This window comes from Labrenzia sp. THAF82 (genome assembly GCF_009363435.1).
Lineage (GTDB): Bacteria > Pseudomonadota > Alphaproteobacteria > Rhizobiales > Stappiaceae > Roseibium > Roseibium porphyridii.
The window spans coordinates 4,650,212-4,765,554 of the sequence record NZ_CP045354.1 but is presented as its reverse complement, the minus strand read 5'-3'; the positions used below and the strand labels follow the sequence as shown (position 1 = coordinate 4,765,554).

The following is a 115,343-nucleotide window of genomic DNA, read 5'->3' as shown; positions in this document are numbered from 1 at the left end:
CACGATGCTGGTTACCTTGGCCGGGCATGACATCTTGCGCGGACGCGCATTGCACACTCACATGGCGCCAACGGATTATGCGCATGTGATCGTTGCCTGCCTGACGCATGATATCGGCTATGTACGCGGCATTCTGCCCGGCGACGATGCTGATGGCTTTGTCATCGATGACACGGGGCAGAAGATTCAACTGGCACGTGGGGCGTCTGATGCCGCCCTGACACCGTACCATGTTGACCGGTCGCAGCTTTATATTTTTGAACGGATCTCCGGCACCGGATTGCTTGACCCTCAACGGATCGCCGATGCGGTTGAAGGGTCACGATTTCCAAGCAAGTTCCCGGACGACAATGAAATACTCGGTGAAGATGCAACTTTGGTTCGCGCAGCCGATTTCATCGGACAGCTCGGTGATCCGCATTACATCCGCAAGGCCAATGCCCTCTATTTCGAATTTGAAGAGGCGGGCCTCAACAAACAGCTTGGCTACGACACCCCGGCGGATCTTGTTCTGAAATATCCTCAATTCTACTGGAACAGCGTCGCGCCCTATATTCAAAAAGCTATTCAATATCTGAAAATCACGGCGTCCGGGCGTCAGTGGATTGCAAACCTCTATTCAAATCTCTTTTTGGCGGAGAGAGACATAGCGCTCCTCGGGCCACAGCGCTGAACTGCATTGCTTTCAGCCGACATGCTCGGCTTCAAAAAACTCCTCTTCAACCGATATGGTAACTCAAAGTTGCAGTGATGTTAATTTCGCTGAGCATCTCAAATTGTCCAATTGGTAATAATGCGGATTATTTAGTTTAAGATTCAATGGCAAGTATTGTTAGTAATTCTTAGTGCTGGAGTTTATTGAAAGTCGCTTGTTGGTAAGTAATATGATTGAAGTAAGCAGTTATAAATTCATGCTAATTCTAAAAGTGCTTACTTTTGGTGAGTTTTAGGGAGTAAATCCCGAGCATGGTTGAATGAGATCTGCAAAGAGGGTGGGTTTGTCTCCTTCTGACCAATCAGACGGCCGCAGCACAACTGTTGCAACTCAATCAGTTGGAGTTGAGGCCCAGGCGGCAGAAATTCGCCGACTGTCCAGACCGTTTTGGGCGACAGTCTTGATCGGTGCTGTCAGCTTGTTGGTCTTTGTCGCGTTTCTGACACGGTCGCTCGACCGGAATTCTGTCGAACAGTCTCAGCAGGTTTTCAGAGCCTTGTTGACCGACCGCATGGGACGACTTGAAACGGTCGTTCTTGAATACGGTTACTGGGACAGCGCTGTCGAGAACCTGGTGAGGGATTTGAACCTTCAGTGGGTGGAGGAAACCTTTGTCGACTACCTTCAGGACAATCTTCAGGTCGAGGCTTTGCATGTTCTGGACGGCAACAACCGTCCTAAACTTCAAATCGTGGATGATGCGATAGCTGAATTTGATCTGTCCCAGTACGAGAGCGGCCTAGTGCCGCTTTTGACAAAAGCGCGAGAGGGCAATGCATTTACGGCACCCGAGCCCGTTTCCGGGTTGATTGGAGATCTGACCGATCTCTCAATGGCCGGTGCGATTGTTCTTACGACCTATGACGATGTGGACATTCGAACCGACCACGTTCTTGTCTTTGTGCAACCGCTGGATAGCAACGAACTGGCTGCGTTGAGCGAAAAGTACGGCCTTCCAAACTTGCGCCTGTCCTCTTCCATGCCAACCTACTGGCAAGGTGGGTTTGAACTCTCGACGATTGACGGAACTGAACTGGGTTACCTGATTTGGGACCCTGCATTGCCGGGCATCCGATTGTTGCCCTTGATGGCCATCGGTGTCCTTCTGGTCTTCATATGCACACTGTTGACCGCGCGGCTCTACGTCCACAGGGCGACCGCAATTGTAAGGGACCTGGCAGAAGCCAAACACGAGGCGGAACGCTCAAAGGAGCTGCTTGCAGAACAGGCGCGGCGCGACTTTCTGACAAAACTCGGCAACCGGCGCTTCCTGGATGAGAAGATGGCTGAACTGGAGGCCCAGGAGGTCTCAGCAGACTATGCGCTGCTTTATCTCGACCTGGATGGTTTCAAGCAGATCAACGACGAGCACGGACACGAAATGGGGGATCTGGTACTTCAACACGTCGCCAAGTCACTGCGTGCATTTGCCGGCGACGATGACGCTGTTGTGCGCATCGGCGGAGATGAGTTCGTTATCGTCTTTTCGAAGGCGGATAAAGAACGGATCAATGAACTCGGACGCACGATAATCGAGCACCTCAGTGAACCCATGCAGTTGAACGATGTGGCCTGCAAATTTGGAGCGAGCATAGGCATCGCATTCGCAACGCAACCTGCTGAACTGCTCAGGCAGGCTGATGTGGCCCTTTATGCTGCAAAGAGGCGCGGCAGGGGCCAGATGACCGTCTATACCGATGAGTTGCTTGAACTGAAAGGCAGCTAGCGCTGTGGTTCGTGCAAGCGCGTGCGGCAGGCAACTAGGTACGGAACCTTCTATCCGGATGCCTTCTTGGCGCGTGGCTGGATCTCCCGATATTGAATGCGGAAACTTTCAAGAGGCCGGCGTGTTCGGCGGATCACGTTCACTCGTGAACTGCACCAGTGCCTGAGGATCTTGTGCTTCTTGAAAGAGAGCGTTTGGCCCGCGAGCTTCAGACCAATCTTCGAAGGGCCTGACCCACCCAATCAGGCGTTGGCATCAGAATTGAACCCTGCAGGGCATTTCTGGGCGCATCCGGGAAAGGGGCAGACCTTTCCGCCTTTGTGTCATAATGCAGAAGCATGCATTCGAAAGTGGCGCATTCACGGCTGTCGCACAGCATGGTGTGACCAACGTGCAATCGCTTTGCGTCCACCCCCAATATGGCGGTCTCTATTTTGAGAGTTGCAGGTGCACGGACTTCGCCGACATATCGTAAATGCGATTCCAGCGTGTAGAGTGCACAACCGGTCTTGTCGAAATAGTCTGTTCCAATCCCAAAGTGGTCTTGCAGCTTCCAGGTCGCATTGCTGAACGGGACCAGATAATAGGCCTCGTTCAGGTGGCCATAAGCATCCAGCCAGCTGGTCTGTAGCGGTTCTTCGTGCAGTTGCAACGTCGCCATGATGTCTCTGGATCAGGAGGGCTTCACGAAAACAACCAATTTGGTCATCGCGGGAATGAGGTTGTCAACGATATCGACTTTAAAGCCCATCTTTTTGCCTGCGTCTGTCAGCCATCCGACAGACAGCGAGCGGGCCTCAGGAGTAAATGCCATATGCTGCAACTGCCAGAGAGCGGCAAGGGCCGGTCCGCGCCGGTCCTCTTCAACCATGAAATCATGCACCATCAGCTTGCCGCCTGGAGACAGCGCATTGAACGCCTTCTTTAGCAGCCCTTCCACATCATCGCCCGGCACACCGCTCATGAGGTAAGACATCAGGATGGCGTTCTGATTGCTGGGCCATTGAACATCGATGGCATTGCCGGGAATATACCGGACGCGATCGACCAGATCGGCCTCGGAAATGAAGCGCCAGCCAATTTCCGCCACGTTTGGAAAGTCGATGATCGTCGCGTGCAAGTTTTTGTATTCATTGCACAGACTGATCGTCATGGCGCCGGTCCCGCCGCCAACATCCAAGAGGGATTCCGCGTCACCAAGATCGACTTTCCGTGCAAGTGTCCGGCCAGGTCCGAGTGAGCCCGCGTGCTGGCTTTCAGAATAGACAGAAGCCTGCTCTTCGTCCGTCATCCAGTGGCTATAGGAAGCAATGGCATCGTCGGACAAATCGCCTTTTATCACGGCGTTCAGCTGGAGCAGGAATGGATACATCTGCTGGTCGATCTGATGGCGAAGGTAGTCACCAAAATCATATTGGGACTGCTTGGAGAGAAAGTTCTGCGCTGCAGGAGAATTTGAAATCTTTTTATCGTCACCGATTGCCAGCAAGCCAACGCTGGCAAGGGCCGTCGTCAGAATGACGATGCGATTGACTGGTATATCAGTGGCTTCTGCCAACTGTTCGGCCGTTTTGGGGCCGTCAGCGAGAACTGAAAACATATCGACATGCAGTCCGGCAAACAGAGACTTGGATGCCATGAAGCCGAATGCGATCGATGACAGGTCCTCCGCGCTTTCGATAGTGTTTTCACTCGTTGCCGCGGTGTCTTGGACCAGCATGCCGTATTCACTCCTCTGTTTTGAACTTGAGGTGCAAAACATACACCTTCAGTTCCGCAGTGCAACAAAGAGGGCGGCTGCCGGGCAGTTGGGGACGATACATGCCCAAATGATGGAGGAGGTGTAGGCGCGTTCAATCCACGACCACGGGGAAAGCAAATCAGCTTGCATCAATGAACTGATTTTGGTGAAGTTGCACATTCAACAATTGTGACGACCACCTTCGATCTGCTACCTTTCGTGCACGACGCGATGGGTTACGTCTCATTTACAGACAAAGATGCAGTTTGCCTTTGACGGACCAATCGCTATGTTGCACCTCAATTCCCCAAAAGACTTGAGACTTCATTGAAGAAGATCATTGTCACCGGAACCAACGGCGTTGGCAAAAGTCACTTTGCAAGCAATTTGGCTATGGTCCGTCCAGATGTCCCAGTGATCTCGATCGATGCAATGAAACTCCAAACCAACTGGCAGAAACGAACTAGAATCGAGATTGAAACTGCCCTGGCGAGAGCGCTTGAGAGAGACGCATGGATACTTGAAGGAGGCCCTAGCTTTTTACCACAAGCTATTATACGGGCCGATGCATTGGTTTGGCTGGACCCACCAGAATATGTGAGGGCACTGCAGCTAGCCGTACGCCCCTGGAAATATTTCGGGCAGACTAGACCAGAGTTGCCACCCGGAAACCGCGAATGGCCATTGCAACAGTATTTTTTCGCCATTCGCAGTCTTAAGAACAAGTCGAAACTTCGCTCCTGTATCTCGGAAGTATTTCGCTGCGCAAACGGGCTTGAAAAGTGGCGATGTCGAAGCAAACACGATCGTATGACTGTCATTGCAAGGTGGTCCACCGTCTAAATCCAATTGACATTTTGGACTCTACTGAATGAATTTACTGCTGGCGGTAGTGTTCGGAACCTTAGTCTGCTGTCTTTCAGTCAGACTAAGCATTGCCGTGCGGTAAAGAGAATTGGAGGCTTAACTTCCTTCGCCAAACTAGCGGCATCCTGGATCTGGTTACCAGTCTCGAGTCAATCTCAGCGACATAGGATTTGGTAGCACTTGGAAAGGCAGTACATGACGGTCTCTGTTGACAGGAACGCGATTGATATGCCGTCTTCAATATGAGAGTTCATGCTTCATGCGGAACAGAAAAACCGGCCAAGAGGGCCGGTCAATCTCAGGTTACGAAGATGATCTCAAGAGGCGCGCGCGGCCGGAAGCTCGATGTCGATACCGAGTGTTGTCACATCACCGGAGCGGTCCATTTCAAGTTTGACGGAATCCGGATCAATGTCGACTCGTTTGGCGACGACGGCCAGAATATCTTCCCGAAGACCGGAAATCAGTGCCGCGTCTGAACCGTCATCTGCCCGCTCATGCGCTAGGAGAATTTGCAGCCGGTTTTTGGCCACTGAGGCGCTAGCGCCTCTTTTGCCAAAGAGGCTTAGAAGGTTCATGCGGCCCTCCCTTTGAAGAGCTTGCCGAGGAAGCTTTTCTTCTCTTCAGGAATGGTCACCGGAATGTTTTCACCAAGCAGCCGGCGCACCGCTTCCATATAGGCCTTGGAGGCCGGTGAGGTTTCGTCCGACACGGTGATCGGCAATCCGACGTTGGAAGCCTTGAGCACGTCCTTGCTCTCCGGCACGACGCCGATGAGAGGCACCGACAGGATGTCGACGACATCGTCTGTCTCCAGCATATCGCCGGACTTGGCACGTTCCGTGTCATAGCGTGTGATCATGAGGTGCTTTGGCATCCGGCCGCCGTCTTCGGCAATCTTGGTCTTTGCATCAAGCAGGCCAATGATCCTGTCACAGTCGCGCACGGACGAGACTTCAGGATTGGAAACAATAATTGCTTCGTCGGCGTGGCGCATGGCAAGGGTTGCACCGCGCTCAATGCCGGCCGGACTGTCGCAAATCACCCAATCAAAATACATCCGCAATTCGCTGATGACGCTGGCCACGCCCTCTTCGGTCAGCGCGTCCTTGTCTCGGGTTTGCGAGGCAGGAAGCAGATAGAGATTGTTGAGTTTCTTGTCCCGAACAAGGGCCTGCTTGATCGAGGCTTCGCCTCGCACAACATTGACCAGATCGAAGACGACACGGCGTTCGGCACCCATGATCAGGTCCAGATTGCGCAGACCGACATCAAAATCCACCGCGCAGACCTGGTAGCCCTCTTTGGCAAGCGCCGAGGCAATCGCAGCGGTTGTAGTGGTTTTGCCCACTCCGCCTTTGCCCGACGTGACCACAACGACAGTGGCGTTGCTCATGGTGTTTGTCCCGTTTGTTGTCAGCGCCGCATCTGATTGGACTGCGGCACCATGGTTAGTTCAGTGCTTCAAAGACCAGGGTTTCGTTTTCGAAGCGGATCTGAGCTGGTGCGTTGCGAAAAGTTCCGTCGAAATCGTCTGCGACTTTGTAAAGTCCGTTGATGGAGACCAGCTCCGCGTCCAGTTTCGAGCAGAAGATCCGTGCGCAATCCTTGCCGGAGACGCCTGCAAGTGCGCGTCCCCGCAATGTTCCATAGACGTGAATGGAACCACCCGCGATGATTTCGGCGCCGGAACTGACTGATCCGATCACGGTGACGTCTCCTTCCGGATGCAGAATGCTTTGGCCGGAGCGCACAGGCTCGGTCACAACAATCGAAGATCCGCTGGGAATGCTCGCCGGGCCAGCCGCCTTGTCGGCAGCACCCTTTGGTGCAGCTGTGCTCGCATCGATACCGTTCGCAGAAGCAGCTTCTTTGCTTTGAGCCGTCGAAGTCGAATTTTGTGCAGTTTTCGTTTCTGCCGGTTCAGTTGCAGCGTTTTCCTGTTCTTTGCCCTTCGGCGCCGGGTTCTTGGGCGAAACTGGCTCGGGCACTTCAACATCCGATGCCAGTCGGCCACCGGAAAAGCTGGGAGGCATACCGGGTTTCAACCGGGTTCCGGCCACACCGTCGATACCCATGACCCTGACTGAGCGTTCCGACAATCCCGACAGCAGCTCTTCCAGATCGTCTATCGGGATTTTGCTGCCTCGAACGTCCAGAATTATGGGGCGATCGATGAAAAAGCCCGGAGACCGGGCGATGATGCGGTCGATTTCCTGGAACCAGGCATCAAAGGGCGGCTCCGGCGACAACACAATCGCAATGAAGGATTTTCCTTTGAATTTCATTCAGAGGTCCGGCAGCGTCTTCAGTGATCGGGGAGGGGATTCCAGCCCGTGGTGGTTCAGGTTGATTTGCTTTTTCAAAGGTATCATCAACCGAACGGAAGGTTCACACGGGCGTTCGTTTTCCACCGATATCAATTTTCGTTTGATATTTCAGATAATTGGCTGTTCGGCGGAGTCTGTCTTGGGAATCCGTCACTGGCGACTTGCTAGAAGTACCGAGTCCGATTGCCAGAATCGAACTGGTAACGCTGGTCCAAATTCCTTTGCCGGAGCAGGAGTTAACTGACTTCCCGCTTAACGCTGGATTTTTGCCATATTGCAGTGCAGTATGATGCAGTAGGTGTTGGGGCGCAATGGCGTCTTGGGGACAAAGATGAGTAATTTCAGTGATATGGTGAGTTACATCGGCCTGACGCCGTCTGAGGCGGCGGCGGCTCTTGATGTAACTGAGAATGAAATTGTTCGCTGGTGCAGCACGGACGAAGCGCCGCCCATCCATATTTGGCAGGGTCTGGTTCGCATGCTCGACGAGATCCGCATTTCCGCAGAAGAAGCTGCAAAATCTGCGGATCTCGACCATATTGATGCTTCTGATCTGAATAGGATTGACTTGACGGTGCCGGGTCAGACCACAGCTGAATTTGCGGGCCCGAAACGGGCCGCGACAGCGCTCGCTGTGGCAGCACTTGCCCGAGTGTTCGTCTGAAGCCTTGGACCGCGATCCCTATCCGGCAGTTTCTTTTCGGCAAATCAAATAGTCAGCCCTTTGGGAATTCGGCTCTTTCTGATATCAGATTGGAGGGCCAGCTATCCGAGGGCCTCTGGCGCGAAACTGGCTCAGCCGCACAGCGCCGACTTTCTCTAAATCGTGACGCCTGCTGGATTGCAGGCTGAAGTCAGATATCTGAAAGGGGCATTGCCATGTCTGCAACGCTCAAGGGCCTTTTTGCGGCGCTGCTTGCGTTCGGTGTGTTTTCGTCTCACGACGCGCTTATCAAGGCGCTGGGGGCGGACTATCCGGTCTTTCAGATTATCTTTTTTTCCGTGTTGTTCGCTTTTGTACCGATGTCGATGATGATGCTCGCGGACAAGGCGGTCGATAATTTCCGTCCGCGGCATCCTCTGCTTGTTGCAACCCGCGCAGGGCTTGCAATTATCGCCATGTCCTGTGGTTTCTATGCGTTCACGGCGCTGCCACTGGCTGAAGTCTACGCGCTTTTGTTTGCCATGCCGCTGCTGATAACGGCGTTATCCGTCCCATTGCTGGGTGAAACAGTGAGGGCGCAGCGCTGGGCCGCTGTGATTGTCGGCCTGATTGGGGTCCTTGTCGTGCTGCGTCCGGGCGTGACCGAGCTTTCCTTGGGCCACGCAGCGGCGTTGGCGGCTGCCTTTGCCAATTCCCTTTCAACGGTTCTGGTTCGCAAGATCGGAGGCCGCGAACGTCCCGCTGTGCTGATCCTTTATCCGATGATCCTGGCAATGACGGCGATGTCCATGACACTTCCCGTCGTCTATGTGCCGGTCCAGCTTCCGGACCTGGCCATGATGGCCGCCGTGGGATTTTTGTCGGTCATCGCGCAGTTCTTTATGATCTCTGCCTATAAGGCCGCCCCGGCAGCCGTCGTTGCTCCGTTGCAATACAGTCAGATCCTGTGGGCAACCATGTTCGGTATGCTGTTTTTTGCCGAAACGCCTGACATGTATGTCGGCATCGGCTCATCGATCATCATTCTGTCGGGAATATTCGTTGTCTGGCGTGAAAGCCGAGAAAATGTATCCGATAAGACACCGGTTCTGAAGACGGCCAACCCTCGTTTCGACACCGGCCCGCAGCCGAAATAGCAAGCTGTCTGTCAGTCCAGCCGCTTCTTGAAACGCAAGGCTGCAACGAACATACCAAGCACGAAGAACCCGCACATCCAGATCACATCGCGGTGCAGGTCCAACAGACTTGCGTCGCGAAGCACGAAGCCTCTGATCATGCGCATGAAATGGGTCGCAGGAAACACCTCAGCGATATATTGCGCGACCAGCGGCATGCCTTCATAGGGAAACATGAAGCCGGACAGCAGGATCGACGGCAGCAGCACGAATACGGTCATCTGTGTTGCCTGGAGCTGGCTCTGGGCGATGGTCGACATCACCAGTCCGAGAGAAAGGCTGGCACCGATAAACAGCAATGTGCCGACGAAAAGATCCAGCGTTCTGTCACCAAACGGTACGTTGAACAGAAGGTGCCCGAGGCCGAGAATGATCACCGTCTGCAAGAGGCCAATGAAGATGTAGGGAATGATTTTCCCGATCATCAGTTCCATTGGCCGGACCGGCGTGTTGATCAGCATCTCCATGTTGCCGCGTTCGCGCTCGCGTACGATGGCTGACGAGGTGAACATGATCATCGTCATGGTCAGGATGATCCCGACAAGGCCAGGCACAATGTTGATGGCAGTGCGTTGTTCGGGATTGAAGAAAAGGGCCACTTCGAAAGTGGGTGTCGAGCGGTTTGGAGGCTGCCGGTTGAGTTCGGACAATGGCATGCTTCGCAGGGACTTTATGGCGCCTGCGATCATGGTGTCAGATCCGTCGACGATCCATTGTGCGACCGGGCGACTTGTTTCCTCATCCGTTGAGGCTGGCGTGCCAAGTCCTGCCGCGGGCGATCTTGCAACACGCTGCGACAGGTCCTCGGGCAGAATGAAGGCCGCTCGGACACGTGCGGATTTGATTGCCTGTTCTGCTTCTTCGACCGAGTTCAGACGCTCGGTGACTTCCACAACTGTCGTCGCCTCGACGATCTGGATGAGAACTCGGCTGAGCCCGGTCTGGCTGTGATCGACGACAGCAACGGGGATGTCTCGCACATTCGTGTTGATGGCATACCCGAAGAGAATCAATTGAATAAGCGGGATCATGATCACCATGCCGAAGGTCATCCTGTCCCGCCGCAACTGATTGAGCTCCTTGAAGAAGATCGCGGCAATGCGGGAAAGCGGTCTCATTGGCGGCCTTCTCCGGTTGCCGTGACGAAGACGTCCTCCAGGTTCGGACGGACCCTTTCAATCCGCGTAGCGCCATCGGTTTCAGGTCTGGCTTTCAAAAAGGCTTCAGGGTCAGCGATGCCTGTTTCCACAAGAACCCGAAGGCGCGCGCCAAGCTGCGCTGCGGCCACGATGCCCTCGGTGTCCAGAAGATGGCGCCGGATGTCTCGCAGGTTGGGCCCTTCGATTTCCACCACGTTGGCGCCCATTTCGGCCATGAGGTCCTTTGGAGCTCCGTCAGCCCGCTTTTGACCGGCTTCCAGGATGGCAATCTTGTGGCACCGTTCCGCCTCATCCATGAAATGGGTGGTAACGACGATGGATGTGCCACCTTCAATCAGGTCAAAGAGCTGTTCCCAGAAATGCCGCCGAGACTCAGGATCGACTGCTGAGGTCGGTTCATCCAGAAACAGCAATTGAGGCTCGTGCAAGACAGCTGTCGCCAAGGCCAGACGTTGACGCTGGCCACCGCTCATCCGGCCGGCAAATCGGTTCTGAAGGTCGCTCAGCTCATAGCGGTCCATGACCTCGTTGATCCGCTGTTTGCGCCTTGCACCCGACAATCCGTAGATAGTGGCCATGAAGCGGAGATTTTCCAGAACCGTCAGATCGCCATAGAGTGAAAACGCCTGCGTCATATAGCCAATTTTGTATTTCAGCGCCTCTGCATCTTTGGGGACCGACAGACCAAGGACTTCGACACTTCCTTCAGTCGGTGTGAGCAGTCCGGTCAACATGCGCATGGCGGTGGTCTTGCCGCAGCCATTTGGCCCCAGAAAACCATAAATCATGCCGCGTTCTATGGTCAGATCAAGCCCGTCAACCGCGCGGAAGTCCTTGAATTTTTTAACAAGTCCCTCGGCGTGGACGACAATATCGGTGTCTGCGGCCGTCACGGCAGCACGACCTGCGCAGGCACGCCATTGGGCAGATCGCTTGCGCTGTCGGGAAGTTGAACTTCGGCTACATACATCAGCCGTGCGCGTTCCGACTGATTGAGCGCGTAGTAGGGAGTGAAGGAGGGTTCGGAACTGATCCATCGAACGTGACCTTCCAACGGGTCGTCGAGGCCATCCACCTTGATCTCCAGCTTGTCGCCTTCGTTGATCTTGACCCGGTGCGGTTCTGGCACATAAACGCGGGCAAAGGGCGCTGCACCAGCCAACATGACGGCAACCGGACTGCCGGCTGTCACGCGCTCACCAAGATTCCAGGGAAGATTGTCCAGTACACCGTCGCGGCTCGCCGTGATGGTCAGATCGGACAGGATTTTTTCCTGTGTGGCAAGGCTCGCCATTGCTGCTTCAAGTTCAGCTCTTGCAATATCGAGATCTTCTGGACGTGTTCCGGTTACCAGTTCTTTCAGCTGTTGCTCGGCACTTTGAAGGCTGGCGCTGGCCGCATCACGTGTGGCCTTGGCACTGTCGAATTGCGCCTGGCTCGTCGTACCTCTTTGTGTCAGATCCTGAAAGCGCTTGAATGAAGCTTCAGCATCGACCAGCTCGGCCTTGGCTCCGGCAACATTTGCGCGGGCCTTTGCGATTTCCTCTTCCCGCGCCCCGTTTTCCAGTTTGATCAGATTGGCGCGCGCCTTTTGTACCTCTGCACGTGCCTGGTTGACGATGGCCTGCTGCTCTCCCGGGTCGAGCTGTGCCAGGACGGTTCCTTTTTCAACGAAGGTCCCTTGTGCAACCGGCAGGGAAACCAGAACCTCATTGGCGGTGGCCGTCAGCGCGACACGGTCTCGCTCCAAAGTTCCGAGCGCTATGTTGCCCTCATCGGGACTGCAGGCGATCACCAAGGCGCAGCAGGCCAGAGCAAGGCTTGTGTGAAGTCGAGCCAGAGTCATGACGTTCCTCCCATCGGATCGCTGGCATTGGGCCAAACGGATCTGAGTCGGTTGAAACTTTAACGCGACTGTTGGAAGAGGGCCATTGCAAGAGAGTTGCCCTGGGAATGTGTGCAGATGGCCGACAGAGCTTGAATACTGTGAATATAAGGAAGCCGGAGGGCCCGGCTTCAGTGTCACATGTGATTTGCTGTGGTCAGCTCGCGCGTTTGAAGATGTTGTACCAGCGCTTTTTGGGCACGGTGATTGCGCGTTCCAGGATTTCGGCTGCATAAAGGGCGGCGTTTTCGCGAGCCTTTTTAACGCCGGAAACCACCGATGGATCGAGTTCCGAAAGGCCGGCGCCGAACTCAAACAGGTCGCGGAAGGCGGCTCGTTCAACAATCGGCGTCATCAGGACATCGATATTCTGGGCCGCCAGAAAATCCTGCACCGCCTTCATGGCCCGCGTCGTGACCGCGGCATTGGTGCGTGTCAGCACCACGCAGTGCTGGATGTCGTGGCGAACGATCTTTTCAAGCTTTTTGATCAGCGTCAGGATCTTGGCCCCGCCGCGTGCATCCATGGAGGAGCCCTGAATAGGAACAACCACAAGATCCGACACAGACAGCGCATTCGCGACGACGAGGTTCTCGGTTCCTTCCAGATCGACCACCACGTAATCGGAGTGTTCCGCCGCATAGGTGATTTGCTCAGTAATGGAGGCTGGCGAGATCTCGCTGATCACAGAAATACCGGGACATTTCTTCGGCAACTCATGCCATTTCGAGATCCATTTTTGCGGATCGGCATCAAAGATCGTGACACGCTTTCCCCGGGCTGCGACTTCTGTCGCCAGCAGAAGCGCTGCCGTGGTTTTCCCGGCGCCGCCCTTTGCGTTTGCGAAGGAAATGACTGGCATTTGGGTTCTCCTGAACTTGCCGTGCATTGTCTCTAAGACGGGCCTCAAGGGGTCCTATCTATCTGGCAGTCTTGGATTTTTATGGTTACCAAATTCTTAAATTCGCATTTTGCGACAGAGTTATTCAGTGGCTGTTAATGAATGTGGATAAGAGGGGTAAGAACTCTAGTTACAATTTGCAGGGGTGCATCGTGATTAATCGCCATGTTCCAAAAAGAAACTGCGTGTTCACTTGTATTTCGTTGAAAACTATTTTCGGACTTCCGGGGTGAAACATCGTGATTTTGAACTGTTGCGAACCTTTTGTGCGCTTAAGCTGCCAGAGCGCCGATTGCCGACAAGAGGCATAAGAAGGCCGAGCCAACGGCATTCCAATTGCAATCAGGCGAGTGGAAGTCCGTGGTGCTGCAGGCTTGCTTCACTGTAGCTGACACTTCGAAAGAGGGCGGACCGCCGTGCACGACCAAGCCGAAGCCCGGTTTAAGTGTCAACGGGCAATCCGCCTTGCACCCACTTGGATATTCCTCCCTCGACAATCTTCAGGTTGGTTAGGCCTACTTTTCGAAGACGCCTTGCCGCCGATTTTGCACGGCTCCCGGACAGGCAACTTAAGGCCAGCGTGGTGTCCGGGGCGGCTTCCAGGAGGCCCAAAACGGCTGCCTCGAAGTCTTTGTCGTTCTGACAAATGCGACGACTACTCTTTGGACTTCCCGTCGCCTTCCATTCGTTCGGCGTTCGAACATCAATGATCGTGACGTCGCCCCGAAGACTGCCTTCATAGGCGTCCCCGGGCGAAAGCCGGTCGAACCTTGCAAAGAGGCTGAAGAGTTTGGAAATTTTCACGGTGACTTAGGAGTTGGACCGGGTGCTGGCACCAATGATCCGGTAGATCGGACAAAAACTGATGAACCCCGTTCCCACCAGAACCGCGCCTGCAATCATCAGCACAATTCCAAGCGTCGATGACACACTGGCAACGAAACCGAGCAAGGGGGCAAGAATGAGTGCTGCACCCAACACAATACGGACGATACGGTCGAGTGAACCCACGTTGGCGATGCTCATTTTATGTCTCCTGACTTAACGATGAGCCAGACATAAATCTTAGTGCCTGAAGGTGTCTGTGACTTAGTCACGTTGGCCGCAAAGCACGGTGAGCGCGGGGCGTGACAGGATGTCGATGCTGCCTCTGTGTCGGGCAATCAACCCCTGTTTTTCCCAGTCCGTAAGTTTTCTTCCGATCACCTCCCGAGCGGAGCCGAGGTCTTGCGCAAGACGTTCATGTGTCGTCTCAACGAAGTCTCTCTTGCCTGCCAATTCCAATAGCCGCTTGGCAAGACGGCTGTTGAGAGAAGCAAATGAGACTTCATCGACCTTGGCCATCAACCGGGTCAGGCGCGAGGAAAAAGAGCGGAAGACGATCTCTCGAAATTGCTCAGAGGAAGCGATACGCGCCTGAAACTCGTTTGCAGGAATGACCAGCGCAGTCACATCACTTTCCGTGACGGCTTCTGCGCTGTAGCTTTCGTGCGACAGCAGGCATGACGTGGTGAGAACGCAGGTTTCGTTGGCACCGATACGGTAGAGAAGGATCGATTTTCCTTCCGAGTTCATAAGGTCGACGCGCACCGAACCGCTTTCAATCAGATAGAAATTGCGGCAAGGATCTCCTGCACGAAACACGGTTGCGCCCTTAGGGAGCGATACGCTCTGGGACCCTTCAAGGCATTTGGGTCTTAACTGGTCTTGCGGCATAGCTTTGCGTTTCTTCCAGATAACCGATCCATCAAAAATCGAGATCTTAAATTGGTCCGTGATTTCGTGAAGGTATTGTTTGTCCCGGACCAGCGGCGCGTAGGGTCGGTTGGCAGAACAAATTCAGGAAAACTTTATCATGTCGCCGGTTTGTGCACGATTGCGGCAAAAGGACCGAAAGGCTACCTTGGCGCTAAGATTCTATTGCGAAACTTTTCCAGGGTTCCTTGAGGACTGACATGACAATTCGGCACAAACTTTTGACGATTGCAACGACAGCGGCTTTCCTGGTGACGGGGGCTCTTGCCGCACACGCCGAAGCGTTGAAACCTTATAAGGACCGACTGTTCCGTTACAAGAAAGTCCATGAAACGCTTTATAATGGCGACTTCATCGTCGTTGAATATTCAAAGCAGAGAGACCTGCGTGATCGGGACGAAGTCGATGAACGCCGGGTCTATGGCAACTACGTATCCTATAAGCCCAAAAGGGGGCGCGGCAGCGCCGAGTTAAGCGCGAACGGTCGGACAATCCAGTATATGGGAACCGGCAAATGGAAGGGCGGTGCAAAGGCTATTGTCATCTACATTCATGGCCAGGGCGGAAATCGCTTTCAGGGCATGAATGATGTTTCCTTTGGTGGCAATTTCAATCGTATTCAGAACCTCATGGTGCGCAACGGAGGTGCTTACCTTACGGTTGATATCAAGAATTTCGACAAACGCGGAACGGCAGACGTCGCCGCGTTGATCCAATACCAAAAGCAGATTTCGCCGGGTGCGAAGGTCGTTGTCGCTTGCGGCTCGATGGGTGGGATTATCTGCTGGAACCTTGTGAGAAACGGCAATTACTCGCGCTTGCTCAGCGGTATCATGCTTCTTGGATCACCCAAGGATCCGAATTTCCTGGGGTCCAGTGCGCTGTCGCGGAATGTGCCGATCTACATGGGGCAGGGCACGCTGGATCGGGTCTATAATTGGGAAGATCAGGCGAATTTCTTCAAGCAGATCAAATCCAAAGCACCGAACTACCCGATCAAGTTCACGCTGTTTGATACCGGCACACACGGGACACCCATTCGCATGACGGATTGGCGACTTGTGTTGAACTGGATGCTGGGGTGAAGCAAGCGGTGAATTGAGTTCGATGCATACTGGTTCTGATTTCGCTGTGTTCATCTAAGTCGAGCGGCAATAGGCAACAACCTGCGCGCCGCCGCTGCATGTTTATACGGCAGATCTAAACGCTGGCAGTCGAACGAATGTTCAATAACCCTTCAGCCAGATGATCGAAGACAGTCCGAATTCTCAAACTGGTGTGCAATTCCCTGTGGGTTACCAGCCAGATGGGAAAGGTGACCGGAGCAACGTCCTCGAAGGCGGGAACGATATCCGGACATCGATCGGCGACTTCGTCCGCTCCCACACCGAGGCCAAACCCCAAACGCACATACTCCCAGGCGACAATCAGGCTTGGTGAGCTGAGCTTGATGTTAGCCTGGGTCACGTCAAGGCCCATAGCGCGCAGATAGCCGATCAGCTGTTCGTTATCTTCATAGCCGAGAAAGTCGAGCTTGGGCGCATCCTCTTTCGTCAGCTTACGGCCGAACCGCTGAAGATAGGAACGGGCGGCAAAAATTTGGCCGCGCGCATCGCGCAGTTTGCGGGCGTAGAGTTCCGGATGGTCGGGTTCGACATGGCGTATTGCGATGTCGGCTTCTCTGCGGCGCAAATCACTGACGCTGTTTGTGGAGACGACTTTGATTTCGATACCGGGGGCTTTCCGGCGCAGGTCCCGCAAGATGTCCGGCAAAAGATAGGCAGCCATCACGTCGGTCGTGGAAATGGTAACCAGTCCTTCGATCTGCTGCGATTGTCCTGAGGCCGAAAGAGAAACACGGCTGGCGGCTTCACCCATGGCACGCACGTGTTCGGCAAGCTCAACACCTGCCTCTGTCAGTATCAGGCTCTTGTTGACACGTTCGAACAAGGTCACGCCAAGCGTTTCTTCAAGGGCGGCGACCTGTCGGCTCAAGGTCGGCTGGGTCAGTTTGAGTGCTCGCGCGGCCGCCGAAAGCGACCCCTCTTCTGCAGTGACAAGAAAGGCGCGTGCCTGGTTCCAATCAAATGTAATGCTCTGCCAGTTCATGCAAATATGTATATCACCCAGTGGAAATTCGGCAATTCCCATTCAAATCTGAAGAGGTTACCTAGCGGGTCAAAGGAGTGTTTCCCATGAATCCGCAATGGCTGACAGTGACATTGGTGAGAGTGATTGAGCTGGTCTTGTGCTTTCTGGCATCGCCAAGTGGCGGCCGGGAAATCGGCCGCGCAATTTTTGATCGCATTGGGCTTTGGGGCGGTGCGGGGAAACGCAAATGACACTTGAAACCCACGCGCCACATATCCCGGTCTTCAAACGTCGTCTTGGTTCCTGGCAGATTGCCGTCAGCCGACAGGGCTTTGCCGACGACCAGCTGCGCCGCGCTTATGACGATTGTGCGCCGTCCTGGCAAAGAACCATCGAGCGGCTCGGATTTCCACTGGCCTACCGGCAGGTTCTTCGCCAACTGGTGCCAACTCTGACAAGTGATCGCGAGAGGCCCGTAAAGGTTCTGGACTGCGGTGTCGGAACAGGCGCGATGGCCCTTGCTCTGGCTGCGGAAATGGACGCTTCATTCGAGCTGTCGGCTGTCGATATCTCACCGGTCATGCTTGAGGAGGCATCTGGCAAATTTGAGCTGATGGGCGTCAATTGTCAGCCGCAAGTCGCCGACATAAGGGCGTTGCCTTACGCGTCTGAAAGCTTTGACTTCGTGATGTGCGCGCATGCGGTTGAGCACCTGGAGGTGCCCCAAGCTGCAATCAGCGAGATGTACCGGGTATTGAAACCCGGCGGAACTCTGCTTGTCGTGACCACCCGGAAAACCCTCTTCGGCACATTCATACACCTGAAATGGCGAACGCACCGACTGAGTTCTTCGGCCCTGCGTCAGTGGCTGACGCAGAGTGGTCTGACCGACCTTGAGACGATGCCGGTCGGTGCCGGCCGCTGGACCCGACTCTGGAGCACGGCAGTGTCAGGGCGAAAGCCGCTGTCGACGATATGCGCCGCGCAAGACAATACGCCATGCGCCGCGTCCCGTTCAGCATGATAAGGATAAAAACACCATGACGATCACTTGGACCAACGACATGACCCCTTCAACCCGCTTCTGGAGTAAGGCCGCCAAGAAATACGCTGCCTCCCCCATTAAGGACCAGAAGGCCTACGAAAAGACGCTGGAACGGACAACCGAACATCTCGGCCCGCAGGACAAGGTACTCGAGCTTGGTTGCGGTACCGGCTCAACTGCGCTTCTTCTGGCCGGAAATGTCAGCTCTTATCTCGCGACCGACTTTGCTGACGGAATGATCGACATTGCCAACGAAAAACTGCTTGCAGAGAAAGAACGGGGCAGTGCCTCGGCAGACGGATTGAGCTTTGCGGTTGCTGATGTTTTCAGTGAGGAGATCGAAGCCCAGGACGGCAAGGGGTATGATGCGGTGCTGGCTTACAATTTCCTGCATCTGGTTGAAAACCCGGAAGACACTTTGAAAAGAGTGCGGGACCTTCTGAACCCGGGTGGTCTTTATATTTCCAAGACCGTGTGCCTGAAGAAAAAGGCCTGGTTGTTCACACCGATGATCAAGGTGATGCAGCTGTTTGGCAAAGCGCCATTTGTGCGCATGTTGTCCTTTCAGGGCCTGGAAGACATGATTGCCTCGAGTGGATTTGAAATCATTGAAACCGGCACCTATCCGGAGCCTTACAGCCGGTTTGTGGTTGCTAGAAAAACTTGAACCACTGGTTTGTGCTGCGCCGGGTGAACACAATCGGTTCGAGGCAAGCTGCAGTTGCAGGGCTTTATGGTGGGTGATACGACAGTCGTCCCGCCAACATTGGTCCTTTGAAAGCATCTGATGCTCGTTCGCGACCGCGCGTTTTTCGCGTCCATGTTTCTGACGGTTCTGGCCGATCAGATCCTGCTCTTTCTGGTGCCGCTGGTCATCTTCCAGATCACCGGTAATGTCGCGTGGTCCGGCCTGGCGTTTTTCTTTGAAACGTTGCCTCGATACCTGACATTTCCGGTCGCAGGAATTTTGTGTGACCGGTATTCCCCGATCATGTTGTTGCGCGTCAGTCGCGTGTTGCGAGCCCTTGTCTGTCTGATCGGCATCACAGGTCAGCTCGTTTTCGGTGGTGTCTGGTGGCTGATCGCGCTCTCCGCGATTGTCGGCGTGCTGACGACACAGGGACTGCTCGCACTGGAAATGGTTCTGGTCGGCGCATTCAAGGATCAACGCTTTGAAAAGGTGGCGAGCTACAGTCAACTGGCCTCACAAATGGGTGTCGTGCTTGGACCATTGACGGCAGCTTATCTGATGGTGTTGTGGCCTTGGGAAACCGTTGTGATCCTGGCAACCGGGTTGTTTGTTCTGTCGGACGCCGTGTTTCGGCTCTGGCCTGGCCAGCTGCGCATGGCAGATCCCCCTGCGCCCCTCGAAAAGCGTCACCCTGTTGCTGATCTGAAGCATGCCTTCGTGCTGATCTGGCAATTGCCGGATCTCTTGCGCGCCATCTTTCAGGCCGCGGGTGTCAATCTGATAATCGGTGCAACGCTGGCAACCGCGGCAGCCATGATGACGGGCTTTTTCGATCGGTCCGAGCAGGAATATGCCTGGCTGCAGGTAGGGGGAGCACTAGCGACGCTCGCCGTTCTGACTTTGACAGCACATGTTCATTTTGGTTTGAACACGCTCGGTCGCACGGCCTACGCGCTCATTTGTCTTGGTGCTGTCTTGACCGGTCTCGGAGCTCATCCGCTGGCCTACGCGCTCGGGTTCCTGTTGATTGCCGGCTTCGACAAGATGTTCAACATCTATGTGCGCACCCTGCGCAAGGAAATCATCCCGCCATCCGAGTTTGGCAAGACCACAGGTGCAATCATTTGCCTGAACAATCTGTCTCAACCGCTTGCAGGTCTCATGGTGGCAGTGTTTGCCTCCGGAGATGATGCAAGAGCTGTCCTCCTAGGGTTGGCGGCGGCTATGGCACTCATTGGCCTTGGCACTTTCCGGCGCAGTATAAAAGCGTCTCATTGAAGAGGCAGGGTTTCCGCTGACCGGCGGACGATGCCTGCAATCTCGTTCAACTGACTGGCAAGAGGGCTGCTTCGTCTCCACACCATGCCGATGGTTCTGTTGGGTTCAGGGTCTTCAAACCGGGATATGGCGACCGGTGCGGATCTGGTTTCAACCGGAACGGCCATTTCGGGAATGAGTGTTACGCCCATTCCTGCACTGACCATCTGGACCAACGTGGACAGGGAACTGGCATCCAGAACTTCCCTTGGTGGCCCGGAGGGCAGATTGCAGAAAGACAGTGCCTGATCACGGAAACAGTGGCCTTCTTCCAGCAACAGCAACCGCATTTCCTTGAGACTGTCCGCGTTGGGCAGTGGAAGATTGGCTTCACCTGCAGTGCGCACCAAAACAAAACTCTCTTGTATCAACGGTATTTCTTCAAGTGAGCTTTCAGAGACCGGCAAGGCGACGATTGCCGTATCGAGCCGGCCTTCCTTCAGCTCCTGTATCAGCTTGGGTGTCACCGTTTCCCGGACATGAATGTCGAGTTCCGGGTAGTCTTCCTTGAGATTTCCGATCACCTTTGGCAACAGGTATGGGGCAATTGTCGGGATCACGCCGATGCGGAACCTGCCTACCAGCCTTTCACGCGAGGCGCGGGCGAGATCGCCAAGTTCGTCGGCTGAGCGCAGAATGTCTCTGGCACGCTCAACCGCCACTTCCCCAAAATGAGTGAGTCTGACCTGGCGTGCGCCTCGTTCAAAGAGCGCTGCTCCCAGGACGTCTTCCATTTCCTTGATTTGCATGGAAAGGGCTGGCTGCGAAATTGCACAGGCTTCCGCTGCTTTGCCGAAGTGCCTGTGGCGCGCGAGCGCTTCAAAATAGCGGAGTTGCTTCAGAGTGATGTTGATCATAACTAAAGCTTATCGAAGCGATCAGAAAATTCAACTTCTTCTGATGATTGTGGTTTGCTAGTTTAGAATTAGAACAGACTGGTCTGATGGCCGCACATCTATTGGTGGTATTGTCCGCAGTCTGTTCAGCCAAGAATTGAAACGGTGTGGTCTGTCACTATTTCCAGAGCATACAGCGAGTTTCGCAAGGTCGTTTCGGCCCGCTGTCAAATTGCTGACAAAGGGTCTGATTTGTGTAAGCCGGTGCAATGCACCGAGTTTAGAATTGGAGAGGAAGATGGACGCTAAGGTCGATAAATCAGGTGGTTGTCCCGTTATGCACGGTGGCAACACGGCCATGGACAAGCCCGTCACCAAATGGTGGCCAAATGCGCTGAACCTGGACATCCTCCACCAGCACGGTGCGCGTACCAACCCGATGGATCCGGACTTCGACTATAAGAAGGCCGTGAAAAACCTCGATCATGAAGGTGTCAAAGCCGATTTGCGTGCACTGATGACCGACAGCCAGGAATGGTGGCCGGCAGACTGGGGGCATTATGGTGGCCTCATGATCCGTCTGGCCTGGCACTCAGCCGGCTCATATCGCATGCAGGACGGCCGTGGCGGCGCCGGTTCTGGCAACATTCGTTTTGCTCCGCTCAATTCCTGGCCGGACAATGCCAGCCTGGACAAGGCCCGCCGCTTGCTCTGGCCGGTCAAGAAGAAATACGGCAATGCCTTATCCTGGGCGGATCTGATCATACTCGCCGGCAACATGGCTTACGAATCCATGGGGTTCAAAACGTTTGGGTTCGGTTTCGGTCGCGCCGACATTTGGGGCCCGGAAACGGATGTCTACTGGGGGTCTGAAAAAGAATGGCTGGCGCCCGCAGAAAACCGGTACGACAACACTGATAACGCGGAGTCGCTTGAGAACCCGCTTGCAGCTGTTCATATGGGTTTGATCTACGTGAACCCGGAAGGTGTCGACGGCAAGCCGGACCCGGTCAAGACCGGTGCGCATGTGCGGGAAACCTTCAAACGCATGGCCATGAACGACGAAGAAACCGCAGCGCTGACCTGTGGTGGACACACCGTCGGCAAGGCTCACGGTGGAGGTGCCGGTGACCACATCGGTGCCGAGCCGGAAGCGGCAGGCGTTGAAGGACAAGGCCTCGGTTGGGCAAACCCGGACCAGGACGGCAAGGCGTCCAAGGCTTTCACTTCGGGTATTGAAGGTGCATGGACGAAGGAGCCGACCAAGTTCGACATGGGCTTCTTCGACTATCTCTTCAACTATGAATGGGAACTGACGAAGTCTCCGGCAGGTGCCTGGCAGTGGAAGCCGGTGGATATGCCGGAAGATCAGAAACCTGTTGATGCCTCCGATCCGTCGATCCGTCACGATCCGATGATGACCGATGCGGACATGGCCATGAAAATGGACCCGGTCTACAACGAAATCTGCCGGAAATTCATGGCGGATGAAGCCTACTTCCGTGATTGTTTCGCGCGTGCCTGGTTCAAGCTGACCCACCGCGACATGGGGCCGAAGGTCAACTATATCGGTCCGGATGTTCCTTCCGAAGATCTGATCTGGCAGGATCCGATCCCGGCTGGCTCAACTTCGTATGACGTTGATGCGGTCAAGGCGAAGATTGCTTCCAGCGGCCTTTCCGCCGCAGAGTTGATTGCGACGGCTTGGGACAGCGCACGTACATTCCGCGGCTCGGACAAGCGGGGCGGTGCCAACGGCGCACGCATTCGCCTGGCACCTCAAAAGGACTGGGCTGGCAATGAGCCGGAGCGGCTTGCCAAGGTTCTGTCTGTTCTTGAGCCAATTGCAGCTGAAGCAGGTGCTTCCATTGCAGACGTGATCGTGCTTGCCGGCAATGTGGGTGTCGAACAGGCGATCAAGGCTGCAGGTCTGAGCGCGACGGTTCCATTCTCGGCAGGTCGTGGCGATGCAACGGACGCGCAGACGGACGGTGAATCCTTTGACGTGATGGAGCCGCTTGCGGACGGTTTCCGGAACTGGGAAAAGGAAAACTACGTCGTCAGCCCCGAAGAAATGATGCTCGACCGTGCTCAGCTTCTGGGTCTGACCGCCCAGGAAATGACGGTTCTTGTTGGCGGCCTGCGTGTTCTTGGCGTGAACCATGGCGGCACCAAGCATGGTGTCTTCACGGATCGCGAAGGAGCGCTTACCCCGGACTTCTTCGTCAACCTCACCGACATGACCAACAGCTGGCTTCCTGCATCGGACGGCACCTATGAAATCCGTGACCGCAAGCTTGGAACGCTGAAATGGACTGCAACCAGTGCTGACCTGGTGTTTGGTTCCAATTCCATTCTGCGGGCCTATGCTGAAGTCTACGCCCAGGACGACAACAGTGAGAAGTTTGTAAAGGACTTCATTGCTGCCTGGGCCAAGGTGATGAACGCAGATCGGTTCGATCTGGCCTGACAAATTCACCTTGAAAGGTGAAAAACGGCGTCCCGGAGCAATTCGGGGCGCTTTTTTTGCATTGCGATAGCTGGCATTGATCGCCGGAAGCACCTATTTTCCTTGCATGGTCATTCTGCCGTCATGATGGATATGCTGCACTGCGGAGTGGTGCCAGGAGGCAGTCCGGTCAATGAGTTTCGGCCAGCCGTCAGGTATCACGGCAGCTGAGCCTTCCATGTGGAAAGTTCGAGTTCATGTTCGATCTGACAGGTCACAAAGCCCTTGTTGTTGGTGTCGCAAATGATCAGTCCATAGCTTATGGCTGTGCCAAGGCTTTCAGGGCACAAGGTGCCGATCTTGCAATTACCTATGCGAGCGAAAAGGCCGAACCCTTTGTCAGGCCTCTGGCCGAAGAGCTTGAGGCGGAGATCATCGCACCGCTCAATGTACGGGACGAGGGTGAACTTGATGATCTGTTCTCTGTGATTGCCGAACGTTGGGGCAGGCTCGACACGCTACTTCATTCAGTTGCCTTCTCGAACAAGGAAGATCTCCATGGCCGGGTTGTCGATTGCTCGGCCGAGGGGTTTGCTCTTGCGATGGATGTCTCTGTCCACTCGTTCTTGCGTTTGATCCGGAGGGCCGAACTCCTGATGCCGGAAGGAGGCACGTGTATGACGGTCTCTTTCATGGGGGCTCAGCGCGTGGTCGACCGGTATGGCCTCATGGGCCCCGTAAAAGCTGCACTTGAATCGGCAACGCGCTATGCTGCTGCAGAATTGGGCCCGAAAGGCATATCGGTTCATGCGCTTTCACCTGGACCGTTGATGACGCGCGCTGCCTCTGGCATTGCGGAATTCGATGCGCTTCTCAATGACGCCGCGGAACGCGCGCCAACCCATCAACTGGCAACCATCGATGACGTCGGCGCTTACGCCGCGTTTCTGGCAAGCCGCGAGGCATTCAATGTAACCGGCAGTATTCACCCGATCGATGGTGGCTACAGCATTCTTGGATAGGAGCTTCTGATGAAGGACATTTTCGACGCTCTTGAAAAGGGACAGAACCAGTTCCTGGACATGCTTTCCGATGCGACTGCCTGGGCGCCTTCCGAGCACTCCACCCGTATGCAGGCTCAGGCGACGGAACTCACCAAGATGACGGAGCTTATGACCCTTGGTCTGACCCGGCACATGACAAGAATAGCCGACGTTCAAAAGGACCATTGGCAAAAGAACCTGTCGGCTTTCAACAAGTCCATGCAAGATATGGGCGAAGCGCAGAAATCAGGCGCTTTTATCGACAACTGGAACAGCTATTGGCAGGACGCGGTGCAACGTACCGTGCTGACCATGGATACGTTGCGCCAGCGCGGCGACATTTTTCTGGAACATGAAGCTGCTGGGTGCCCACCGGTTCTGATTTACGATTACGAGCTTGTCGTGGACGGTGCCGACCTGCCGCGTCCATGCAACTACATGCTGCTCAAGATTATCCCGCCAAAGGACTCCAAGTTCCGCGAGCACCAACCCTGGAAACGGCCCTATATCATCATCGACCCGCGTGCCGGCCATGGTGCCGGCATTGGCGGTTTCAAATCGGATAGTCAGGTCGGTGTTGCGCTCCGTGACGGCCACCCCGTCTACTTCGTTGCGTTCAAACGCTGGCCGGAAAAAGGTCAGACGCTTGCCGATGTCACCAATGCCGAAGCTGCTTTCGTTCGGAAGGTGAAAGAGCTGCACCCTAGAGCGCCAAATCCGATCGTGACCGGCAATTGCCAGGGTGGGTGGGCAACGCTTCTTTTGGCTGCCACCAATCCCGATCTGACTGGGCCCATTGTCCTCAATGGCGCGCCTGTCAGCACCTGGTCCGGGCGTGTCGGGGAAAATCCGATGCGATACAATGGCGGGATTCTGGGTGGAACCTACAACGCCATGTACTATTCCGACCTCGGGCACGGCGTTTTCGATGGGGCAGATATCGTTCAGAATTTCGAGTTGCTCAATCCGGCGAGAAACTATTTCGGCAAATACTACGATCTCTATTCGAAGGTTGATACGGAGCCTCAGCGTTTTCTGGATTTCGAGCGCTGGTGGGGCGGTTACTTCCTCTTGAACGAAGCGGAAATGAAATGGATTGTCGAACAGTTGTTTGTCGGCAACCGATTGGCCAAAAACGAGGCGCAACTTGAGCCGGGGCGCAATATCGACCTCAAGGAGATCAGGGCGCCGATCATTGTCTTTGCCAGTTGGGGAGACAACATCACTCCGCCGCAACAGGCGCTCAACTGGATAATCGACAGCTATACGGACGAAAGAGAAATCGCAATCCGGGGCCAGCGCATCATCTACATGGTGCATGACCAGGTTGGTCATCTGGGTATTTTTGTGTCTTCAAAGATCGCGAAGAAAGAACATACGGAAGTTACGTCGACCCTGAAAACCATCGAAGCGCTGCCGCCAGGGCTCTATGAGATGACGATAGACGACTACGCCGGTGACATTCTGGAGCGCGAATTCACCGTGAGTTTTCATGAGCGCACAATGGATGAGCTCCGAGAGATTGACGATGGCCGGGATGAAGAACACGCCTTTGCAGCAGTCGCGCGCGCTTCAGAACAACAATCTGAATTTTATGACGTCTGTGTTCGGCCGTTTGTACAGTCCGGCGTGACTGAGCAAAGCGCAGATCTGCGACGCCGCCTCCATCCACTTCGCGTGCAGCGGTCCATGATGTCCAGCCTCAATCCTTTTCTTGGACTTTTGCCGGGCTGCGCGGACAAAGTGAAAGAAAGCCGGACGCCTGCGGGTCCAAATAACCCGTTTGTAGAACTTGAGCACCTCAATGCGGCTCTTGTCGAACAGTCGATGGATCTCTTCCGGGACCTTCGCGACACAATGTATGAGAACTTGTTCCTGTCCGTTTGGGGCTCGCCCTATATGCGGTGGTTCGGCCATAGCAGACTGCCGGGACGCACGTTGAAACGGAAAGAAGATCTGCGCAGCTTGCCACCGGTTCAGGCAGCCTTGATGCGCATCGAAGAGGGTGGCTTCTGCGAAGCTGTTATTCGCATGCTGATCTTGCTTGCCGAAAGCCGTGGAGCTGTGCGCAAGGATAGACTGGAACGGTCGGCTCGGGTTCTCACTCAGGATGAGCCCTTCAAGTCGTTGGCTGCCGATGAGCGCAGCTTCATCCTTCAGGAACAGACATTGATCGTCGAATTTGCCCACGAAAAAGCAATAGAAAGCCTGCCGAAACTGCTTAAAACGGCCGAAGAGCGAGAGCTAGCGTCCAATGTGGTTCGATTTGTCCCGGGTGCTTTGAAGGAAATGGCGCCTCATACTCTCGAGACCTTGCAGAAGTTTCAAAAGGTCCTGGGCTTGCCGCCGGTTTCGGAAGACATCACTGAAAACCCGCTGGAAGCACAGGTGAAATGGAAGAAAACAGCTGCTGAAGCGAAGGCATCAAAGAGCGCCTCCAGGGAGAATCCGGTATCCCCTGAAGCAAAAACGGCGGTTGTCAAAAAGTCGTCTGCCCGAAAGGCACCGGCCCGAAATACAACAGCCAAAAAGTCAACTTCAGCGCGCAAGCCGCGGCGCGCCGTCGGAAAATCGCAAGAACCTGCAGAATGAAAAAGGGGCGCCCGGGCCTCTCGGACGCCCCTCAGAGCCCCCCTGGATTGTTGTTGGAGTTTGGCTCTGAACAGCAGTGGCAACTTTTTGTGCCAAGCTTGTCTAAAGTCCCGGAATCCTGCACATAGGCTCGTCTCGGAACGCTCTTTCGGTAAAGATTCTGCGAAACAGAATACCAAGACCACGTCACTCGGCAAGGCCTGAAGAGCTCTGCAAATATTAAATTTTGTCCTATTGATGACCATGCATAGAAACTATGCATGGCCGCAACCATAGGAGGTGGTTTCCGCAGGGGAAGTAAAGGTCAACTGGGGAAGCCTCTTCACAGGAAGAGACGGATCGCCAAACCTTTGGCCCAATTTGGGGTCAACTCTTCCAACAACACGAGTGGTGCTTTGGCAGCCGATTGACTGCTACGGTAGGACGTATTGAAAATCAGTGGCAGAGCGGAATGTTCGACTGGACGTACAAAAAGAGATTGAAGGACGACCTTGAGGTCTGGGTGTCCAATGGATGGGTGAAGCCGGATGGAGCGGCGCTGATCCTCAAGGACCAGGAACAGGGCGATGGCCGCTCACGATTGCCGATGGTGCTTGCGGGTATCGGCATGATGTGTGTGGCATTGGCCGTATTCGCCTTTATCGCCGCAAATTGGGGGGTGATCCCCAAAACAGTGAAGCTCGTTGGGATTGCCTGTCTCATTGTGGCGAGCCACGGTCTCGCAGCATTGGCCGCTAAGGGTGGAAAAAGGGGTGTTGCCGATTTGGCAACCGGATTTGCAACGCTTGTCTTTGTTGGGGGCATGGCTCTGGTCGGCCAAATTTTTCATCTGCCGTCAGACTGGGCCGGAGGTGCATTTCTCGTCTGTCTAGGTGCACTCGTTGCAGCGTGGGTCACAGGCTCCAGGGCGTCTGTGGCTGTTGCTGCCATCGCCGCGATTACATGGCAGGTCATGAGGGAAGACTTCGGTGAACCTGGTCTGCTGCCTGGCCTTGTTGGACTGGCATTGCTCGTCGCCACTTTCGCACATTCCATAGTCTATCCGGCACGCTTGTCCAGGTGGGCCGCGATCGTACTCTTTTGGGTGACCTATGGTCGCTGGTTTGCCGAGACGGCTGACATCCTGAGCGGCGGGGACGATATCGTTCTGGCGATGGCTTTGGCTGGCATCGGCGGCGTGGCAGCGCTCATGGTTCAGCTCGACCCGGTTGCGGACCTGTTTGTCAAATGGTCGAGCGATCGACCGCTGCGAAGCCACGGCCATTGGCTGATGGCGCGGTCGCTTCAGGATGCCGGTATCATGATCCTTTGCATTCTGCTGGTTCTGTCGCTCATTCTCGTGCCCGAGATCTCCGACGGCCTTGTCTCTGCAGGCCTTCTGGCACTTCCTGCCTTGGTACCGCTCGCATTGGCGGTGCTCCTGTGCGTGGTCGGCTTGGTACTTTCCTTCAAGACGACAAAGGCCCTTGCACTCTTTGCTGCTGTTGGGTTCGCGCTCTTCGCAATTCTCGTGCCCTTGGCCACTCTAAATGTTCTGCTTCTATCAGCATTCAGCCTGGCCGCTCTTGTTGGCCTATGTGCACTTGGAACCTGGTACAGCAACCGGTTCTGGATGCTCTGCGCCTATCTCGGCCTGACAGCCGTTGCGCTTTGGCTGCTTGAAGTCACCATAGGTTCATTGTTGGGTCAGTCCTTGTTCTTCCTGGTTGCGGGAGTGTTGTTGCTTGGGGTGGCGCTTTGGCTGGCACGCGTCTTCAGACGGAGCGGGCAAGTGAAACAATCCCCGGCGAACGAGGAGGTCCTGCCGACATGAGCGATGTTGCCGGAACACTGCCATCTACCCGACCCAGTTTCCTTCGCCTGCCATATTTGCGGTGGGGCCTTGTGGCCATCATTCAACTGTTCCTGATTGCAATTCCACTTGCTGACCGGTTTGACGTCCAGCGAAATGGACAGGTGGTGCCGTTGGAACTTGTACCGGTGGATCCGAGGGACCTTCTCAGAGGGGACTACGTCATCATTAATCTCGCAATCAACACTCTCTCCAAAGATCTGAGTGAAGGCGACAAAATTGCTGTGGGAGACAAGATCTTTGTCGGCCTGCAGGCAGGAGCAGGCAAGGCAGTGCAGCCGGTTGTTGTGAGCGTGGAACGCGACAACGCCGGCGATCTGGCCATGTCCGGGACCGTGCGTTCCCTCACTGAAAACGAGATCCGTGTTGACTATGGCATAGATGCTTTTTTCCTGCCCGAGGGCGAAGGCAGGATCATTGAGCGTCTCGATACCAGCCGCGTTCTGCTTGAAATCGCCGTGACCGAAGATGGCAGGTCTCTGCCGCTGACATTGCTTGTCGACGGTAAGGCGTTTCAGTCCGACGCAGCCTTTTGACCTGGAGGCCGTCAGACGTTATGAGCGCCGGGTAATATCTTCGCTCAATCAGGTTCTAAATGTCCGATCCCGCGCTCGAAACACTGTTGCTACCTCTCTTATCCGGTGAAGTGGAGCCTGGATCAGATCCAAAGGCTCTGTTCATGCGTGCTCGCGCCGGGCAGTCCCTGAGAGACCTCGCACCGGCCAAGCTTGTTTGCGAACAGAGTTTTGCGCCTGATCGCGACGCCTTGCAAAAATCAGGCTTTGAAGTTGTGGCCGAGGTTGCCGAGACCGGATTTGATCTGGTGCTTGTATTGCCCGGACGCCAGCGCCAGGAAGCGCGTGCGCAACTGGCGCGGGCAGTTTCAAAGGCAGTTTCCGGTGGCCAGGTGATTGCTTGCTCGGCAAATACGGAAGGGGCAAAGACACTTGAAAGCGATCTTTCCGATTTGCTCGGACACACTGAAAAGCTCACAAAGAACAAGTGCCGCTCCGTCTGGGGAACCGTGCAGGTTGAGGATTTGAACCAGGATCTTCTGGAAAAATGGTCCAGACTGGATCAACCCAGACCGGTGCTGGAGGGTGCCTATGTCAGCCGGCCAGGTATTTTCGCCTGGGATCGCATAGATCCGGCCTCGGCGTTGTTGGTTAGCCATTTGCCGGAAACTTTGAAGGGGCGTGGGGCGGACCTGGGAGCAGGCTTCGGCTATTTGAGCCGTGCGATCTTGGAGAAGGCTCCGAAAGTTGCGGCAATGGATCTCTATGAAGCCGAGAAACGGGCTTTGGATCTGGCGGAGCAGAACCTTTCTGCCTTCAAAGGAAAACGCGCGCTGAACGGGATCTGGTCGGACGTGACCAAAGGTCTTGAGGGACCATATGACTTTGTTGTTTCCAATCCACCGTTTCACCAGGCGGGGCGGGCAGATCGGGTCGATGTCGGGCAAGGCTTTATTCGTTCTGCAGCCGGAGGACTGAGGCCGGGCGGAGACTTTTTCATGGTCGCCAACAGGCACTTGCCCTATGAGCAGACACTTTCCGATGTATTCGCCAACGTCGCTCAATTGGCTGACGAGGGGGGATACAAGGTCATTCGGGCCGTAAAGGGAAAGGGAGGGCGCTAGCATGCGTCTTGTAAAGCTTCTCGCCAATCTGGGCTACGGCAGCCGCAAGGAAATGCAGCTCGCGATCCGGAACGGATGGGTGACAGACAAGGCAGGCAATGTTCTGAAGGCTGACAGCCGCGTCGACCACGAAGACATCCTGTTTGATGATGAACCTTTGGATCCGGCACAGGGCGTTGTTCTGCTCATGAACAAGCCGCTTGGCTACACGTGCTCGACCAAGGATCAGGGCAGGCTCGTTTATGACCTGCTGCCTGATCGGTTCCGGATGCGCAAACCCGTCTTGTCGACGATAGGGCGCTTGGACAAGGAAACATCGGGCGCCTTGCTCTTTACCGACGACGGGACATTCCTGCACAAGGTGATTTCACCGAAATCGAATGTGCCGAAGATTTATGAGGTGGTTCTGGACCGCCCCTTGAAAGGCGATGAAGCCGGCATTTTCGCATCCGGTGAAATGATGCTGGAGAGTGAGGAAAAACCACTGAAACCGGCTCTGCTGGATATCGTGGATGAAACGCACGCCCGCCTCACGTTGCACGAAGGGCGGTATCATCAAGTGCGCCGTATGTTTGCAAGCGTTGGCAATCACGTCAATGAACTGAAGCGCAGCGCAATAGGTGGTTTGGGCTTGGATGGCGTCGAAGAAGGCAGTTGGCAGGTGCTTTCCGACGCGCGCAAGGCTGAGATTTTCAACTAGGTCCGCCAAGTTCGGGTGCCCGGCAGATGACCGGACACCTTTGTCTGTCAATTCAGATCGGGGTCATTCCTGAAGTCAGCTTTCACGACTGAGAACCCGAATGCGGCTGTCGAACTCTCCGCGATCAACGTAGCAGCCCCGCAAATGACGGAAGCCTGTATTCGGGTCAAATGAGGCCCTGCCATGCAACACGCGGCGATTGTCAAAGATGACCATCTCGCCTCCATTGAGGCGTGTGGTGATGACATAGTCGTCCGAGCGCGTCATTTTCATGATTGTCCGATAGGCCCGGTAATAGGTTTCCATCACCTCTGCCGGCAGGTCGAAGATGCCGGCCAGATGGGCATTGAAATGCAATTCCTGCAATCTGCCGAACGGATCCAGGTCGATAACCGTCTGGTGGCGCCGAATGTCGAAGTCCGTATCGTGGAACCGGAACGGCACCGGCGTTTCAGCCAGTAATCTGAAAGTCTCTGGGTCGTTTTTCCGAAGGTCGGAGGCAATTGCAAAACCGTCGCAGAAGGTCGAACCACCACCATCGGCCTCATTGGCCAGGCAGTGCAGGAACTGGAAGCCCGGTGGCAGTTCCTGGTTGGCAAGATCCGTGTGCAGGGGGAGTGCGTGCGAGGTATAGGCCAGATTGTTCGGGTTCGGCTTGGACATGACCTCAAAGGTGGTACCGAAATTGGTCTGCCGCAGGAAGCCGATCCGACGGGCAACCGTCATGCCGGCTTCAGAATCGTCAGCCATACCGGTAACGATAGACAGGCCCGTTTTCTTGGTTTCTGTCAGAAACTCCAGAAGGGCTGAATCATTGATCAAAAGGTCCTGCGCATCTGCGCGAGGCAGGGTGGCAGGCGGCAGGTCACCGCGCCAAAGTGTGGGTTCGATCTGTGCCGGATCTTTCAATCCGAAGCCGGGTCGATGTTTGCGCAACCAGCCTGAGTCAAAACGGCTGACATGGTCTCCGTGGTTCCAGGTCAAAACGATCTCTTTTGCCTCCAGATCGGCATTCGAGACTGAAATGTCCATTGGGATACTCGTCAGGTCGAATTCGCGTTCCTGGGTTTGCGGGTGAAAACCGCTTGGGCAGTTGTCGCGCAGCCAGACGAATGGAAAGTCTGCACTTGTGCCGTCACCCCAGGCAACATGAAGCACGCGGTCATCGCCGCGCAGTGAAATGCTGGTCATTCTAGAAATCCGTTGATGTGTTTTGGTCGTGTTTAGGCGGCGCCGTTGGCGCGCATCAACGGCTGGAGGGGGGCGGCCACCACCAGTAGGCTTTGTTATGCGGATTGCCGGGGTTGCGCCCGAGAATAGCAAACATCAACGTGAGCCTTTTGCAGGAAATACCTGCGATTAAACACGGGAAGAAAGTGACATCAAATAAAACACCCGGCAATAGAGATTTTGCCGGGTGAAACAATCTTCTGAATACCGGTGGTTACAATGCCTATCTAGCCTTTGGCCGCACGTGCGGCCAGGGCAATGGCAATGTAGCTCCAGCCATTGATCAACACGGAGACACCTGCGATCAGACCAAGGGCCCATGTCGCTGAGCCGGGCAGGTCAATTGCAATCATCAATCCAGCTGCCAGCGACACGATCCCGGCAACAAGTACCCAGACCCAACCCTCGTGCGGCTTCAGCTTGAAAGCGAGCAGGATCTGACTGATGCCTTGAGCGGCGAAGACAGCTGCAAGAAGTAGTGTCAATGTGAAGGCGCCGACAATCGGATTGACGTAGATCAGGATCCCGCCGATCACCGCCACGATGCCTGTAATCAGGTTCCAGAGAAAACTGGAAGTTCCTTTGGTTTTCAGAGAGTTGTAGATCTGCACAAGGCCGCCGATGAACAGGACTGCTGCAATCAGAACGGTGACGGCGATTGAAGTTGCCAGTGGCGCTGCAATCAGGATCATGCCGCCGATCACAAGAGCAATGCCAAGCGCCAGAAACCACCCCCAGTTTTCCTGAATTTTCTGTTTCATGTCTTCTACAGCTTGCAATGCGTCCGTCATATGGACCTCCTCAGATTGCATCATTCCGGTTGTCGAAGCTGACGGTAATCGCTTCTGGAGAAAACGCAAACTGCCGGTCAGCGTCGCGGATAGCAACCTGCCTCGATGTGCTAACTTGACAGCTGATGTGTATTTGCACAGTAAAAGGCATGGAAGAAGATGACTTCTCTCTTTGTGTACTGGACAACGCCCGAAAAGCCGCGCGTGCCGTCAGTCGCCACTATGATCGATTGGCGCGAACGGTCGGCATGACTGCTGGGCAGTTTTCTGTGCTGGTCGTGATACGCCAGGCACGTGAAGAGACGACGGGGCAACTTGCAGACCGGCTTTCCATGGAGAGAACAACCCTTGTGCGCAACGTTGCTTTGCTTGAACGCAAAGGCCTTGTCACATCGAACCCTGCGCATAAAGGGCAGGGCAAAACCTATTTGCTGACACCACGCGGATCAGAATTGTTCGATCAGGCCTTGCCTCTTTGGCGGCAGGCGCAACGCGATGTGGAAACTCTTCTGGGCAAAGAGAACTTCACCAAGGCGCTGGGTGCCTTGAAACAGCTTTCGGAGCTTTGATCGATTTGGCAGGAGCTTTCCGGCCAGCCAGGGTTTCAAGGGATCTGCGTCCGGAACATGCGGCCAATTGACCAGCAGAGCGTTCTGCGGCCGCTTGTATGTTTCGTCTGGTCCGGTTTTGCTCTAAACAGCAATTCTGTGCCATTCGGGAAATAAATCTATTCTATTTTCAACTATTTGGAATAAGTAATACTACCAATTATACAATTGTAGATGTTCCTGTGAAGTCTTATCTCAAGTAGTGGTGGCGTCGCGATTGTACTAAATCGCAATGAGGGGTCCTTTTAGTTGTGCTTTAGTATAACTATTTTCGATCTTGATCAGTGGCCAATTGTGAATTGTTAATCCCTAAGGATAATCATTGTGTTAGACGGCACAGCGACAGAGGATTTTGTTTGCGAGTCTTATGAGCGCCTGGCAAATGTCAAATCAGCTTATGAGATATTCAAGTTCTTGAGGTCTGTTGCTGAAAGTTACGACTATTCTCATTTCTCGGTGATTTACATCCCCGTATTCGGGGAGGAACAACTCCGCCGCAAGATTGTCTTGAGCAACTGGCAACCCGAACTGCTGCGTGCCTATGATGAAATGAAGTTGCTTTCAAACAGCCCGATCATCAAGAAACTCAGAAAATCGCACAAGCCGTTAGAATGGGAGCTTGAGAAGCTGAATCTTGAACGCTCGGAAACAGAGTTGAAAAATAGTGTGGAGCTGTTTCGAAGCTTCGATATGCACAACGGCGTTTATTTTCCGACATACGATATCAAAGGCATCAAAGGCGCTGTCTCTTTTGCAGGAAAGCGAGCGCCGCTGCAAATGAACGAAATTGCAGTGCTGCACATCATTTCCGTGTTTGTGTTCAAAAAACTTTCGATCTTCCTTGAAGAGGAAGATGGCAACGGACCCAGTTTGACAAAAAGAGAACTCGAATGTCTGAGCTGGTCAGCTCAAGGCAAAACGAATGCTGAAATCTCAGTTATTCTGTCGATTTCCGAAAATACGGTTTCAGGCTACATAACCTCAACTTGCCGGAAGCTTGATGCATCGAACAAGGTGCATGCAGTTGCGCAGGCTCTTCGACTTGGCTTGATTAAATAAAATCGTAGTTTTCAAATCATTCGCAAATGGTGTCTCGTAAAAAATTCGTTAATTTCATGCCCGCTATTTTAAGGGATCAAAACCTCTCACTGCTTGTTGACCAATTTTATTTGAAATCAGATCACCTTTATAAAGAAGGGTGGTAGTACGTATTTTTACGCGCTTAGCGCTAGTAAGCGTCAGGACAAACAACGCTCACCCTGATCAAAGCCCTAACAAATGTGGGCGACAAACATGATTTTGTGCACTCGGGTGATGCTATGAATTATCTGTCAAATCTGAAAGTTCGAACGCTAGCGGTCGTTGTGATCGTCTTTGCGATTGCAACCGGGACCGTATTTGTCGGCACGTCTCTTGTGATCGATCACGATGTCACGCAATCGGAGCAGGCCTGGGCTGCCTTCAAGGCTCAAAACGAGCCGAAGGCAAAGGCGCTCAGCGAGATCAAGCGGCACATCGGTTACGGCGGCATGATCCATCAGTTCAAGAACTATGTTCTGCGTCACGATGAAAAGCGGATCGGAAAAGTTCAATCGGCCAACGGCGCAGTCCTCTCGGCAATCGACTATTACGCAGCTAGCGGGCCCACGCCCGACGAGCTCGAAGCGCTCAATGTCCTACGCGACACCGTGACCTCCTATGCAGCGAAACTGCAAGATGTTCGCGATCTGGTCGGCGAAGGAAAAAGTGCTGCGGAGATAGACAAGGCCGTCAAAATCAATGACGCGCCTGCGTTGGATGCCATCGCGACGCTTACCTCTTCCGTAAGCGGTGCAAAATCTGACGATGCAGACATTACAAAAACCGAGCTTCGAGGCCAAATTCGCGCAGCGCTTGGTTATGGCGGCATGATCCATCAGTTCAAGAATTATGTGCTTCGGCAAGATGAGGCGCGCGTCGTGAAAGTCAGAGCCGGGCTGCACGCAACACTCGATGCGATCGACACGTTTCTGGCAGGTTCCATAGAACCTGCCGAACGGGAGGCGCTGCAAGACATCCGAACTGTTGTTCAGAAATATGCCGCCGGTCTTGATCAGGCTATTCAGTTGGTCAAACAGGGCAACACGCCGGAGCAGATTGATCAGGTCATCAAGGTGGATGACGGCCCTGCGCTCGCAGGTTTGCAGTCACTGACACTTCAGGCCGGAGCAGACACAGTGATTGCAGGTCAGGAACTGTCGCAAAACCTCAAAGAGGTTGCGCAGGTCACCAGGAGCATTGTGTGGATTGCCGTTGCCACAGCCGTCGTCCTCTCGCTTCTGGTTTACCTGGTCTTGTTCCGTCAGATTCTCTCGCCACTAAGAGCTTTGACTTCTGCCATGAAAGGTCTGTCGGAAGGCGATCTTGGTGTGGAGCTGCCTGAGAGCACAAAGAATGAAATCGGCGAAATGATCGCGTCTGTTCAGGTGTTCAAATCGAATGCGCTACGCGGCAAAGAGCTTGAAGCGGAACAGGAGCAGCAGAAGGAACACGCTGAGCAGGAACGCAAGGCACTTCTTGAATCGTTGGCCGATGATTTCGACGCAAATGTCGGCGAAATCATCAATACGGTTGCTTCGGCATCTTCCGACCTGAACAATTCGGCCAAGTTCATGGCCGAAACGACCGCAAAGACAGAAGCCCAGGCAACAGCTGTGTCCCAGGCGTCGCACGAAGCATCCATGAACGTACAGACCATTGCGACTGCAGCAGAGGAAATGGCGAGTTCTATTGGTGAAATCAACCGTCAGGTTGTTTCGGCTTCGGACGCATCAAAGCTTGCACTTGCTACAGTCGATCAGACCAGCTCCCGGATCGCACAGCTTGCGGAAACCGCGGAAAAGATCGGCGCAGTTGTCGAAATCATTTCTGAAATTGCCGAAAGAACCAATCTGCTGGCGCTGAATGCCACAATTGAATCTGCAAGGGCAGGGGACGCCGGCAAAGGGTTTGCCGTTGTTGCAGGCGAGGTGAAGCAACTTGCAAGCCAGACGGCGAGCGCGACTGCGGAGATCAACAAACAGATCGAAGGTATTCAGTCTTCCACCAAAGAAGCCGTTGTCTCGATGAACGAAGTGTCGAAGGTCATGAGCCAGCTCGATGAAACCTCGGCCTCGATCGTCGCGTCAATCGAACAGCAGGGAGCAACCACCAAAGAGATTTCTCAAAATGTCCATGAGGCGGCAAACGGCACCGCCCAGGTGTCCGAGAATATTTCCGGTGTGACCCAGGCGGCCAAGGAATCAGGATCTGCAACGACCGGCCTGACAGATTCCGCCAACAGACTGTCCAGTCAATCCGAGATCCTGAAACAGGCAGTCGGTTCGTTCATTTCCCAGGTTCGAATGGGCTGATAAATCCGCAATGGAGCCGGGTTCCGGCATTCCAGCGGACTGCTTTCGCGCAACCTTCCCCCCACCCCGGTTGCGCGAAAGCTCTTTTGTTGGGGCGGCATTTCATTGCTTCATGACTGGTCTGGCGTTTCTCATGCTGAAAAACCAGGAGTTGCGCAGCGCGTTTTTTCGCCAAGCTGCCTGGCAGAAACTCAAATCCCTGAACTTTTTAAAGCGCGCTGGACAGTTGACGCTTGAGTTGCCGACGTTGGATGTGTAATTACACATTCGAATCCATGAATCAGTAGAGGTCAGATATGCGCCGCGTTGTCGTTACAGGATTGGGAGTTGTCTCGCCGGTCGGAACAGGGGTCGAAGGCTTTTGGGAACGACTGACCTCTGGCTACAATGGCATTAGAAAAATCAGCCACTTCGAAGCTGGTGATCTTGCTTGCCAGGTTGCCGGTGAAGTGCCGACACGCGCTGAAGACACGTTTGGTTTTGACGTCGACGCTGTCATGGAGCCGCGTGAACAACGCCGGTCTGATCGCTTCATTCACTTTGCCATGGGCGCCGTTCACGAAGCGCTGGCTCATGCAGGCTGGGCTCCGAAGACGGATGCGGAGAAAGAGCGAACAGGTACGATCATCGGCACGGGTGTCGGCGGCTTTCCGGCAATGACTGCCGGCACGCGACTGGTGGATGAGAAGGGACCGCGCAGGGCATCTCCCTTTCTGGTTCCCTCATTTCTTGCCAATCTTGCAGCCGGACAGGTTTCCATCCGGCACGGCTTGAAAGGGCCGATAGGCGCACCGGTCACAGCTTGCGCGGCCAGCCTGCAAGCACTTGGAGATGCCGCAAGACTTATCCGCGCAGGTGAGGCAGATGTTATGGTCGCCGGTGGCGCGGAAGCCTGCATCGACCGTGTCTCATATGCCGGGTTCTGTGCAGCCAAGGCCATGTCTTCGAAGCGAAACGATGATCCGGCTCACGCGTCCCGTCCGTTCGATCAGGACCGGGATGGCTTCATCATGGGGGAAGGAGCCGGCATTCTCGTGCTGGAAGACTATGAGCACGCCAAGGCGCGCGGCGCGAATATGCTGGTGGAATTGACCGGTTACGGCACCAGTGCCGACGCCTATCACGTAACAGCCTCATCTCCCGACGGTGAAGGGGGCTTGCGGGCCATGCGGCAAGCCCTGTCGACGGCAAATCTCAAACCGGCAGAGATTGGTTATGTCAATGCTCACTCGACCTCGACACCGGTTGGAGACGCTGCAGAAGTCGCAGCTCTGACAACCTTGTTCGCCGGGCGTGGCAAGGATCTGGCCGTTTCCTCGTCAAAATCGATGTTTGGTCACCTTCTCGGGGCAGCGGGCGCCGTTGAAGCAATTGCCTGCGTCAAAGCGCTTCTCAGTGGTTTGCTGCCGCCGTCGCGGAACCTGGAAAATGCGGATGAAGGCATGGCGAAATTCGAGATGATCCCGGATCGGGCCATCGCGAGGCAGGTGGATCATATCCTGACAAACGGTTTCGGTTTCGGTGGCGTCAATGCCAGCGCGGTGTTCTCAAAAGTCTGAGGCCATCGGCTGACTTGAATTTCAAGCAATTCCCATATATGAGAATATTATCATTTATGGGAATTGCTGATGACCGACACAGACGAACAGCTGGGACGCCGTATTGCCGAGTTGCGTAAATCTCGCAACTGGAACCTGGACCTGCTTGCTGAAAAGTCCGGCATTAGCCGCGCAACGCTGTCGCGAATAGAGCGGGGCGACACCAGTCCGACAGCAGCCTCGCTCGGGCAGCTTGCCCGGGCCTTCCAGATTACAATGGCAGAAGTGTTCGGCTTCGGAGCCCCTGTGTTGGACGCAAAGATAGCGCGCTCAGAACAGCCTGTTTGGCAGGATCCGGAAACCGGGTTCTTGAGACGCACTGTGTCGCCGGCATGCAGCGGATTCCGTGGAAGTGTCGTTGAAGGCGAATTGCCTCCCGGCAAGATAATCTCCTACGCAGTACCTCCTCTTCCCGATCTCGAGCATCACCTTGTTCTGCTTCAAGGAACCATGACGATGACGATTGGCGATGAGCGTCATGAACTCACCGCTGGAGACTGTTTGCGGTTCCGATTGAACGCTCCCAACTCCTACCACGCAACAGGCGCAGAACCGGCGCGTTATCTTTTGACGGTGGTCACGCCATGACATCGACAGACTTTGTCCCGGAAGCACCGGTTTTCCTTCTTAAGGGTCGTGAAGCAGAGGCCGCGTTGCCGCAACTTGCCGGCCTTCTCAGAGCCTGCGTCGAAGATGGCGCAGGGATTGGTTTCATTCTTCCATTGTCATCCAAAAGGGCGGAAGCCTTCTGGAAAAGACAGGTGGCAGCGATTGAGAAAGGCGAGGCGTTTTTAATGGTCACCCGCGAACAGGGGGAGGTGACTGGAGTGGTCATGCTCGTTCCTGCACTGCAGGACAATGGCTTGCACCGCGCAGACGTCGCTAAGCTGATGGTGCATCCAGATCACAGGCGCAAGGGTCTGGCGCGCCGGTTGATGGCAGCCGTCGATGGCTTGGCGTCGTCAATTGACCGCTGGCTGCTCGTTCTGGACACCGTCACCGGAGATCGGGCGGAGCAGCTCTATCCGACATGCGGTTACAACATGGTCGGCGTCATACCGGACTATGCCTATGGCAGCCACGGTGTCCTGGACGCAACGACCGTGTTTTATAAGGATTTGAGGTCATCGTAACTGGGGGAGGCCTGAGCCCGGGCACCAGACAATTGAAAGGCGCTGTCAGCTTTCCTCGCTCAACATTTCCAACTCCAGCCACTGTTCCTCGGCAGCGTCCTTTTCTGCCGTCAGATCAGTGATTTGTTGCGATAACTTAGCAAATTTGTCAGGGTTCTTAACGTAAAGCTGCGGGTCATTCATTTCCACCTGAAGCTTTTCAAGTTTTGCTTCAAGTTGCTCGATTGTGTCTGGCAGCGTTTTTAATAGATGCTGCTGAGTGAAACTGAGCTTCGACTTTGATTGCGGCTTTTGAACCGAACCGTTTGATGAAGATGACTTTTCTTTCTTTGCCGGTGCAGGTTTCTCGCCTTTTCGCGCTTTCACGCCTTCACCGCGTTGCGCCAGCATGTCGGTGTAGCCACCGGCATATTCACGCCAGACGCCGTCATCCTCCGAGACGATGACCGAACTGGCAATTCGGTCGAGGAAATCGCGATCGTGCGAAACGATCAGAGCTGTCCCGGGATAGTCCGCGAGCAATTCCTGCAGCAAGTCCAGCGTTTCCAGATCAAGATCGTTTGTCGGTTCGTCGAGCACCATCATGTTGGACTTGTTGGCAAGCGCACGCGCGAGCATGGCGCGGGCCCGTTCACCTCCGGAAAGAACACCGACCGGTGTCCGGGCCTGTTCGGGTGAAAACAGAAAGTCCTTCATATAGGACATGACGTGTTTGGTTTCGTCGCCAATAACAACCATGTCCCCCCGGCCACCGGTCAGCACAGAAGCCAGTGTGTCACTGAGATCGAGCTTTTCCCGTTTCTGATCGAGGGTCACCATTTCAAGGTTGGTGCCGAGACGGGTCGTACCACTGTCAGGCGCCAGCTCCCCGGTGAGCATTTTCAGGAGTGTCGTTTTGCCGGCGCCATTGGGGCCGACGAAACCGATCCTGTCACCACGCTGGATGCGGGTGGAAAAGTCCTGAACGATCCGCCGATCGCCATAGGCTTTCGAGATGCCCTTTGCTTCCACCACGAGCTTGCCGGAGACCTCTGCCTCCGTCGCGCTGAGTTTGGCGGTACCCTGCGGTCCGCGATGTTCTCGCTTCTGTTTTCTCAAGTCGGCAAGTTCGCGCACCCGGCGCATGTTGCGTTTACGGCGTGCTGTGACCCCGTAAGTCATCCAGTGTTCTTCGCGTTTGATCTTTTGCGCCAGTTTCTGCTGGTCGATTTCCTCTTGCTCAAACACTTCGTCACGCCAGGCTTCAAAATGGGAGAAACCTTTTTCCATGCGCCGGGCAATGCCGCGGTCGATCCAGACCGTTGCACGGGAAAGGTTTTCCAGAAAACGGCGGTCGTGAGAAATCAGGACCAGTGCAGATTTCAGGCTTTTGAGCTCCTCTTCGAGCCATTCAATCGCAGGAAGGTCCAGGTGGTTGGTCGGCTCGTCGAGGAGAAGGATGTCCGGCTCCGGCGCGAGCGTGCGCGCAAGCGCTGCGCGCCGCGCTTCCCCACCAGAAAGCGACTGTGGGGTCTCTTGTCCAGTCAGACCAAGCACTCCCAGTAGATACGCTCCACGATAAGGGTCGTCGCCCTCCGTGAGGCCTTCGTTCACATAGTCCAGTACAGATGCGTACGAGGAAAGGTCAGGGTCCTGCGGTAGATAACGAATGGTCCGGCCGGGTTGAAAGAAACGCTCGCCCTTGTCCATCTCGACCTGGCCCGCAGCAATTTTCAAAAGCGTTGATTTGCCTGAGCCGTTGCGGCCAACGAGACAGAGGCGCTCACCTTCGGATACCGAAAGATCAGTACCGGTCAACAGCGGTGTTCCGCCAAAGGTCAGGTGGACATCGCGGAGCATAAGAAGCGGTGGGGCCATGTGTGCCTGTCGGTCAGGGGTCAAGGGGCAAGAACGGCGCCCGGTTTACTGGTCGTGCAAGCGCACTGCAAGCACGTGGAACAACCCGTCGCTCATTTTTGATCGGCAAGCCCCGAGATTTTCGCCTGGAATTCGGTTATGATCCTTTCAACGTGGACAGGGGCGACCACCAACGTTCGGCCGAAACGGCTGACAGGAGAGAGCATCATGTCTTATCGGCTAGTTGGCCCGAACTGGGCCGCGCGCCTGAAAACGACCTTCAAATCCTGCCTTGCAGCGACGGTTCTGACCGTAGCTGCCGGAACAGCTTCCGTATTTACAGGAGTAGGTGAGGCCCGCGCCGATGCATTCTATTTTGGCGGCGGCGGCGTCGGAATAGCGATTGGGTCGCGAGGGTACCGTGGCTATCGAAGCGGCTTCTATTACGGGTTCGGTCCCTACGGTTTTTCAGGACCTCCATTCAGACCCTATGGAGCTCCTTACTACTACCATCCCTATGACAGGCGAGCTTATCCGTACCGTTCAAGGGTCTATGTGAACCCGCCAAGACGCGCCTACAGACAACCGCAGCGTGTGCCTTACACCAAGACAGGATTGGCTCCGTTCACGCCGCAGTGGGTGGCCTATTGTTCGCGGAAATTCAAGTCTTTCAATCCCAATACGGGTACTTACCTGGCCTATAGCGGAAAATATCGATTTTGCCGATGACTTCGGCATAATGTTGCCCATCTCTGCGGGTGATCCATTGGCAATATCGGAAAAGAGCGGAATTTTATTCCGGTTGACGTGCGTTTTCTGCAAAAACATAGCCTATTTTCGACCTTCGTCGAAATGTGCCGTTGGGGGATGCTTGATTGCGCGCAAAGGTCGTGGAATCTTGTCCGGTATCGTTCCTGTAACATCAAACATAACCGAAGAGGGGAGAGCGATATGATCAAGTCTATGCGCGTGACCGCGCTTGCGGCGGCTCTGATGGCCGCCACATCTCTTACCGCCTTTGCTGAAGTGGTTTACCACCGCGGCAACACTGCTGACCCGGAAACACTGGACCAGCACAAGACCTCAACAACATACGAAGCGCATATCCTTCGTGACCTTTATGAAGGCCTCGTTTCCTACAGTGCCGACGGTCAGGTGATCCCTGGCGTTGCGACTGATTGGACGATTTCCGATGACGGGACCGTCTACACCTTCAAACTGCGTGACGATGCCAAGTGGTCCAATGGCGACCCTGTCGTAGCAGGTGATTTCGTCTATTCGTTGCAGCGTATCATGACGCCCGAAACCGGCGCCAAATATGCAAACATTCTTTACCCGATCAAGAATGCAGAGAAGGTCAACAAAGGCGATCTGAAGCCGGAAGAAATCGGCGTCAAGGCGATTGACGATCACACTCTGGAGATCACGCTTGAGGCTCCGACACCTTACTTCATCGATCAGCTGACGCACCAGACTGGCTTGCCGGTTCACCCGGCCTCCGTCGAAGCGCACGGCTCTGATTTCGTGAAGCCGGAAAACATCGTTACCAACGGTGCCTTCACGCTGGCTGAGTTCATTCCGAACGCGCATGTCAAGGCGACGAAGAACCCGAATTTCCACGACGCGGACAACGTCAAAGTCGACACCGTCTTCTTCTATCCGACCGAAGACCGTGGCGCTGCGCTCCGCCGCTTCCAGGCTGGTGAACTGCACACCAACAACGATGCTCCGACCGAACAGGTTGCCTTCATGAAGGACAATCTGGGCGATCAGTTCCGCGTTGCGCCCTATCTGGGAACCTACTACTACGCTCTGAACCACGAAGATGAGGCATTGAGCAATCCTGAGGTTCGCCAGGCACTGTCCATGGCGATTGACCGGGAGTTTCTTGCCGACGAGATCTGGGGCTCCACAATGGTCGCGGGCTACTCCTTCGTGCCGCCTGGCATCGGCAACTACGGCGAGCCGGCCTTTGCAGACTACAAGGACATGTCTCAGATCGATCGTGAAGAAAAAGCGATCGAAATGCTGGAAAAGGCCGGGTTCAGTGAATCCAACCCGCTCAAGCTGACCATCAACTACAACACCTCAGAAAACCACAAGAACACGGCTGTTGCGATTGCCGATATGTGGGCGCCGCTGGGTGTTGAGATTTCGATGATCAACACAGACACCAAGACCCACTACGCCATGTTGCGTGACCGTCAGGACTTTGACGTTGCCCGTGCCGGCTGGATTGGTGACTATTCCGACCCGCAGAACTTCCTGTTCATGGTCGAGAGCGACAACACCGGCTTCAACTACGCTCGTTACGAGAACCCGGAGTATGACGCGCTAATGGATCAGGCCGCGGAGACCATTGATTTGGAGAAGCGCGCCGGCATCCTGAAGCAGGCAGAAGAAATGTTCATGCGCGATCTGCCGTTCATCCCGCTGATGTACTACGGCTCCATGAACCTGGTTTCCGACAAGGTTTCCGGATTTGAGGACAATCTCCTCAATGTTCATCCGACCCGCTTCATAAGCATCTCCGAATAATCGATAACGCCAGGACCGGCAGGGAACTCCCTGCCGGTCTTTTGCAAGGCGGCAATCAAAGACCGCCGGCAAACCAACAGGGGCAAACCTATGCACCGCTATGTGCTCGGTCGATTGCTTGGAGCAATCCCGACTCTCTTTCTGATCGTGACCATTTCCTTTTTCCTGATCCGGATCGCGCCTGGTGGCCCATTCGATCTCGAGCGCCCGTTAGAGGCCAAGGTGATGGAAAACCTCAACAAGATCTATCACCTGGACGAGCCGCTCTGGAACCAGTACCTGCTTTATCTGAAAAGCATCGCGCAACTGGATTTCGGGCCGAGCTTCTATTTCAGAGATTTCACGATCAATGAGCTTTTTGCACAAAGCCTTCCTATTTCGATCCAACTCGGCCTGACAGCGCTCTGTCTGGCTCTGGTGGTCGGAGGAACGCTCGGTGTGGCTGCGGCCCTTCGCCAGAACAAGCCTGCTGATTATTCGATCATGGCGGCGGCAACGCTCGGTGTGACGATCCCGAATTTCGTCGTTGCACCCATTCTCACGCTGATACTTGGGGTCTGGCTCGGCTGGCTCCCCGTGGGAGGATGGAACGGCGGCGCCTTCGTCAACGTCATCCTGCCCGTGGTTACATTGGCCCTGCCTCAAGTTGCTGTTGTTGCGCGCCTGACCCGCGGTTCGATGATCGAGGCGCTGCGATCAAATCATGTCCGCACCGCACGGGCTTATGGCCTGACCGGCTACATGGTCATCGTGGTGCATGCACTCAGGGGTGCGATCCTGCCTGTTGTTTCCTATCTGGGACCCGCCGCAGCCGCCCTGTTGACCGGCTCCGTGGTGATTGAAACAATCTTCGGCATTCCCGGTATCGGTCGCTACTTCGTCCAGGGAGCGCTCAATCGTGACTACACGCTTGTGATGGGAACCGTTGTGGTCGTGGCTTGTTTCGTCATCTTGTTCAATCTCGTTGTGGATCTGCTTTATGCATTGCTCGATCCACGCGTGCGGTACGATTGAGGAGGGGCGTTATAATGACCATTGCCATGTCAAACAACGAAGCTCCCGCCAAAGGCAGATCCCTTTGGGACGATGCCCGCGACCGGCTTCTGGCCAACCGCGCTGCTGTCGCCTCAATGATTGTTCTGGTGATCATCGCACTGCTCTCGGTTCTTGGGCCTATCTTGTCGCCCCATAAATTTGACACCGTCTACCGCGACTACGTCAAAGTACCTGCCAGCCTTGAAGCCTACCCGCGCCAGGAACAGGTCGAACCGGGCTTTGAAAGAGCAGTCAAGCGTGCTCGCGTGACCTTGGACAGCTATGAGCAGGTCGGCGACCAGGTGATTGCCCGCATCAGCTCCCGCCGTGAAATCGACCCGCGAACCACGCGATATATTGATCGAAGCGACCTGTTCAAGAATGCCGAGATTGGCGAGTTTTCGGCCGACAAGAAACAGGCGACACTTCGCGCTGACATCAATTACATCCATTTCTATTTCGGGACGGATGCGAACGGCCGGGATATGATGACACGAACGTTTATTGCCGGCCGGGTGTCACTGACCATCGGGCTCCTGGCGACAATCGTTGCCATCAGCATTGGTGTCCTCTATGGAGCCACCTCCGGATATCTCGGCGGACGCATTGATCAGATGATGATGCGGGTCGTAGACATACTCTATTCGCTCCCCTTCATTTTCTTTGTGATCATGCTGGTGGTGTTTTTCGGTCGCAACTTCATCCTGATGTTCATCGCCGTGGGCGCTGTCGAATGGCTCGACATGGCACGTATCGTGCGCGGTCAAACGCTCACGATCAAACGTCAGGAATATGTGCAGGCTGCAGAGGCCATGGGTGTTGCCGATGGCGGCATCGTGCGACGCCACATCATTCCAAACACGTTGGGTCCGGTCGTTGTCTACATGACATTGCTGGTGCCCAAGGTCATTCTGCTGGAAAGCTTTCTGTCCTTCCTGGGGCTCGGCATTCAGGAGCCGATGACAAGCTGGGGCGTTCTGATTTCAGAAGGCGCGCGTAACCTGCAAGGAGCTGCCTGGATGCTCATCTTCCCATCCATTTTCCTGACATCGACGCTATTCGCGCTGAACTTTATCGGCGACGGTCTGCGCGATGCGCTGGACCCGAAGGATCGGTGAGGAGAGAGCCATGACAGATACGAAAAACAAGACAGTGCTCTCCATAAAGGATCTCGTCGTCGACTTTGAGACGGCAACGGGCACGGTCAACGCGGTTCGAGGCGTCAACATTCATGTCGATGCTGGCGAAACGGTTGCCATTGTTGGTGAAAGTGGGTCCGGCAAGAGCCAGACATTGATGGCCGCAATGGGCCTTCTTGCTTCAAACGGCAGAACCCAGGGCGAAGTGATCTATGAAGATCGCAACATTTTGGGGTTGCCGGTTCGGCAGCTGAACGGCATTCGCGGTGCCAAGATCACAATGATCTTCCAGGAACCCATGACGTCCTTGGACCCACTCTACACCATTGGCCGCCAGCTGGCGGAACCCATGGTGGTCCATGGCGGTCTGTCCTGGAAAGCAGCGAAGGCAAAGGCGCTCGACCTTCTGAAGCTCGTAAACATTCCCGAGCCTGAGCGCAAAATCAAAGCCTATCCATATGAGATGTCCGGCGGTCAGCGCCAACGTGTCATGATCGCCATGGCGCTTGCGAATGATCCCGATGTCCTGATCGCTGATGAACCCACCACGGCGCTTGACGTGACAACGCAGGCCCAGATCCTGGACCTTCTGGCCGATCTTCAAAAGCGGCTTGGAATGGCTGTGATTTTCATCACCCATGATCTCGGTATTGTTCGGCGCATCGCCGACCGGGTCTATGTGATGAAAACGGGTGAAGTGGTTGAAAGCGGAGAGACCAACAGCATCTTCACGCAACCGGAGCACCCTTATACGAAAATGCTTCTGGACGCAGAGCCCACCGGCCACAAACCACAAGTTCCGGAGACTGCTCCTGTTCTTCTGGAAGCCCAGAAAGTTGAGGTGGAGTTTGAGCTGGATTCAGGTTTCCTGAAGCCAAGGCATGTCCTGCGGGCGGTTGACGACATCAGCTTTTCTTTGCGCAAGGGCCAGACCCTCGGGATCGTTGGTGAAAGCGGTTCCGGCAAATCAACACTGGGCCGGGCTATTCTGAACCTTCTCCCCGCCGGTGGACGGGTTGTGTTCCAGGGACAGCAGATCACCGGCAGAGACCGGGCTGCCATGCGGGAGCTGCGCAAGGACATGCAGCTCATTTTCCAGGACCCGTTCGGCTCTCTAAGTCCACGCATGACGGTCGGACAGATCATATCCGAAGGGCTTCTGGTACACGAACCGTCCTTGAGTGGAAAAGACAGGGACCTGCGTGCCTGCAAGGCGCTTGAGGAGGTCTCGCTCGATCCCGCAATGCGCAACCGCTACCCCCATGAATTTTCAGGTGGCCAGCGCCAGCGTATTGCGATTGCACGCACAATGGTTCTGAAACCGGAACTGGTTGTCCTTGATGAGCCGACATCCGCGCTTGACCGGACGATCCAGAAACAGGTGGTTGAACTGCTGAGAGATCTGCAGAACACCTATGATCTGACCTACCTTTTCATCAGCCACGATCTTGCAGTCGTGCGTGCACTCTCGGATACGGTGATGGTCATGCAGCGCGGTAAGGTGGTCGAGGCCGGTACGGTCGACGACATATTCGAAGCCCCGAAGTGCGAATACACCAAAGAACTGATCGGTGCGGCCATGCTGACACAACAGCAGATGATGGAAAGCGCCTGACGTTACGGCGCAGGCTTGAGCTTAAAACCCGGTCAGCCCGAGCGCCTGAACGGGCTCATGGTCGTATTCATTCTTCAATCTGCCGAGATCTGAACCATAGAAGTGCGGCGCGAGCAGAACGGCGCTTGAGAGAATGTGCGCCTGCAGTGAATTGAGCGCGCCTTGGACATTTCGGGCCTGCAGCGCGTCGAAAATATCCTTGTGAGGGGTCACATTTGGCCGCGACCATGCCTTCTCCGATCTGGGTGTCGGCAGCATCACACGCTGCAGCATCATCGTAGTCCGGACCAGGACAGGTTCCAGAACAGGCATCTGTGCTATCCGGAAGAGCTTTAAGTGCAAATATCTGTCGACTTCCGCGCATCCAAAGACATCTCGCACGGCGCGGTATTCCTCAAAGTCCCGGTCAAGTTCCCTGAGTTCCTCGATCTGCCTTGGCGTGACCAGTTTGGCTGCTTCCAGAATGCCGGTGGATTCAATGTCGAAGCGCAGCTTCAGCATCAGTTTTGCTTCCAGCGGTGTCGGGTCGGTGACAAACGTGCCCTGGTAGCCGCGCCTGACAACAAGTCCGTATTCCTGAAGCAGCATCAAGGCTTCGCGTATCGTGCTTTGCGAACAAGCATAGTCCTTTGCGAGAGACTGTTCGGTGATCGGACTATCGGCTGTCAAGGTTCCAGTCAGGATCTTGCGTTTAAGGTCCTGATAGACGGCATCTGACTTGCGCGCCCGTTTCTTGTTGGCCTTTGCCTTGGCTTGCGGCACGTTTTCCGCAATTACAATCTCGTCCAAGCCGTTGCCTCCCCCTGGCAGCGAATAAGACTGGCAGCGCCACAAGAACTGTCGCCGGAGAATAATCTCAGGCCACTGTTTGTTCGAGTCTCTACCCGGTGTTCCAAGTTTGGAAAGCCGGTCGATGGGGCATGTCAGTCACGGACAGCCAATTTCCCGATGAAAGCACCTGTCTGCGTCTCTTCTTGCAAAATAACAGCAAGAGCAAAAATGCGCAGTTACAATGCGATACCTGATTGATGAGTCAATGGCTGCTAGAAATTACAGTGTCGTCATTCTTCCGTTTAGGGTAACCAATTGCAATCGCGATTTCGACAGCATCAGTAACAAAAATGAGAGCAGGTCCGAAAAGTGCACCTGTACGCAAGGCAGAATACGGCAACTTTCATCCCGGCTCGGAAGTCATGATGCCCTCTGTCGGTAACGCGATTGGCTTGTCTTTATGCCGCCGCCTTCTCAAGAGCGGAAAGCCAGTTTTTGTAAGCAATTTTCTCCAGAAGCTGGGAATTGAAGCCACGGGCATCAAAAGCTTCCATCAGACGATAAAGTCCGGTGACATCGCCGATGTCTTTTGGAAGCATGCATCCGTCGAAATCGGATCCGAGCGCCACGCAATCTTCGCCAACGCGATCAACAAGATAAGCCGCATGGTCGGCCATGACATCAAGTGACATGTCACGAGAGTACGCGCCATCGGGACGTAAAAAGGCAATGTGGAAATTGATGCCGACGAGCCCTTCGCTTTCTTTGATCGCATCGAGCTGCTTGTCAGTCAGGTTCCGGCTGCTCGCGCATAGTTCGTGAACGTTGGAATGACTGGCAACGATGGGTCGATCCGTGATGCGGGCAAGGTCCCAAAATCCCTTTTCATTCAGGTGTGAGACATCGAGAAGGATGCCCAGTTGATTGCAGGCGCGAACCAGGTCACGTCCTGGGCCGGTCAATCCAGGACCGATGTCCGGTGACGCGGGGTGGGCCATTGGAACACCATAGCCAAACGCATTCTCGCGGCTCCAGACGAGACCAAGTGACCTGAGACCGCGCTTGTGGAGCTCCTCCAGGGCATAGAATTGCGTATCGATCGCTTCCGCACCCTCAATATGGAGGCTGATCGCCATGGTCTGCGCGTCGATTGCCGAGCGGATTTCATCCGGCGTTCGGCAGATCGCGACGCGTTGATCCGAATCCTCAACAATCTGCTCGGCGCGCTCGATCAGCCGATAGGTGAAATCCAGAGCTTCCTTTTGCGGGACAGGCTGATAATTGGCCGGGTCCTTGGGGTCGAACGGTTTTGAAAAGTCCTGGTCGGGATTGGAAGGCACAAACATGGCAAAGAGGCCGCCTGCAAAGCCTGCTTCCTCGGCGCGGACCATGTCGATGTGACCTGTCTCGGAGCGGTCGAAAAAACTCCGTTCCTTGCCCTTTATCTTGTCAATTTCCAACTTGAGCAGTGTGTCGTTGTGACCGTCGAACACGGGGAAGGGGGACTTGGTCGTCTCGTTTTGCAAGGGAGAGTCCTTCAAGAATGGCAATAAACGGCAGGGAAGTGAGGCCCTCAGGTAACAGGCTCCGTTAATCTAGGCAATCATGCGAAGAATGTAAGGCAGATCGGCGGAATGTGACTTGCAACTGTTGAAAAGCTGTCTCAATAAGAAGCCTGATTTTCAGGAGGTCCCATGAAGCGTACCAAATCGCTGAATGATACTGTACCGGCGCAAGAAAACGTTTTCAGTCGCCGCTTTCTTCTTGCTGGCAGTCTTGCACTTGCCGGATCCGCACTCGCCGGTTGCCAGACTGCAACCATTGTCGGTCTGCCGGATCAGGCCGAACTGCCAGGTGAAGAATTCGACTATGCTTCGGCCTATGCAGCTTTGCCCGACGGGGACTTCACCTGGCCTGCGATCAACTACAAGAAATTCGACAAGCAGTACTGGCGTCAGGTGGTTGAATACAAAACCCGTGAGAAGCCAGGAACGATTGTCGTCGATCCCTACAATAATTTTCTTTATTGGACGCTCGGAAACAACAAGGCGCTGCGTTATGGCATCGGCGTGGGACGTGCCGGGTTTGCGTGGTCAGGCGAGGCATTAATCCGAGTAAAACGCCCTCATCCTATCTGGCGCCCTCCACGGGAAATGATCGCGCGCAAGCCGTCGCTGGAGCGATACTGGGAAAAAGGTTTTCCTGCCGGACTGCGAAATCCACTTGGCGCCCGCGCCATGGATTTGTGGCAGGGCGCAACGGATACGCTGTACCGGATCCACGGAACAAACCAGCCGAATTCCATCGGCAAGAGCGTTTCTTCCGGCTGCATCCGCATGTGGCAGCAGGACGTCATTGACCTGTTCAATCGGGTGCCGCTCAGGACTAAGGTTGTTGTTCTGCAGAAAGATCCGAACGCCGAAGCCTGACGAAATGCGATGCTTTTAAAGTGCAGCTTGCTGAGTGCTAGCTGCACTTTTTCTTTGTTACACAGCCATCATGGTGTCATGGCCAGGGCCACATCGTGAAAAACGGCCGTGAAATGACAAACCGCGGCCGCAAGCACGAATGCGTGCCAGATCGCATTCTGGAACGGCAGCTTCTTCCAGGCATAAAAGACTGTTCCGATCGTATAGAGCAGCCCGCCGGCCAGGATCATGAAAAAGCCGAAACTGGACGCTTTTTCGATCAACGGTTGGACCGCAAAAACAACAATCCATCCCAGGCCGAGATAGATTGGTACCGTCAGACGGTCCAGGCCGGTCAAGTGCGCCAGCTTGACGATAGCTCCCGCCACAGCGCCAGTCCAAACGATGGCCAACAGGATACCTCCCGTCCAACCTCCGATGATGATTGCGGCCAATGGTGTATATGTGCCTGCAATCATGAGGAAGATTGCTGCGTGATCGAGACGTCGCAAGATGCCCGATTTATGGTCCTTGGCGAACATGTTGTAGAGCGCAGAACAGATCAGCATCGTCATCAGACAGGCGGCGTAGATCATGACCGTCACCTGGCGTGCGCGATCCGCTACGTCCCACATCGTCACGGCCAGAATGACCGTTGCCGTTATGCCCAAACAGATGCCGACCAAATGAACGGCGCCGTCGGCAATCAGTTCCGCCAGTGTCAGTCCCCTGATTTCAGGCATCCAGGATATCCTCGCTGCTTTCCTTGGCCGAAGTGACGGCACAACCCAGCATACCTTGAAAGAGGTGTTGGCCGAAATTGAGGTAAGTCAAGGAAAGGACCGTCACAACGGCCAGAGACTTCGTAAGTAGCATTGGCAGTTCAGCTAAGGAATGTGACCTTGCTGAAATTGTGGAGACTTGCTTTAACTGTCAACCCGAGCGGCATATGGCCTCGGCACTTGACGGCAAACCTGGGAATTCTTGATGAGCAATCACCTATTCGACGCGCTGACCGCCTTTATCCCGGATCCCGAAAAAGTATTTCTGGAAACCGGAGACGGAAACCGGTTGACCTATCGAGGTATGCTTGCCCGCTCGGCGCAATATGCAGGGGCTTTGCAGAAACTCGGTGTAAAACCGGGCGACAGGGTTGCCGTACAGGCCGAAAAGACGCCCGACGCATTGATGCTCTATCTCGGCACGATCAGAGCGGGCGGTGTCTTTCTGCCGCTCAACACAGCTTATACACCTGCTGAAATTGCCTATTTTGTCGGTGATGCCGAACCGGCAGTGTTTGTATGCGATCCTGCCAAGGCCGATGCGCTTGCCGGAACGGCGCAAAAGGCCGGTGCCAAGCTGCAGACGCTTGATGCAGACGGTGCCGGAACGCTCTCGCAGCTGGCCGATGAAATGTCGGAAGAGTACGAAACCCGCCCGAGGGATGAAGACGATCTGGCCGCAATCCTTTACACCTCCGGCACGACCGGCCGATCCAAAGGCGCCATGCTCAGCCATGGAAACCTGGCCTCCAATTCCCAGACGCTGGTCAAGGTTTGGCGGTTCACCGAAGATGACGTTCTGTTGCACGCGTTGCCGATCTTTCACACGCATGGTCTTTTTGTTGCAACGAATTGTTTGATGATTGCAGGTGGTTCGCTTCTGTTCCTGCCCAAATTTGACCTGGAGCGGATGCTCGCCCTGTTGCCGCGGTCAACATCGATGATGGGTGTTCCGACTTTCTATTCGCGATTGCTCGGGTCCGATGCGTTTACGCGAGATCTTGTTGCCCATATGCGGCTCTTCATATCCGGTTCTGCGCCGCTTTCGGCGGAAGTCCACAAGGAGTTCTCGGACCGCACCGGCCACGCCATTCTGGAACGCTATGGCATGACGGAAACCAACATGAACACCTCCAATCCTTATGATGGTGATCGGCGACCGGGCACCGTTGGCTTTCCGTTGCCTGGTGTCGGTATCAGGATCGCCGACCCAAAGACCGGCCGGGAGGTGGCGCAAGGTGACGTTGGAATAATCGAGATCAAGGGTCCGAATGTTTTCCAGGGCTATTGGCAGATGCCGGAAAAGACAGCTCAGGAGTTTCGTGTCGATGGCTTCTTCATCAGCGGTGACATGGGCCGCGTCGACGAAGAGGGCTACATCTCTATTGTCGGACGTTCCAAGGACCTAATCATTTCCGGTGGTTTCAATGTTTATCCGGCCGAGGTTGAAGCTGCGCTGGACGAAATGCCCGGCGTTGCGGAAAGCGCGGTGATCGGCGTACCGCACCCCGATTTTGGAGAAGCTGTTGTCGCGGTATTGGCCCCAAAACCCGGGGCAAGTCTGGAGGGCGGTGACGTTCAATCGGCGCTTTCCAGCAAATTGGCCAAGTTCAAGCAACCCAAGCGGGTCCACGTTCTGGAAACCCTGCCGCGAAACACGATGGGCAAAATTCAGAAAAACGTTCTGAGAGACCAGTTTCAAGATGAGTTCGTCTGATAAACTCCGGTCCAAATTGACAGGTTGCGCCGGGAACTACTGTTCTTCCGGCGCATCATCGGTAAATGCGGTCAAACCGTAGAGCGCACACAAAATGATCAGAGCGCCTGTCACCCAGAAAATGGCAGGAAAGCCAGCGTTCATGGCCAACAGGACGCTGCCAAGAGTGACGCCGAGAGTTCCCCCGACCAGCCTGACTGTAATCACGATGCCACTGACTTCGCCCTGTTTGTCTTGGGGCACTGCATTGGCGTTCAAACGTGTTGCGGGGATCATGGCAATCGGCAGCGCGGTGCCCCACAAAATAAGGGCCGGCGCAATGGCCCAGTAGCTGTTGAAATGCATCAGTGCGCCAATCAGGATACAGGCGATACCAATCAGAAATAGAGAAATCACCACCGGTCGTCGTGATCCGTGTTTGTCGACGAACTTGCCCGCAGGTGCAGCCAGGAACGGGAAGGGGAGCACGGCTATCGCAGTTCCTATGCCCGCCCAAAGGGCAGCAAAATGGAGTTCCAGCTGGAGAAAGTGCGGAACGAAAATCGCAACCATGATCTTGCTCATCTGTGTCAGCAAGATCACCGCTGCGCTGGCGTGAAAGGGTTTCAGCCGAAACAGCGAGACATCGACCAGTGGTTTGCTTTGCTTGGCTTCAAACAGCACAAACGCAACAAGTCCAATGATGCCGCCCGCCAGGCTGGCGAGAATAACCGGCGTGGCCCAGCCGAAATCGGGGCCTTCCATAAGGCCGAAAATCAAGGCGGTTAAGCCGATCAAAAGCAAGACAAGACCGATACGGTCAATGACGGGGCGTGGCCGTGGATGCTCCGGATTGCGCCAGAGCACGCAGGCCAGACCACCACCTGCGACAACAATCGGGATGTTGATCCAGAAGACCCAACGCCAGGACAGGAAATCGGTCAAAATGCCGCCAAGCATCGGGCCTGCCGCCAGAAAGATCGTCGCCATGCCGGCCAGAATGCCAATGGCTCTTCCACGTTCCTTTTCCTCAAAAGACAGTGTCGTGGCAGCAAGCGACATGGGGAACATGATTGCGGCACAAAAACCCTGGACCACGCGCATTGAAATCAGCATGGCCGCACTGTCGGAAAACCCGGCGAGAAGGCTCGCAATCGCAAAAACGGTACAACTCACGATCAAGGCTGGTCTCAACCCGAACAGGTCGATCGCCTTGCCGCCAATGGCAGCAAAGCACGTGAAGGTGAGCATGTAGGAATTGATGATCCAGTGTGCGGTCGTTGGCGAAAGATCAAGTTCGGCGCGGATTGCGGGAAGCGACACGCCCAAGATGGTCTCATCCAGCATGACTAGCCCGCCAAGGCCGCCGACCGCGAGTACAAGACCGCGCTTTCGCTCCTTTTCAGATAATCCTGCCAAGTGCCGTCCCCCCAACTTGCAAAAGCTGCTCCCGCCACCTTAAGTCACCTCGGCGGTTTGTACCTGATTTTTTTGATCCGAGTGTTTCCTTGAGCGTGATCGGATGCTCAAAATATCTTTTATAAAAGTATCTTGATATCAAGATAAAAGCAAACTATCTCGAACAGGACAGGGCGGACAGAAGCCCAGTAAAGAGCTGGAGTAACGAATATGAACGTCAGAACACCTGATCATCCGGTCACGGATCTGTTTGTCGAGCGCTGGTCTCCACGTGCATTCGATGGGGCGGCGATGCCCGAACGGGATCTGAAGACCATCTTGGAAGCCGCGCGCTGGGCGCCTTCTGCATTCAACATTCAGCCGTGGCGCTTCGTTTATGCATTGCGGGGTGAGGACGCGTGGCAGCCGTTGGTCGAGTTGCTGAACCCGTTTAACCGGGACTGGGCGCAACATGCCTCCGCACTTGTTTTTCTTTTCACCGATCAGGAAGTCGACGGCAAGGATGGCAAGCCGAACCGGGTCAATGGCGCACACTCTTTTGATGCTGGCTCAGCCTGGGCGCATGCTGCCTTGCAGGCAACGGCCCTTGGCTATCACACCCATGGCATGGCCGGTATTCTGAAGGATGAGATCCACGAAAAACTGGGTGTTCCTGTTCGTTTCAAACCAGAGATCGCCTTTGCCGTAGGCAGGCGCGGGGATGCCAATCAGTTGCCGGAGAGCTTGCAGTCCAGGGAAGCGCCAAGCGGCCGCAAACCGTTGACGGAAATCGCCTTCCCTGGTCGTTGGACCTGACGGAGAACGTCCGGGCTCTGGTGTTGGAACAATTGCACCGGAAACGCTGATTGCGGCAATCTGCTCAGCGTTTCCCGCAAGATCCTGGTGTAATGTCTTCACGTTCTATCAATGGATCCGGAGCTGAAGATGAGCATTGCCGACACTCTTCCTCGTGACAGTCGCCTCAACGCCTATCATTCGAAAGGCGACTATATGGACACCTTTTCCGTCTCACTGAGAGGCCGTCCTGACCTGCGGTCGGTCGATATTAGGGTGCTCGCGGATCACATGCTCAATGCGGATATCAGCTGGATGAACAAGCTTCTGTCGGCCCGCGATGCAGTTGTTAAGCCGCTGGGGCTGAAAACAACCGATGACCTTCTCAAAGAGCAGTCAGACACACCTTTGGCGGAGCGAGAGGCTGGTGACAGGGTCGGGTTTTTCAAGATCTACAGTGTCGGGCAGAATGAGATCATCCTGGGCGAAGACGACTGGCACCAGGATTTTCGCCTGTCCATTTTCCGCAGCGTTGGAGAAGCGCCACGCGTTTATGCCACGACCTGCTGCAAACGGCACAACCTGTTCGGCTACGCCTACCTTGCGCTGATCCTGCCGTTCCACAAAAAAATCGCTGCGACAGTGCTCGACACAGCTATTGAGGAAGACTTGGCTGCTTAGGGATTGGGTGTGGATTCGTTGAATCTATTCGATCTCTTGAAGGAGTTTGTTGTTTGCACTGTTCGAGATCGAAGACTTTGTGTTGAAGGCGACCGCCTATGAAGAAGGCAATGTTATTCTTGATCTAGCGTTTCCAAAAGGCCTGTGACGCAGCACTAGTCGAACCAACTCTCCACCTTTCCTTCGCAAAACAAATCTACAGATACTATTTTTGATTGTAGTTTTGGGTGTTGCTATTTAGGGTATGGCGTCAGCTGACTGGCTAACTCATCCTGATGCCGCGTGGGGGGCGGATCTCATGAAATTCTGCGTTTTTGTCATACTTATTTCAATTCTAGCGGGGTGCGTGTCAGACACGTCTGTTTCAGAGACAAAGTCTGAAAAAGCTGAGCGGATATGCGCTGGGGAATTTACTCCTGGCACCGTGGAGTTCTCCCAATGCGTGGCCCTTCTCAAAGCCCAAAGTGAATCGCTCGCCGATTATAAAAAAGAACAAGAAAAACAAAAAGAAGAAGAAATAATAAGCGCTGATGTTGCGATCCAGATTTGTAACGATTTTGCGCGCAAAGGTATCTTCAAGCCAATTGAACGGATTTCGAGCTCAAGAGCCATAGGAGCTCATCGCAAGAACGTTGATATCGACTATCGTATCAAAGATGAATCGAAAGTCGTGACGGCTTACTGCAACATGCACGGACGAGAGATCGTGGATTTTAAACTCAGTTAGAATCCAATGTCGAAAAGTTGGACTCATGGAGCGGTGAATTTTCGTTCGGCGTTCACCGAATTGCGGCGTGATGGTTCATTTTGTTTTAATTTGGCGATTGATAAATCGGGCAGTATAGGTCCGTAAAAATCTAGGCAGTTTTCAGGAAATTTGAATTTGTCTCGTGTCTTCTACGAAATTCTACTTGCTGTCTTAGTCGTTTCGCTTCTAGGTCAATTTGCTTTCATACCGCTACTATTCTTTCTTTGGCCGGAAAGTCATGTAGATTCTGTCATGTTCACTGATATGTTGTTGGTTCGGCACGCCCTCGGCATAGTCTTGGCCATTGCCGGAATAAATTTTGTTTTAAGAAAGCTCCGAAAAATGAAAAACAATCGTTAGGAGCCTGCCTCTAGCAGACTGGAGAGCATGATCGCGCGACTTCAATCGAATGGTTGAACAACGGGCATTCCATCTTCGCTTCAGACAACATCTGTAAACCCGACGCATTCAGCGCCGGCGCCCGGTGGAATTCTGGGAAAACCCGGCTATGGAGGGCCCACGGCTTTGCAACGGTTGAGGAATCGTGCTGACTACCGCATTGCAGGAAACAAGGTCTGGGGAATGAAAGGCGCTGCAGAAGCGGTGTCTCAAGTGATCGTATGACAGTACAGATCGATATTGGGGAAATGAGGGGCGGGACACGCGCCGAGCTTGATCTTGAAGAGCTCTTGGCAACCCGGTTGTTGGTGCAGGGCAATTCCGGGTCCGGAAAGTCGCATTTGTTGCGCCGGTTGCTGGAGCAGTCGGCAGCCTGGGTTCAGCAGGCGATCATTGATCCCGAAGGCGACTTTGTCTCGCTTGCCGAAAAATACGGCCATGTGGTGGTCGATGCCGTCGGCACTGAAAAAGACTTGCAGATGATTGCGGGACGTGTGCGCCAGCACCGCGTGTCTGTTGTCCTCAATCTGGAAGGTCTGGATGCCGACCGGCAGATGAAGGCCGCAGCCACATTTCTGGACGGCTTGTTCGATGCGGACCGGGATCTTTGGTACCCGATGGTCGTCGTTGTTGACGAAGCGCAGCTGTTTGCCCCGGCCGCAGCCGGAGAAGTGACGGAAGAAGCCAGGCGCCGGTCGCTGGGTGCCATGACCAACCTGATGTGTCGTGGCCGGAAGCGCGGACTTGCCGGTGTCATAGCGACACAGCGTCTTGCAAAACTTGCCAAGAACGTTGCGGCGGAAGCCTCCAACTTTCTGATGGGACGGACTTTTCTGGACATCGACATGGCACGAGCAGCCGACCTGCTCGGTATGGAACGACGACAGGCGGAGAGTTTCCGCAATCTGGACCGTGGTCATTTCATCGCGCTTGGTCCGGCAATGTCACGGCGTCCGATCCCGGTCAAGATTGGCCCTGTCGAAACTGCGGGAAGGGGCGGCAGCCACAAGCTGATGCCACTTCCTGAGCAGCCAAAGGAAGAGGCAAAGGACCTGATTTTTACACCCGGCGCAGACGAAGTTCAGCCGGTGCGCCAGCGCTATATTGAACCGGTGGCTTCGACGGGTGACGTGCTGGACCGCCTCTCGAGTGCAGAAAAGGCAGGCGAGACCGATACACCGCAGGCTGAAAGCCTATTGGACTTTGGCGAGCGGGATGAAAAGATTTCCGAGATCATCGCCGGAATTCTTGAGGACGAAGACGCCGCCTTCCAGCCGATTGCATCGCTCTATCAGGACTTCCAGGTCCGGTGCCGGATTACCAAATTGCCAGGTGGGGCACCTGACCTGCAGGCCTTTCGCGAAAAGCTGTCTGTCGCCAGGGCTGGTGTCGAAAAAGGCGAGATGGATGACGGCGCTTGGACACAGGCAGAGTTGATTGCAGCCGAACTGCCGGAGGATATGCGCGGCGTCTATCTGCTTCTGGCCAAGGCCGCGCTTGCAAAGGCACCTTGCCCGGGAAATCTGGAGATCGCGACGGCCTATGGAACGCGCTCGCCCGGTCGCGCCCGCTGGCTTCTCAGCCATATGGAAGAACGGGGATTTCTTGTCTGCGCGACGGATCTGCGCGGCAACAGGATCGTGACATTGACGGACCTTGGCTGGCAAACCGCACCGGGTGACGAAGCAGCAGCATAAGCCGCGCCCCTTGGATGTGGATTTTGCTGTTGGGATCGTGAGCGTCATTTGAAGAGCGTGTCTGGTTTTCAAGACATGCAAAGATGCACCTTGAAGCTGGTGCTTCAGCTGGCTTGAAGAAACAAGAGCCCTGTGGCCAGGGAGGGATCTGTGACACTGGAAGAAACCATCGACACCTATTGTGCGGCCTGGTCGGAACGGGATCCCATTCGTCGTGGAGAGCTACTGGATAAGGCCGTGACGGCAAATATCCGATATACGGATCCTCAAACGGATATTGTCGGTCGTCCGGGCCTTGTCGACCATATTTCCGGCGTTCTTGCAGCGCATGTCGGCGCCAAGATTGTCCGCTGCAGCGCAGTCGATGAACACCATGGTATGGCGCGTTTCGCCTGGCGATTGGTCAAAGCAGACGGAACCTCACTGCCAGACGGACTGGATGTTGTTTCCTTCGATGCACAAACAGGGAAGTTAAAATCGGTGCTTGGGTTCTTCGGACCGCTCAAAAGCTGAAACGACTTCATAGGTCTTAGGGGCCAGACAAGACATTCGGTTCTTTGCCAAAGTCATAGTGATACAAGTTCAAAACGTGCCTGCGTTCACTCACTTCGTGATGACCTATTTGGCAAATGAAAGTTATCGAGGTCATTGTTGAAACTGCCTTCGATCAACATAACTTTGACGCAGGCTGAATGAGAACCGAGGATTAAAAAATGCTTCGATGGTTGCTGCTTCTTTGTTCCCATGGCGCGGTGCTTGCGGTCGGGTTCGCCCTCGGCGTCTATTTTCTTCCCATTCTGACAGCCCCGGAAGGACCGGATGCCGCCTCTCTTTCAGCTGCAGCAGAACAGGCGCAATACGAAGCCGAACTGACCAGAGACTTGAAAGGCAGCGATCTTCTCCATTGGGGCGAAGGCACTATCAGCTTATCGGCTAAGCAGATTGTTCACGAAGGGGAGTTGTCGCCGGGGCCTGATTACAAGCTATATCTGACCAAGGAATTTGTTGAGGATGAAGCCGGGTTTGAAACCGTCAAGGCAAGCGCCCGGAGGCTGGGCGATATCAAGACCTTCGATGGGTTTATTGTCGATGTGCCTGAAGATGTTAATATCGACGACTACACCACCGTCCTTGTCTGGTGCGAAGCTTTTGGCGAATTCATCACGGCGGCCAAGTACCGCTGACGGTCAGAACCGGCATTGAGATGATGCGCCGATGTGGCTGATGGGCGAGCGAACAATCATCAGATAGCCGGGCGCATTCTCCGTTTAGGTGCTGGGTCCGAAGATGCATCAGCCGGCTTGCAGGCAAGCAGATAATCCAGTTGAGACAATTCCAGGGTGATGCCGTCTATCGTGCGTTTCAGAACGCCTTCAAGGTAGCTTCCCGCTGGAGCGCGGTCGCGAATGTCGATAGCCCGATCCCGTGCCTTTCTCAAATAAAGCATCATGGTTCGCACATCCTGTGCGGTGACATCAGTTGTCGACTGAGTTTCAAACTGTGGTGTGTGTGAAGCCACAAGCACGGATGATTGCTCACGGATCGGGTCTGCCAACCGCATCGGTCACCTCAAATGTTCATGTTATGTTCTCATTTGTATCAGCTCTTCGAATTTCTGGCAAGAATGAATCTTTGCCGTCTGGGTAATTGCCTTGTGCGTCAGTGGAGCAGCTTGTGCAAACCGCGAAAAGCGAAAGCAGAACAGGCACTTGGTTTGGCAAATCGAGCTTCGTCGCGCGTAAGTGTCCGATCCAGCTTGACGCCGCATAGGTGAAAAGTTACATCTGTAACTAAATTAAATCTGAACCGGGAGGTCATCATGGATCAGAGAACAGACAGTTCGACCGGGTCCCGGAGCGCCGGACACAATTCTTCGGATCTGGGTTACATGCCTGGCTTTGGCAACGACTTCGAAACGGAAGCTTTGCCCGGGTCTTTGCCGCAGGGCATGAACAGTCCTCAAAAGTGCGCCTATGGTCTTTACGGTGAGCAATTGTCCGGCACTGCCTTCACAGCGCCAAGCCACCAGAACGAGCGCACCTGGTGTTACCGGATCAGGCCTTCGGTCAAACATACCAGCCGGTTCCGAAAGATAGACCTGCCTTACTGGAAAAGCGCTCCGAACGTCCTTGAGGATGTGATTTCGCTGGGACAGTACCGCTGGGACCCGGTGCCGCATACCGATGAGGACCTGACCTGGCTGACCGGCATGCGAACCATGACGACCGCGGGCGACGTGAATACCCAAGTCGGTATGGCAAGCCACATCTATCTGGTCACCCGGTCGATGGAAAATGCCTATTTCTTTTCCGCCGACAGCGAGCTGCTGGTTGTTCCCCAGGAAGGTATATTGCGCTTTGCAACCGAACTCGGTGTCATTGAGCTTGCACCTAAGGAAATTGCGATCCTGCCGCGTGGTCTCGTCTACCGGGTTGAGGTTTTGGAGGGACCGGCTCGCGGCTTTGTGTGTGAGAATTACGGTCAGAAGTTCGAGTTGCCGGGCAGGGGACCTATCGGCGCCAATTGCATGGCCAATCGCCGAGATTTCAAGACCCCCGTCGCCAGCTTTGAGGACAAGGAAGTGCCTTCGACGGTCACGGTAAAATGGTGCGGGCAGTTTCACGAGACCAGGATCGGGCATTCACCGCTCGATGTCGTGGCCTGGCACGGCAACTACGCGCCTTGCAAATATGACCTTCGAAATTATTGCCCGATCGGATCCATTCTGTTCGACCATCCGGATCCGTCGATCTTTACCGTGCTGACAGCTCCGTCGGGAGTGCCAGGCACCGCCAATATAGACTTTGTACTGTTCCGTGAGCGCTGGATGGTGATGGAGGATACGTTCCGCCCGCCCTGGTACCACAAGAACATCATGTCCGAGTTGATGGGCAACATATACGGCCAATATGACGCCAAACCTCAGGGTTTCGTGCCCGGCGGCATGAGCCTTCACAACATGATGCTGCCGCATGGGCCCGACAACAATGCATTTGAAGGAGCTTCAAATGCAGATTTGAAGCCTGAGAAGCTCGACAATACCATGTCCTTCATGTTTGAGACCCGTTTCCCTCAGCATCTGACCGAATTCGCCGGCAAGGAAGCGCCATTGCAGGACGATTATATCGACTGTTGGGAAACGCTTGAGAAGAAGTTCGACGGTACGCCAGAAGGAACCTGGAACGCAGAATGAGCGGAACGAAACTGCCTGAACTTCAGGATCGCCTGGTCATTCTGGGGTCCAAGGGCGGCCCGGCAATACGATCGGGTGGGCCTTCGCCAACCAGCTCCCTGCTCGAGATTGGCGGTCGTCGCTGCGTCGTCGACTGCGGGCTTGGCGTAACACGAGGGCTTGTGGAAGCCGGTGTTGTTCTGAAGCAGCTCGATCTCGTTTTCATAACTCACATGCACTCAGATCATGTGCTTGAACTTGGCCCATTGCTGCATACCGCGTGGACGACGGGTCTTTCCAGTACCGTGAAGGTCTATGGTCCTGTCGATCTCATGGAGTACTGGGACGGTTTCCTGGCGTCGATGCGCTATGATATCGATCTCAGAATTGAGGATGAAGGCCGCCCGGATTTGCGCGAACTCGTGGAAATTCATCTCCTGAAAGAAGGAGAGGTCACGCTGGAAGATGGAACTCTCAACGTCAAGGCCTTCAAGGTGGATCATCCTCCGGTCGACGATTGCTTTGCCGTGCGGTTCGAGACGGAAGACTGGTCTGTCGTTTTCTCTGCCGACACCACTTATTTTCCCCCTTTGGCTGAATTTGCGAAGGGGTGCGACCTGCTGGTCCACGAAGCGATGCTGGCGCGGGGGGTAGACAGGATCGTTGAAATCACAGGGAATGGAGACAGATTGCGCCAGCACTTGCTGGCAAGCCACACTATGGCCCCTGATGTTGCAAAAGTTGCCGAAGAGGCAGGCGCTGGAAAACTGGTTTTGAACCACCTCATCCCGGCGGATTTGCCGGGCTTTGAACATGCGGAATGGATCGAGGCAACCAAGACCTTTTCGGGGGAAACCATCGTTGGCTATGACGGTCTGACGATCACAAGGAAACAAAGTCAATGAAGCTGGCAACGCTGAAGGACGGCACTCGGGACGGCAAACTGGTCGTCGTGAATGAAAGGCTCACCTATTGTACGGAGGCGGCCAATATTGCACCCACGTTGCAGGCCGCGCTTGATGACTGGGGCAAGGTCGCGCCGAAGCTTGCATTGCTCGCTGAAAGCCTGTCCCACGAAGCCGTTCCTATGCTTCGCTTCCATGAACATAACGCGCTGTCGCCACTCCCGCGCGCCTATCAGTGGGCGGACGGGTCGGCCTATGTCAACCATGTCGAACTGGTGCGCCGCGCACGAGGCGCAAAGATGCCGGAAACCTTCTGGACGGATCCGCTCATGTACCAGGGTGGATCGGACACATTTGTCGCGCCGCGTGACCCGATCAGGATGCGGGACGAGGCCTGGGGCATTGACATGGAAGGTGAGATCGCAGTTGTCACCGGCGATGTTCCCATGGGCGCCAGTGCCGAAGAGGCCCGCAACGCAATTCTGCTTGTCCTGCTGGTCAATGACGTGTCGTTGCGGGGCCTGATCCCTGCGGAACTTGCGAAGGGCTTTGGCTTCTTTCAGTCAAAACCATCCTCGGCCTTCTCGCCGGTTGCTGTGACGCCTGACGAACTTGGCGATGCCTGGAAAGGCGGGAAACTTCATCTGCCCTTGCATGTTGATCTCAATGGCGAGCCTTTCGGCCGCGCCAATGCCGGCATCGACATGACATTCGAATTCGGCGAACTCATTGCGCACGCGGCAAAGACACGAGACTTGTGCGCGGGAACCGTCATTGGGTCAGGAACGGTCTCCAACAAATTGGAAGGCGGTCCGGGCAAACCGGTTGCGCAAGGCGGAGCCGGTTATTCGTGCATCGCTGAAATCCGCATGATTGAAACAATCGAGACCGGGAGTGCCAAAACACCCTTTCTGAAGTCGGGTGACACGGTGCGTATCGAGATGCCTGACGAGGAAGGACACTCTATTTTTGGTGCTATTGAGCAGACCGTCGACGTGTCGGATGAAGCCTAGCCTTTCTTTTTTTTGTTCGGTTGATCAAAGACAAATTGAAACAGACTGCCGGGGTGCAGATTGGGAGATGAGATGAGCAAGCAATTCGCATCCGCCGGAGACATGGCAGAAAAACAAATCTCGTTCACCGAGATTGGCCGGGATCTCTGGGCCTTTACCGCTGAAGGTGACCCGAATACCGGCGTTATCATCGGCGATGACAGTGTCATGATCATCGAGGCGCAGGCGACCCCTGAACTCGCCAACAAGGTGATCGAGAAGGTGCGCTCCGTAACCGACAAACCGATCAGTCATCTTGTGTTGACCCACTATCACGCCGTGCGTGTGCTGGGGGCTGCCGCCTATCAGGCGCCGACCGTGATCATGAGCCAGAAGGCTCGTTCGATGGTTGTGGAACGCGGCGCGGAAGACCGAGAATCTGAGTTCATGCGCTTCCCGCGTCTGTTCATGGGCTATGACAACGTCAGTGATATTCCGCCCCTGACCTGGCCGACGACCACCTTCAACGACCGCATGACCGTCTATCTTGGCAAACGCCGGGTTGATCTTCGCTTCCTTGGTCGCGCCCATACGGCGGGGGACATCGTTATTCATGTACCGGACGAGAACGTCATGTTCACCGGTGACATCGTCGAATACCACTCTGCGTGTTACTGCGGTGACGGCCATTTCAACGACTGGCCGACGACGCTTCAGGCCATCCGTTCCTTTGATGTGGAAGCCATTGCACCTGGCCGCGGCGATGCGCTGGTCGGCAAGGAGATGGTCGGCAAGGCGTTGACCAACACCGCCGATTTCGTGTCCTCGACCTTTAGGCCTGTGGCCCGGATCGCTCAAGGGGGCGGTTCGCTGAAGGACGCCTGGGACGCCTGCCGTGCCGAATGTGATCCGAAGTTCAAGGACTACGCAATCTACGAACACTGCCTGCCGTTCAACGTCGCCCGGGCCTATGACGAAGCGCTCGGCATCGACACACCGCGCATCTGGACGGCCGAACGGGACGCGAAGATGTGGGCGGATCTGCAAGGGTGAAAGGCAACAGTTTGATCGAAAGCCCATCATAGGGACATAATTTCATGCAGCTTCAGGTTGAGGATGATTTTCTAGATAGGATTTGCCATGAAGTTAGGTTGCAAGTTTTTGTCGTCAGCATTCGTCACTTGGGCGTGTGCTTTTGGACCTGCTCTGGCATGTCCGCAACCTGTTTCGGGTGAATACGATAAGCCTTCTCTTGAAGATGCCTTGGGATTTGTTGCGAACGTTGTAGCTTACGAACTTCAAATAACTGAAGAGTCCGTGTGTCAAAAAACGACATACGATATTCAGGAGGTTTTGATTGGCGAATATGAGGGGTTGCTTACGTCAGAAGTTTGCTATGCCAACGATGAGGACTTCCAAGGAGAAAAGGGTGTCGAAGGCCAGATCGAGGAGATGTCGGGCTACGATCGAATGATCGGTAACTATCCTGGGGCTCTCGTTCCGAAGATAGTGTTCCAGACACAATACCGGCCTGCGATAACCTCTTGCTGGCCTGTATATCAGCTTGACATCGGCGAGTTGCCTGAAGAGAAGCGTCACAGCCTCATATCTGAGTACAGAGAAGAATTAAAAGAAAGTCTTGTGAGTGAAGCAACGGCCGGTCAGGCGATGCAAAACACACAAGCAAATCAATGATCATGCGGTCAGGCTTGCCTGGGAAATTCCTGACGAGTTCTTTCTGGATTTCGACCGGCATCCGATTGCCGCCAAGTTTTTATGAGGTCAGGAGCCGGGAGGACAACCTGTGACCAAATTGTTCGAGGTGCCGCTCTATCCCTATAAATGGAGCGACGATCAGGACGCCGACGCACCCGTGCGCCATCCGGTTGTCATCATCGGCGCTGGACCGGTCGGGCTCGCCATGGCGATCGACCTGGCCCAGTCCGGCATTCCTGTCATTGTGCTCGATGACAACGAACGTGTCAGCGTCGGTTCGCGGGCAATCTGCTTTTCCAAACGCTCTCTGGAGATCTTTGACCGGCTCGGCTGTGGTGACGAGATGGTGTCGAAGGGTGTCGTCTGGAATACCGGAAAGGTGTTTTTCAATGACCGGCAGGTTTACGAATTCGATCTGTTGCCCGAGGCCGGACACAAGCGACCCGCTTTCATCAATCTGCAGCAGTATTATTGCGAGCTCTATCTGGTTGAGCGCATCCGGGCGCTTCAGGCTGAAGGAAAACCGGTCGAGATCCGTGGTGGGAACCGGGTTGCGAACCTGCATCCTGAAGAAGACCACACCCTCGTCACCATCGAAACACATGAAGGCGCCTATAACATTGAGGCAGAATGGCTGATCGCCTGTGACGGCGCTGGCTCGCCTGCCAGGCATATGCTTGATCTTGATTTTGTCGGCAGGGTCTTTGAGGACAACTTCCTGATTGCCGATGTGGTTATGAAGGCGGATTTCCCGACCGAACGCTGGTTCTGGTTTGATCCTCCGTTCAACAAGGACCAGTCGGCTCTGCTGCACAAGCAGCCTGACGGCGTTTGGCGCATTGACCTTCAACTTGGGTGGGAAGTCGACAAGGACGAGGAAAAGAAGCCTGAAAATGTCGTGCCAAGGCTGCGGCAGATGCTTGGACCGGACGTTGAGTTCGATCTGGAGTGGGTATCCATCTACACATTCCAGTGTCGGCGAATGGAGAAATTCAGGCATGGCCGCGTCATCTTCGCCGGCGACAGCGCACATCAGGTTTCACCATTCGGTGCACGGGGTGCAAATTCCGGTTTTCAGGATATCGACAATCTGGCTTGGAAGCTCAAACTTGTTCTTGAGGACAAGGCTCCGGAAACGTTGCTGGACAGCTATCGTTTCGAACGGGAACTGGCCGCAGATGAAAACATCCTTCAAAGCTCGCGCTCAACGGAATTCATAACACCCAAGTCGGAAATGAGCCGGATATTCAGGGACGCTGTTCTGGATCTTTCCGAACACCATTCCTTTGCCCGGCCACTGGTGAACTCGGGCCGTCTGTCCGTGCCGGCCGTCTATGATGGCTCGCCTTTGAACGGCGAAGACCAGGTTGACCTTCCCGTGCGCACGAGGCCTGGCAGTCCCGCCATTGATGCACCAATGGGTGATGCCTGGCTGGTGGACAGTCTCGGAGACCGTTTTGTTCTGCTCGGTATTGGAGTGGATGTACCTGAAACGAGCGATATCCTGGGTGTACAGATTGCAGGCAAGAGCTTGTCCCGAGCTGAAATCGGCCCCGAAATCAAAGAGCGCTACCTGGGAGATCTTGAGGCTGCTGTCTACCTGTTTCGACCTGATCAGCACGTTGCAGCAAGATGGCGTGACTTCGATGCGGATAGACTGGCCTTTGCGCTCAAAAACGCGGTCGGCAAAGGAGAGCGAAGCTCATGAGCAAGCAAGAAATTGGCCCCAATCTGGAAGCGCCGGACGACTTTTATGCCGATCTCTTGTCGGCCCATGAAGGCCTGACAAAACAGGAAAGCGACGCCCTGAATGCGCGTCTTATCTTGTTGTTGGCAAACCATATTGGCGAACGCGCAACTTTGAAGGAACTATTGGACGCCGCACATCTGAAAGAGGTTGTTGGCGGATGAAAAAGTTCCTCGCAAGCATTCAATTTGTGAAAAAAGTATAGAATCGGTCCTAGGATAACTACATAATAGTAAGCGTTCAGAGGTCGTTTTTGAGCTCTTGTGCACTTTTCAAGATGAGCATCATTTAATTTAGGCAAAAAAGATCGAGTGATTTTTTGCCTCTATCCTGTTGTTGATAATAGAACTTTCGCCTTCGATTTAATTCACCAGCCGAATGGTGTTTCGGTGGCCCAATCTCTTCACCAATTGTTTATCTGCCCCGCCTTCTATGAAAGAAAGTGCGGGGTTCACATGTCCAAGTTACTTACACCATTAAAGAATGCACGCTTCTCGGCCAAGGTTGGGGGCGGTTTTGTCACGATGATACTTGTTGCGGCAGCGGTAGGTGCTGTTGGAACTGTTGCAATTCTTGGATTGCGGGCTCAATCGGATGTCAGCGCCAAGGCCACGGCGGCTATGGCAAATCTACAGCAAGTTGCGCAGGCGCAAGAAGCCTATCTGGCCGACAGCAACCCGGATCTGGCACAATCAGCGAGTGCCCGTATTGAGCAGCTGGAACAGGCGTTGGTCTCTTTGGACAACGTCTCCGATAGCGGAGCGGGCGGTGAGGCGACCGATGAGGCCATAGCTCTGGTCGGACAGTTGAGCGGCGAGTTCTCCGGATTTGTAGCCGCGGTCGACAGCCGGCAGGCTCAGGTGGACAATCTGTTGAAGTCCGCGGTTCGGTTGGAGACACTTTCCGTTCAGATCACTGATCAGATGAACAAGATACAAAGGGATGCCGGAAGCGCTGCAAAGAAGGCGACCGGCACCCGGAACCGGGCCGACAAGGTTGGCCGCATGCTCTCCGATATGGAGGATACGAGCTCCGAATTGTCGGTGCTGATTGCCGAAGCCGGAGAGAGTTCAGAATTGCCAGGTGAACTGTCGGCTGGTCTTTCCGAGGGCGTTGCCTCTGTTGCCAAGTGGGCCAAAAAAGCCGCCAAGCTAAAGGTGGAAGGTCTGGACGCTGAAAAGATGAAAGGCCTTTCAGCGCTTGCCGTTGGTCTGAAAGATAAGTTGCCGAAGGTCGAGGGGGAGGGCGCTCAGGTCGCACCGGTGTCAGCTGATTTGGCCGCTGAAATTGTTGCCGGGCTTCACAGCATTCATGATCAGGCGTCTGCGTTGCGTAAGGTCGTTTACGCAGCGAGCGACGACGCCAAGAAGATTGCCGGAAAAGCGTCGTCCAAGCTTGGTATCGTCGATCTTGTGAACGTCAACGCCATCAAGTTCCAGCGGGCGGCACTGGAGATCCGCTCGGTCACAATGGAGTTTTTCGCCGGCTTTGAATCCATGGGGGCCGACGACGTCACCACGCGCATCGGTATTCTTCGCAATCTCGCGAACACGCTCAAGGCCGATAGTGCTGCCTTTCCTGAGATCACCGAAGCGGTTGCCGCTATTGAGCAGGAGGTGAACAACTATGAAGCAGAGTTTGCCAACATGGTCGCTGCCAAGGAGGCGTTCGATACCAAAAGGCTCGAGCTTGCGGCGATCTCCGACAAGGTCCGGACCGTCATCACGGGATTGACCGAAGCACAATCGGCAAGCGCTTATGCACGCGCCGACACGGCTCTTGGTCTGATTGCCGTTGCGCTGTTTGCTGCAGTGTTGGTTGGCGGATTGCTGGCCTTCGTCGTCTCGCTTGTCATTACCAAGCCGACAAGGGAGTTGACCGTCGCGATGGGGCGTCTGGCGGAAGGCGACACGGATGTGGAAATTCCCTCGACAGATCAACGCGACGAGATCGGCGACATGAGCCGAACAGTACAGGTTTTCCAGGAAAACGCTCGTGAGCGTGTCCGTCTGGAGCACGAGGCTGACGACCACAGACAGGAACAGTTTGCCCGCCAGGGGGCGGTTGAAGATCTGATCCAGGGATTCCGGGAAGAAGTTCAGGGCCTTTTGAGCGCGCTCGATGAAACCGCGGCCGGTATGAGCGGCACGGCGTCTTCGCTGGGCGGCATTGCTAAAAACAGCGCCGAACAGGCCGGGGACACTTCGCGTGTCAGCGAAGATGCTTCCATGAGCGTTGAAAACGTCGCAGGTGCCGCCGAAGAATTGTCTGCCTCGATCGCCGAGATTGGCGAACAGGTGCGCAGATCATCGGATATCGTGACACAGGCAACCGGGGCCGTTCACGAGACTAACGGCAAGGTGCAGGGTCTCGCGGAAGCCGCGTCCAAGATTGGAGAGGTGGTCAACCTTATTCAGGCCATCGCTGAACAGACAAACCTGCTGGCATTGAATGCCACCATTGAAGCTGCGCGTGCCGGCGAGGCCGGCAAGGGCTTTGCAGTTGTTGCAGCCGAGGTCAAGGAACTGGCGAACCAGACCTCAAAAGCAACGGAGGAAATTTCTTCGCAGATCCAGACCATCCAGGACTCCACCACTGATGCGGTTGCCGCGATTGGTGAGATCTCCGACACCATGGAAGAGGTCAACGGTTATACGCAAGGCATCTCAACTGCGGTTTCCCAACAGGGCTCTGCCACGAACGAGATTTCGGGAAATGTTCAGCGCGCTGCACAAAGCACGATGGCAGTGAAATCCAACATGGACCGGTTGGCAAAAGCAGTGGTTGAAACCAAGGATGCTTCCGGCAATGTGCTTGCAGCTTCGGATGACTTGAGCAATCGCAGTCTTGCTCTGAAGCAGGGGATCGAAACGTTCCTGGACAAGGTTTCAGCCGCCTGAGGCACTAACGCAGGATGCATTTTTGACATGTGAAAACCGCCGGTCCTTGGATCGGCGGTTTTGCTTTGGTGGGGCCTGAATTCAGTTCAGAAGGGTTTTTAATATTGCAACTCATTCGCAACTAGCTTGACAGTTGCGAATGAGTTGCAATATCACTTGCAAGAAGGTACTTTTCTGTTTGGGAGTTTTGAATGACTGGTAACAAACGCTTTTCACTGACAGCTGCCGTGCTGGCGACGGCGCTGGCCTCATTGTCATCTACAGCTGCCTGGGCTGACGACAAGATGAAGGTCGTGACAACCTTTACGGTTCTTGCAGACATTGCGCAAAATGTTGCTGGAGACGCGGCTGAAGTGGTTTCCATCACCAAGCCGGGCGCGGAGATCCATGGATATCAGCCGACGCCACAGGATATCGTCCGGGCTTCTGACGCTGACCTGATCCTGTGGAATGGCATGAACCTCGAACTCTGGTTCAAGCAGTTTCTGGGCAATCTGGGAGATATTCCATCAGCAACCCTGACAGATGGCATCGACCCGATTTCGATCCGCTCGGGCTCATATGAGGGCAAGCCAAACCCCCATGCATGGATGGGTCTCGACAACGCATTGATCTATATCGACAACATCGTCGATGCGTTCTCCGCCCAGGATCCTGACAATGCCGCCGTTTATCAGAAAAACGCCGACACATATAAAGAGCAGTTGCGTGCGACGATTGAACCGCTTCGCGATGCTGTTGCGGAAATACCGGAAGAACAACGCTGGCTCGTAACCTGCGAAGGCGCTTTCAGCTACCTTGCCCGCGATTTCGGCATGAAGGAGCTTTATCTTTGGCCGATGAACGCTGATCAGGTGGGAACTCCGCAGCAGGTACGTGCAGTCATTGATGGCGTGCGCGAAAACGAAATTCCGGTTGTTTTCTGTGAAAGCACAGTCAGCACCGCACCTGCGGAACAGGTTGCCCGGGAAACCGGTGCTGCCTATGGAGGTGTTCTTTATGTGGACTCTCTCAGTGAGGCCGGTGGACCGGTACCGACATACCTTGACCTTCTCAAGGTAACTGCCGGGACAGTCGCGGACGGATTGAAGTCGGCGGCAAACTGAGACCTGGCCTGCTGCGTAAAAACTGCAATTGCGGTCAAGAGTTGGCCGCAATTGTGATCGTTTCAATAGTGTTCTTTAATGGCTTTTCGTGATGCTTCAAATCCTCAAGGACCCGGACATGGACATGACCGCTCAGGCAGCCGGTGATGGCATAACCGCCGAAGACGTCACGGTGACCTATCGCAACGGACATACCGCGCTTTGGAATGCCAGCTTTGAAATACCGTGTGGCACCGTAACGGCTCTCGTCGGCGTGAATGGGGCGGGCAAGTCCACTCTGTTCAAGGCCATTATGGGATTCGTGCCGGCCGCAAAGGGACGGATCCGGATCCTCGGTCAACCGGTGCAGGATGCCTTGCGCCGGAACCAGGTGGCTTATGTGCCGCAATCTGAGGAAGTCGACTGGTCGTTTCCGGTACTTGTTGAAGATGTCGTGATGATGGGGCGCTATGGTCACATGGGCTTCCTGAGGCGACCGAAACAGGCAGACCGTGACGCCGTCGACCTGGCGCTGCAACGGGTCAACATGCAGGAATTCCGTCATCGCCAGATTGGCGAACTGTCTGGAGGACAGCGCAAGAGGGTGTTTCTTGCCAGAGCGCTGGCGCAGGACGGTCAGGTGATCCTTCTCGACGAGCCTTTCACCGGCGTCGACGTCAAGACCGAGGAGCAAATCATCGCGCTTTTGAAGGAACTGCGCGATGAGGGCAGGGTCATGCTCGTTTCCACTCACAATCTGGGTTCAGTTCCGGAGTTTTGTGACAGAACGGTTTTGGTGAAGGGCACTGTACTGGCCTATGGACCGACTGACACCACGTTCACCCGTGACAATCTGGAACTCGCCTTCGGCGGAGTGCTGCGTCATTTCACGATTTCCGACGAGACGCTTCACACCGATGGCGATCAACGCAAAGTGACCATCCTGACAGACGACGAACGGCCTTTCGTTCAATACGGCGATCAGGTGCAGACGACCAAGAAGGCACCGGAGCAAACCGGCCGAGAAGAGGCGTCTGGATGATGGAAGTGCTCCTGGAGCCATTCAGCTACAACTACATGACGAATGCCATGTGGGTTTCCGCACTGGTTGGCGGTGTCTGTGCGTTTCTATCCGCCTACTTGATGCTGAAAGGCTGGTCGCTCATCGGGGATGCTCTTGCGCACTCCGTCGTGCCGGGTGTCGCAGGTGCCTATATTCTGGGTTTGCCATTCGCGCTCGGTGCGTTTCTGGCCGGTGGTCTTGCGGCAAGTGCCATGCTGTTCCTGTCCGAACGGTCGGGACTGAAAGTCGATGTCATTATTGGATTGATATTCACGTCCTTCTTCGGGCTGGGACTGTTTGTCGTCTCGATCTATCCGACTTCCGTCTCCATCCAGACCATCACAATGGGCAACATCCTCGCCATCACGCCGGAAGACACGGTGCAGCTGGCGATCATCGGCTTCGTTTCATTGGCTATCCTGCTGACGAAATGGAAGGACCTGATGGTGACCTTCTTCGATGAGAACCACGCCCGGACCATCGGTCTTCGACCTGGCGTACTGAAGGCGGTTTTCTTTGTGCTGCTGTCGGCATCCGTTGTCGCCGCAATGCAAACCGTGGGGGCTTTTCTCGTCATTGCCATGGTTGTGACACCAGGTGCCACCGCCTACCTGCTCTGCGACCGCTTTCCGCGATTGATCGCACTGTCAGTCGTCATCGGAGCGTCGACGAGTTTTGTCGGCGCTTATGTCAGCTACTTTCTGGATGGCGCGACGGGCGGCATTATCGTCACGTTGCAAACGCTGATTTTCCTGGCCGCGTTCATGTTCGCTCCCAAGCACGGATTGCTGGCGGCAAAACGCAAGGCCGCTCAAGCATTGTTGAAGGGACCGCCCGAAGACTTGGAAACTCTGGATGATGCAGGGAATAGCCTGCACCGTTCCAAGAATGTAGAAGGAGTTGTCTGATGGATCTGGAGACACTTCTTCTGCCATTTCGGTTCCCGTTCATGCAGAACGCATTTCTGATCTGCGTAGTTGTTTCCGTTCCCACAGCGCTCCTGTCCTGTTTTCTGGTCATGAAGGGTTGGGCCTTGATGGGAGATGCGGTCAGTCACGCGATCCTGCCAGGCATTGTGGTTGCCTATATTGTCGGACTTCCGCTTTTGATCGGTGCTTTTGCAGCTGGAATGATCTGTGCTCTTGCGACCGGATACCTGGCAGGCAACAGCCGGGTAAAGCAGGACACCGTCATGGGTGTCGTGTTTTCCGGAATGTTCGGCCTCGGGATCGTGCTCTATGTTTCCGTAGAAACCAATGCCCATCTCGACCATATCCTTTTCGGCAATATGCTGGGGGTCGGGCGGGAGGATCTTCTGACGGCCGGTATCATTGCCGTTCTCGTCGGCGCAGCGCTCATATTGAAGTGGAAGGACCTGGTGCTGCACAGCTTCGATGCAGCCCAGGCACAGGCCTCCGGATTGCCTGTAAACCTCTTGCACTACGGATTGCTGGTAGCCTTGTCTCTCACGATTGTCGCAACATTATCCGCTGCCGGTTTGATCCTTGCCATCGGCCTGTTGATTGCGCCGGGCGCAATCGCTTTCTTGCTGGTGCGAACATTCGGTACCATGCTCTGGGTTGCCGTTGGTGTGTGCATGGCATCCATGCTCGCCGGCACCTATGCGAGCTTCTTCCTTGATAGCGCTCCGGCTCCGACAATCATCCTGATCCTGACAGCGCTGTTCGTGCTTGCCTTCATTCGCCGCATACTGCTGACCCGGAAGATGTCGCAGAAGCGCATGGAAGTTCCTGTTGCGGCGGAGTGATTGACCTTTTCCTGACCTGATTTACCCGGGTTTGAGGAAACCCTCGTGTGGGTGAAGCGGAAAACGGTAACGAGGGCGAGGTTTTGGCCTCGCCCTCTCTGTTTTTGACGCAATCAGATCAGTCGGGTTTTGCGTACTGATCGAGGAACTCAAGAATGAGCGCTCCTTCCTCTTCGGTGACGCCGGCATTCACGAACATGCTTTCAGTTATGCCTCGCCACTGATTTTTGGTGTGTGACGCCGGATCCTGCGGCACGTGGCACAAGGTGCAATACTCGTAAAAGAGCTTTTCACCCGGCTCCATATTCGCGGTGAAGGTTTCCTGAAGATTGTCCGCACGTTCCAGCCCGAAGCCCGATGTATCCAGAGAGACCACGTCAATCGTGGTCTTGGGAGGCTCATAAGCCTGGTTTGGACCATCAACGTCCGTAGCCTTGCGCATCTTGGCGATACATGTGTTGGCCGTTGTTGCCTGACTCAAGCCGCTTGAGGCCCTGCTGGACGTGAGAATGTTGATCGCGCCGGAATTGCAGCGCCCCTTGCTGTCGAAGGACAGCCAGGCTCCTTCATAGAGCGACGCGACACCACGCATGATGTTGTCGGAAACACGGGCACCGGCAATCAACGCACCACGCTCGTTGTGAAGCTCAACGAGGTCACCATCCTCGATGCCACGCTCGGCTGCATCTTCCGAATTGATCAGCAGGAATTCCCGATCCTGGACATTCAGTTCATGCCTCAGATCGGATTGTGCGAATTGCGAGTGGATCCGGTTAAAGGGGTGTGGACTGACGACGTGAATATCGTCGGGTTCACTGTTGCCCAAGTACTCGTCCGGCTCCAGCCACATCGGCATCGGCGGGCAATCGGGAATATTCATCTTGGCGATTGTCTCGCTGTAGATTTCGACCTTTCCGGAAGGTGTTCTGAGCGGATTGGCATCCGGGTCTTCGCGGAACTTGCCATGGCGAACCCACTCGAATTCTTCCTGTGGCTGAGGTACGCGGGCGACCCCGGTGGTCCAGAATTCCTCGAAATCCATGTGATCCGCCGCTGTGGACTTTTCATAGGACTCTTGAATGATATCCATGCGTTCCATGTTGTTGGTGAAGGGGCCCTCCACACCGAATTTTTCCGCCAGGCGCCGGAAGATCTCAAAATCGTCCAGAGATTCCCCGACAGGATCTATGAGCTTGCGCATGGCATAGACTTTGTCCTTGGAATAAGTGCCACCGGAGCTGATTTCATCTCGTTCAACATGCGATGTTGCCGGAAGGACGATATCGGAGAACCGGGCGGCCGCAGTCCACCAGGGGTCCTGACAGACAACCGTTTTTACCTTCTCCATTGCCCGCAGCAGTTCATTGGTGTCTTGCTGGTGAGACGCGAAATTGTTGCCGGAATTGTAGATGAGATGAACATCCGGGAACTTGAATGTGCTGCCATTTCGGGTGAACTCCTTGCCTGGATTGAGCAACATCTCGTTCAGCCGTGACGCAGGGCAGATGCCGATGACGCGGTTGCGCCCCTGAGGAAGGCCGCCCGGAACACGCGCTTGGGCGAACAGGGCGCCGCCCTGGCCCCAGTGCCAACTGAACCCGACGCCACCACCCGGCAGGCCGATCTGGCCGGTCATTGCCGCAAAGGCGGTTATCGCCCAATACGGCATTTCACCGTGTTGTGCGCGCTGGATGGCCCAGGACCCGGCGAACTGGGTTCTGGTAGTGGCACACCGATCGGCGAGGGCGCGGATCTGTTCGGCATCGATGCCTGTGATTGCAGCGGCCCATTCTGGCGTTTTGGGAAGGCCGTCCGTCTTGCCGGTCAGGTAGTCAATGAACTTGTCTGCACCGACCGTATATGTGTCGAGGAAAGCTTGATCGTAGCTGCCGTTGTCAAAGACGTGGTAGCTCATGGCAAGGAAAAGCGCCGTATCCGTGTTCGGAACGATCTTGATCCATTCGGCATCCAGCCATTCATCAGTGGTTGTGCGCTGCGGGTTGATCGAGATGAAGTCGACACCGGCCTCCTTGATCTGTTCCCATCTTGGATACATGGAGTGATCGGTCGTACGGCCTTCTGCACGGCCGTTTTTATGCATGTCGGTGCCAATCATCACGAAGGTCTCGCAATGCTGCAACATTTGCCACCAGGAGGTCTGGCGCGAATATACTTCCATGTCGCCCAGAACGTGCGGCATGATGATTTGTCCCGCACCGCCCGAATAGTCGCCAACGGTAACAGCCGCACCGCCGATCAGATTGAAGAAGCGGCCCTGCAAGACATTGGGTGTCAGAACGCCGCCATGAGACCAGCCGCCGTAGGAAGTTGAAAAGAGACCCTCGTTGCCGTGTTCATCGATTGTGTCGAGGATCGCACGCGCCACTAGATCAAGTGCAGTGTCCCAGTCCACACGCACGAACTCTTCACGCGCACGCAAATCCGGCCGCACATCTCCGCTTTCATAGCCTTCAAGATAAGACCGGCGGACATGTGGATATTTGACACGTGTCTGGTGATAGGTTCGGCTGACGACCCCTTCGCTGATCATTTTGGTTGGGCGTGGATCAAATTCTGTCCGTGGGATCGCCTTGATCAGTTGGCCATCCTTGATCATGCCCCAAAATGCGCCGGCCTGACCGGCATGGGGAACGAATGTCACGCCGCGGTTCGCGGCAGCATGCGCCGAGATAGGAAACATACTCACCAGAAGAGTTGAGCAAGTCGATTTCAAGAAGTTTCGACGCGATAGAGTTACAGACATCATCATCGTCCTGTTGATTTAGGAATTTGCGCCGCAAGGCAGAGACACGAAATTGGGCCCGGAACTCAATCCGGAGCTGAGGTAACGTGTTCAATTTTCATCAGAAAACCTTGGAGGCACCTCGCACAGAAGTCATGCGATGTAACTAGTTACACAAAAATTGAGCGCATCGGCATTGAGGTGTATCAATTCGCTGTTGCAATTTTTGGGGGTGGCGATTCGGCGCGCGAAAGTGAGGGCCTAAATTGCCCTCATTTTCGAGATCCAAGTCTTGAAGTGCGCGCGCTGAAGGATCCCTTTATGTGTGGCCTCAGCCTTCGGGAAATCCGTCGCCGAGATCCCAGAACAGCCCTGTCATCATCTGCAGGCCTTCTTTCATCAAATGCGGCAGCACATGCTCATCGGGGGCATGTTGGGAGCAGCCTGTGTAGCTGTGCGGAACCCAGATCGTGGGCATGCCGATGATGTTGAGGAAAATATCGTTCGGCAGGGAGCCGCCCGCGTTTGGGATGACTGTAACCGGTTTTTCTGTTGTCTGTTCAATTGAAGTGACGGCCCAAGCCACTGCCGGGTGCTCAGGATCCAGTCGAGATGCGCGCAGCATCGACATGCGGGCCGGTTCAACGGTGATCCCGTCAAATCCTTGCGCTTTCAGATGCTCGCGGATCAGTGGAAGGAAAGTATCGGGATCTGTATCGACCACGAAGCGTATCTGACAGATGGCTTCCGCGAAGGGTGGCACGGCATTCTGAGTTTTCACAGGATCGCCGGTGATGAAGGACAACACCTCAAAGGTGTTCCAACCGAACACCTTTTCCGCTCCGCTCAGCCCGGATTCACCCCACCAGGGATCGATTTCAGGATCGTCGGGTCCGGAAGTAACCGTCACATTGGCCAAAGCAGCGCGGACTGATGGCTTGATTTCATCCGGCTTCAAACCGGGATGAAGGATTTCACCTGTTCGGCTCACAAGAGAGGTGAGAGCATGCATGAGCACGATTGCGGGATTGGCAAGCAAACCACCCCAATTGCCGGAGTGGTGTCCGCCGTCGCGATACTCCAGTCTGAAGCGAAGGTTCAGACCTCCCCGGGTGCCGAGCTTGATGTCCGGTCCGTCCGTTGAAAAACGAGGGCCATCGGAGGCGATCAGCAGATCGGCTGCCAGCAGGTCGCGGTTTTCTCGACAGAACTCTTCAAGGCCCGGAGACCCCATTTCCTCCGCCGTCTCGATCAGAAAGGTGACGTTGTATCCAAGTTTGCCACGTGTTTCGAGAACGTGGCGCATGGCTTCCATGTTGATGGCATGTTGGGACTTGTTGTCCGCTGTTCCACGACCGAACCACCGTTCACCGGATGGCGTTTGGGCGACCGTCAGGGCCCAGGGGTCACGCCCTTCGCTCCAGCATCCGTCTTCACCGGGCACTGTGTCACCATGTCCGTAGCAAAACAGTGTGGGCAGGGCAGGGTCCTCAATGCGTTTTGCCACCAAAAACGGCGCGCGCTCAAGCATTTCATTGGGATAAATCTCGACCGAAAATCCCATCGCCTCAAAGCGGGCCCGCATCAGGTCATCCAAATATCGTGTCAGCTCCTTTTGGTGCTCGAGTTCCCTGCTCGATGTTCGCACCGCCACCCTTTCGGCCAGTTCGGCCAGAAATTCACCTGTGTCGAAATAGTTGGATACAGCCTTGATCGCCGCCTCGCGCGTCGCCATTTGCGACCTCCCTCAGTTAAAAAATCTTGTCAGGTATCACGCCTTGCCAGTCTTACTGCCGTCTGTCCGCGCCAGAGGCGCTTGGAAGGCATCACGAGCATGAGATCGTCTTCAGGCGTTCGAACGGGAGTTGTCCCATCATATCCGATCAATGTTCCTTTCTGCGCGATAACTTCTCCCCCTGAAAACGGTTTTGAAAAGACGAATCCTTCGTTTTGAATGGTGATTGCCTCAACAACGGTGAATGCGGATTGCGCGACACTCGGTTTGGAAAATGCCGCTAAAGCTTCCTTGCCAAGTGTCCGTGTGGCAACCAGAAAACGGATAGCAGCCTCCTTTGCAAGATCCTCTGCCGAAGCCTGCCAATGCTGACCGCATTCGATCAAAAGCGCTGTATTTCCCGCATCAGGATCGTCGAAGGCTCCATAGTCACGCATGCGACGACCTTCGGCATGGCCTGCATCACCAACGACCCGTTCCGGCACGCCAACGCTCCTTGCGAGCGTCTTTGCGCGTTTCTGGCGACCCGACATCATCAACGGGGGCGCAAGATGCTGCATACTGTGAATGTCGAGGAGGTAATCGATGTCAGTCAGCGCCGGTCGAACCTCCCGCGCTCTGCGCAATTCGACACTTTCTCGGTCTCCTTCAAGTACCGCGACATCCCAGACCCGGTTGAAGTCCTCGTCAATCCACCTTGTTGCATTCGGGTCTGCCGGGTTGAAGGCCTCATAGGCAGCAATGTTCATGAAGGCCAAGGTCAGGCTGCCAGCCGCCGGCCTCACGTCTCTTTTCAGTAACCAGTCGAGCGCAATCGCTCCGCAAGGCTCGTTGCCATGAACGATTGCGCTGATCATCACATTTGCCCCGGCCTTGCCGCTGTCAAACCGCCAGATGTAGGGGATACCTGAATTTCCGGACTTGTATGGCGAAAGATCGGGAGCCTTGAGTTCAACTGGGTATTCGTTCGGAATGTTGATTTCGGCCACGGGAACGTGCTCCTTTTTCATTAAGACAGGCGTGAGGAGAGACACTGGTGCACACACCCAAGGTTGCTTTGCTGGGCATGATTTTGGAATCGAACCGCTTCGCGCGTCCGGCAAGGGAAGAAGACTTTCGTTCGCTGACATGGATGGCTGGCGAAGAACTGCTTGAAGAAGCCCGCTCGGAAACTCCTGCGCTTGCTGCCGAGTTCGCCGCATTTGTCCGCGCCATGGATGCGACGGGTCCCTGGCAACCGGTGCCCTGTACGCTTGCAGCCAGTCACCCGGCGGGGCCCGTTGAACGGGAGGTGTTTGAAAAAATATCCGACAGTGTAATCGCTCAATTGACCGAAGCGGGGCCAGTCGATGCGGTCTACATTTGCAATCACGGCGCTATGGTCGCCGAACATCTTCACGACCCCGATGGAGAGCTGATGGAGCGTGTCCGGTCGCGTGTCGGTCAAGAGCCGATCATTGTCAGTACGCTCGATCTTCACGCAAACATTTCGCCGAAGATGGCAGACGCTTGCGACCTGATCGTTGGCTACCGGACAAATCCTCATGTCGATATGATTGAACGAGGAGAAGAAGCAGCCTTTTCGTTGCGGCGTTGCCTGGCAAGCGGAAGAAGGCCGAAGACAGCGCTTCAAAAACCACCGATCGTTCCGACCTCCGTGACCCTCTTGAGTGCCGAGGCTCCTTACGGTGAGTTGATCAATTTCGGACAGCAAAGACAGGCAGAGCTGGGCAGTGCGATTATCAATGTCTCGGTGTTCGGCAATTTTGTATTCTCCGACACGCCGGACAACGGCTTGAGCGTGGTCGTGACAGCGCGAGAGGATCAGAAGCTCGCAGATGATCTGGCTCTGGAAATTGCGCAACGCGCCTGGAACCAACGAGAAAGCTTCTCGCGCGTTCTGACTTCGGTGCAACAGGCTGCTGCGATTGCGCTCAGTCCCGGAAAATTGCCGGTGATCTTTTCGGACGCCGGCGACAACCCAGGGGGCGGTGGATCGGGGCGCACGACAGAGCTTCTTGAAGCGCTCAAGGAAAGCGGCGCCGATCGCGTTCTTTATGGTTCGTTTTTCGACCCTGACCTTGCCCATGAAGCTCATGCGGTTGGCGTTGGTGCCAGTTTTACCGCGAGGTTCAACCGCAGCGCGGGTGCTGAGGTCTGGGAGAAATGGGACAGGCCGTTCGATGCTTCGGCCAAGGTGCTTGCCTTGCATGACGGCAATGTTGTGGGGGAACGCGGCATGACAAAGGGCCGCCGGCTTCATCTCGGTCCTTGCGCAGCTCTCGATCTCGGCGGGATCCGCGTTGTTGTCATTTCCGATCGTACACAGACGGCGGACCCGGTGTTTTTCCATATGCTTGGGTTGGACGTCGGCAGCGCCAAGTGCGTGGTGGTCAAGTCCCGAGGACATTTCCGTGCCGGATTTGCGAAATGGTTCGCACCCGATCAGGTTTTCGAAATCGACACCGCTGGCCTGACCAGCCCGGTGCTTGAGCGCTGGCCCTTTGAGTTTCTTCCACGTCCGAGTTTCCCATTGGACCCGGACACAAATTGGGAGAGCGCCGACCAAAGCTAAACGGTCTCCGAGTATTCGTCAGGCGGAGTGGTGACTTTGACATATTCCATAAATTGCTGGGCGAGCTCGGAGGGCTGTCGCCCGGTCGGCAAGACGAAGCTGGTGTTGTAGGTGATTGGCGCGTCGAACGGCCTGACCGTGATATCCGCCATCCCCCCGGCCAATACCGGAAAGGGATTGAGGAGCGTGACACCAAGGCCTTCCCGGACCAATTCAAGCGCTGCCATGTTTGTTGCAGTTTCAGCAACGGTGCGCGGGCGAACACCCGCCCGGGCAAAGACCTGTTCTGTGATTGCCCGCGTTCCGAGCCGCCTCAAGAACTCGATGAGTTCAACGTCTTCAAGGTCGGACGGGGTGATGATCTCTTTCTGTTCCAGAGGATGGCCGGTTGGCATGGCGCACACGACCTGCGACCGCCGCCAGGGCACAAGTGTCACACCGGAACGCTGGATCATGGCGCTGGTCAGGCCAAGGTCATACCGCAGGTCCAGGATGCCTGAGACAAGCACGTCCGTTGCTTGAATATCCAGTTGAAGGCTCTTGCCCGGGTTTTGCTTTAAAAAGGCTGCAACCTGCTTGATGACAAAATTATGCGCCAAGGTGGGCGGTACGATAAGGCGCAAAGGTTCTTCGTCCGCCGCTGCCCACTCCGCGCCTTCGATCAGAGCGAGCGTTTCAAAGAGCGGATCGAGTTGTTCATTCAGCCTGAGCGCAGCAGCCGTCGGTTCGATCTTGCCGGAGCTGCGTAAAAAGAGGCTGCGTCCAACGCGCTGTTCCAGTTGTCCCAATGCGCGGCTGATGGAGGACTGCGAGACCCCCAGTCTTCGTGCGGCCCCGATTGTTGTCCCAGTCGTCACAAGCGCTCTGAGCGCCTCCATTTCTCGCAGTCTGTGACGGTGTTCTGCCATGATTGTCGTGTTTCCAACGTGAGGAGGGTGGTTGGTTATGTTGAATTGGCCTATGCAAAAATGCATTAACTTTACTGTTGGCAATGAATTTTCTGCAAGCTAACATCCTTTTCATCGTGCGGCAAAAAGTCCGGAAAAGGACACCGCACCTTCCGAGGGAGTTACACAGTCATGATAAAACTTACAGCCGCGGCTGCGGCTACAGTAAGCGCTCTGGCGTTGTTTACCGGAGCGGCTTTCGCAGAGAAGCTCACCATTGGCCTAGCGTCCGAACCAACGTCTATGGATCCTCATTTTCACAACTTGGGACCGAACAACGCAATGTCGGTTCACCTGTTCGATCGCCTGATCGCACAGGACGAGAAGCAGCGCCTGTCGCCGGGCCTCGCTGTCTCCTGGAAGCCGATTGACGATCTGACCTGGGAATTCAAACTGCGCGAAGGCGTCAAATTCCATGACGGCAGTGACTTCAATGCTGACGATGTCATTTGCACCATGGAACGAGCACCAGAGGTGCCGAATTCGCCGTCCGGTTATGGAACGTACTTGAAAGGCAAGACCTTCAAGAAGATCGACGATTACACGGTACATGCCATCACTGAAGCGCCTTACCCGCTGATGGCAAACGATATTTCGACCATTCCGGTCATTTCCGACAGTGCCGGATGCGGGGCTGCAACGGAAGATTTTAATGCTGGCACCGCAGCTGTCGGAACCGGTCCTTTCAAGTTCTCGAATTATAAGCCCGGCGAAAGCATCACACTTGTTCGCAATGAGGACTATTGGGGCGATGCTCCAGTGTGGAGCGAAGTGGAATTCCGTCCGATCAAGTCCGGACCGAGCCGTGTCGCGGCGTTGTTGGCCGGCGATGTGGACATGATAGCGGGTGTTCCGACAACGGACATCAAAACGCTTGAGTCAAAAGACGACATTCAATTGAGTCAGGGCGTTTCAAACCGCGTCATCTACTTGCATATGGATCAGTTCCGCGAGGACTCTCCCTTCGTCAAGAACAATGATGGCGGCGCTATCAAGAACCCGCTCATGGATCAGCGCGTTCGACTGGCAATCTCGAAGGCAATCAACCGTGATGCCATCGTGGAACGCGTGATGGAAGGCGTGGCGCTGCCTGCCGGGCAGCTGCTGCCGGAAGGCTTTTTCGGCGTCTCGGACAAACTGCAACCTGTTGCATACGATCCTGAAGGGGCGAAGGCTTTGCTGGCGGAAGCCGGGTATGGTGACGGTTTCCAGATGACCATCCACGGCCCGAATGATCGCTACATCAACGATGCCAAGATCGCCGAGGCAATTGGCCAGATGCTGACAAGAATTGGCATCAAGACAGCGGTTGAGACAATGCCGCGTTCTGTCTATTTCGGGCGCGCTTCTCGCGGCAGCCCGGACGGACTGCCCGAGTTCAGCTTCATCCTCGTTGGATGGGGTGCTGGGTCGGGTGAAGCGTCTTCGCCGCTCAAGTCTCTCATCCACACCTATGACAAGGATAAGGGTTTCGGGTCTTCTAATCGTGGTCGGCACTCCAATGCGGAGATCGATGCGCTGATCGAGGAAGCTCTGAGCACCGTGGACGACGAGAAGCGTCAGGACCTGTTGGCCAAATCCACCGAAATGGCCATTGAGGATGTTGCGATCATCCCGACGCATTTCCAGGTCAATACCTGGGCGGCCAAGAAGGGCTTGAAGTACATTCCGCGGACCGACGAATACACCCTCGCAACGGGTGTCGTGAAGGAATAGTCGATCCTTCCGGGCCGCTACCTGTAGTGGCCCGGGCCTTCCTTAAGTCGGGAAATCCCCATGACTGTATTCGTCATCCGTCGGTTGATGCAGGCGTTCTTTGTCGTCTTTCTCATGTCCGTGATCGTCTTTTTCGGCGTGAATATCGTCGGCGACCCGGTCTATATGTTCGTCAGTCCTGATGCGGATCAGGCAGATATTGAAGCAGCTATCCGCCGACTGGGGCTCGATCGTCCGATTTGGGAGCAGTACTTCCTTTTTCTGAAAGGTGCAGCTCAGGGCAATCTCGGAGATTCCTTCGTCTTCGGTGAACCGGCTTTAAAACTGATCCTTCACCACATGCCGGCAACGCTGGAGCTGGCATTCAGCGCGCTGTTTCTATCGATCGTCCTCGGCATTCCGCTGGGTCTCTTCTCCGGACTTTATCCCGACAACCCGGTGTCAAAAGGCATCATGGCCGGGTCCATTCTCGGCTTCTCGTTACCGACCTTCTGGGTTGGCCTGATGCTGATACTTCTGTTTGCCGTCGAACTTGGGTGGCTGCCTTCAACGGGCCGCGGCGACACGGCATCGATTTTTGGAATTCAGACAAGTCTGGCCACTTGGGACGGGATCCGACACATCTTTCTGCCGGCCCTTAACTTGTCGCTCTTGAAGATTTCCCTGGCAATCCGGCTGACGCGGGCAGGGGTCCGCGAGGCGATGGGCCAGGACTACGTCAAATATGCCCGCGCCAAGGGCGTATCGACCAGTCGCATCATTTTCGTGCATGTGATGAAAAACATCATGATCCCGGTGGTGACCGTGATGGGGCTGGAATTCGGCAGTCTGATCGGGTTCTCGGTCGTGACGGAGACGATTTTCGCCTGGCCAGGCATGGGCAAGTTGCTGATCGACGCAATCCTGCAACTCGATCGCCCTGTGGTCGTGGCCTACCTGATGATCATGGTTCTGTTCTTTGTCCTGATCAATCTGGTCGTTGACATTCTCTATTCCATTCTGGACCCGAGGGTCCGCCTACAGGATCAGGGCGCATGACCGATACAACGATCCAGACTTCAGGGCAGGTAACGGCCAAGGTCGAAACGCCGTTTCAGCGGTTCAGGGCCGAGTTCTTCGAAAGCCGCATTGCGGCAACGGCGTTTGTTATCCTGATGGTAATTATTCTCCTGGCGGTGCTAGCACCTTGGATAACACCCCAAAACCCCTATGACCTGGGGCAGGTCGATGTCCTGGATGGACGACTACCGCCAGGTTCTGAAGCCTTTGCCGGTTACACCATGTGGCTTGGCTCGGATGGTGCTGGAAGAGATCTCTATTCGGCGATCCTGTATGGCCTGCGGATCTCAATTTCGGTCGGCTTGGCCTCAGGCGTGATTGCTCTTTTTATTGGTATGGCGGTTGGACTGATCGCTGCCTATTCCGGCGGCCGGATGGAAGCAATCATCATGAGAGTGGTGGACTTGCAACTGTCTTTCCCCGCCTCCCTGGTTGCTCTGATGCTGGTCGCCGCGCTCGGCAAAGGCGTCGACAAGATCATCCTCGCGCTCGTGGTTGCGCAATGGGCCTATTACGCGCGAACCGTCCGGGCGACGGCACTGGTGGAACGCGGCAAGGAATATGTTGAAGCGGCGCAATGCCTTGGCCTTTCCAGGATGCGCGTTGTCTTCAGGCACATTTTGCCCAATTGTCTTGCTCCGCTGATCGTGGTCGGCACGGTACAGACCGCACATGCCGTTTCTCTTGAGGCAACCCTCTCTTTTCTTGGTGTTGGACTGCCGCAAACCGAGCCATCGCTTGGCGTACTGATCGCCAACGGCTTTGAGTACATGTTGTCTGGCCGGTACTGGATTTCCGTTTTTCCCGGCATCGCGCTGCTCTTGACCGTTGCATCGATCAACCTCGTCGGCGACCAGCTGCGCGACGTTCTCAATCCGAGGATGAAGAAATGACGGCTGTCCTAGAAGTAAGCGGTCTGAAGACGCATTTCTTCACCCATGCCGGTGTCGTAAAGGCTGTCGATGGCGTCGATTTTTCGGTGCGAAAAGGCGAGGTCATGGGTCTCGTTGGTGAATCGGGCTCTGGCAAGTCGATTACGGGCTTTTCCATCATCGGCCTGATTGACCAGCCTGGCCGGATCGTTGACGGCGCCATCAGGTTCAACGGTGAGGATATCGCGGGCGCTCCCGAGGAGACGCTCAAATCCATACGCGGCAATCGGATTTCAATGATCTTTCAGGATCCCATGATGACGCTCAATCCGGTCTTGCGCATCGATACGCAAATGATGGAAGCGATCCTGGCACATGAAACCGTGCCCAAGAAGGAAGCATGGGAACGCTGCCGTGACGCGCTTGGACTGGTTGGTATTCCCTCGCCGGAAGAGCGTCTCCGGGCTTATCCGCACCAACTGTCAGGCGGCATGCGCCAGCGTGTGTCCATCGCCATTGCCTTCCTGAACAAACCGGATCTGATCATCGCGGATGAGCCGACAACAGCCCTCGACGTGACCATTCAGGCGCAGATCATTTACGAGGCGCAGAAACTGACGAAACAAACCGGGACGGCGATGATCTGGATCACGCACGATCTTGCGGTCGTTGCCGGGCTCGCCGACAGGATTTCTGTCATGTATGCCGGCAAGATTGTCGAGCAAGGAGAGACCGACGACATTATCGACAGGCCGCTTCACCCTTATACGGTCGGATTGCTCGGGTCCGTTCCGACGGCAAACAACCGAGGGGAGCGCCTGTTCCAGATCGAGGGCATGACACCGAACATGCTGGCGCTTCCTGAAGGATGCGCCTTTTCACCCCGTTGCGGCTTTGCCAGCGATGCGTGTCAGGTGCCGCCTCCAGTGGAGCAGGTGGCAAACCGCGAACTGCGCTGTTACCACCCTCAGTCACAGGTGGCCGCAGAATGACGACCCCGCTGGTAGAGATCAAAGACGTCTCCAAACGCTTCGCAAAACGGCTAGATGTTGCCGGAAAGATTGCCCGGAAACTCGGCGCAGATATCCATGAGGAAGTCGTTCACGCGGTGGACGAGGTCAATCTCGAGATCCATCAGGGTGAGGTACTTGGTCTGGTCGGGGAATCTGGCTGCGGTAAATCCACCCTTGGCCGTGTCGTGGCCGGTATCCACGCACCTAGTGCCGGACGGCTTCTCTTTCAGGGCTCTGATGTCGCGACCATGTCGAGCGCTGAGAAAAGAGCGGCAACCCTTGCCGTGCAGATGATCTTTCAGGACCCGTTTGCCAGCCTGAACCCGAGAATGCGGGTTGAGGATATCATTGGTGAGGCCCCAAGGGTCCATGGCATTGTCTCCCGCTCTGAAGCGTCTGACTATGTCGACGACATTATGCGGAAGGTGGGGCTCGATCCCTCCTTGAAGAAGCGCTACGCCCACCAGTTCTCCGGTGGTCAGAGACAGCGTATCGGTATTGCCAGAGCACTTGCCGTCAAGCCGAAATTTCTTGTCTGCGATGAGGCGATTGCCGCACTGGATGTTTCCATCCAGGCCCAGGTAATCAACCTCTTCATGGATCTGCGCGAAGAGTTCGGATTGACTTATCTGTTCATCAGCCATGACCTTAGTGTCGTTGAGCATATCGCTGACCGTGTTGCCATCATGTATCTCGGTCGGATTGTGGAAAGCGCTTCGACCGAAGACATATTCAGCGCACCCAAGCACCCATATACGCGCGCTCTGTTGGCAGAAGCGCCGCGTCTCGATCAGCGCAAACGCGACTTCGCTCCAATCGAAGGAGAAATTCCATCTCCGCTGGCGCCGCCGGACGGGTGTTACTTCAACCCGCGCTGTCCGCATGCAAAGGACCTCTGTCGCCAAGAGCAACCAGGCCTTGTGAGTTTCGGAAATGCGCGTTCGGTCGCCTGCCACTATTGGAAGGACACATGATCTCAGTCACCGGAAATCCTGGCCCTCTGTCCCGTAGCTGACTGGACGCGGGCGCGTGCCCATGTCCGCTCGGGCCGGCCAGCCTGGTGGACAACGACAGAACTAATCGAATGACTGCTGCTCCGCATCTTCGCGGTGACGCAGATCTATTGCCAATTCTTGGAGGAAAACATGAAAAACACTGATCGGGTCTGGGATCTGGTGGATAAACGCCGTGAGGACTATATCGGTCTGTCAGACCGCGTTTTTGACCTCCCGGAGATCGCATATACCGAATTCAAATCGGTGGCTGAACACAAGAAAATGCTTGAGCAGGAAGGTTTCCGGATCAACGAAGGTATTGCTGGAATACCGACCGCAATTGTCGGTGAGGCTGGCGACGAAGGACCGGTGATCGCAATTCTTGGAGAGTTTGATGCTCTTCCCGAGCTTGGACAGGTCGCAGGGGTTGCCGAGCACGAACCGGTGGAAACAGGCGGACCAGGTCATGGCTGTGGGCACAATCTTCTGGGATCGGCTGCACTTATGGCAGCCTCAGCCGTCAAGGACTACCTTGCAGAACGCGGTCTCAAGGGTCGCGTTCGGTATTATGGCTGTCCGGCCGAAGAGGGAGGTGCTGCCAAGACCTTCATGGTGCGCGAAGGCCTTTTCGACGACGTGGATGCGGCAATCTCCTGGCACCCGGCAACTTTCACGGCGGTTAACGAAGCACGCTCACTCGCCAACACCCGGATTGATTTTACCTTCCACGGACGCGCTGCGCATGCCGCCGGTGCGCCGGAGCTTGGCCGCAGCGCACTTGATGCGATCGAACTGATGAATGTCGGTGTCAACTACATGCGCGAGCATATGCCCGATGATGCCAGGGTGCACTACGCCTATCTGGACGCCGGAGGCATTGCACCAAATGTCGTGCAGTCCAAGGCAACCGTGCGCCAGCTTGTCCGGGCGCGCAATCTGAAGGAGTTGCGAGATCTGATCGAGCGTGTGCGCAAAATAGGCGAAGGTGCTGCGCTAATGACTGAAACACGGGTTGAAACCAGCGTGGTAAGCGGTGTCTCGAACCTCCTCGGCAATCGCCCGTTGGAAGAAACCATGCAACGCAATATGGAGCGGCTCGGTGCACCGGATTTCGACGACAGTGATCGCGAGTTCGCAGAAAAGATCCGCGAGACACTCAGCGAAGACAATATCACCGTCTCCTTCCGCCGGATTGGAGCGGACGTCGACCCGGACCTGGCACTTTGTGATTTTATCGCTCCGCTTGACCGGCAAAGCGAAGGCGGGGAGGGGTCGACCGATGTCGGCGATGTCAGCTGGGCGGTCCCGACCGTTCAGGCACGCGTGGCAACCTGCGCGGTTGGAACCCCGTTCCACACATGGCAACTGACTGCACAAGGCAAGGCACCGGCGGCACACAAGGGCATGACACAGGCGGCTAAGATCATGGCCGGCACAGCGGTTGATCTCTTTGAAGACACTAAAGTCCTCGAAAACGCGATCGAGGCTCACAAGAACACTCTGGAACGAGATCCCTACGCCTGCCCGATCCCGGACGATGTTTCGCCGCCACTGAAAGCCATGAGCAATCAGTAGTTTCCGGGCGAGATATGAGTGCGCCGTGCTGTGTCTTTGTGCTGCGAAGCGTCAAGCTTGGCCGGAAAGAACTGGCTCAATGCGGAATTTGTCGTCATCGCAAAACGACCAAAGCAAACTCTCCCTCGCTTTCCATTTGCATTAATTGGAGCGCGTCTGGGGAAGATAAGTGCTAGACCTTGAGCAAGGTGAAACCGGGATCTGGAGAAGCTCTGTGATAGACCACGTAACCTTTGGTGTGACTGACTTCGCCCGATCGGTGGAATTCTATGATCAGGCATTCGCATCACTTGGGGTGAAACGGTTGTTTGAAGTGCCGTTGGAACACACAGGCGGCGTGAAGGTCGCAGGTTACGGCGACGACAGGCCCTGGTTTTGGCTTGCGGAAGAAAATGCGACACGGGGAATGCTGCATATCGCATTGACGTCGAAAGACCGTGCAAGCGTTGATGCGTTTTACGCCGCAGCACTCCACGCTGGAGGCAGGGACAACGGTGCACCCGGCTTGAGGCCCCACTATCACAACGACTATTATGGAGCTTTCGTTCTCGATCCTGACGGGCACAACATCGAGGCCGTTTGCCATTCCCCTGAGGCGTCCTAGCTGCCTGGGCTGGTGAATTTCCAAATAGTGTTACAGTGATCAGCTCGGGCTCTGCTCGAAACAAGAAGACTGCGACCTCTTCCAGTCGGTTTAAGGCGGTCAGCCGTCAGAACCCATGTGCTGTCCAAATCGGATGTTGTACCCATTTAAATCGACGGCGTTGAACTCGCGCATTCCCCACGGATAGGTTTCCGGAGCGCGGGTGATGTTCACCCGACTGGTCGTTGCGCGGGCGTAAACAACATCCAGGTCATTCACGTCAAAATAGAGCCAGTTCGCACCCAGTTGAGGCTCACCTTGCCAGAAATGCACGCAAGCCTTGTCAAGCAGAACAGCGCCATGTGTTGGCGGCTCTCCCCAAACGAACCTGATGGTGAAGCCGAGATGGTCGACATACCAGTTGCAGGTGTCCAGAACATTGGGAACGGCAAGTGTCGGGTAAACGGCTGAGCATTGAAATGACTTTGACATAAGCGTCTTCACAAGCGGTGTTTTTGGCGTCTCCATCAAAATGGGCGTCAAGAGAGCGAGGCGACGTGACCCACCAGATTTCCATTCAAAGTATAACGCGTTTCAACAGCCCAGCCATATTCGGCCAGCGTTTTCTGCACGCTCTCCCGGCTCAAGAACTTTCTGGCCGAAGTCTTGTTGCACGTGACGAACATGACCCTTTGGTTTTGGATAGGGCTGTTGCCGAGCCAACTTCTCAGTTTATGAACGGACGAGACCTTGATGCGTTTCAGATTTGGAATGAGCATGTCCTGCCAAGCCCGTTGCTGATTGGGATCAAAGTGTAGGTCAGAACGGTGCCGCCTTAAAGTGGCAATGCTTCAAACGCATCGACAAATGTTGCTCGCCTGGGGCGTTGGTTCTATCGCAATGATGTAAAGTGACCTTTACATTACGTTGAATCATCGATATGTAAAGGAAGCTTTCCATTTTCGGAGAACTCAACATGACGACGGAACAGGCGACTTCCCGCTTCTTTAAGATCTTCATCCCGGCGATGATCGTCTACATTGTCGGAACAGCATCGATCCGATGGTACCCCGGTAGTGAAACGCTTCCTGCTTATTCGCTCTACGCACTGGCGCTCATCCCGATAGTGGCAATTTTCATTGCATTTTGGGCGCAATGGCGATTTGCGATGGAACTCGACGAATTTCTTCGCCTGATACAAATCAAGGGAACGCTCGTTGGAATAGCCTGCGTGATGATGATCGCATCGGGATGGGGACAGCTGGAAAGGTTGGCTGACGTACCGAGACTACCGGTGTTCTGGCTGTTGCCGATCTTCTGGGCGGTGCAGGGTTTGGCGACCACGCTGATATCGAAACGTGAAGGCGTGTTTTGATGAAGAACCGCTTGAAGGCCCTGCGGGCAGAACGGGGCTGGTCCCAGGCTGTCCTTGGGGACTACTTGAGTGTTTCCCGGCAAACCATCAACGCCATCGAGGCGGGACGCTACGATCCATCGCTGCCGTTGGCCTTCAAGATCGCTCAGCTGTTTGAAAAGAAGATTGAAGATATTTTTGAAGCAAGCGAATGACAGGCAGCTCAACTTTCAAGCCGATGATGTTCAGTCTTTACCTTCGTGCTGGCCAGGTGTTGCGCTTCGCCTGGAAGTTGAACTCAACAAGGCTCCGGCGATGGCAAACAGCGCTCCAACAATTGTGTTTGAGGTAACATTGCCAAGTCCGAACGCAGCCAGCAGCCCCATGGCGACAAGCGGGGTCAGAAAGGCGAAGCTGGAAATTGCCGCTGCAGAACCTGATCGCGTGGCTTTGTCCCACAACATATTTGCAACCGTGAACGGGCCGATGCCCATGAGAACGATCGCAAGCCATTCCGTGGCGGACGGCCAGTAGGCAGGTTCGATGGCAAAATGTGCGCTGAGTGCGGCGAGCCCGGCAAGTCCGAGCGATGGCCCGACGACATTCGTTTCGATCCTGGCCAGAGAGCGACCGACAGAATAGACCGCGAAGGTCAGAGCGCCAAAGACACCAAGCAGCACTCCAATGCCATCAAGGCTTCCTGCCATCTGAGGATAGAGGGCAACCGCAACCCCCACAAATCCGAAAGCAACGCCAAGCGCCTGAAGCAAAGACGGCAAGCGTTGCTGCAACATGGACGCGAGCAGCACGAGAAAGACCGGCCAGAGATAGTGGACGACATTGGCCTCAGCCGGCCCGATCCGTCCAATGGCGGCAATATAGAATGCGTTGTTGCCCATCAGCCCAAGGGCAACGAAAACCATCGTCTTGAACGGCAAGGACAGGAATGTGTGAGCTGCACCTTTTCGAGCTGCCAGCAAAAGGGAGAACAAAAATCCGATCAGTGCTGATGCACCCAAGGTCAGGAATGGCGGTGCAGGACCGACCGCCGTTGCAAGCGCCGGCCAACTCGCCCACAAAACAACAGCACCAGAGACAAGGCCCAGTGTTTTTGTCTGTGGACCACCGGAAGTGCCGGTCAGCTTCATTCCGACTAGCCGACCAATCCAGCGAAGGTGAATGTCAGCGGATTGTCTTGTGGGTGTAGCAAATGTCGCGGTCATTCTGCTCCAATCCTTACCTTCAACCGTTCGACTCACTCGACGATGGGCCGCTTACTTTGATAGAATGTCGAACAGATTGTTGAGATCTGCACGCAGATCCTCCTGGTCCTCCAGACCAACATTGATCCGCAAAAAGATCCGCTGATGTTCCGCTTGCCCGAACTTCCTCGCGTCTTTTACCGACATGGGAGCAACCAGACTGCGTGTCCCGCCCCAGCTCGCGCCAATTGCCATGACTTTGAGCTGATCAAGCCCTTCATCCAGGCGACGTTCCTGACGTTCACTCAGGACTATACTGAAAACCCCGCTCGCGCCTGAAAAGTCGCGTTTCCAAAGCAAATGCTGGGGAAACCCCGGAAGCGCAGGATGCAGCACTGATCCAGCCTCAAGGCGGGATGCCAGTTCTTCAGCAAGGTTCAGCGCGACTTTTCCCACGTGTGCAAGCCGCACCGCCATCGTCTCGATACCACGCAGTGCAAGCGATACTTCATCGGGTGAGACGCCAATGCCGAGCATTCTCATGGTGTCGCGCAGCTTCTTGCGCAGTTCCAGATCGTTGACGCAGATGGACCCGAGCAGCAGGTCCGAATGCCCGCCCACATATTTGGAAAGCGCTTGCATTGAAAAGTCGATGCCGAGATCCAAAGGTTTCAGCTGCAAGGGAGTGGCCCAGGTATTGTCGGCTCCAGTCAAGATTCCATGTCGCTTGCCAAGGGCAGCGATCATCCGCAAATCCTGCAGTTCCATGGTTGTTGATCCGGGCGTTTCCGCCCAGATCAGTTTGACTGACGGATCAATCAGATTTTCGATGCCTTCGCCGTCGGGACGATAGATCTTGTGATGGATGCCGCGCGGTTCCAGATAGTTGACGCAAAAATCAAGAACGGGCGGGTAAACGTTGTCGGGAACAAGGACTGTGTCTCCCGGGTGCAGAACACTTAAAAAGACGATTGTCGCTCCGGCCTGGCCTGAAGGCACGATGACCGACCGAAGGCCGTTCTCCAGCTTTGTGATCTGCGCTTCCAGCGTTCGCGTCGTCGGTGTTCCGTGCAAACCGTAAAAATAGCTGTCGAGGTCCCGCTGAGTGCGCGTTGCATAGGACCGCGCATCTTCAAACACGATTGTGGATGCGCGATACGTCGGCACTGTCAGGCTCGAAAACTCCGACAGGTCAACGGCAGGGTGGATCGTGCAGCTTGTCGCGTCGCGCATGGGTCTTCCTTTGAATGTTTTCCCGACTACAGCAAAATCCAGACTGGTAAACAATTAATAGTTCGGCATAGTTCTATGCACTAAACTTATATATGGTGAGCGCAGAGTATGAAGTTCAGACAGCTTGAGGCCTTTCATTCCCTTATGATCTCGGGATCGACGGTTCGTGCCGCTGAACTCATGCAGATCACGCAACCTGCTGTCAGCAGAAGCATTGCTGAACTGGAAGCGTCTCTCGGTTTCACACTTTTCGATCGGGTGCGCGGTCGCATGGTACCGACCACAGAAGGGCAGCTGTTCTTTCGTGAGGTTTCCGAGAGTTTCAAAGGTATGGATCGGTTGCGCTCCGCCGCGGCCTCGATCCGGGACTTCGGTTCAGGACACTTGAAAGTCGCTTCGTTATCGGCCCTGGGCGCGGAAGTGGTGCCAAAGGCAATTCAGGAATTCAGAAGGAGCAATCCGCGCGTCAGGATAACGCTTCAGATCTTGCCGTCATCCCAGGTGCGCAATCAGGTCGTCGATGGAAACTTTGATATCGGCCTTGCCGCTGATGAGATCGACCGCTCCGGCGTCGACACGACCCATTTTGGCGGGTTCTCCGGCGTCATCGCGATGTCGCCTCACCATCCATTGGCAAAGCGCGACATTCTTGGCCCAGAAGATCTGGCCGGTCAGCCGATGATCGGCCTTGCCCCAGAAGACCGCGCACGCCACAGGTTCGACGCCATTTTGTCCGAGGCAGGCGTATCGCCCGAATATGTGGTGGAAACACCGTCGTCCACAACGACATGTGCCTTGGCGCTTGCCGGAGACGCAGTCGGGCTGGTCAATCCGCTTGTCGTGGAAGGTTTTGTTGCAAGAGGGTTGGAAGTTCGACCGTTTGCCCCGTCGGTCAATTTTCGTTCGTTTCTCTTGTTCCGTCCGGACATTCAAAGGTCGAAATTGGTCAGGGATTTCACGAAATGCCTGTTTGATCTGAGAAACGCGATTGTTTGATGTCAGCGCGCTCCACAGCGGAAACGCATAAGGATGCTCGAGAGGAAACTTTTATGCGTGAGGGTCTTTCTTCAATTTGCATCAGACCGCAAACCCAACGCAGCGTCGCAAGCGCCTGTGTGTTCGGCAACCTCCTCAGAGAACCTGTCCTTCCACTGTCGGCTTTCAGCCAACTCAAATGACAGCTCGGTCAGGGTGTTTGCAAGCCACAGACAGTGGGAAAATACATTCAGTTCGCTTATTCTGGGCGGAGTGGCACTGGTTGCTGCAAGCGTGTCGGCAGACCATTTCGATTGAAACGCCAAACTGGCGTCAAGCAGTTCAAGAACACCCGCGCGATAGGTGTCTCTTTGCTGATTTGGCGGCGCGCCACTTGCCTGGGCAAGCATCCCGGCAACGACGACGTTTTTGGAATGAAGGTCCCCAGCCACCTTACGCGCATCCTGAAGGCTCAGGGTGTCTGCGGCATTGGCGAGTGAAACCGGCAAAAGAAGATAAACAACTGCAAGCACAAACTTCATGATTGTTGCCCAGGACTGAAATCAGCAGGAGTATGCAACTGCGAACGAACGAAGTCGATGATGCTGATCATACGAAACAGCGAACTGTCTCAACCTTCGCAAGAAACCTGTTCTGCCAAGAAGCCGAATACCAACGTATATCAACGCTTTAGAGGAAAAATGGTCGGAGTGAGAGGATTCGAACCTCCGACCCCCTCGTCCCGAACGAGGTGCGCTACCAGGCTGCGCTACACTCCGACACTTTATTGGATCGCATAAGACTAGATCCATCGGGAACAGCATGGCAAGGGCCCGCTGCGTGGAGGGTCATTTAGCAAAGCTGACTTGATCCCGCAAGAGAATTGCTGAAACGGGTAGGACTTTTTTGGTTTCCAAAACAAATTCAGAAAGTTAGGCTGAAACAGAGGTATTTCTTTACGGCAGTCAGCGCCAAGAATTTTCCGAAAATTCTGTCGCTACATAGGCTTCCACACGAGCCCTGTCTTGTCGGTTCAAACAAGGTGCAAAGCCTTCTGGGGAAAACCACTCCAAACAGCTCAAAGATTGAGCCTGGGAAGGCTTGCGCTTCAGAAGCGGCCCCGTTATACACCTCTCCCACGGCCTTGGGGTGTAGCCAAGCGGTAAGGCAGCGGTTTTTGGTACCGCCATGCGCAGGTTCGAATCCTGCCACCCCAGCCAACTTTCTCTCTTTAGATTTGAAGCCTTTCAAAGCTCCCTTCCGGAGCTCAGCTGTGTCCTGCTGAAACGTCTGATCGCAGCAGTCATGAATTGACGCAGTGCCGCAGAAATATCCTCTATTTGCTGCGTTGCAGAAGTAAAATCCGAAAAATCGCATAAGATTTTGTAGTTAATATGGAAAGTTTACTCGCGTGTAATTTTATACACAAGTTGTCAACAGGCTTATTCCGTAGATGTTGAAAAGTAAATATCGCAGTAGACAGTAAGTAAATATTTGGCCACTATCATATCAACTACTGAGCCAGACAGGTTCCGCCCTGGTAAGCGGGTCACCAAACTGGGTAATCAGTAGCCCATGCCCAGATTGACTGGGGGTTATCCTTCGGGAGAGCTTACCAGAAGGTTTTGGGAGACCACATGGGATGCGCTTTCAGCGGCCACGTGACGCAGATGGCGCTCCGGCAAACCGGTAACGGCGGGCTATCCGTGAGACCGGCGTGGGTTCGAAATCCGCCAGATTTCGTGCACACGGGCTGAAAGGCTTCTGGAAGGAAGCTTGAAGGTCAGGAGACCAGGATCGATTTGGCATCGCGTTTCCTCGGAAACGCAGCTGAAACAAGCGTCTTGCTCCAAACAGGGGGGTGCTGGTGCAAACCGGCACCCTTTTTGTTTGTCCGGCATTCAGAGTGCTTCGCCGTGAAGTCTTTGTTTCTAAATGGTTTTCAACTCTCCTCACTCTAAAAAAATCCGATAGACTTTCTACGCTACGCAGTAAGCAATTGCAGGCATATTGTGACCGCATGTCCTTCTGAAGGGAGCGCTGAAGACAGGCTTCACCTGCTGGCGTGATTTCGGTATCCGACGCATTGGTCGTTGGATGTCCAGCGCCGCCTGTACCTTTCGTTGAGCCTTTGAGTTGACCGCAAGACCACGAACGCGCGTGTCTTTTCCTGGCCCTGTCACGCCAACGAACATCGACAAGAAAAAAGTTGCCACTGGACGCCACGTCCTTGCCCGTTCCAAACTGGAAAAAACAACTGGGAGGATTTCATGCGGCGGAAGGTTGTCTCTGCGTCGGATGCCGCTGCCCTGGTGAAGGACGGCGACACCATCACAACATCCGGTTTTGTCGGTATAGGTGTTCCTGATGAGCTTCTTGCGGCGATTGAAGCAAGATTTCTGGCGCACGGGACACCCAAAAACCTCTCGTTGTTTTTTGCTGCCGGTCAGGGAGATGGAAAGTACAGGGGCCTGAACCGGCTCGGTCATGATGGCCTTCTGAAAAAGGTGGTTGGCGGTCACTGGGGACTGATCCCGAAAGTGGCCGAGCTTGCCGTTTCGGGAAAAATTCAGGGCTGGAACCTGCCTCAGGGGTGTATCAGCCAACTCTACCGGGACGCCGCAGCCGGTAAACCGGGCATGTTGTCAAAAGTCGGGCTTGAGACATTCGTCGATCCGCGCAATGGCGGCGGCGCTATCAATGACATGTCCACCGAACCTCAAATTGACCTGATGAAACTGGGTGGAGAGGAGTATCTTTATTATCCGGCCCCGAAGCTGACCGTTGCCTTGCTGCGCGGCACAACGGCGGATGAGGCGGGCAATGTCACGATGGAACGCGAAGCATTGGTGATCGACAATCTGGCGCAAGCCATGGCGGTCAAGAATGCAGGGGGAGTGGTGATTGTGCAGGTTGAGCGCCTTGCTCGCGGGCGCAGTCTGCAGGCGCGCGACGTCCAGATACCCGGTATTCTGGTTGATGCCGTGGTGGTGGCGAAGCCGGAAAACCACATGCAGACCTACAAGACTGACTTTTCCCATGCCTTCACCAACCGCATTCGACCCCCTGCCGGTGAAATCCCGGCGATGCCGCTCGGACCGCGCAAGATCATCGCAAGGCGTTGCGCGTTTGAGCTTCCGGTCAACGGCGTCATAAACCTCGGCATAGGAATGCCGGAAGGAGTGGCCGCGGTAGCGGCAGAGGAGGGCATGCTGAACCACGTCACCCTGACGGCAGAGCCTGGGGTTGTCGGGGGGCAGCCGGCGTCCGGTCTCGATTTCGGTGCGGCCGTGGATGTCGATGCCGTCATTCCCCAGAACTCGCAATTTGATTTTTATGACGGCGGTGGACTGGACATGGCCTGTCTTGGGCTTGCTCAGGCTGATGCCCTTGGCAACGTCAATGTGTCCCGCTTCGGGCCGCGCCTGGCGGGGGCAGGTGGGTTCATCAATATCAGTCAGAACGCCAAATCGCTTGTCTTTGCCGGTACTTTCACGGCCAAGGGGCTGCAGGTCAGGTTGACGGACGGTCGGATGGAGGTTGTGAACGAAGGATCGTCGCGCAAATTTCTGAGCGACGTGGAACAAGTCACATTTTCAGGACGACGGGCAGCGCGCCTCGGGCAGCCAGTGCTTTATGTTACGGAGCGTTGCGTTTTCAAGCTGAGCGAAGAAGGGCTCGTCTTGACCGAAGTTGCACCGGGCATCGATGTCGATCGCGATATCCTGGACCGTATGGGGTTCCGACCGATCATGGGTGAACTCCAGGAGATGGATGCACGTCTCTTTGCTGAAGGGCCAATGGACCTGAGGCGCGAATTGTTGCATCTCGATCTGCCCGAGCGTATCGCGCTCGATCCTCCCCACGACCGGCTTTTCATCAACTTTGAAAAGATGCGCATCCGCACACGGACCGAAGTGGAGCAGGTCCGCGATCAGGTGGAGCGGGTCTGTGGCCCCTTGAGCGAGCGTGTCGATGTGATTGTCAATTATGATGGTTTTCACCTGGATGATGACATTGCCAACGACTATGCGGAAATGGTCGCTGATCTTGAAAGCCGGTTTTACAACACAGTGACCCGGTATTCCGGATCGGCTTTCATGCGCCTGAAGCTTGGAGAGACCTTGAAAGGGGCCTCCCACATCTACGAGACAAGGGAATCGGCGCAGGCCTTTCTGGACAGTCAGGAATAGCCGGGCGGGCAGCGCAATTCCGCCGTCGTTTCAGCTGAAGAGAGCTCCTTCGGCGATTCTCATTTTATGGACAGCGGTCTCTCTTGGATTGCAAGTTGTTGAAAAATCGATGCCAAGCAGAAACGCAGTAAAAAAGCCCCGTCAGAGGATCTGAGGGGCTTTCAGGTCTGCTAGAACCAAATACCTTTAGCGACGTTTTCCGAAGGTAGGTTTCCCGCCGGCCGAACCAGGTCGCGGGCGACTCAAGGGTTCACCCGGCTTTACCGGCCGCCTGTCGTCAGCCTTGCGCCGATCGAAAAAGCCTCCGGTACTATCGACATACTGGTCGTCGTCTTTCGTCAGGGCTTCTTCTGATGTTTTCAGCGACTGGGCGCGCATTTGCGCCACTTGCCGCTTCTCACCGATGAACATGACACCGCAGCGCAAGCCCTCTTCCCAACGGCGTTCGCAGCTGACTTCATAGTCTTCCAAGTCGATGTAGAGCTCGAAGTGCTTGGGGAGCATATAGGCCTGCTCAAATTCCAGCAGTGCGCCACCTTGGGATATGTTGCGCACGATGCAAGGAATGGAACGCAGACCGTTTTGGAAAACCATTTTCCCCTTTTTGTACACACGTGCACGGCGGGCACGCGGAACCATTTCCGTGGCCTCTTCCGAATCTGCCTGCAGCGAGGGACTGGTGTCCGACATGGCGACTTATTTCTCCAATAACTCGGGGTTTTTACCACCCTTGGCCTGTAAGTTTAGCCAAAAGCCCTTGCCAAGAAGTGAATCTGATCGTTGAAAGAGGCCAACTGCCTCGAACGTTTTCTTGAGCGGCGGAACAAAACCGCATAAGTCGGGGCGAGACAGTTTCGTGTGTTTTCCATTCTGCCGGTTTCGTGGAACACCATTCCTTGAATTGATACACATTGTTCCTTTTATTTACGGCGACGCTCATGAAGCGGAAAAAGCGCAGGGCTCCAGAGGAACTGCGCTTGAAGAGGTGTTGATGACGGAAGAAAAGATATCCTTATTGAACCAGCTTGCCGTGCAAGCTGGTGAGGAGATCCTGAAGGTTTATGCCGAGCCGTTCGAAGTGGAAAACAAGTCGGACGGATCGCCTGTGACCGTGGCTGATGCGGCTGCCGAAAAGGTTATTCTGGCCGGACTGTCAAAGATTTTCCCCGAAATTCCCGTGGTCGCGGAAGAATCCGTCGAAGCTGGAGAATTACCGGTTGTCGAGGGACGGTATTTTCTGGTGGATCCGCTGGACGGTACCAAGGAGTTCCTCAAGAGGAATGGAGAATTCACCGTCAACATTGCCCTGATCGAGGATGGCTGCCCTGTGTTCGGTGTCGTTTCCGCACCGGCGCTGGGCGAGATCTATTGGGGCGGCGCATTGTCAGCAAATGACCAACAGAGCGCCTTCAAGGGGCGGATCGAGGCTGGAAAAATTGTGGACGTTGCAGCTATTTCGGTGCGGACCCCACCGCAGTCTGGCTTGAGTGTTCTGGCCAGCCGTTCGCATATGTCCGAAGAAACAGCCGCGTTGATCAACCGGTTGGGCGTTGCGGAGCAACTGAATGTCGGCTCCTCATTGAAACTGTGTTGGCTTGCCGCCGGGCGGGCAGATTTTTACCCACGGATGGCGCCGACAATGCAATGGGATATTGCAGCAGGAGATGCGTTGCTGCGTGCTGCGGGCGGTGCACTGGTCTATGCTGAAACAGGCAACGACTTCACCTATCAGGTGCCAACTCAAGCGATTAAAGACGATTTGCGGAATCCCCATTTTCTCGCGGTTGGCTGCCGTTCCGTATTGGCCGATCTTGCCGTTTCCGGCTGATCTCAGCTGAATGGACGAAACATAGACTTTGGCCGTCCGCGGCCACAATGGAAAAGTGAACATGAACATGCAATCTCAGGGCATCACACCCGAGCGCCTCAGCAATCTGAAGCGACTGGAAGCGGAAAGCATACACATCATCCGTGAAGTGGCTGCGGAGTTTTCCAATCCGGTGATGCTCTATTCCATCGGTAAGGATTCCGGTGTGATGCTGCATCTGGCGATGAAAGCGTTCTATCCGGCCAAACCGCCGTTCCCGTTGCTGCATGTGGACACCACGTGGAAGTTCCGCGACATGATTACATTCCGTGATGAGACGGCCAGCCGGTTGGGGCTGGATTTGCTCGTTCACACCAACCCCGAAGGATTGCAGAAGAACATCAACCCGTTCGATCACGGATCTTCGGTTCATACAAACATCATGAAAACCGAGGCCCTTAAGCAGGCCTTGAACCACTATGGCTTCGATGCCGCCTTTGGTGGAGCGCGTCGAGACGAGGAAAAGTCTCGCGCCAAGGAGAGGGTGTTTTCCTTCCGCAATGCCAATCATGGGTGGGATCCGAAGAACCAGCGTCCCGAGCTCTGGAACCTTTATAATGCGCGGGTCGCCAAGGGTGAAAGTATCCGCGCTTTCCCGCTGTCGAACTGGACTGAGCTGGATATCTGGCAGTACATCCTGACTGAAAACATTCCGATGGTGCCGCTTTATTTTGCTGCCAAACGTCCTGTTGTTGAGCGGGATGGAATGCTGATCATGGTCGATGACGATCGAATGAAGCTTTTGCCCGGCGAAGTCATCGAAGAAAAAAGTGTCCGTTTCCGCACACTCGGCTGTTACCCGCTGACCGGAGCAATCGAATCTGATGCCGAAACTCTGCCTGCTATTGTGCGCGAAATGCTGATTGCCCGTACGTCCGAGCGCCAGGGTCGTCTGATCGATAAGGACGAAAGCGCCTCGATGGAGAAAAAGAAGCGGGAAGGATATTTCTAAGATGACGAGTGTTGACGTTCAGGAAGCTGCCGAAACAGCTGTCACCGACTATATCCTCGCCCAGGAAAGCAAGGACCAGCTCCGGTTTTTGACTTGCGGCTCCGTCGATGACGGTAAATCCACCCTGATCGGGCGGTTGCTTTATGACACCAAGCTGATCTTCGAAGATCAGCTTGCGGCCCTTGAAAGGGACTCAAAAAAGCACGGTACAGTTGGTGAGGACATCGATCTTGCTCTGCTTGTCGACGGACTTGAGGCTGAACGCGAGCAAGGCATCACCATTGATGTTGCCTATCGTTTCTTTGCGACGGACAAACGAAAATTCATCGTCGCCGATACACCGGGCCACGAACAATACACGCGCAACATGGCGACCGGAGCCTCAACAGCGGATCTTGCCGTTCTGCTGGTGGATGCACGTAACGGCCTGATGGTTCAAACACGCCGCCATGCGTTCATCGCGTCCCTCTTGGGGATCCGTCACGTGGTGCTTGCGGTCAACAAGATTGATCTGGTGGGCTACTCGCAGGATCGTTTTGAGGAAATCCGCAAGGAATTCGAGACATTCGCAAACGGCTTCGACTTCGAGACGCTGCAAGCGATCCCGATGTCTGCTCGCTACGGTGACAACGTCACCATGAAGAGCGAGAAGATGGCCTGGTACTCCGGTCCGCATCTTCTGGAGCATCTGGAGACGATTGAAGTCGGCGAACACGCCCTTGAAGCCCCGTTCCGGTTTCCTGTTCAATGGGTGAACCGGCCCAACCTCGATTTCCGTGGCTATTCCGGCACAGTGGCGAGTGGCCGCGTAAGCGTTGGCGAAGAACTTGTGGTGGCAGGCCCGGCGACTTCATCGAAGGTTCAAAGCATTATAGGTACCGGTGGCGAAGTTAGCGAAGCTCGAGCGGGTGAAGCGGTCACGATCACGCTCGAAGATGAAATTGACATTTCCAGAGGCGATCTCTTGTCCTCAGCCGCGCACCGGCCAGATGTCGCCGACCAGTTTGCGGCGCATGTCATCTGGATGTCGGATGAACCACTGTTGCCAGGGCGCCCCTATTTGTTGAAGCTTGGCACACGAACAGTGACGGCGACCGTTTCGGAGATCAAACACAAGATCAACGTCAACACGTTCGAACATATTGCCGGCAAGACGCTTGAGCTGAACGAAATCGCCTTTTGCAATTTCGCGCTCTCCTCTGCAGTCCCGTTCGATCCCTATGAAGCCAACCGCTCCACGGGATCATTCATTTTGATCGACCGCATGTCCAATGCGACCGTCGGAGCCGGATTGATCTGGTTTGCGTTGCGCCGTGCCAGCAACATTCACTGGCAGGCTCTGGATGTCGACAAAAGCGCGCGCTCGGAAAAACTCGGCCAAAAACCCGCAGTGCTCTGGTTTACGGGGCTGTCCGGGTCAGGCAAGTCGACCATTGCCTCGATTGTCGAGAAGAAGCTGCACATCGATGGGCGTCACACTTATACGCTCGATGGCGACAACGTTCGGCATGGTCTCAACAAGGACCTGGGCTTTACCGACGCTGACCGTGTGGAGAACATTCGCCGGGTGGGAGAGGTCGCCAAGCTCTTTACGGACGCTGGCCTGATTACGCTGGTTTCGTTTATCTCGCCGTTCAGGTCAGAACGCCGGCTGGCGCGCGATCTGATGGGCGAGGACGAATTCATCGAAGTCTTTGTCGATACGCCGATCGAGGAGTGCCGCAAGCGAGATCCGAAAGGACTTTATGCAAAGGCAGACCGCGGCGAGATCAAGAACTTCACAGGTATCGACAGTCCTTATGAAGCACCGGAAAACCCGGAACTACATATTCGAAACGTCGGTCGTGATCCTGAAGATGTCGCCGAGGACATCATCGAATATCTGCGCGACCATGGCTTCTTGTCCAATGCAGGAACCCACGGAGACGGGATCTAAATCTTGTACGGAAACGTCTGAAGGGGAGAAGACGGTCAGACCCGATTTCTGCGGGTGAGACTGTCTTCCCAGCGATAGGCGTCCCCGACAATCTGGTCGATGGTGTCAAGTTCAGGTTTCCAGTCCAACTCGGTTCGAGCAAGCGTGCTTTGGGCGACCACTTCAGGGCAGTCTCCAGGGCGGCGTTCCCCCAGCTCGACAGCGAAATCCGATCCTGAGGCCTTCTTCACGGCGCGGACGACATCCAATACTGAAAATCCACGCCCGTAGCCGCAATTGACAATGAGATTGCCTCCGCCGTGACGCATGCGTTCAACAGCAAGGCGATGCGCCATCGCGAGGTCCGAAACGTGGATATAGTCACGGATCGCGGTTCCATCGGGGGTGTCATAGTCGTGACCGAATACAGTCATCGATGACCGTTTGCCGGTCGCCGCTTCACAGGCGACTTTGATGAGATTGGTGGCGTTGTGCGTGGCTTGGCCGGCACGTCCGCGCGGGTCCGCACCGGCAACGTTGAAGTAACGCAGCGCAGTAATCGTAAGATCGTGAGCATTTGCGACATCCAGAAGCATCTGCTCGGTCATGAGTTTCGACGTGCCATATGGCGCCTGAGGTCTCAATGGAGCCGTCTCGGCAACCGGAACGCTGTCCGGCAAACCATAAACGGCGGCGGTCGAGGAAAACACAAAGTGTTTCACGTTCGCCGCGACTGCAGCTTCCATCAGCCCGAGTGAGTTTGCAGTATTGTTGCGATAGTATTTGAGCGGGTTTTCAATGGATTCCGGCAGTATGATCGATCCCGCAAAGTGAATGACGGTATCCACTTTGTGCGCAAGCATAATGTCGGTGACAGCATCCTTGTCCGCGATGTCCAGCTGGTAAAAAGGAACGCCCTCGGGCACCAGCCAATCGAACCCGGTGCTCAGATTGTCGACGACGATCGGTGTTTCACCCGCATCCAGAAAATTGAGTACCGTGTGGCTGCCGATGTATCCGGCACCGCCGGTGACAAGAACGGACATGAATGTTGGAGCCTTTTCACTGAAGCCACGAAGGCAATGGCAATTTCTTAACGCCCGGTCGGTGAATGCTCAAGCAGGTTCGAATACGGACTTTGTCATTGCCCGGTCATACGAAGCCCTTTAAGACGCGTTTTAAATCAGTCATCGATGGAAGGCTTCGAGCGCAGTATGAAAACCGTTCTTGTAACCGGATCTGCCGGCTTTATCGGCTATTTCCTGTGTACGCGCCTCCTTGCGGACGGTTTCAGGGTCATCGGGCTCGACGCCATGACCGATTACTATGACGTGCGGTTGAAGGAGCGACGCCAGCAAATGCTGCTCCAGCACGAGCATTTCAAAGCGGTCAACGACCGGGTGGAAACACCTGAATTGCTCATGACCCTGTTCAAGACCGAAACACCTGACTTCGTCATACATCTGGCCGCTCAAGCCGGGGTCAGATACTCCATCGAAGCGCCGCGATCCTATTTGGAGAGCAATATTTGCGGAACGTTTGAATTGCTGGAAGCTGCGCGGGCGCATCCGCCTGAGCACATGTTGTTGGCGTCGACGTCATCGGCCTATGGTGCCAATACGAAAATGCCATATACGGAAACCGACAAGGCGGATCACCAGCTCTCGTTCTACGCAGCGACAAAGAAGGCGACGGAATCGATGGCGCACTCCTATGCCCATCTTTATCATCTGCCGGTGACCATGTTCCGGTTCTTCACGGTCTATGGGCCCTGGGGCCGCCCCGACATGGCACTTTTCAAATTTACCAAGGCAATTCTCGAAGAACGACCGATCGACGTTTACAATCATGGGGACATGAAGCGTGACTTCACCTACGTGGAAGACCTCGTTGAGGGCATTCGCCTGTTAATGGACGCGGTGCCTGTTCGTCCTGAGGAAGATGAAGAAGTACCGGATGGTGACAGCCTTTCGCCTGTTGCGCCCTGGCGGGTGGTCAATATCGGCAACTCCACCAGCGTGCAGCTGACGGAGTTCATTGCGGCGATTGAAGATGCGACCGGCAAGCAGGCGGCGCGCAATCTGATGCCAATGCAAGCAGGCGACGTGCCGGCAACCTGGGCAAATGCGGATCTGCTTCAGCGATTGACTGGATATCGTCCCGTCACATCAGTACAGGAAGGGGTTCGGCGATTTGTCGAGTGGTATCGCGACTACTACCGGATCTGACGCTCGGATTTCGTCAGGGACTTAATGGTGTTTGGCAGACATCGACCCATTCAGCCGAGGTTATCTCCGCCATGCGCTGAGGCGATATCTTGACGGCCGCGTTGGTTGCGCCGGCAGCGGGAATGACGATATCGAAATCCTTCAGCGACACATCACAATAGACCGGTAGTGGTTCGGCCAGTCCGAAAGGGCAGACGCCACCAACGGGATGACCGGTTAGCCGCTCGACGTCCTCAAGACCAAGCATTTTGACTTTGCCGCCAAAAGCCGCCTTGGCCTTCTTGTTGTCTAGCCGGACATCGCCACGCGTGACCACAAGAAAGATTTTGTCCTTGAGCTGGAACGACAGGGTTTTGGCGATCTGTCCCGGTGCGACGCCATGCGCCTGAGCTGCAAGATCTACGGTTGCACTGCTCTCGGCCGTGACAAGAACCTCCAGTTCAGGTGCAACATTTTCAAAGTGGGCACGGACGCTTTCTAAGCTCATATTGGTCACAGAACCTTTTGCCAAAGAGGAGATATCTGAATTCCGGGGCGAAAATTTAAAAAATACGGGATAATTTTGTGTAGCGTCATGATTTCATCATGGTCTATTTTATTAATGTATCCATAGTGACTTTAAGTGGTAATTAACTATTTACCTTTTAAACGGTGAGATGCGGAGTTGGAACTGCTAATCCAGTTGCACCGCTGAACACCATTTTTGAAGGTAGCCGGTATGGCCAGGACGGCATCAGCAATGTCCGACGTTTGTGACACCAGGGGTGGGGATCGCAAACGGTCTGCAACGCCGGTTCATCGGGGTGGGACTGTGAATATGCCCGTTTTGTTGGCGAAGAACTTGCTGTTTTGGGGTTCTATTTCAGCGACCATTTATGGTCTTTACGCCGTTGTGGCTGCCCTCTAGCACTCCATTGAATTTGCTGAGATTAGAACAAACACCTTCTGTTGGTGTGTGTTCCTCTTTGTGTTCATCAAAGCGTGTCTCAACCTAATTCCGGCAACTCTGATCAGCTGTCAGCCTCCAACCGGTTGATGCCAAAATGGTGTGCTGGTTTGAAGGTCTCGGGCAGCTCATGCGGCGCAGATCCGCCGATAATCTCTGCTATGAGAGCATCCGCTATTCGGTGGGCGATGCCGAACGATATCTTGAAACCACCAGTTGCAATGAAGAGCTTCTCGTGGCCGGGAAGTTTGCCGATCAATGGATCGCGCTTATGACATCGGGGCCGAATGCCGGCCCAATCCTTGATCAGTTGGCGGCCTGTCAGTTTCGGGCAAAAGGCAGTGGCGCGTTCTATGAGTTCCCTGCTCCTGCCAGGCGCAGGTTGGGTGTCTGTGAATTCCCTGTCCGACGTGCTGCCGATCGCAACCGTTCCATTGTCATGTGGCACGACGTATAGGCCGTCACAATAGATCGCGGGATAGCCCTCCAGCCCGGCGCCGTCCAGGACCAAGGCCTGTCCCTTTTCGCCGCGTCCTACGCGCTCACCGGTCAACTGCTCGACAAGTTCGAATGTCGAAAAGCCTCCGGCAAGGATGAGGCAGCTGGTTTGGAAGGCGGACTGATCGTCTGCGAGCTTTACGCGTCCCGAGGCTTCGTCGAAGCCTGTGACCTTAGCGTCTTCGACAAGAGTTGCGTGCTTTTGAACAAATGCGTTGAGGGCTGCAAGATATTGCCGGGGTGAAACGCGTGCGGCGAGGGTCTCGTAAACAATACCGAACGGCGCTGCATCCGCAGATAGCCAGTCTGCACGGCTGCCGGCTGGCTCAACGGCATAAGTGAAACCGGTTTGGTCAGGGTGCCAGCGGAGCCTGCTTTCTGCAGCGCGTTCCAGGTGATGCTCAAGCTTGTCCTCTGTCGTGAGTGGCAGGATGCGGCCGCAGCGACTGTATCCAACGGATTGACCCGTTTCGGCTTCGAGTTGCCGAACATGATTTTCCAGGCTCAAAAGCGCCTGGAACTGAAATTCCTTTTTCGGGTTCCAGCGTGCCGGCATATGGGGCATCAAAGCGCCAAGCAGCCCGCCGCTTGAACCTGCGCCAACCTTTTCTGCTTCGAATACGATCACCTTCTGGCCAGCCTTGATTGCTGCATAGGCAATTGACAGGCCGAAAATGCCTGCACCGGCAATTGCGATGTCGTATGAGGCGGCTTGGCCGTGCGCCATGTTGAAAAACCTTGCTGGTTGATTGAGCCCTCCGGCTCTCATATGAGAAGCGTCAGGCAATGGCAATTGCGGCAAATGTGAAGCCTGTCGCTGACGACAACCGATTGATGTGAAGTGATATGTCGACAAATCCACCTGAACTGCAATGGCTGGAAGGAGATGTCCCGAAAGCGATGGGATTTGAAGATACCTATTTCTCAAAGGCAGGCGGCTTGGCTGAAACGCGTCACGTTTTTCTTGCCGGAAACCAACTTCCTGCCCGTTTTGAAACGACAAAGACATTTACAATTGCCGAATTCGGTTTCGGCACGGGCCTGAATTTTCTGACAGCGCTTGCTGCCTCGCGGGCCGTTGAAAATCCGCCGGAACTGACCTTCGTGTCTTTTGAACTCTTTCCGATGACCACCGACCAGCTTGCAAAGGCGCTCAATGCGTTTCCGGAGCTTTCCGACCTGGCAGGTGAACTTGTTGAAAAGTGGCAGCCGCGGACCGGGTGGATGCAGGTCAATGTCGCCGGTGCAAACCTGGTTCTGGGCGTGGGCGATGCTCGGGAGTTGATCAAGGACCTGAAGCCTGAAACTCAGGCCGTCGATACGAGCAGTATTGTCATTCCACTTGTCGATGCCTGGTTTCTTGATGGCTTCAGCCCGGCGCGCAATCCGGAACTTTGGGATGCGGGTCTATTGAGGTCAGCGGCGGACCTGACTGCTCCTGAAGGGACGTTGGCCACCTATACGGCTGCGGGCTGGGTTCGGCGCAACCTGGTGGCCGCAGGATTTCTCATTGAAAAGAAAAGCGGTTTTGCAGGCAAACGGGAAATGGTCATCGGCCGGAAAGCCTAGTCCAGGCTGTTTTCAGACTTCGTTTCGGTTTCCAGCCAATGCCGGAACTTCTGCATGGCGCCCGTCTCCTCTCGCGACTTCAACCAGGTGAGCCAGTAGCTGCCGATACTGACGCCTGCCTGGAAAGGCTGAAAGATGCGACCGCTTTTGAGGTCAGACTGAAACATGCCGACCGGGACAAGTCCAACACCTGCGTTTTGTGCGACAGCCTCAACCATGGTCAGGGAAGAATCGAACATCCAGCCACGTGTCCTGGGCGCAGGTAGTGAAACAGCCTGAAACCACAGCGCCCATTCATCAATCCGATAGGACCTCAGCAGCGGAAAGTTAGCCAGATCTCCCGGAGTAACTAGCCGTGTTGCTATTGCTGGTGCGCAAACAGGCGACATTGCTGCCGACATCAGTTTGACTGCATTCGTGCCGTGCCAGGCTCCGTCTCCGAAGCGGATGAAACAATCCAGACCATCGGCCAGGATGTCAGCGCGGTTGTTGTTCGTCCGCAGGCGCAGGTCGATCTGCGGGTTGGCAGCCGAAAAGTCTTTGAGACGCGGCAACAGCCAGCCGGTGGCAAATGTTCCCACGATGCCAAGTGTCAGGACTTCGCGAAAGTTGCCGTCCTCGAACCTTTTCAGGGTTGCGCTCATGCGGCGGAACGCGTCGCTAAGGACAGGCACAAGGGCCTGACCTTCTTCTGTCAGGTTTACACCGCGAGGCAGCCGTTCGAAGAGTTCAACGCCCAGCCGTTCTTCCAGCGCCTTCACCTGATGGCTGATGGCAGTCTGAGAGACACGAAGTTCCAGTCCCGCTCTTGTAAAACTCTGCAGCCGGGCGGACGCCTCGAATGCCCTGAGGGCGTTGAGCGGCAATTGCGAGATATCGATGTCAGTCTCCGAATGGCCAAGTTTTTCTCATGTCAGACGTCATAAATGATCGTTTGTTTGATGTCTATTGCCAAGGCATTGTGAAGATCTTGCTGGACCGGCAGTGCTTTGGGGCGCGCATCGACGGTCCTGAACACAACCCGAAATCTTAGAGATTTAACGATGAACCATCTTATTCGCCGCGCCGCCTTTGGATTGTCTCTTGTTGCCGTTGGGGTGACCGGTCACCAGCAGGCGGCATTCGCAGCCGAATTCGACCCTGCGCCGATCGAGAGAGCTGTAAAGGATGCGCAGGCGCGTCTTTCGGCACGCATTGGCGTTGTCGTTGTTGACAGGCAGACCGGAGAAAACTGGACACATCGTGCACAGGAGCGTTTTCCACTCAACAGCACCTTCAAGACTTTTCTGTGCGCTGCGTTGTTGCATCAGGGCGAAGCTGGAGAAACGGATCCCACCCGGCGTGTTGAGATCCGAGGGGCGGATCTCGTGTCCTATTCTCCAGTCACGGAAACCAAGGTTGGAACCGATGGTATGACCCTCCTGGAACTCTGCGAGGCGACCGTGACGAAAAGCGACAATACAGCAGCCAATCTTGTTCTGGACGATATCGGTGGACCTGACGCACTGAACCGCTACTTGCGCGGGATCGGAGACACGGTCACACGTCTCGACAGGCGTGAGCCTGAGATGAATTATGGCCAGCCTGGAGATGAACGGGATACGACGACGCCCGCAGCGGCCGCCGCCACTTTGCAAAAGCTGGTTTTGGGAAACGCTCTGAGCGCTGACGCGAAAAAACTGCTGCAAAGCTGGTTGGAAGATAATCGCGTTGGGAACTCAACGCTGAGAGCTGGATTGCCGGCAGGTTGGAAGGTGGCTGACAAGACCGGGGCAGGAGGGAACGGATCGCGCAGCAACATCGCCGTCATCTGGCCGGAAGGTCGGGCTCCCGTCGTTGTCGCGGTCTATATCACCGAAACGCAGGCCTCTTTCAAGGCACGCAACCAGGCAATAGCCGATATCGGCCGCGCGATTGCTTCAGCCCTGAAACCGTAAGGCATTCGGAGGCCAAAGCTCATGTTCCCGGCGTCGCTTGGAGTTCAAGTCGTGATCAGGTTCTTGTCAGCAATTTCGGTGTTTTGTGGGGTCGCTTGCCTGGGAACAGGTGTTGCCACGAATGCGCTGGCGGAAAGCCGGGATGAACGGCGGCAGCGGAACTGTGCTCATTATCAGGAGATGTCGACGCGGGCCTTGGACATGGTTGGTGAACCGAATTTGACGCCTGAATTCCTGAAAGACAGCAACGCCTTCATTGAGGCGGGCTGTCTTTCCAACAAGCCTGTCTGCCCGAAGACGGAAGCAGATTTTGCGTTCGCCGATCTGATAATCATGATGAGCGTGAGTGCAAACATGGGCAGCACTTTCACACCCTTCCGGTGCCCGGTTGAACCCGGGCCTGGTGGCGCTGACTGAAAAAGGTTGGTTGTGTTTCTAGGTCATTTCCGGAACGGGAGTAACCGCCCGGCCTGACTTGAACCAGCTGGTCAGGTTGTCGACGACAAGCTGGCCCATTGCGTTGCGGGTTGCTTGTGACGCCGAACCCACATGAGGCAGCACGGTGACGCGCGGCAACCTCAACAAGGCTTCAGGCACTTGCGGTTCTTTTTCGAAGACATCAAGTCCAGCCCCGTAAATCGTGCCGGTTTCAAGAGCCTCGATCAAAGCAGTTTCATCAATAACACTTCCCCGGCCAATATTGAGGACGATGCCATCAGGGCCGAGTTTGTCCAGCACCTTCGCATTGACCGCATGTTCGGTGGCAGCACCCCCCGGGGCGACCACCATCAGCGTATCGCAAGCCTCGGCCAGACCTTCCAGACTGTCGTCATAGGGATAGGCAACGTCTTTTTGCGGGTTCCGGCCGTGGTAGCGGATCGACATGCCAAAGGCTTCCGCCCGCTTGGCGATTTCCTTGCCGATGCGGCCCAATCCGAATACTCCGAGTGTGCGTCCGCGCAGTGTGGCCTGGGTCAGAGGGTAGGGGCCCTTTGAAAGCCAGTTTCCCTGCCGCAGCCACTGTTCGGCCTGACCGAGTTCCCGGATTGTCATGATCATTAATCCGATGGCCGTATCGGCAACCTCGTCGGACAACACGTCCGGGGTGTGGGTCACCATTACATTCGCTGCCTTGCAGTCGGGAATGTTGATGTGATCGTAGCCCACTCCAAGACTGGAGACGATTTCCACATTCGGGATCTTGGCCAGCAACTGTGCGTCAACTGCACCAAACGCCATGGCAACGCCTCGGATCTTGTTGCCCACTTCACGCAGCATGGCGTCGGGATCTTCGGCCTTATAGGACCGATGTACCGTAAACGCCGCATCCAGTTGCTCCTCGACAATAGGCAAGGTTGGACGGGGAAGAAGTATGTCGATGGTCATAAACAAGTCCGAGTGGGTAGGAATAAAATTTCGTCGGAAGACTAGTGCGAAGAAGTTGTAATTGAAAACCCTGAATGATGGGCTTCAGTACTATTTCGTTACGGAAATTCAAAGTGAGGTTGATGCTTAAAGTCAGATGCCATGGGTTTAGGCCATCAACTCAACAATCTTGCTGCGAAAATACGATTGAGTGATTGCCACGAAGGTGGATAATTCCCAATATGAACAATTGGACAATTGTGATCAAATGAGTGAGAAATTTTCATCCAACGACGAAGAGCACAGTGAGTTGGTACTTGTACGCGATGACGAGTATCTCGTTCCAAAATTCTTAGATGAGCATGTTGCTTCTGTGCGTCTGCGAACTCCGAATAACTACTTCAACGAAGGATACGATGTTCAAGTATCAGCGTTTTTTGGAGCCGAAAGAGTATATCTAACCGCTGGAGAAGTTGAACTTAGTACTATGATTTCATTGCAAAAAGCAGAGGTCGTGTTAGATGGAATTCATAGTGATCTCTTGGTGCTAGATGTTCCAAATACGCAGATTTCAGAGGTCTCTCAAAAAACCTTACTAGAAAGATCGCAGTCTCGAAAAAACCAGCAGAACCTCAAGGCAAGCGGCGAGGGTACACTTAACAAAGTGAACTTCGACATATCAGGTGGAGTTCAAGCGGGCAGAGATACTCAAACGATTTCAAAGCAGATTTTTGAAACCAACAGGATACGCACCAGTTGGGATCTCATTTCTGATCGTACCGTGAGAGTTTTTGAAGGTGGTCAAGACTTAGATGGCGTCGAGCTCCCTGAGGTTACACTTTGGCGAGCCATACCAAAGACAACACAGGATGCTACAGGTGTAGTTGCGCGAATTCGGGTCCGAGAAGACTGGCTCACGTTTTCCAAAACACGTTATGAAAAAGGTAAGGGATCTGTCGGTTTTGCAATTGAAAAACTATTCACATCAGCCAATTATAGAAAACAAGAGCTTTTTACTATACTATTGAAACATCTCGCTTTTTTAGGGTTGCAAAAAAGCGATGAAAGTTTGCAGGCAACTCTTGCAACAGCAGCAATAATCGTAAGACCTGAATCAGAAGTTGCTTTATCGGCACCTTCTGAAGGGCGCGCAAACATTAGCCTTCCTATACAATCGATCCAGGCATTTTTGGATGCAGAGGATGGACAAGAAGAGAGCACGCTCGTTGCCTTAGGTGTGGCAAGGCATCTAATACCTAACCCCGTGGCATCGGATACTGAACAGCTTAAAAACAATGTCAAAAGTGATTTTCTTCCGCGTGGATCACCATTGGATGCGATCAAAGCACTGCAACTTTTGACGACAACTGGTACATTGGGAGTTGAATACCTTAAATTTGAGTTCGGGGACAATACAGTTCGCGACCTTTCGTCACTTGGGCTTGTCCACAGAGTTAAAGGTGGAGGAGTTTCCGCAATTGATGCTTATAAGGACGTTGCTCGAGCGGTACGTCACGCCGCGAGCACTGCGCCAAGCATGAAAGTTACAAGAGCTGTGTTGTTGACTAACTCCAAAGCTTCGCCTTTGGATATCGCTGACGCTGTTGCGCTCAAGCTTGGCAGGAACTGGAACAATGACGGAACCAAGAAACGCCGAGGAAGTGCGCTTAGAAGATGGTCGCTTTGGCTAGAAAACTATTTAATCGACACAGATTCGAACCCTGAAGCAGAAGTGCTCGTTGATTTTGCTAAGTCGACAAAAAAGCGAATTGATGCACCGACGAAAGTAACACCAGAACGAGTTCGGGAGGCTAGAAGACTATTGGAAACTGGCTTAAGCAAAAATAAAATCGCAAGAGCGTTAAATGTAACAAACGCTACTCTACGCAAAATACTAGAAGCCTCCGATCTTTAACATTAATCTTTTGGCATTGTGAACTTTTGCTGAAACCTAGTTGATTAGCCTGAAACATAACGGGCCCCATTGCCCCACGGTCAAAACTCCCCTAAAAGACCCGGCAGAATTCCAAAGATTCCCGTCAGTTTTCGAAAGTGGAGAAGCGGAGCCCCATGGCGCGCCAGTTCATCTATCACATGCACGGCCTCTCAAAGGCCTACAACGACAAGAAAGTTCTCGACAACATCAACCTCTCCTTCTACCCGGACGCCAAGATCGGCATCCTCGGGCCGAATGGGGCAGGTAAGTCGACGCTTTTGAAGATCATGGCCGGTCTCGACAAGGAATATACCGGTGAGGCCTGGGCGGCGGAGGGTGCGAAAGTCGGTTACTTGCCGCAGGAGCCCAAGCTGGACGAAACCAAGACCGTGATGGAAAACGTCATGGAAGGCGTTGCCCACAAGCAGGCGAAACTCGACCGCTACAATGAACTGATGATGAACTACTCCGACGAAACCGCGGACGAGGGTGCTCAGCTTCAGGACGAGATTGACGCGCAGGACCTCTGGAACCTGGAAAGCCAGGTG

The 115,343-nt window shown here is 54.8% G+C and carries 104 protein-coding genes and 2 tRNA genes (2 of these 106 running past the window's edge); 69 read left to right on the top strand and 37 right to left on the bottom strand.

Annotation, left to right across the window (positions count from 1 at the left end):
* Both FIV00_RS21920 and FIV00_RS21915 read left to right on the top strand, forming a co-directional pair.
* Positions 1-673, top strand: partial view of a metal-dependent phosphohydrolase gene (locus tag FIV00_RS21920; RefSeq protein WP_152502753.1) — the 3' portion only. 173 nt of this gene lie to the left of the window's left edge; the window shows 673 of its 846 coding nt (coding positions 174-846); its start codon lies off the left edge, out of view; its stop codon occupies positions 671-673.
* A gap of 301 nt (positions 674-974) precedes the next feature.
* Positions 975-2,441, top strand: a complete 1,467-nt coding sequence (locus tag FIV00_RS21915) for a diguanylate cyclase (protein ID WP_152502752.1) — start codon at positions 975-977, stop codon at positions 2,439-2,441.
* Positions 2,442-2,649: 208 nt separating this feature from the next.
* Here the strand turns inward: FIV00_RS21915 and FIV00_RS21910 are convergent, their stop codons facing one another.
* From FIV00_RS21910 to minC, 5 genes are all read right to left on the bottom strand, one after another.
* Entirely contained in the window at positions 2,650-3,102 is a 453-nt protein-coding gene (locus tag FIV00_RS21910; protein ID WP_152502751.1) for a thioesterase family protein, read from the bottom strand.
* A 12-nt stretch (positions 3,103-3,114) separates the two neighbouring features.
* Positions 3,115-4,161 carry a methyltransferase gene (locus FIV00_RS21905; RefSeq protein ID WP_152502750.1) on the bottom strand — a complete coding sequence of 349 codons (1,047 nt, stop codon included), beginning with the start codon at positions 4,159-4,161 and terminating at the stop codon, positions 3,115-3,117.
* 1,205 nt (positions 4,162-5,366) lie between these two features.
* Entirely contained in the window at positions 5,367-5,627 is a 261-nt protein-coding gene (minE, locus tag FIV00_RS21895) for a cell division topological specificity factor MinE (RefSeq protein ID WP_152502748.1), read from the bottom strand.
* Positions 5,624-6,445, bottom strand: coding sequence for a septum site-determining protein MinD (gene minD, locus FIV00_RS21890; RefSeq protein WP_152502747.1), 822 nt, complete (start codon positions 6,443-6,445; stop codon positions 5,624-5,626). Before minD ends, minE begins: the two co-directional genes overlap by 4 nt.
* 55 nt (positions 6,446-6,500) lie before the next feature.
* Positions 6,501-7,337 (bottom strand): septum site-determining protein MinC, encoded by an 837-nt coding sequence (gene minC / locus FIV00_RS21885; protein WP_152502746.1) that lies wholly within the window; start codon positions 7,335-7,337, stop codon positions 6,501-6,503.
* Positions 7,338-7,710: 373 nt separating this feature from the next.
* Between minC and FIV00_RS21880 the strand changes: the two genes are divergently transcribed.
* Together FIV00_RS21880 and FIV00_RS21875 are read left to right on the top strand one after the other, a co-directional pair.
* Complete coding sequence (locus tag FIV00_RS21880) at positions 7,711-8,043, top strand: hypothetical protein (RefSeq protein WP_152502745.1); 333 nt, start codon at positions 7,711-7,713, stop codon at positions 8,041-8,043.
* 215 nt (positions 8,044-8,258) lie between these two features.
* Entirely contained in the window at positions 8,259-9,179 is a 921-nt protein-coding gene (locus FIV00_RS21875; RefSeq protein WP_152502744.1) for a DMT family transporter, read from the top strand.
* 11 nt (positions 9,180-9,190) lie between these two features.
* Here the strand turns inward: FIV00_RS21875 and FIV00_RS21870 are convergent, their stop codons facing one another.
* The 7 genes from FIV00_RS21870 to FIV00_RS21840 all read right to left on the bottom strand — a co-directional run bounded on the left by FIV00_RS21870 (position 9,191) and on the right by FIV00_RS21840 (position 14,808).
* Positions 9,191-10,336, bottom strand: a complete 1,146-nt coding sequence (locus FIV00_RS21870; RefSeq protein WP_152502743.1) for an ABC transporter permease — start codon at positions 10,334-10,336, stop codon at positions 9,191-9,193.
* Complete coding sequence (locus FIV00_RS21865) at positions 10,333-11,271, bottom strand: ABC transporter ATP-binding protein (protein ID WP_152502742.1); 939 nt, start codon at positions 11,269-11,271, stop codon at positions 10,333-10,335. The genes FIV00_RS21870 and FIV00_RS21865 overlap by 4 nt, the downstream gene beginning before the upstream one ends.
* Positions 11,268-12,224 carry an HlyD family secretion protein gene (locus tag FIV00_RS21860; RefSeq protein WP_152502741.1) on the bottom strand — a complete coding sequence of 319 codons (957 nt, stop codon included), beginning with the start codon at positions 12,222-12,224 and terminating at the stop codon, positions 11,268-11,270. Before FIV00_RS21860 ends, FIV00_RS21865 begins: the two co-directional genes overlap by 4 nt.
* A gap of 196 nt (positions 12,225-12,420) precedes the next feature.
* Positions 12,421-13,125 (bottom strand): ParA family protein, encoded by a 705-nt coding sequence (locus tag FIV00_RS21855; protein WP_152502740.1) that lies wholly within the window; start codon positions 13,123-13,125, stop codon positions 12,421-12,423.
* 480 nt (positions 13,126-13,605) lie between these two features.
* Positions 13,606-13,968: a rhodanese-like domain-containing protein gene (locus FIV00_RS21850; protein WP_152502739.1), complete on the bottom strand. Its 363-nt coding sequence runs from the start codon at positions 13,966-13,968 to the stop codon at positions 13,606-13,608.
* 6 nt (positions 13,969-13,974) lie between these two features.
* Positions 13,975-14,190, bottom strand: coding sequence for a DUF2892 domain-containing protein (locus FIV00_RS21845; RefSeq protein ID WP_152502738.1), 216 nt, complete (start codon positions 14,188-14,190; stop codon positions 13,975-13,977).
* Positions 14,191-14,253: 63 nt separating this feature from the next.
* Positions 14,254-14,808: a Crp/Fnr family transcriptional regulator gene (locus FIV00_RS21840; protein WP_209006662.1), complete on the bottom strand. Its 555-nt coding sequence runs from the start codon at positions 14,806-14,808 to the stop codon at positions 14,254-14,256.
* Between the two features lie 311 nt (positions 14,809-15,119).
* Between FIV00_RS21840 and FIV00_RS21835 the strand changes: the two genes are divergently transcribed.
* Positions 15,120-16,004, top strand: a complete 885-nt coding sequence (locus tag FIV00_RS21835; RefSeq protein WP_152502736.1) for an alpha/beta hydrolase — start codon at positions 15,120-15,122, stop codon at positions 16,002-16,004.
* 115 nt (positions 16,005-16,119) lie between these two features.
* On the opposite strand, the gene FIV00_RS21830 is transcribed toward FIV00_RS21835, so the two are convergent.
* Complete coding sequence (locus FIV00_RS21830; protein WP_152502735.1) at positions 16,120-17,028, bottom strand: LysR family transcriptional regulator; 909 nt, start codon at positions 17,026-17,028, stop codon at positions 16,120-16,122.
* An 86-nt stretch (positions 17,029-17,114) separates the two neighbouring features.
* Here FIV00_RS21830 and FIV00_RS29880 point away from each other — a divergent pair, with 86 nt between their 5' ends.
* The 4 genes from FIV00_RS29880 (at position 17,115) to FIV00_RS21815 (ending at position 20,024) form a co-directional block, all read left to right on the top strand.
* The gene (locus tag FIV00_RS29880) at positions 17,115-17,261 is read left to right on the top strand and encodes a hypothetical protein (RefSeq protein ID WP_173006098.1); all 147 of its coding nucleotides are present in this window, start codon (positions 17,115-17,117) and stop codon (positions 17,259-17,261) included.
* The gene (locus tag FIV00_RS21825) at positions 17,258-18,034 is read left to right on the top strand and encodes a class I SAM-dependent methyltransferase (protein WP_152502734.1); all 777 of its coding nucleotides are present in this window, start codon (positions 17,258-17,260) and stop codon (positions 18,032-18,034) included. The genes FIV00_RS29880 and FIV00_RS21825 overlap by 4 nt, the downstream gene beginning before the upstream one ends.
* A gap of 16 nt (positions 18,035-18,050) precedes the next feature.
* A complete protein-coding gene (locus tag FIV00_RS21820) occupies positions 18,051-18,722 on the top strand; it encodes a bifunctional 2-polyprenyl-6-hydroxyphenol methylase/3-demethylubiquinol 3-O-methyltransferase UbiG (protein ID WP_152502733.1) in 672 nt (223 codons plus the stop codon).
* A gap of 120 nt (positions 18,723-18,842) precedes the next feature.
* Positions 18,843-20,024 (top strand): MFS transporter, encoded by a 1,182-nt coding sequence (locus FIV00_RS21815; RefSeq protein ID WP_152502732.1) that lies wholly within the window; start codon positions 18,843-18,845, stop codon positions 20,022-20,024.
* On the opposite strand, the gene FIV00_RS21810 is transcribed toward FIV00_RS21815, so the two are convergent.
* The gene (locus FIV00_RS21810) at positions 20,018-20,920 is read right to left on the bottom strand and encodes a hydrogen peroxide-inducible genes activator (protein WP_152502731.1); all 903 of its coding nucleotides are present in this window, start codon (positions 20,918-20,920) and stop codon (positions 20,018-20,020) included. The two genes, FIV00_RS21815 and FIV00_RS21810, sit on opposite strands and share 7 nt — an antisense overlap.
* A gap of 277 nt (positions 20,921-21,197) precedes the next feature.
* Between FIV00_RS21810 and katG the strand changes: the two genes are divergently transcribed.
* The 7 genes from katG to FIV00_RS21775 all read left to right on the top strand — a co-directional run bounded on the left by katG (position 21,198) and on the right by FIV00_RS21775 (position 31,174).
* Entirely contained in the window at positions 21,198-23,369 is a 2,172-nt protein-coding gene (katG, locus tag FIV00_RS21805; protein WP_152502730.1) for a catalase/peroxidase HPI, read from the top strand.
* Between the two features lie 236 nt (positions 23,370-23,605).
* Positions 23,606-24,370: an enoyl-ACP reductase FabI gene (fabI, locus tag FIV00_RS21800; protein ID WP_152502729.1), complete on the top strand. Its 765-nt coding sequence runs from the start codon at positions 23,606-23,608 to the stop codon at positions 24,368-24,370.
* A 9-nt stretch (positions 24,371-24,379) separates the two neighbouring features.
* Positions 24,380-26,983, top strand: a complete 2,604-nt coding sequence (locus FIV00_RS21795) for a DUF3141 domain-containing protein (protein ID WP_152502728.1) — start codon at positions 24,380-24,382, stop codon at positions 26,981-26,983.
* Positions 26,984-27,434: 451 nt separating this feature from the next.
* Positions 27,435-28,796, top strand: a complete 1,362-nt coding sequence (locus FIV00_RS21790) for a DUF2157 domain-containing protein (protein ID WP_173006097.1) — start codon at positions 27,435-27,437, stop codon at positions 28,794-28,796.
* Entirely contained in the window at positions 28,793-29,371 is a 579-nt protein-coding gene (locus FIV00_RS21785; protein ID WP_173006096.1) for a GDYXXLXY domain-containing protein, read from the top strand. The genes FIV00_RS21790 and FIV00_RS21785 overlap by 4 nt, the downstream gene beginning before the upstream one ends.
* A 59-nt stretch (positions 29,372-29,430) precedes the next feature.
* The gene (locus tag FIV00_RS21780; protein ID WP_152502727.1) at positions 29,431-30,474 is read left to right on the top strand and encodes a class I SAM-dependent methyltransferase; all 1,044 of its coding nucleotides are present in this window, start codon (positions 29,431-29,433) and stop codon (positions 30,472-30,474) included.
* A 1-nt stretch (position 30,475) separates the two neighbouring features.
* Positions 30,476-31,174 carry a pseudouridine synthase gene (locus FIV00_RS21775; RefSeq protein WP_152502726.1) on the top strand — a complete coding sequence of 233 codons (699 nt, stop codon included), beginning with the start codon at positions 30,476-30,478 and terminating at the stop codon, positions 31,172-31,174.
* Between the two features lie 75 nt (positions 31,175-31,249).
* Here FIV00_RS21775 and FIV00_RS21770 read toward each other — a convergent pair whose 3' ends face one another.
* Both FIV00_RS21770 and FIV00_RS21765 read right to left on the bottom strand, forming a co-directional pair.
* Positions 31,250-32,365, bottom strand: a complete 1,116-nt coding sequence (locus FIV00_RS21770; RefSeq protein ID WP_152502725.1) for a TauD/TfdA family dioxygenase — start codon at positions 32,363-32,365, stop codon at positions 31,250-31,252.
* 266 nt (positions 32,366-32,631) lie between these two features.
* Positions 32,632-33,195, bottom strand: a complete 564-nt coding sequence (locus FIV00_RS21765) for an HdeD family acid-resistance protein (protein ID WP_209006661.1) — start codon at positions 33,193-33,195, stop codon at positions 32,632-32,634.
* A gap of 125 nt (positions 33,196-33,320) precedes the next feature.
* Between FIV00_RS21765 and FIV00_RS21760 the strand changes: the two genes are divergently transcribed.
* The 6 genes from FIV00_RS21760 to FIV00_RS21735 all read left to right on the top strand — a co-directional run bounded on the left by FIV00_RS21760 (position 33,321) and on the right by FIV00_RS21735 (position 39,926).
* Positions 33,321-33,764: a MarR family winged helix-turn-helix transcriptional regulator gene (locus tag FIV00_RS21760; RefSeq protein WP_209006660.1), complete on the top strand. Its 444-nt coding sequence runs from the start codon at positions 33,321-33,323 to the stop codon at positions 33,762-33,764.
* A 363-nt stretch (positions 33,765-34,127) separates the two neighbouring features.
* Positions 34,128-34,862: a LuxR family transcriptional regulator gene (locus tag FIV00_RS21755; RefSeq protein WP_152502724.1), complete on the top strand. Its 735-nt coding sequence runs from the start codon at positions 34,128-34,130 to the stop codon at positions 34,860-34,862.
* Positions 34,863-35,122: 260 nt separating this feature from the next.
* Entirely contained in the window at positions 35,123-37,195 is a 2,073-nt protein-coding gene (locus FIV00_RS21750) for a methyl-accepting chemotaxis protein (RefSeq protein ID WP_152502723.1), read from the top strand.
* Positions 37,196-37,491: 296 nt separating this feature from the next.
* Positions 37,492-38,754 (top strand): beta-ketoacyl-ACP synthase II, encoded by a 1,263-nt coding sequence (gene fabF, locus FIV00_RS21745; RefSeq protein ID WP_152502722.1) that lies wholly within the window; start codon positions 37,492-37,494, stop codon positions 38,752-38,754.
* A gap of 69 nt (positions 38,755-38,823) precedes the next feature.
* On the top strand, positions 38,824-39,381 hold the full coding sequence (locus FIV00_RS21740) for an XRE family transcriptional regulator (RefSeq protein ID WP_152502721.1): 558 nt from the start codon (positions 38,824-38,826) through the stop codon (positions 39,379-39,381).
* Positions 39,378-39,926, top strand: a complete 549-nt coding sequence (locus FIV00_RS21735) for a GNAT family N-acetyltransferase (protein ID WP_152502720.1) — start codon at positions 39,378-39,380, stop codon at positions 39,924-39,926. Before FIV00_RS21740 ends, FIV00_RS21735 begins: the two co-directional genes overlap by 4 nt.
* A gap of 45 nt (positions 39,927-39,971) precedes the next feature.
* On the opposite strand, the gene FIV00_RS21730 is transcribed toward FIV00_RS21735, so the two are convergent.
* Entirely contained in the window at positions 39,972-41,783 is a 1,812-nt protein-coding gene (locus tag FIV00_RS21730; protein ID WP_152502719.1) for an ABC-F family ATP-binding cassette domain-containing protein, read from the bottom strand.
* A gap of 207 nt (positions 41,784-41,990) precedes the next feature.
* Here FIV00_RS21730 and FIV00_RS21725 point away from each other — a divergent pair, with 207 nt between their 5' ends.
* The 5 genes from FIV00_RS21725 to FIV00_RS21705 all read left to right on the top strand — a co-directional run bounded on the left by FIV00_RS21725 (position 41,991) and on the right by FIV00_RS21705 (position 48,089).
* Positions 41,991-42,491, top strand: coding sequence for a BA14K family protein (locus FIV00_RS21725; protein WP_152502718.1), 501 nt, complete (start codon positions 41,991-41,993; stop codon positions 42,489-42,491).
* A gap of 222 nt (positions 42,492-42,713) precedes the next feature.
* Positions 42,714-44,300 (top strand): peptide ABC transporter substrate-binding protein, encoded by a 1,587-nt coding sequence (locus FIV00_RS21720; protein WP_152502717.1) that lies wholly within the window; start codon positions 42,714-42,716, stop codon positions 44,298-44,300.
* Between the two features lie 90 nt (positions 44,301-44,390).
* Positions 44,391-45,314, top strand: a complete 924-nt coding sequence (gene oppB, locus FIV00_RS21715) for an oligopeptide ABC transporter permease OppB (RefSeq protein WP_152502716.1) — start codon at positions 44,391-44,393, stop codon at positions 45,312-45,314.
* Positions 45,315-45,328: 14 nt separating this feature from the next.
* Positions 45,329-46,453, top strand: a complete 1,125-nt coding sequence (locus FIV00_RS21710) for an ABC transporter permease subunit (RefSeq protein WP_152502715.1) — start codon at positions 45,329-45,331, stop codon at positions 46,451-46,453.
* A 10-nt stretch (positions 46,454-46,463) separates the two neighbouring features.
* On the top strand, positions 46,464-48,089 hold the full coding sequence (locus FIV00_RS21705; protein WP_152502714.1) for an ABC transporter ATP-binding protein: 1,626 nt from the start codon (positions 46,464-46,466) through the stop codon (positions 48,087-48,089).
* Positions 48,090-48,110: 21 nt separating this feature from the next.
* Here FIV00_RS21705 and FIV00_RS21700 read toward each other — a convergent pair whose 3' ends face one another.
* Both FIV00_RS21700 and FIV00_RS21695 read right to left on the bottom strand, forming a co-directional pair.
* Positions 48,111-48,878, bottom strand: a complete 768-nt coding sequence (locus FIV00_RS21700) for a GntR family transcriptional regulator (protein ID WP_152502713.1) — start codon at positions 48,876-48,878, stop codon at positions 48,111-48,113.
* 440 nt (positions 48,879-49,318) lie between these two features.
* Complete coding sequence (locus FIV00_RS21695; RefSeq protein ID WP_209006658.1) at positions 49,319-50,386, bottom strand: dipeptidase; 1,068 nt, start codon at positions 50,384-50,386, stop codon at positions 49,319-49,321.
* Positions 50,387-50,554: 168 nt separating this feature from the next.
* Here FIV00_RS21695 and FIV00_RS21690 point away from each other — a divergent pair, with 168 nt between their 5' ends.
* On the top strand, positions 50,555-51,289 hold the full coding sequence (locus FIV00_RS21690) for a L,D-transpeptidase (protein WP_152502712.1): 735 nt from the start codon (positions 50,555-50,557) through the stop codon (positions 51,287-51,289).
* A gap of 68 nt (positions 51,290-51,357) precedes the next feature.
* Here FIV00_RS21690 and FIV00_RS21685 read toward each other — a convergent pair whose 3' ends face one another.
* A complete protein-coding gene (locus FIV00_RS21685; protein ID WP_209006657.1) occupies positions 51,358-52,011 on the bottom strand; it encodes a hemolysin III family protein in 654 nt (217 codons plus the stop codon).
* A 244-nt stretch (positions 52,012-52,255) separates the two neighbouring features.
* Between FIV00_RS21685 and FIV00_RS21680 the strand changes: the two genes are divergently transcribed.
* Positions 52,256-53,767 carry a malonyl-CoA synthase gene (locus FIV00_RS21680; RefSeq protein WP_152502711.1) on the top strand — a complete coding sequence of 504 codons (1,512 nt, stop codon included), beginning with the start codon at positions 52,256-52,258 and terminating at the stop codon, positions 53,765-53,767.
* Between the two features lie 36 nt (positions 53,768-53,803).
* Here the strand turns inward: FIV00_RS21680 and FIV00_RS21675 are convergent, their stop codons facing one another.
* A complete protein-coding gene (locus tag FIV00_RS21675; RefSeq protein WP_152502710.1) occupies positions 53,804-55,165 on the bottom strand; it encodes an MFS transporter in 1,362 nt (453 codons plus the stop codon).
* Positions 55,166-55,375: 210 nt separating this feature from the next.
* Here FIV00_RS21675 and FIV00_RS21670 point away from each other — a divergent pair, with 210 nt between their 5' ends.
* The 6 genes from FIV00_RS21670 (at position 55,376) to FIV00_RS21645 (ending at position 60,648) form a co-directional block, all read left to right on the top strand.
* Entirely contained in the window at positions 55,376-55,960 is a 585-nt protein-coding gene (locus FIV00_RS21670) for a nitroreductase family protein (protein WP_152502709.1), read from the top strand.
* A 129-nt stretch (positions 55,961-56,089) separates the two neighbouring features.
* Positions 56,090-56,620: a DUF2867 domain-containing protein gene (locus FIV00_RS21665; RefSeq protein ID WP_152502708.1), complete on the top strand. Its 531-nt coding sequence runs from the start codon at positions 56,090-56,092 to the stop codon at positions 56,618-56,620.
* A 298-nt stretch (positions 56,621-56,918) separates the two neighbouring features.
* A complete protein-coding gene (locus FIV00_RS21660) occupies positions 56,919-57,347 on the top strand; it encodes a hypothetical protein (protein WP_152502707.1) in 429 nt (142 codons plus the stop codon).
* Between the two features lie 641 nt (positions 57,348-57,988).
* Positions 57,989-59,464 (top strand): ATP-binding protein, encoded by a 1,476-nt coding sequence (locus FIV00_RS21655; RefSeq protein ID WP_152502706.1) that lies wholly within the window; start codon positions 57,989-57,991, stop codon positions 59,462-59,464.
* A 150-nt stretch (positions 59,465-59,614) separates the two neighbouring features.
* A complete protein-coding gene (locus FIV00_RS21650; protein WP_152502705.1) occupies positions 59,615-59,977 on the top strand; it encodes a nuclear transport factor 2 family protein in 363 nt (120 codons plus the stop codon).
* A gap of 200 nt (positions 59,978-60,177) precedes the next feature.
* Positions 60,178-60,648 (top strand): DM13 domain-containing protein, encoded by a 471-nt coding sequence (locus FIV00_RS21645; protein ID WP_152502704.1) that lies wholly within the window; start codon positions 60,178-60,180, stop codon positions 60,646-60,648.
* Between the two features lie 59 nt (positions 60,649-60,707).
* On the opposite strand, the gene FIV00_RS21640 is transcribed toward FIV00_RS21645, so the two are convergent.
* Positions 60,708-61,025, bottom strand: coding sequence for a hypothetical protein (locus tag FIV00_RS21640; RefSeq protein ID WP_152502703.1), 318 nt, complete (start codon positions 61,023-61,025; stop codon positions 60,708-60,710).
* Between the two features lie 327 nt (positions 61,026-61,352).
* Here FIV00_RS21640 and hmgA point away from each other — a divergent pair, with 327 nt between their 5' ends.
* The 12 genes from hmgA to FIV00_RS21580 all read left to right on the top strand — a co-directional run bounded on the left by hmgA (position 61,353) and on the right by FIV00_RS21580 (position 74,812).
* Positions 61,353-62,657 (top strand): homogentisate 1,2-dioxygenase, encoded by a 1,305-nt coding sequence (hmgA, locus tag FIV00_RS21635; protein ID WP_247649432.1) that lies wholly within the window; start codon positions 61,353-61,355, stop codon positions 62,655-62,657.
* On the top strand, positions 62,654-63,541 hold the full coding sequence (locus FIV00_RS21630) for an MBL fold metallo-hydrolase (protein ID WP_152502701.1): 888 nt from the start codon (positions 62,654-62,656) through the stop codon (positions 63,539-63,541). The genes hmgA and FIV00_RS21630 overlap by 4 nt, the downstream gene beginning before the upstream one ends.
* Positions 63,538-64,554: a fumarylacetoacetate hydrolase family protein gene (locus tag FIV00_RS21625; protein WP_152502700.1), complete on the top strand. Its 1,017-nt coding sequence runs from the start codon at positions 63,538-63,540 to the stop codon at positions 64,552-64,554. The genes FIV00_RS21630 and FIV00_RS21625 overlap by 4 nt, the downstream gene beginning before the upstream one ends.
* A gap of 72 nt (positions 64,555-64,626) precedes the next feature.
* Entirely contained in the window at positions 64,627-65,586 is a 960-nt protein-coding gene (locus tag FIV00_RS21620) for an MBL fold metallo-hydrolase (protein WP_152502699.1), read from the top strand.
* Positions 65,587-65,673: 87 nt separating this feature from the next.
* Positions 65,674-66,228: a hypothetical protein gene (locus FIV00_RS21615; protein WP_152502698.1), complete on the top strand. Its 555-nt coding sequence runs from the start codon at positions 65,674-65,676 to the stop codon at positions 66,226-66,228.
* A gap of 109 nt (positions 66,229-66,337) precedes the next feature.
* Positions 66,338-67,957 (top strand): FAD-dependent oxidoreductase, encoded by a 1,620-nt coding sequence (locus FIV00_RS21610; RefSeq protein ID WP_152502697.1) that lies wholly within the window; start codon positions 66,338-66,340, stop codon positions 67,955-67,957.
* Positions 67,954-68,160 carry a DUF2783 domain-containing protein gene (locus FIV00_RS21605; RefSeq protein ID WP_152502696.1) on the top strand — a complete coding sequence of 69 codons (207 nt, stop codon included), beginning with the start codon at positions 67,954-67,956 and terminating at the stop codon, positions 68,158-68,160. Before FIV00_RS21610 ends, FIV00_RS21605 begins: the two co-directional genes overlap by 4 nt.
* A 291-nt stretch (positions 68,161-68,451) precedes the next feature.
* Positions 68,452-70,896, top strand: a complete 2,445-nt coding sequence (locus FIV00_RS21600) for a methyl-accepting chemotaxis protein (RefSeq protein WP_152502695.1) — start codon at positions 68,452-68,454, stop codon at positions 70,894-70,896.
* A 191-nt stretch (positions 70,897-71,087) separates the two neighbouring features.
* Entirely contained in the window at positions 71,088-72,002 is a 915-nt protein-coding gene (locus FIV00_RS21595; protein ID WP_152502694.1) for a metal ABC transporter substrate-binding protein, read from the top strand.
* Positions 72,003-72,120: 118 nt separating this feature from the next.
* Positions 72,121-73,023 carry a manganese/iron ABC transporter ATP-binding protein gene (locus FIV00_RS21590; RefSeq protein WP_274706375.1) on the top strand — a complete coding sequence of 301 codons (903 nt, stop codon included), beginning with the start codon at positions 72,121-72,123 and terminating at the stop codon, positions 73,021-73,023.
* Positions 73,020-73,952 (top strand): metal ABC transporter permease, encoded by a 933-nt coding sequence (locus FIV00_RS21585; protein WP_305773824.1) that lies wholly within the window; start codon positions 73,020-73,022, stop codon positions 73,950-73,952. The genes FIV00_RS21590 and FIV00_RS21585 overlap by 4 nt, the downstream gene beginning before the upstream one ends.
* Positions 73,952-74,812, top strand: a complete 861-nt coding sequence (locus FIV00_RS21580; RefSeq protein ID WP_152502693.1) for a metal ABC transporter permease — start codon at positions 73,952-73,954, stop codon at positions 74,810-74,812. The genes FIV00_RS21585 and FIV00_RS21580 overlap by 1 nt, the downstream gene beginning before the upstream one ends.
* 118 nt (positions 74,813-74,930) lie before the next feature.
* On the opposite strand, the gene FIV00_RS21575 is transcribed toward FIV00_RS21580, so the two are convergent.
* The 3 genes from FIV00_RS21575 to FIV00_RS21565 form a co-directional block, all read right to left on the bottom strand.
* On the bottom strand, positions 74,931-77,513 hold the full coding sequence (locus FIV00_RS21575) for a molybdopterin-dependent oxidoreductase (RefSeq protein ID WP_209006656.1): 2,583 nt from the start codon (positions 77,511-77,513) through the stop codon (positions 74,931-74,933).
* 373 nt (positions 77,514-77,886) lie between these two features.
* Positions 77,887-79,290, bottom strand: a complete 1,404-nt coding sequence (locus tag FIV00_RS21570) for a M20 family metallopeptidase (RefSeq protein WP_152502691.1) — start codon at positions 79,288-79,290, stop codon at positions 77,887-77,889.
* Between the two features lie 29 nt (positions 79,291-79,319).
* Positions 79,320-80,279: a succinylglutamate desuccinylase/aspartoacylase family protein gene (locus FIV00_RS21565; RefSeq protein ID WP_209006655.1), complete on the bottom strand. Its 960-nt coding sequence runs from the start codon at positions 80,277-80,279 to the stop codon at positions 79,320-79,322.
* A 47-nt stretch (positions 80,280-80,326) separates the two neighbouring features.
* On the opposite strand from FIV00_RS21565, the gene FIV00_RS21560 reads away from it, so the two are divergent.
* Complete coding sequence (locus FIV00_RS21560; RefSeq protein ID WP_209006654.1) at positions 80,327-81,865, top strand: M81 family metallopeptidase; 1,539 nt, start codon at positions 80,327-80,329, stop codon at positions 81,863-81,865.
* Here FIV00_RS21560 and FIV00_RS21555 read toward each other — a convergent pair.
* Positions 81,862-82,773, bottom strand: a complete 912-nt coding sequence (locus FIV00_RS21555) for a LysR family transcriptional regulator (protein WP_209006653.1) — start codon at positions 82,771-82,773, stop codon at positions 81,862-81,864. The two genes, FIV00_RS21560 and FIV00_RS21555, sit on opposite strands and share 4 nt — an antisense overlap.
* 171 nt (positions 82,774-82,944) lie before the next feature.
* Here FIV00_RS21555 and FIV00_RS21550 point away from each other — a divergent pair, with 171 nt between their 5' ends.
* From FIV00_RS21550 to FIV00_RS21520, 7 genes are all read left to right on the top strand, one after another.
* Positions 82,945-84,528, top strand: coding sequence for an ABC transporter substrate-binding protein (locus FIV00_RS21550; protein ID WP_152502689.1), 1,584 nt, complete (start codon positions 82,945-82,947; stop codon positions 84,526-84,528).
* Between the two features lie 60 nt (positions 84,529-84,588).
* A complete protein-coding gene (locus FIV00_RS21545; protein WP_152502688.1) occupies positions 84,589-85,566 on the top strand; it encodes an ABC transporter permease in 978 nt (325 codons plus the stop codon).
* A complete protein-coding gene (locus FIV00_RS21540) occupies positions 85,563-86,480 on the top strand; it encodes an ABC transporter permease (RefSeq protein ID WP_152502687.1) in 918 nt (305 codons plus the stop codon). Before FIV00_RS21545 ends, FIV00_RS21540 begins: the two co-directional genes overlap by 4 nt.
* A complete protein-coding gene (locus FIV00_RS21535; protein ID WP_152502686.1) occupies positions 86,477-87,451 on the top strand; it encodes an ABC transporter ATP-binding protein in 975 nt (324 codons plus the stop codon). The genes FIV00_RS21540 and FIV00_RS21535 overlap by 4 nt, the downstream gene beginning before the upstream one ends.
* Positions 87,448-88,446, top strand: a complete 999-nt coding sequence (locus tag FIV00_RS21530) for an ABC transporter ATP-binding protein (RefSeq protein WP_152502685.1) — start codon at positions 87,448-87,450, stop codon at positions 88,444-88,446. The genes FIV00_RS21535 and FIV00_RS21530 overlap by 4 nt, the downstream gene beginning before the upstream one ends.
* Positions 88,447-88,617: 171 nt before the next feature.
* Entirely contained in the window at positions 88,618-90,042 is a 1,425-nt protein-coding gene (locus tag FIV00_RS21525) for a M20 family metallopeptidase (RefSeq protein ID WP_152502684.1), read from the top strand.
* Between the two features lie 214 nt (positions 90,043-90,256).
* The gene (locus FIV00_RS21520; RefSeq protein WP_152502683.1) at positions 90,257-90,646 is read left to right on the top strand and encodes a VOC family protein; all 390 of its coding nucleotides are present in this window, start codon (positions 90,257-90,259) and stop codon (positions 90,644-90,646) included.
* Between the two features lie 99 nt (positions 90,647-90,745).
* Here the strand turns inward: FIV00_RS21520 and FIV00_RS21515 are convergent, their stop codons facing one another.
* Complete coding sequence (locus tag FIV00_RS21515; RefSeq protein ID WP_209006652.1) at positions 90,746-91,117, bottom strand: glyoxalase/bleomycin resistance/extradiol dioxygenase family protein; 372 nt, start codon at positions 91,115-91,117, stop codon at positions 90,746-90,748.
* A gap of 484 nt (positions 91,118-91,601) precedes the next feature.
* Here FIV00_RS21515 and FIV00_RS21510 point away from each other — a divergent pair, with 484 nt between their 5' ends.
* Together FIV00_RS21510 and FIV00_RS21505 are read left to right on the top strand one after the other, a co-directional pair.
* Positions 91,602-92,000 (top strand): hypothetical protein, encoded by a 399-nt coding sequence (locus FIV00_RS21510; protein WP_152502681.1) that lies wholly within the window; start codon positions 91,602-91,604, stop codon positions 91,998-92,000.
* Positions 92,000-92,194 carry a helix-turn-helix transcriptional regulator gene (locus FIV00_RS21505; RefSeq protein ID WP_152502680.1) on the top strand — a complete coding sequence of 65 codons (195 nt, stop codon included), beginning with the start codon at positions 92,000-92,002 and terminating at the stop codon, positions 92,192-92,194. The genes FIV00_RS21510 and FIV00_RS21505 overlap by 1 nt, the downstream gene beginning before the upstream one ends.
* A 30-nt stretch (positions 92,195-92,224) precedes the next feature.
* Here FIV00_RS21505 and FIV00_RS21500 read toward each other — a convergent pair whose 3' ends face one another.
* Both FIV00_RS21500 and FIV00_RS21495 read right to left on the bottom strand, forming a co-directional pair.
* The gene (locus FIV00_RS21500) at positions 92,225-93,202 is read right to left on the bottom strand and encodes a DMT family transporter (RefSeq protein WP_152502679.1); all 978 of its coding nucleotides are present in this window, start codon (positions 93,200-93,202) and stop codon (positions 92,225-92,227) included.
* A gap of 51 nt (positions 93,203-93,253) precedes the next feature.
* Positions 93,254-94,414, bottom strand: a complete 1,161-nt coding sequence (locus FIV00_RS21495) for a PLP-dependent aspartate aminotransferase family protein (RefSeq protein WP_152502678.1) — start codon at positions 94,412-94,414, stop codon at positions 93,254-93,256.
* A gap of 108 nt (positions 94,415-94,522) precedes the next feature.
* On the opposite strand from FIV00_RS21495, the gene FIV00_RS21490 reads away from it, so the two are divergent.
* Entirely contained in the window at positions 94,523-95,410 is an 888-nt protein-coding gene (locus FIV00_RS21490) for a LysR substrate-binding domain-containing protein (RefSeq protein ID WP_152502677.1), read from the top strand.
* A 71-nt stretch (positions 95,411-95,481) separates the two neighbouring features.
* On the opposite strand, the gene FIV00_RS21485 is transcribed toward FIV00_RS21490, so the two are convergent.
* Entirely contained in the window at positions 95,482-95,931 is a 450-nt protein-coding gene (locus tag FIV00_RS21485; protein WP_152502676.1) for a hypothetical protein, read from the bottom strand.
* Positions 95,932-96,091: 160 nt separating this feature from the next.
* Positions 96,092-96,168, bottom strand: a tRNA-Pro gene (locus FIV00_RS21480).
* A 366-nt stretch (positions 96,169-96,534) separates the two neighbouring features.
* Between FIV00_RS21480 and FIV00_RS21475 the strand changes: the two genes are divergently transcribed.
* Both FIV00_RS21475 and FIV00_RS21470 read left to right on the top strand, forming a co-directional pair.
* Positions 96,535-96,609, top strand: a tRNA-Gln gene (locus FIV00_RS21475).
* 1,050 nt (positions 96,610-97,659) lie between these two features.
* The gene (locus FIV00_RS21470; protein ID WP_152502675.1) at positions 97,660-99,582 is read left to right on the top strand and encodes an acyl CoA:acetate/3-ketoacid CoA transferase; all 1,923 of its coding nucleotides are present in this window, start codon (positions 97,660-97,662) and stop codon (positions 99,580-99,582) included.
* 186 nt (positions 99,583-99,768) lie between these two features.
* Here the strand turns inward: FIV00_RS21470 and FIV00_RS21465 are convergent, their stop codons facing one another.
* Positions 99,769-100,272: a PilZ domain-containing protein gene (locus FIV00_RS21465; protein ID WP_152502674.1), complete on the bottom strand. Its 504-nt coding sequence runs from the start codon at positions 100,270-100,272 to the stop codon at positions 99,769-99,771.
* 301 nt (positions 100,273-100,573) lie between these two features.
* On the opposite strand from FIV00_RS21465, the gene cysQ reads away from it, so the two are divergent.
* The 3 genes from cysQ (at position 100,574) to cysN (ending at position 104,337) form a co-directional block, all read left to right on the top strand.
* A complete protein-coding gene (cysQ, locus tag FIV00_RS21460) occupies positions 100,574-101,410 on the top strand; it encodes a 3'(2'),5'-bisphosphate nucleotidase CysQ (protein WP_152502673.1) in 837 nt (278 codons plus the stop codon).
* Positions 101,411-101,471: 61 nt separating this feature from the next.
* Positions 101,472-102,401, top strand: a complete 930-nt coding sequence (gene cysD / locus FIV00_RS21455) for a sulfate adenylyltransferase subunit CysD (protein WP_152502672.1) — start codon at positions 101,472-101,474, stop codon at positions 102,399-102,401.
* A gap of 1 nt (position 102,402) precedes the next feature.
* Positions 102,403-104,337, top strand: a complete 1,935-nt coding sequence (cysN, locus tag FIV00_RS21450) for a sulfate adenylyltransferase subunit CysN (protein WP_152502671.1) — start codon at positions 102,403-102,405, stop codon at positions 104,335-104,337.
* Positions 104,338-104,372: 35 nt separating this feature from the next.
* Here cysN and galE read toward each other — a convergent pair whose 3' ends face one another.
* Positions 104,373-105,362: a UDP-glucose 4-epimerase GalE gene (gene galE, locus FIV00_RS21445; RefSeq protein ID WP_152502670.1), complete on the bottom strand. Its 990-nt coding sequence runs from the start codon at positions 105,360-105,362 to the stop codon at positions 104,373-104,375.
* Between the two features lie 168 nt (positions 105,363-105,530).
* Here galE and FIV00_RS21440 point away from each other — a divergent pair, with 168 nt between their 5' ends.
* Positions 105,531-106,544, top strand: coding sequence for an NAD-dependent epimerase/dehydratase family protein (locus FIV00_RS21440; protein WP_152502669.1), 1,014 nt, complete (start codon positions 105,531-105,533; stop codon positions 106,542-106,544).
* A 13-nt stretch (positions 106,545-106,557) separates the two neighbouring features.
* On the opposite strand, the gene FIV00_RS21435 is transcribed toward FIV00_RS21440, so the two are convergent.
* Positions 106,558-107,031 (bottom strand): YbaK/EbsC family protein, encoded by a 474-nt coding sequence (locus tag FIV00_RS21435; RefSeq protein WP_152502668.1) that lies wholly within the window; start codon positions 107,029-107,031, stop codon positions 106,558-106,560.
* Between the two features lie 523 nt (positions 107,032-107,554).
* Positions 107,555-108,715: an FAD-binding oxidoreductase gene (locus FIV00_RS21430; RefSeq protein ID WP_152502667.1), complete on the bottom strand. Its 1,161-nt coding sequence runs from the start codon at positions 108,713-108,715 to the stop codon at positions 107,555-107,557.
* Positions 108,716-108,834: 119 nt separating this feature from the next.
* On the opposite strand from FIV00_RS21430, the gene mnmD reads away from it, so the two are divergent.
* Positions 108,835-109,557, top strand: a complete 723-nt coding sequence (gene mnmD / locus FIV00_RS21425; protein WP_152502666.1) for a tRNA (5-methylaminomethyl-2-thiouridine)(34)-methyltransferase MnmD — start codon at positions 108,835-108,837, stop codon at positions 109,555-109,557.
* Here mnmD and FIV00_RS21420 read toward each other — a convergent pair.
* The gene (locus FIV00_RS21420; RefSeq protein WP_152502665.1) at positions 109,554-110,438 is read right to left on the bottom strand and encodes a LysR family transcriptional regulator; all 885 of its coding nucleotides are present in this window, start codon (positions 110,436-110,438) and stop codon (positions 109,554-109,556) included. The two genes, mnmD and FIV00_RS21420, sit on opposite strands and share 4 nt — an antisense overlap.
* 162 nt (positions 110,439-110,600) lie before the next feature.
* Here FIV00_RS21420 and bla point away from each other — a divergent pair, with 162 nt between their 5' ends.
* Positions 110,601-111,494 (top strand): class A beta-lactamase, encoded by an 894-nt coding sequence (gene bla / locus FIV00_RS21415; RefSeq protein ID WP_152502664.1) that lies wholly within the window; start codon positions 110,601-110,603, stop codon positions 111,492-111,494.
* Positions 111,495-111,515: 21 nt separating this feature from the next.
* Positions 111,516-111,911: a hypothetical protein gene (locus FIV00_RS21410; protein WP_152502663.1), complete on the top strand. Its 396-nt coding sequence runs from the start codon at positions 111,516-111,518 to the stop codon at positions 111,909-111,911.
* An 18-nt stretch (positions 111,912-111,929) separates the two neighbouring features.
* Here FIV00_RS21410 and FIV00_RS21405 read toward each other — a convergent pair whose 3' ends face one another.
* Positions 111,930-112,880, bottom strand: coding sequence for a 2-hydroxyacid dehydrogenase (locus FIV00_RS21405; protein WP_152502662.1), 951 nt, complete (start codon positions 112,878-112,880; stop codon positions 111,930-111,932).
* Between the two features lie 247 nt (positions 112,881-113,127).
* Here FIV00_RS21405 and FIV00_RS21400 point away from each other — a divergent pair, with 247 nt between their 5' ends.
* Positions 113,128-114,774 (top strand): helix-turn-helix domain-containing protein, encoded by a 1,647-nt coding sequence (locus FIV00_RS21400; RefSeq protein ID WP_152502661.1) that lies wholly within the window; start codon positions 113,128-113,130, stop codon positions 114,772-114,774.
* A 155-nt stretch (positions 114,775-114,929) separates the two neighbouring features.
* On the top strand, positions 114,930-115,343 hold the 5' portion of the coding sequence (ettA, locus tag FIV00_RS21395) for an energy-dependent translational throttle protein EttA (protein WP_152502660.1). 1,236 nt of this gene lie beyond the right edge of the window; 414 of the gene's 1,650 nt are visible here — the first part of the coding sequence; the start codon lies at positions 114,930-114,932; the stop codon falls past the right edge of the window.

What these genes read in the sequence shown, in the direction of transcription:
- FIV00_RS21915 (WP_152502752.1), top strand. Translation starts at nt 975, where the DNA reads ATGAGATCTGCAAAGAGGGTGGGTTTGTCTCCTTCTGACCAATCAGAC.
- FIV00_RS21910 (WP_152502751.1), bottom strand. Translation starts at nt 3,102, where the DNA reads ATGGCGACGTTGCAACTGCACGAAGAACCGCTACAGACCAGCTGGCTG.
- FIV00_RS21905 (WP_152502750.1), bottom strand. Translation starts at nt 4,161, where the DNA reads ATGCTGGTCCAAGACACCGCGGCAACGAGTGAAAACACTATCGAAAGC.
- minE (WP_152502748.1), bottom strand. Translation starts at nt 5,627, where the DNA reads ATGAACCTTCTAAGCCTCTTTGGCAAAAGAGGCGCTAGCGCCTCAGTG.
- minD (WP_152502747.1), bottom strand. Translation starts at nt 6,445, where the DNA reads ATGAGCAACGCCACTGTCGTTGTGGTCACGTCGGGCAAAGGCGGAGTG.
- minC (WP_152502746.1), bottom strand. Translation starts at nt 7,337, where the DNA reads ATGAAATTCAAAGGAAAATCCTTCATTGCGATTGTGTTGTCGCCGGAG.
- FIV00_RS21880 (WP_152502745.1), top strand. Translation starts at nt 7,711, where the DNA reads ATGAGTAATTTCAGTGATATGGTGAGTTACATCGGCCTGACGCCGTCT.
- FIV00_RS21875 (WP_152502744.1), top strand. Translation starts at nt 8,259, where the DNA reads ATGTCTGCAACGCTCAAGGGCCTTTTTGCGGCGCTGCTTGCGTTCGGT.
- FIV00_RS21870 (WP_152502743.1), bottom strand. Translation starts at nt 10,336, where the DNA reads ATGAGACCGCTTTCCCGCATTGCCGCGATCTTCTTCAAGGAGCTCAAT.
- FIV00_RS21860 (WP_152502741.1), bottom strand. Translation starts at nt 12,224, where the DNA reads ATGACTCTGGCTCGACTTCACACAAGCCTTGCTCTGGCCTGCTGCGCC.
- FIV00_RS21855 (WP_152502740.1), bottom strand. Translation starts at nt 13,125, where the DNA reads ATGCCAGTCATTTCCTTCGCAAACGCAAAGGGCGGCGCCGGGAAAACC.
- FIV00_RS21845 (WP_152502738.1), bottom strand. Translation starts at nt 14,190, where the DNA reads ATGAGCATCGCCAACGTGGGTTCACTCGACCGTATCGTCCGTATTGTG.
- FIV00_RS21835 (WP_152502736.1), top strand. Translation starts at nt 15,120, where the DNA reads ATGACAATTCGGCACAAACTTTTGACGATTGCAACGACAGCGGCTTTC.
- FIV00_RS21830 (WP_152502735.1), bottom strand. Translation starts at nt 17,028, where the DNA reads ATGAACTGGCAGAGCATTACATTTGATTGGAACCAGGCACGCGCCTTT.
- FIV00_RS29880 (WP_173006098.1), top strand. Translation starts at nt 17,115, where the DNA reads ATGAATCCGCAATGGCTGACAGTGACATTGGTGAGAGTGATTGAGCTG.
- FIV00_RS21825 (WP_152502734.1), top strand. Translation starts at nt 17,258, where the DNA reads ATGACACTTGAAACCCACGCGCCACATATCCCGGTCTTCAAACGTCGT.
- FIV00_RS21820 (WP_152502733.1), top strand. Translation starts at nt 18,051, where the DNA reads ATGACGATCACTTGGACCAACGACATGACCCCTTCAACCCGCTTCTGG.
- FIV00_RS21815 (WP_152502732.1), top strand. Translation starts at nt 18,843, where the DNA reads ATGCTCGTTCGCGACCGCGCGTTTTTCGCGTCCATGTTTCTGACGGTT.
- FIV00_RS21810 (WP_152502731.1), bottom strand. Translation starts at nt 20,920, where the DNA reads ATGATCAACATCACTCTGAAGCAACTCCGCTATTTTGAAGCGCTCGCG.
- katG (WP_152502730.1), top strand. Translation starts at nt 21,198, where the DNA reads ATGGACGCTAAGGTCGATAAATCAGGTGGTTGTCCCGTTATGCACGGT.
- fabI (WP_152502729.1), top strand. Translation starts at nt 23,606, where the DNA reads ATGTTCGATCTGACAGGTCACAAAGCCCTTGTTGTTGGTGTCGCAAAT.
- FIV00_RS21795 (WP_152502728.1), top strand. Translation starts at nt 24,380, where the DNA reads ATGAAGGACATTTTCGACGCTCTTGAAAAGGGACAGAACCAGTTCCTG.
- FIV00_RS21790 (WP_173006097.1), top strand. Translation starts at nt 27,435, where the DNA reads ATGTTCGACTGGACGTACAAAAAGAGATTGAAGGACGACCTTGAGGTC.
- FIV00_RS21785 (WP_173006096.1), top strand. Translation starts at nt 28,793, where the DNA reads ATGAGCGATGTTGCCGGAACACTGCCATCTACCCGACCCAGTTTCCTT.
- FIV00_RS21780 (WP_152502727.1), top strand. Translation starts at nt 29,431, where the DNA reads ATGTCCGATCCCGCGCTCGAAACACTGTTGCTACCTCTCTTATCCGGT.
- FIV00_RS21775 (WP_152502726.1), top strand. Translation starts at nt 30,476, where the DNA reads ATGCGTCTTGTAAAGCTTCTCGCCAATCTGGGCTACGGCAGCCGCAAG.
- FIV00_RS21770 (WP_152502725.1), bottom strand. Translation starts at nt 32,365, where the DNA reads ATGACCAGCATTTCACTGCGCGGCGATGACCGCGTGCTTCATGTTGCC.
- FIV00_RS21765 (WP_209006661.1), bottom strand. Translation starts at nt 33,195, where the DNA reads ATGACGGACGCATTGCAAGCTGTAGAAGACATGAAACAGAAAATTCAG.
- FIV00_RS21760 (WP_209006660.1), top strand. Translation starts at nt 33,321, where the DNA reads ATGTGTATTTGCACAGTAAAAGGCATGGAAGAAGATGACTTCTCTCTT.
- FIV00_RS21750 (WP_152502723.1), top strand. Translation starts at nt 35,123, where the DNA reads ATGAATTATCTGTCAAATCTGAAAGTTCGAACGCTAGCGGTCGTTGTG.
- fabF (WP_152502722.1), top strand. Translation starts at nt 37,492, where the DNA reads ATGCGCCGCGTTGTCGTTACAGGATTGGGAGTTGTCTCGCCGGTCGGA.
- FIV00_RS21740 (WP_152502721.1), top strand. Translation starts at nt 38,824, where the DNA reads ATGACCGACACAGACGAACAGCTGGGACGCCGTATTGCCGAGTTGCGT.
- FIV00_RS21735 (WP_152502720.1), top strand. Translation starts at nt 39,378, where the DNA reads ATGACATCGACAGACTTTGTCCCGGAAGCACCGGTTTTCCTTCTTAAG.
- FIV00_RS21730 (WP_152502719.1), bottom strand. Translation starts at nt 41,783, where the DNA reads ATGGCCCCACCGCTTCTTATGCTCCGCGATGTCCACCTGACCTTTGGC.
- FIV00_RS21725 (WP_152502718.1), top strand. Translation starts at nt 41,991, where the DNA reads ATGTCTTATCGGCTAGTTGGCCCGAACTGGGCCGCGCGCCTGAAAACG.
- FIV00_RS21720 (WP_152502717.1), top strand. Translation starts at nt 42,714, where the DNA reads ATGATCAAGTCTATGCGCGTGACCGCGCTTGCGGCGGCTCTGATGGCC.
- oppB (WP_152502716.1), top strand. Translation starts at nt 44,391, where the DNA reads ATGCACCGCTATGTGCTCGGTCGATTGCTTGGAGCAATCCCGACTCTC.
- FIV00_RS21710 (WP_152502715.1), top strand. Translation starts at nt 45,329, where the DNA reads ATGACCATTGCCATGTCAAACAACGAAGCTCCCGCCAAAGGCAGATCC.
- FIV00_RS21705 (WP_152502714.1), top strand. Translation starts at nt 46,464, where the DNA reads ATGACAGATACGAAAAACAAGACAGTGCTCTCCATAAAGGATCTCGTC.
- FIV00_RS21690 (WP_152502712.1), top strand. Translation starts at nt 50,555, where the DNA reads ATGAAGCGTACCAAATCGCTGAATGATACTGTACCGGCGCAAGAAAAC.
- FIV00_RS21685 (WP_209006657.1), bottom strand. Translation starts at nt 52,011, where the DNA reads ATGCCTGAAATCAGGGGACTGACACTGGCGGAACTGATTGCCGACGGC.
- FIV00_RS21680 (WP_152502711.1), top strand. Translation starts at nt 52,256, where the DNA reads ATGAGCAATCACCTATTCGACGCGCTGACCGCCTTTATCCCGGATCCC.
- FIV00_RS21670 (WP_152502709.1), top strand. Translation starts at nt 55,376, where the DNA reads ATGAACGTCAGAACACCTGATCATCCGGTCACGGATCTGTTTGTCGAG.
- FIV00_RS21665 (WP_152502708.1), top strand. Translation starts at nt 56,090, where the DNA reads ATGAGCATTGCCGACACTCTTCCTCGTGACAGTCGCCTCAACGCCTAT.
- FIV00_RS21660 (WP_152502707.1), top strand. Translation starts at nt 56,919, where the DNA reads ATGAAATTCTGCGTTTTTGTCATACTTATTTCAATTCTAGCGGGGTGC.
- FIV00_RS21655 (WP_152502706.1), top strand. Translation starts at nt 57,989, where the DNA reads ATGACAGTACAGATCGATATTGGGGAAATGAGGGGCGGGACACGCGCC.
- FIV00_RS21645 (WP_152502704.1), top strand. Translation starts at nt 60,178, where the DNA reads ATGCTTCGATGGTTGCTGCTTCTTTGTTCCCATGGCGCGGTGCTTGCG.
- FIV00_RS21640 (WP_152502703.1), bottom strand. Translation starts at nt 61,025, where the DNA reads ATGCGGTTGGCAGACCCGATCCGTGAGCAATCATCCGTGCTTGTGGCT.
- hmgA (WP_247649432.1), top strand. Translation starts at nt 61,353, where the DNA reads ATGCCTGGCTTTGGCAACGACTTCGAAACGGAAGCTTTGCCCGGGTCT.
- FIV00_RS21630 (WP_152502701.1), top strand. Translation starts at nt 62,654, where the DNA reads ATGAGCGGAACGAAACTGCCTGAACTTCAGGATCGCCTGGTCATTCTG.
- FIV00_RS21625 (WP_152502700.1), top strand. Translation starts at nt 63,538, where the DNA reads ATGAAGCTGGCAACGCTGAAGGACGGCACTCGGGACGGCAAACTGGTC.
- FIV00_RS21620 (WP_152502699.1), top strand. Translation starts at nt 64,627, where the DNA reads ATGAGCAAGCAATTCGCATCCGCCGGAGACATGGCAGAAAAACAAATC.
- FIV00_RS21615 (WP_152502698.1), top strand. Translation starts at nt 65,674, where the DNA reads ATGAAGTTAGGTTGCAAGTTTTTGTCGTCAGCATTCGTCACTTGGGCG.
- FIV00_RS21605 (WP_152502696.1), top strand. Translation starts at nt 67,954, where the DNA reads ATGAGCAAGCAAGAAATTGGCCCCAATCTGGAAGCGCCGGACGACTTT.
- FIV00_RS21600 (WP_152502695.1), top strand. Translation starts at nt 68,452, where the DNA reads ATGTCCAAGTTACTTACACCATTAAAGAATGCACGCTTCTCGGCCAAG.
- FIV00_RS21595 (WP_152502694.1), top strand. Translation starts at nt 71,088, where the DNA reads ATGACTGGTAACAAACGCTTTTCACTGACAGCTGCCGTGCTGGCGACG.
- FIV00_RS21590 (WP_274706375.1), top strand. Translation starts at nt 72,121, where the DNA reads ATGGACATGACCGCTCAGGCAGCCGGTGATGGCATAACCGCCGAAGAC.
- FIV00_RS21585 (WP_305773824.1), top strand. Translation starts at nt 73,020, where the DNA reads ATGATGGAAGTGCTCCTGGAGCCATTCAGCTACAACTACATGACGAAT.
- FIV00_RS21580 (WP_152502693.1), top strand. Translation starts at nt 73,952, where the DNA reads ATGGATCTGGAGACACTTCTTCTGCCATTTCGGTTCCCGTTCATGCAG.
- FIV00_RS21575 (WP_209006656.1), bottom strand. Translation starts at nt 77,513, where the DNA reads ATGTTTCCTATCTCGGCGCATGCTGCCGCGAACCGCGGCGTGACATTC.
- FIV00_RS21570 (WP_152502691.1), bottom strand. Translation starts at nt 79,290, where the DNA reads ATGGCGACGCGCGAGGCGGCGATCAAGGCTGTATCCAACTATTTCGAC.
- FIV00_RS21555 (WP_209006653.1), bottom strand. Translation starts at nt 82,773, where the DNA reads ATGGCAGAACACCGTCACAGACTGCGAGAAATGGAGGCGCTCAGAGCG.
- FIV00_RS21550 (WP_152502689.1), top strand. Translation starts at nt 82,945, where the DNA reads ATGATAAAACTTACAGCCGCGGCTGCGGCTACAGTAAGCGCTCTGGCG.
- FIV00_RS21545 (WP_152502688.1), top strand. Translation starts at nt 84,589, where the DNA reads ATGACTGTATTCGTCATCCGTCGGTTGATGCAGGCGTTCTTTGTCGTC.
- FIV00_RS21540 (WP_152502687.1), top strand. Translation starts at nt 85,563, where the DNA reads ATGACCGATACAACGATCCAGACTTCAGGGCAGGTAACGGCCAAGGTC.
- FIV00_RS21535 (WP_152502686.1), top strand. Translation starts at nt 86,477, where the DNA reads ATGACGGCTGTCCTAGAAGTAAGCGGTCTGAAGACGCATTTCTTCACC.
- FIV00_RS21530 (WP_152502685.1), top strand. Translation starts at nt 87,448, where the DNA reads ATGACGACCCCGCTGGTAGAGATCAAAGACGTCTCCAAACGCTTCGCA.
- FIV00_RS21525 (WP_152502684.1), top strand. Translation starts at nt 88,618, where the DNA reads ATGAAAAACACTGATCGGGTCTGGGATCTGGTGGATAAACGCCGTGAG.
- FIV00_RS21515 (WP_209006652.1), bottom strand. Translation starts at nt 91,117, where the DNA reads ATGTCAAAGTCATTTCAATGCTCAGCCGTTTACCCGACACTTGCCGTT.
- FIV00_RS21510 (WP_152502681.1), top strand. Translation starts at nt 91,602, where the DNA reads ATGACGACGGAACAGGCGACTTCCCGCTTCTTTAAGATCTTCATCCCG.
- FIV00_RS21505 (WP_152502680.1), top strand. Translation starts at nt 92,000, where the DNA reads ATGAAGAACCGCTTGAAGGCCCTGCGGGCAGAACGGGGCTGGTCCCAG.
- FIV00_RS21500 (WP_152502679.1), bottom strand. Translation starts at nt 93,202, where the DNA reads ATGACCGCGACATTTGCTACACCCACAAGACAATCCGCTGACATTCAC.
- FIV00_RS21495 (WP_152502678.1), bottom strand. Translation starts at nt 94,414, where the DNA reads ATGCGCGACGCGACAAGCTGCACGATCCACCCTGCCGTTGACCTGTCG.
- FIV00_RS21490 (WP_152502677.1), top strand. Translation starts at nt 94,523, where the DNA reads ATGAAGTTCAGACAGCTTGAGGCCTTTCATTCCCTTATGATCTCGGGA.
- FIV00_RS21485 (WP_152502676.1), bottom strand. Translation starts at nt 95,931, where the DNA reads ATGAAGTTTGTGCTTGCAGTTGTTTATCTTCTTTTGCCGGTTTCACTC.
- FIV00_RS21470 (WP_152502675.1), top strand. Translation starts at nt 97,660, where the DNA reads ATGCGGCGGAAGGTTGTCTCTGCGTCGGATGCCGCTGCCCTGGTGAAG.
- FIV00_RS21465 (WP_152502674.1), bottom strand. Translation starts at nt 100,272, where the DNA reads ATGTCGGACACCAGTCCCTCGCTGCAGGCAGATTCGGAAGAGGCCACG.
- cysQ (WP_152502673.1), top strand. Translation starts at nt 100,574, where the DNA reads ATGACGGAAGAAAAGATATCCTTATTGAACCAGCTTGCCGTGCAAGCT.
- cysD (WP_152502672.1), top strand. Translation starts at nt 101,472, where the DNA reads ATGAACATGCAATCTCAGGGCATCACACCCGAGCGCCTCAGCAATCTG.
- cysN (WP_152502671.1), top strand. Translation starts at nt 102,403, where the DNA reads ATGACGAGTGTTGACGTTCAGGAAGCTGCCGAAACAGCTGTCACCGAC.
- galE (WP_152502670.1), bottom strand. Translation starts at nt 105,362, where the DNA reads ATGTCCGTTCTTGTCACCGGCGGTGCCGGATACATCGGCAGCCACACG.
- FIV00_RS21440 (WP_152502669.1), top strand. Translation starts at nt 105,531, where the DNA reads ATGAAAACCGTTCTTGTAACCGGATCTGCCGGCTTTATCGGCTATTTC.
- FIV00_RS21435 (WP_152502668.1), bottom strand. Translation starts at nt 107,031, where the DNA reads ATGAGCTTAGAAAGCGTCCGTGCCCACTTTGAAAATGTTGCACCTGAA.
- FIV00_RS21430 (WP_152502667.1), bottom strand. Translation starts at nt 108,715, where the DNA reads ATGGCGCACGGCCAAGCCGCCTCATACGACATCGCAATTGCCGGTGCA.
- mnmD (WP_152502666.1), top strand. Translation starts at nt 108,835, where the DNA reads ATGTCGACAAATCCACCTGAACTGCAATGGCTGGAAGGAGATGTCCCG.
- bla (WP_152502664.1), top strand. Translation starts at nt 110,601, where the DNA reads ATGAACCATCTTATTCGCCGCGCCGCCTTTGGATTGTCTCTTGTTGCC.
- FIV00_RS21410 (WP_152502663.1), top strand. Translation starts at nt 111,516, where the DNA reads ATGTTCCCGGCGTCGCTTGGAGTTCAAGTCGTGATCAGGTTCTTGTCA.
- FIV00_RS21405 (WP_152502662.1), bottom strand. Translation starts at nt 112,880, where the DNA reads ATGACCATCGACATACTTCTTCCCCGTCCAACCTTGCCTATTGTCGAG.
- FIV00_RS21400 (WP_152502661.1), top strand. Translation starts at nt 113,128, where the DNA reads ATGAGTGAGAAATTTTCATCCAACGACGAAGAGCACAGTGAGTTGGTA.